The sequence below is a fragment of the Lentibacter sp. genome, from assembly GCF_965658795.1.
GTDB lineage: Bacteria > Pseudomonadota > Alphaproteobacteria > Rhodobacterales > Rhodobacteraceae > Lentibacter.
This window is the reverse complement of sequence record NZ_CBFHTG010000003.1, coordinates 1-112,679: the sequence shown is the minus strand read 5'-3', so window position 1 is coordinate 112,679 and position 112,679 is coordinate 1. Positions and strand designations below refer to the sequence as shown.

Sequence of the window (112,679 nt, the reverse complement as noted above, 5' to 3'; positions counted from 1 at the left end):
CTCCAACACGGCCGCGCCATTTGAAGAGACCCATGCGGAGCTTCTGGAGCGCTGGAAAGAATTTGACGTGCCGATGTATCATGGCGGTGAGGACAGCAAGTTTGAACTCGAGGTCGAGACAAACTGGAAGCTGGCCGTTGAAAACTACTGCGAGAGCTATCACCTGCCGTGGGTTCACCCCGGGCTGAACAGCTATTCCCGGCTGGAAGATCACTACAACATCGAAGAATACGGCCGCTATTCGGGGCAAGGTACGCTCGTCTACCGCCAGCTAACAGGGCAAGACGGCGAAACCTTCCCTGACTTCCCGAACCTCTCGGACAAATGGGAGACGGGGGGCGAGTATATCACAGTTTACCCCAATGTGCTCTTGGGAGTGCAACGTGACCACGCCTTTGCCATCATCCTTGAGCCGAAGGCTGTCAACAAAACGCTGGAGCATGTGCACCTGTTTTATGCCGAACCAAAAGTTGACGAAGCTTTGCGCGCCAAGAATGCGACCCAGTGGAAAACTGTGTTTATCGAAGATATTTTTGTTGTCGAAGGGATGCAGAAGGGCCGGTACGGGCGCGGCTTTGATGGCGGGCGCTTCTCCCCTGCCATGGATGGGCCGACGCATTGTTTTCATGACTGGGTGGCCAACCAGATCACCAACCACCGTCAGCAGCTCGCTGCCGAATGAGCGGGCTGCATAACCAGCTTTTGGCAGCACATGAGCACGATGACCGCGAGGGGCTGATTGTGCTTTACACTGAGGCTGCCGACAGATCGAACGACCTGATAGAGCGGTCGTTCTTTCTGACCCATGCCTTTGTCTTTGCGCTCGAAGCGGGCGACATGCGCGCGCGCGATTTGCACGCTCGGCTGCATGACATGGGACGGATTTAGTTGCTCCCGCCAAGGTGACAAGCTATTGCCTCGCTCATGTTAGACAAAGCTGAAGATATCCACCCGCTCTTTCGCGGCGCTCCCAAAAGCACCGAGTTCAAGAAGCTGCGCAAGCGCATCGTGCAACAGACGCGCGAGGCTATAGAGCAGTATGGAATGATCGAGCCGGGGGGCAAATGGCTTGTCTGCCTGTCTGGCGGCAAAGACAGCTATACGCTGTTGGCTGTGCTCTATGAGCTGAAGTGGCGCGGCCTCTTGCCTGTGGAGCTTCTGGCCTGCAACCTTGACCAAGGTCAGCCGGGGTTTCCCGCAACTGTCTTGCCAAAGTTTCTGGAAGAGCACGAAGTTGCCCATCGCATCGAGTATCAAGACACCTATTCTATCGTGATGGACAAGGTGCCCGAGGGGCGCACGTTTTGCGCGCTCTGCTCACGGCTCAGACGCGGCAACCTTTACCGCATTGCGCGTGAGGAAGGCTGTACAGCCGTTGTGCTGGGCCATCACCGCGATGATATCCTTGAGACCTTTTTCATGAACCTCTTTCATGGCGGGCGCCTTGCAACCATGCCGCCAAAGCTGGTCAATGAAGAGGGGGACCTGTTTCTCTACCGGCCGTTGGCACATGTGGCTGAGGTAGACTGCGAGAAATTTGCCCGCAGCCTTGAATACCCGATCATTCCTTGTGATCTCTGCGGCTCTCAAGACGGGCTGCAACGCCAACAGGTGAAACAGATTCTGGATGGCTGGGAAAAGAACAGCCCCGGGCGTCGGCAGGTGATGTTCCGTGCGCTGATGAACACACGCCCAAGCCACCTGCTTGATGCAGGTCTGTTTGATTTCAAAGGCCTTGAACGCCGCGACGCAGCCGCGCCCGCAGCCGACGAGCTGCCCCCGCTTTTCCGTTAATCGCCTGTTGAGACTAATGCTCTAGGCTTCTCTCAAGACTATCTGAGGGAAGAGTACGATGGCGTCCAAAGGCAGACCCGCACCGAACACCAAAAGATACGCACTGCGCAGCTGGCTGCTCGGGCCTCATATGCTTGCCTTTGTGCCTGCATTTGCCCTTGGGGCTTTCTGGGTTGCGGGAGAGCTGGCGCTTGTCACCGTTGCGCTCGGGCTGCCGATGATCTTTCTTTTGACAGGCACACTGAACGAAGCGCGCGAAACGCGGCTGCGTGAAGTTGATGCCACCACGGGCCTGCCGATGCTTGACCGCCTTGAAGCCGATGTTGAGAAAACGCTGCTATCCTGTGCACAAGACGGGCGAAAAACGGCACTTTTTTACATACAATTGGAAGAGTTTGACCCACTTGTTCAACGCTATGGCCAGATCGCAGGCGGCACCCTTTTGCAGCGCCTCGGCGAGCGTTTTCGGGCTATTTTACGCGAGGGTGACACCGTCTATTGGCTGGGCGGCGCGCGTTATGCCGTCTTGCTCGCGCCTGTGCCGCACTTTGAACTTGAGAGCGCCGTTCAACTTGCCGCACGTCTACAGTCTGCCGCTGAGGAGCCTGTTTCGATTGAAATGCAATCCCTCTATGTCAACTGTGCTATCGGATGCTGCCTTGGGGCCCGAAGCCCTGAGCCAACAAAATCTTCCTTGCTCAAATCAGCAGAAACGGCCCTGAACGAAGCCTGCCGCAACACCCCCTCCTCGATCCGCACCTATAGCCGCGAAATGGGCGAAACCACGGTCAGGCGCGAGGCCTTGATGAAAGATGCCTTTGATGCGCTGGACAACGGCGAAATAGCGCCTTGGTTCCAACCCCAAACCTCGACAGATACGGGGCGTGTAACAGGCTTTGAGGCTCTGGCACGCTGGCAGCACCCCAAGCGCGGCACTGTCACGCCAGCAGAGTTTTTGCCCGCACTCGAAGATTCGGGGCAGATGGAGCGGTTGGGCGAGGTCATCCTGTATGGTGCGCTATCGGCGTTGAAAAGCTGGGATCAATCAGGTTTTTTTGTGCCCTGCGTGGCGGTCAACTTCAGCGCCGAAGAGCTGCGGAACCCGCGGCTGGCCGAAAAAATCCGCTGGGATCTGGACCGGTTTGACCTCGCGCCGGAGCGGCTGACAATCGAAGTGCTTGAAACGATTGTGGCGGGCTCGCCCGAAGATGCCGCCGCCCGCAACCTTGCAGCATTGGCACAGATGGGGTGCCGCATTGACCTTGATGATTTCGGCACTGGCCACGCCTCCATCACAGCAATCCGCCGCTTTCAAATCGAACGGATCAAGATCGACCGTTCCTTTGTAACACGCGTAGACAAAGATCAGGAACAACAGCGCATGGTCTCCGCGATCCAGACGATGGCCGAGCGGCTCGGGCTCGAAACGCTGGCTGAAGGTGTGGAAACGGCAGGCGAGCATGCCATGCTGGGCCAACTCGGCTGTGCACACGTACAGGGCTACGCCATTGCGCGGCCGATGCCCTTTGAAGAGACCCTCGGATGGCTTCAGAGCCACAACGCCTCCCTTGGCGGATTGCCTCAAATTCGCGGGAAATCTGCCTGAGCGCCTTTGCAGCCGCGCATAGGCAGACGTCAGGGAAAGGAAGGCCCATAAGGCATTCCTGAAGTTTCAGCCCCGAATACTGCCTCCTTTTGCCTCAAGAGACCAATAACTGCTTGACCTTCACGCCGTCACTCTGTTGAACCTGCGTCACTCTCAAAGGCAAAGGGCTCGGGTCTTCATGGACGATCAGAACAAGAATCTTATTCTCGCAGTAGCACTCAGCATGCTTGTCATTCTGGGCTGGAGCGTTTTCTTTCCGCCCCCCGAGACAACACCGGAAGAGCTCGCCATTGGCGCACCTGCCACCGCAACGGCAACCGCAACAGACGGCTTGGCCAGCGTACCAACCGCAGCCAGCGCGACCCAAGCCCCTGCCGCCGCAACGGCTCAGGCCATTGTGGATGCGCCCCGCCTCAAAGTTGAAAGCGACGCGCTTGAAGGCACAATCTCGCTGCTGGGCGGACGTTTTGACGAGCTCAAGCTGAAGAACTACCGCCAAACGCTTGAAGACAGCAGCGACATCGTCCAGCTTCTCAAACCCACAACCAGCGAAAGTGCTTATTATGCACTTTATGGGTGGGCCCCGGGCGCTGGCCTCACGGCTGACCTTGTTCCTGGACCGAACACAGTCTGGAACGTGGAAAGCGGCAACACGCTGACCCCGCAAAGCCCCATTGCGCTCACGTGGGAGAACGGCGCGGGCCTCTTGTTCCGCCGCGAGGTGAGCTTGGATGAAAACTATATGTTTTCAATCAAGCAGTCCGTTGAGAACAACGGTGGCGCGACAGTTACACTGGCGCCATACGGCACGATCGCGCGCCATGGTGAACCCGCCGACTTGAAAAATTTCTTCATCCTGCATGAAGGAGCCATCCGCCACGTGGGCGGTGAGCTGACAGAAACCGACTACGGCGACTTTGAAACAGCCCGCAACCACGAAGAACTCGCCGTGGGCGACAAAGGCTGGACAGGCTTCACAGACCACTACTGGATGACCACGCTGATCGTGGACCAAGAAGGCGCCGAAATCAGCACCTTCAAGGACACAAGCCGCGACATTTTCCAGACCACGGCCAAGCACAAGACAGAAACCCTTGCGCCTGGTGCGCGTGTGGAAGTGTCTTCACGCCTGTTTGCTGGTGCAAAAGAGTGGGAAACCATCCGCAACTACCAAGACGACAACGGCGTTCCCAAGTTTCTGGACAGCATCGACTGGGGTTGGTTCTTTTTCATCACCAAGCCGATGTTCTGGTTGCTGCACTACCTGCACGCCTTCATCGGCAACATGGGCTGGGCGATTATCGCTCTGACATTCATCATCAAGCTCGTTCTCTTCCCGCTGGCCTATAAGTCTTATGCCTCGATGGCGAAGATGAAAGAACTTCAGCCGCAGATGGAAAAAATCAAGGAAGCGGCTGGCGAGGACCGTCAGAAAGTCCAGCAGGAGATGATGGCGCTTTACAAGAAAGAAAAGGTCAACCCTGCGGCGGGCTGTCTGCCCATCCTGATGCAGATTCCGATCTTCTTCTCGCTTTATAAAGTGATCTTTGTCACGCTTGAGTTGCGCCACGCGCCTTGGATTGGCTGGATCAAGGATCTGTCCGCACCTGACACATCGTCGATCTTCAACCTGTTCGGCATCTTTCCGTGGGATTCACCTGAGCCCGGCTCGATCATGGCCCTCGTGTTCATCGGTATTCTGCCGCTGCTTCTGGGTATCACAATGTGGCTTCAGCAAAAGCTCAACCCGGCACCCTCAGACCCCATCCAACAGCAGATCTTCGCGTTTATGCCATGGGTGTTCATGTTTATGCTCGGCAGCTTTGCCTCGGGCCTCGTGATCTACTGGATCGCGAACAACACGATCACCTTCACCCAGCAGTACCTGATCATGCGCAGCCACGGCTACAACCCCGACGTGTTTGGCAATATCCGGTCTGGCTTCAAACGGGCTTCGAAAGACGCCGAATGAGCGGACACGTCACCCAGCTTTGGCGCCACCCTGTGAAGAGTCACGGGCGTGAAGCACTGGGTGGCGTGACGCTCACGCGGGGGCAAACGCTCCCGTGGGATCGTCACTGGGCCGTGGTGCACGACAGCTCCAAAGCTGATGGCTCAGAGTGGGTGCCCTGCCAGAACTTTTCTATCGGGTCAAAAGCACCAAACCTTGCAGCTATAGATGCAAAGTTTGACGAAGCCACCGGCCAGCTTACGCTGACCCATCCGGCGCTTGGGCGCTTGGTGTTCAACCCCGACACCAAGGGGGAACAGCTCATCGCGTGGGCAGGCGCTCTTATTCCCCAGAACCGCGCGCAATCTGAACGGGTTGTTCGCGCGGCGACACAAGGCTTTACCGATACATCCTTTCCTTCGATCTCGATTATGAACGCCGCATCGCACAGAGATGTTGAGAGCCATCTTGGCGGCCCGCTTGAAACAGAGCGCTGGCGCGGTAACATATGGGTCGACGGCTTTGCCCCTTGGGAGGAGTTTGACTGGATTGGAAAACGCCTCAGCATCGGAGCCGCAGAGCTTGAGATCAAAGAGCGCGTGATCAGATGCAAACACACCACCGCTTCGCCCAAGACGGGCGCGCGCGACATAGACACACTTTCGCTGCTCAACGAGGGCTGGGGCCATCAGGATTTCGGCGTTTACGCCGAGGTGACGCGCTCTGGCAAAGTTGAAATCGGCGATACAGTAGAGGCCCTATAATGCAACTTCCCTTTCCCCTCGCCGAAACACCCGATGACTTCACCCGCGAAAAAGGCCGCAAGCTGTTTGCTGGCGGCATCGCCGAATTTGTCAAAGGTGTCGTCGCCATGTCGGGCCTGCCCGAGGGCGACCGTCTCGAAGTCTGCTTTGCGGGCCGCTCCAATGTGGGCAAGTCAACGCTAATCAACGCGCTGACAAACCGTAAGGGCCTGGCGCGCGCCTCAAACACACCGGGCCGCACCCAGGAGATTAACTTCTTTAACATTGGCGAGAGCCACTACCTTGTCGACTTGCCCGGCTATGGCTATGCAAATGCGCCAATCGCGATTGTGGAGAAGTGGCAGCGCCTGCTGAAACAATATCTCTCGGGCCGCCAGAACCTGCGCCGCGCTTTTGTGCTTGTTGATGCACGCCATGGCGTCAAAGCCGTTGATGAAGAGATCATGAGCCTGCTCGACAGCTCGGCTGTGACCTTTCAATGCGTTTTGACGAAGGCCGACAAAGTGAAGGAAGCAGACCTCGCGCGCTCGATTGAGACAACGCGCAAAGCGCTCGCCAGACACCCTGCCGCTTTCCCGGAGATCATTCTCACATCAAGTGAGAAAGATGAGGGTATCGATATTTTGCGCGCAACGATCGCAACGCTCGTCTAACGCATCTGACTTGCGCACTGGCTGACAATAAGGTCAGATTGTGCAACCGCAACGAGGCAAACCTATGAGAACCCAAGACATGAACCGTGACTGGATCGCCACTGCGAGAACGCTCAACCAGGCGCTACCGAACCTGCAGCGCTACACTGGGGCGATTGTGGTCGTAAAGTTTGGTGGCCATGCCATGGGCGATGACGCCGCGATGGACGAGTTTGCCCGCGATATCGTGTTGATGCAGATGGTCGGCGTGAACCCTGTGATCGTGCATGGCGGTGGTCCCATGATTAACGAAAAGCTCGCAGCCCTTGGCATTGAAAGCCAGTTTGTGAACGGCAAGCGTGTCACGGATGCCGCCACTGTCGAAGTGGTTGAAATGGTTCTGTCTGGCCTTGTCGGAAAGCGGATCGTTCAAGCCATCAACAGACAAGGCGGCAAGGCTGTGGGCCTGTCAGGCAAAGACGCCAATCTGATGATCTGCGAGCAGACCAATCCCGACCTTGGATTTGTAGGCACACCCTCCGAGATGGACCCGTCGATCCTGCGAGACCTGTTTGAAAAGGGCACGATCCCTGTGATCGCACCGCTGGGGGCCGGGCGCGAGGGAGAGACATTCAATGTGAATGGTGATACCGCAGCAGGCGCGATTGCGGCGGCGCTCAAGGCGGACCGCTTGTTGCTTCTGACAGATGTCGAAGGCGTCAAGAACAAGGAAGGTCAGGTTCTGACCGAGCTGACCAGCCAGTCTATTCGCGACATGATAGCCGATGGCACAATCGCGGGTGGCATGATTCCCAAGACAGAGACCGCGCTTCTCGCGATTGAGGGCGGTGTGCGCGGGGTGGTTATTCTTGATGGCCGTGCGCCCAATGCCTGTTTGCTGGAGCTGTATACCTCTCACGGTGCGGGCACTCTGATCCGCGGCTAACGGGAGCGTGACTTGCGCTTGCCTGCGCGTGCGATCATATTCCACACATGGAACATGAAGCACTTATACGGCTATCTATCTTTATCGGCTTGTTTGGCGTCTTGGCTGCGGCTGAGGCCTATTTGCCGCGCCGGCCAAGGCAGACACCGCGCAGCAAACGCTGGGTGACAAACTGGGGGTTTTCCCTTCTGAACACAGGTGCGCTTCGCCTTATGGCCTTTGCGCTGCCGCTTCTCGCCGTTGGAGCATCCCTTGATGCGGCCGAAAACGGATGGGGCCTTTTCAACCAGCTGAGCTGGCCAAGCTGGCTAGAGATCGTGCTGGCGGTTTTGATTTTTGACTTTGCCATCTGGCTGCAACACCTCATCACCCACAAAGTGCCCCTGCTCTGGCGCTTGCACCGCGTGCACCATGCCGACACAGAAATCGACGTGACTACCGCCATCCGCTTCCACCCTGTCGAGATCGCTTTGTCGATGTTGCTCAAGGTCGGGCTGGTCTATCTGATCGGCCCTGCGGCGCTTGCCATTATTCTGTTTGAAATCATCCTGAACGGCACAGCGATGTTCAACCATTCAAATCTGGCCCTGCCGCGCGGGGTTGACCGCGTCTTGCGGCTGATCCTGGTAACGCCTGATATGCACCGCGTGCACCATTCGGTAGAGCGGGCCGAGCACGACAGCAATTATGGCTTCTCCCTGTCCATTTGGGACCGCATGTTCAGAACCTATATTGCTCAGCCAAAAGACGGCCATGACGCGATGAAAATCGGACTTCAATGGCAAGATGAGCGGCCCACAAAGCTTGGTTGGAGCCTATGGCTGCCCTTCGCCAAGCGCTGAAGCCTGCCCCCGAAGCACAGGCACTTGCCGTGTTTGGGGCCCTTCACGAAACGGGCGACACCATCATCCTTTTGGGGCCACATGAGCCCGGCTTTTGGGCGCATTTTTCCGCCTCGCCCGAATACCGGGACGGCCTTGCCGACCCGCTTGACCGCTATTCAAAACGCGCGATCGGGCTCTTGGCAGCCGCTTGGGGCGGCACTGCAGTCTTCCCGTCGGACGGGCCGCCTTTTGCCCCCTTTATGGCGTGGGCCATGGCCAGCGGGCAAGCGTGGCAATCACCTGTGGGAATGCTTGTTCATGCCAGCGCCGGCCTCATGGTGTCATATCGCGGCGCCGTGCGCCTCCGCGGCGAGCTCGACCTCGCGGCACCTGCCGCTAGGCCTTGCGATACATGTGTTGAAAAGCCTTGCCTCACAGCCTGTCCTGTCTCTGCACTCAACGAGAGCCAGCGCTATGACGTGGCTCTGTGCAAATCACATATTTCAACTGCAGACGGAGAAATCTGTATGTCAGCAGGCTGCCTCACCCGTCGCGCATGTCCTGTGTCGGCCCGCTATGGGCGACGGCCTGCGCAATCGGCGTTTCATATGAAGAGCTTTCTGTGAGCCTGCGCCTGATCTTGATGCGACATGCAAAATCAAGCTGGGCAGACCCCAGCCGCCCCGACCATGATCGCCCCCTCAACACACGGGGCCAGCGCAGCGCAGAGGCGCTCGGGCGGTGGCTCAAAAGCGCAGGCTATCACCCTGAACAAGCTCTTTGCTCAACCGCGACGCGCACGCGCGAAACACTTTCCGGCTTGGGCCTCGACACGGAAGCTGCGTTCTTGCCCGCGCTCTACCATGCGCGTGAAGACACGATGCTCAAGCTTTTGCAGCAACACGGAACACACGCCACGGTTCTCATGCTTGGCCATAACCCCGGGGTGGCCTTCTTTGCGCAAACCATCCTTGCCGAACCACCAATGGACGACAGCTTTCGCCTGTTTCCAACAGGGGCGACAGCTGTCATCGACTTTGAGTGTAACACTTGGGCTGAGGTTCGCTTTGGCTGTGGGCGCTTGCAGGATTTTACGGTGCCGCGCGCGCTTTTGGGCTGACTTTCAGCGCTTTCACTTGCCGCAGCCTTGGGGCACACCCTGCCGCCATCGCGCGGGCCTCAACGCTCGGGTGCATGCTCTCACATGCCCCAAAGCCGACCCGCCGCCGAGCCCGCAGTAAAAAGAGCTTTCCCCAACCACGCCATGTTCCAATCGATCTGGCAGCTGGGTCTTGAGCAAAACGCTGCCGCCACCCAACGGGCAGCTGCAGGCCACAGATTTCTGCCTTTTCCAGCATCCAGACCAGCGAGATATTGGCCAGTGGGCGCACGTCTTCATCGCCCCCCAGCTGGCCACCGATGTCTCCATGCGTCCCGGGAAACCAGACCTGCTCCACACGGCCCTCCCAGTCTTTCGGGCACTCCCATAAAACGGGCTCAAACACCGCGCGAGTCTCATGCAACGCCAGTGCCTGAAAACCATGGCGCACAACCTTGCCAAGCTGGTGGTTGTGAAAAGCGTGGTTCCCCTCAGACCAACGCCACAAAAGGGGCAACCTGAGGCCAAGCGCCTTAACCGTGTCCCAGACACCAATCATCTCGATCTGTACCTCGGCATGGCAGTTGGCCTGATGAAAAGCCTGCTTTGCCTCAGCGCCCCCGCCCTGCTGGTATAGGCGATACGCCAGATCAACATTGCGCTCTGTGGCCGCCTCGGCCCTTAAAAGGCCCACCGTGTCTATAACCCCCGCGAGCGAGCGCACAGCATAGGCCCCACGCGAATATCCGAAGAAGAAAATACGATCACCCGCCCTGTAGCGCGACGCCAGGTAGCCATAAGCGCGCTTGATTTGGCGGTTCATCCCTCGCCCCATCATCACATGGTGGGTGCTGCGCCAGTCTTGCCACTGCACGCCCGCTTCATAGTAAACAGAGACAGGAGGGCCAACCTGCTCAAGCAACCGAAAGGTCAGGCCAGCATGTGTCTCGCAGCCAGCCTTTAACGAAGACATCGTACCGTCTAGCACAATCACATGGGTCATCGGGCCGCGACCGCGCAAGAGCGCGGAGTGGCCTTGACGTTCCTCTGGCCAAATCAGGCCAAAAAGGCGTTTTCCCATCTGATAGAGCGACATGCTGTAGCGACTTTCCTGATACCTGCCTCTCGCGATGCGGCGACTTTGCACAAAGATAGGACGAGCCGCGACCCCGCCCCGTCTAAGCTATGCTTATCTGTCGTGTTCATAAAGTGACCTCAACGCAAAGTGATAGACACCCCATAGCAGCCAAATCTGGCAGGGATGAGGCGTGCCTATAGCCTTGAGTTTAGCCATTCAGGCCTTGCACAAATATAACGACCCGGGAGAAAACTATGGGTAATTTTACCTAGCGAAAGCGTTGAACAGTGATCACCTTTCGCAAGCCGTAGCCGTTAAAGCGTGTCGCAATCGCCAGCGAATAAGCGCCCATACCTGCAAACATCAGATAGTCGCCTTCGCCGATATCCAAAGGCAAATGAACAGGCTCTGGCAAGCAATCGATACTGTCACATGTCGGCCCAAAGACGGTCCGTGCCTGTTCACGACCCGTCTTTTCTGCACCTGTTTCTGACAGCACACGCAGGCGCGTCAGCGCCGAGATATCGCGCCACTCGGCAAAGCTGCCATAGATCCCGTCATTCAAAAACACCGAGCCGTCAGCGCGCAGCGCCTTCACTTTGGTGGCCAGCGTAAAGCTCTCAGCCACCATGGCGCGCCCCGGCTCACAGACAAGCTTGGGCGGCGTCACGAAGTGCTCATGCACCGCAGCCGAGATCGCTCCGAACACGCGCTCCAAATTTGGCGCAGCCCCCTCACGGTGTGACGCAAACCCACCACCCACATTGAGCCGTGCAAGCTTAACATCTGCGCGCGCAGCAATATCCGCAGCCGCCGCAATATAGGCCACCCACGCCTCTGGTTCAGCGCATTGCGTACCAGGATGAAAGGTCAGCGCGGGGCGATAGCCCGAGGCGGCAACGGCCTTTAGTAAAGCCACTGCCACATCAGGCGTTGCGCCAAACTTGGCACCAAAGTCATAGTGAGCGCCCTTCACAGGCAACTTAAAGCGCACCGCCACTTCTTCCCCAGCACGAACAGCGGCACCAAGCTTCGCAAGCTCTGACATGTCATCAACCGACCACGAGCGCACATTCGCGGCCTTGCCCACCGCAATTTCACGACGCGTTCGCACAGGGTTGTTGTAATGCAGATCGGCTGTGGCCGAGGCCGCACGCACCTGAGCAATCTCCTCAGGGCTGGCCACATCAAAGCCAGTCAGCCCCGCAGCAACAAGATTTGCCAAAACCTCAGGCGCGGGGTTCGCCTTGACTGCATAAGTCACTTGGCCGTCAAATCCGCTGCAGAAGCGCTCTGCCTGGGCGCGCAGCACATGTGGCGCAAAATACATCACAGGCTCATCAGGCCGCGTCAGCACAATGTGCTCTTCAGGGCTGTCAAAAAGCGCTCTCTCAAACATCTGCTCATCCTCGCGTTTCTTTTCAGCTTGGCCCAGATTTTTGTCGATTCAACGTGGCAGATCCGCTATTTAGACCAAATGTTCAGTCAATATGACAATAAATTATGAAATACGACGAAATAGACGCAAAGCTTCTAGATCTTCTGGCAGAAAACGCTCGCGAGTCTGTCACCGCACTGGCGCGAAAACTCGGCTTGGCCCGCACCACGGTACAAGCCCGGATCGAGCGGCTCGAAACCACCGGCAGCATCGCAGGCTATACCTTAAGGCGCGGCGCAAAAGCGCGCCCGCCGCTCAGAGCAACTGTTCTCATTTCGATAGAGCCGCGCACAGGCCCGGCAGTGCTTGCGCGCCTCAAGCTCCTCTCGGCTGTAGAGCAGGTTCAAACAACCTCCGGCCGCTGGGATCTGATCGCAATCCTCAGCGCTCCGACAACAGAAGCACTCGACGAAACGCTGGATGACATCGGCGCAGCCAAAGGCGTCAAGAGCTCAGAAAGCCTCATTCATCTGAGCACAAAAATAGACCGAAGCTAGTCTTTCTTTTTGCCTCAAATATCCTGGGGGTGCGGGGGCTAGCCCCCGCATTGGTCGGATTTTCGAAGAAAATTCGAAGCCTAGATCTCAGCCAGGCGCTTCAAAGCAGCTTTCATAAGGCCTTCTTCTTCTTCACGCTCGGCAAGGTTGGCACGGGTCTCTTCAACCACCTCATCAGGCGCGCTGGCCACGAACTTGGGGTTGCCAAGGCGTCCACGCATACCGCCGATTTCTTTGGCAAGTTTGCCAAGGCTTTTTTCAAGCCGTGCTTTCTCTTCACCTACGTCGATGATGTCGGCAAGCGGCAGGCCAAATTCTGCCCCTGTCACGCTGAGCGCTGCGGTGCCTTTGGGGAAACTCTCCACAACATGCAACGCATCCATGCGTGCGAGCTTCTTGATAAGCGCTTCGCTGCCATCGTAGGCCGCTTGCGCCTCGGGGCTCATGTTGCGCACAACAACAGGTACTTTCAGCCCCGCGGGCACGTGCATCTGCGCCCGCACAGAGCGGATTTCTTCAATCAAACCAATAACCCAGTTCATCTCGGCATCGGCTTCAGCATCCACCAGTTCGCTGCCATATGTCGGCCAGTCGGTATGCGCGAGGATCTTCTGGCGCTCACCCAAAGTGCCCCAGAGCTCTTCTGTGATAAAGGGCATGATCGGGTGCAACAGCACCACGCACTGGTCGATCACCCAAGCCATCACAGCCTGTGTCTCAGCCTTGGTTGCGTCATCCGCATCCATCAAAAGTGGCTTGGAGAACTCGACATACCAGTCGCAGACCTTCCCCCAGACAAAGGCATAGAGCGCATTGGCCGCATCGTTAAAGCGGTACGCCTCAAGAGCCGCGTCAACCGTTTCGCGCACCTTGGCAGTTTCGCCGATGATCCATTTGTTCACCGTCGCATTGGCTTCGGGGATAGCGCCATCAGAGCCGATGGCCTCATGCATCTCCGCAAAGCGCGCCGCGTTCCAGAGCTTGGTTGTGAAGTTGCGGTAGCCCGTGATCTTCTGTTTTGAAAGCTTCAGAACACCGCCCAGTGCCGCCATCTGCGCGTTGGTAAAGCGCAATGCGTCAGCACCAAATTCATCAATTATTTCAAGTGGATCAATCACGTTACCCGTTGTCTTGGACATCTTCTTGCCCTTCTCGTCACGCACGAGCTGGTGCAGATATACCGTATGGAACGGGATCTCTTTCACGACAGCTTTTTGCATCATGATCATCCGAGCGACCCAGAAAAAGAGGATGTCAAAGCCAGTGACCAAAACGTCGGTCGGGAAATAGCGCTTCATCTCGTCGGTGTCTTCGGGCCATCCGAGTGTGCCAATCGGCCAGAGACCAGAGGAGAACCACGTGTCGAGCACGTCGGGATCGCGGGTGAGCGCTTGGCCACCGGCTTTTTCAACGGCTTCCGCCTCAGTTGCGGCGCAATAATGGTTGCCCTCACCATCATACCAAACCGGAATCTGATGCCCCCACCAGAGCTGACGCGAGATGCACCATGGCTCGATGTTCTCCAGCCAGTGATAGTAGGTCTTCTCGCCTGATTCAGGCATGATCTTGATCTCGCCGCCGCGCACGGCCTCGAGCGCCGGGCCAACAACTTTCTCGGCATCGACAAACCACTGGTCTGTCAGCATCGGCTCGATGACAACTTTGGATCGGTCGCCAAACGGCTGCATGATCGGCTTGTTCTCGACGAAGGGCACAAGGCGCGTCTGCGTCTCGCCCTCTTCGTCTTCGAACGCTTCCGTGACCATCACGGCGAGGCCTTCTGATGTGATCTGCTCAACCACAGCTTTACGGGCTTCAAAACGGTCAAGGCCGCGCAGCTCTTCGGGCACAAGGTTGAGCGCGTCTGCCTCTGCAATTGTCAGCTCTTTCAATCCCTTAGAGACCTCCATCGCAATGGTAGCCGCCTCATCATAGGATGCACCATCCGCACGCATTGCGCCTTTGGTGTCCATCAGGCGATAGAGCGGAATACCCGCGCGCTTGGCGACTTCATAGTCGTTGAAATCATGCGCGCCTGTGATCTTTACAGCGCCCGAGCCAAAGGTCATGTCAGGGTATTCATCTGTGATGATCGGGATCAGGCGGCGGTGCTCTTTTGGCCCCACAGGGATCTCGCAGAGCTTGCCCACGATGGGCGCATAACGCGCGTCATCTGCATGAACCGCCACGGCGCCATCGCCCAGCATTGTCTCGGGGCGGGTGGTGGCGATAGAGATGTAGTCGCGCTCCTCGGAGAGGGTCACATTGCCGTCTTCATCTTTCTCGACATAGGTATATGTCGCCCCGTCTGCGAGCGGGTATTTGAAGTGCCACATGTGGCCCGCCACTTCGATATTCTCGACCTCAAGATCAGAGATTGCCGTCTCGAAATGCGGGTCCCAGTTGACCAGACGCTTGCCACGATAGATGAGCCCCTGCTCATACATCTCGACAAAAACCTTGATCACGGCATCGTGGAAATTGGGCGAATTCTCATGGCCTGTGCGCGGATCTCCCTCAGCGCCAGCCATAGTAAAAGCGTTGCGATTCCAGTCACATGAGCAGCCAAGGCGCTTGAGCTGGCTCACAATTGTGCCGCCATATTGCCCCTTCCATTCCCAGACTTTCTCCAGAAATTTCTGCCGCCCGAGCTCGCTGCGCGAAGGCTGGCCAGAAGCAGCGAGCATCTTCTCGACCTGCATCTGCGTGGCAATGCCTGCGTGGTCCTGTCCCGGCTGCCAGAGCGTGTCAAAGCCGCGCATACGGTGCCAGCGGATCAGGATGTCTTGCAGCGTGTTGTTAAAGGCGTGGCCCACGTGTAGCGCACCTGTCACGTTGGGCGGTGGGATCATGATCGTGAAGCTCTCGTCGCGGCTGCGGTTCGCGCCAGCGGCAAAGGCGCCCTGAGCTTCCCACATCGCAGTGATGCGCGGCTCGGCTTCGCTTGCGTTAAATGTCTTTTCCATCGCCATAATCTCTCGCCCTTCTTGGGGTTTTCGCTTTGGCTTGGTCTAGCGAATGCGGCGCGAAAGTCCAAGGCCCAAAGCGGTGCGTACGCCCGCGTTAACGCCGCTCTCTCCCTGCAAAACCGAGGGGGTGATATGTGTGCACCGGGCGTGCACCATGCGTGCACCGCCCAAACCGCCCCAAAGATTAAGCCTTGTTACCTTAACGCAGCGCACGCAGCGTGGCCGCCGTTCACGAAGCGCAGGCTGCGGTTGGCGCAATTTTGCTGGTGGCACGGCCCGTTTCCCGGCTCAGTGCTGTCATATCCACAACCGATAAGGAGACCTCACATGTACCTCTTTTTTGAACGCCTCGCCGCAAGCCTTCTGGGCCCTGACGCGCCCGCCCACAGCCGCCGCCGCGCCCAGCGCCTTCTGGCCGTTGCCGCGATGGTCGGAATGATCACCCTGCTTGGCCCCGTCTTTGGCTACGGCCCCATGGCCTGTGCAGGCGTTCTGGTTCTGCTGCTCGCATCACCAGACAAGACAGGTGCATAAATGAGCGCGCTTTTCACAAGTGCCCCCCTGTGGGTCTGGCCGCTTCTGGCCATGTTGTTGGCACTTGGCCTCAACGCGATGCGCACACGCACCACACCCGCCTGGCCGCTCTATGGCCTGCCGCTTTTGGGCGTTTTATCGCTGCGCTCGGTGAGCGCGCTTGAGGCCTCAAACTGGGTCTGGGGTGTTTTCGCACTGGCTTACGCTCTGGGCGCTGTTTTTGGCCTGCGCTTTCAAGCCAGGCGTATTTTGAAAAAGGCGGGCAGGAAGGTGCTCCTGAAGGGCGAAGCCCTCACGCTCCCCTCGGTGATGGTGCTCTTTTGGGCAAACTTCGCCTTGGGCGTGCTCAGCGCCGTTGCGCCCGACGTGCTCGCAAGCTTTGGGTTTCAAGCCGGTTTTGCAAGCGTTCTGGCGGGTGTCTCCGGCAGCTTTTTGGGCCGCGCAGCGGCCATCTTGCGCGCGCCCAGAGAAGACGGTTAGCCAAAATCAAGCGCGCGTTTTTTGCATATTGGCGGCAATCACCTCCATTTGCTCGGGCTTGCCGATCAGGTCGGCCTGAGCACGGCTTTCGGCCAGAAGCACCGCGTCTTCATCAGCGCCGCTTTCGGCCAGCTCGATGAGCTGTTTGGCCGCGCGAATGGCGTTGGGACTTTTCTGCGCAATCACGGCTGCCAGCGCCTGAGCGGCTTCAAGCGGTGTGTCCGAAAGTTCGCTCACCAGCCCCCAGCCCAGCGCCTCTGCCGCCGTGACAGGCTCGGCCGTATAGGTCAGGCGGCGAATGACATCAGAGCGGGTGAGCTTGGGCAGAAGCACCATCCCCCCCATGTCAGGCACAAGGCCCCATTTCATCTCCATCACCGCGAGCTGTGTCTCGGGGTGACAAATGCGAATGTCAGCGCCAAGCGCCAGCTGGAAGCCCGCGCCATAAACCACGCCATGCAGCGCCGCAATCACCGGCACGGGGATGCGCCGCCAGACCATGACCAGCTCCTGAAAGAGATTGGTGTTGCCATACTCTCGCGGCATGATCCGCGCCTCGGGGTCACCCGCCGCAAGCATGGCAAAGCTCTGCACATCCAGCCCTGCACAAAAGGCGCGCCCCTCGCCCGACAGCACAACAGCGCGAATGCGCGCGTCAGCCTCAAGCGCGCGCCCGGCCGCAACAAGCGCCTCGGCCATTTCCATATCCACACCGTTCATCTTGTCGCCCCGTGTGAGGGTGACATGGGCGATGTGGTCTTTGATCTCGGTGGTGACACGGGCCATGGGCGATACTCCTCTTTGCGAGAAGCCTAACGCGGCGCAGCGGTGCGGCAAAGCCTAACGTAGAGGCACAATTTTCTCGACAGCGCGCATCATCCCGAGGGATTTGTCATAGACCAGCGTGAGAATGCGGCGGGTTGCTGCCTTACTGGCCACTGTGGGCACAGCGCGGGCTGTGCCCGCGGCCAGCGCCGTTCCGATAAAGCCGCGGCGGGTGAGATGTGGCATGATACGCCCTTCCAGTTGCGAGTGACTCTCATGTAAGGGCTCTTTGAAGCATTACAAGCTCTCTTGCCGCCGCGCCCCGCTTCAGATTAACAAAGCGCATGACACATACTCGCTTCACACAGCTCGCAGAGAGCCTGCCCGCCACCGTCCCGTTTGTCGGCCCTGAAGCGCATGAGCGCGCGACAGGCGTTGCCTTTAAAGCCCGCATCGGGGCCAATGAAAACGCCTTTGGCCCCTCGCCCAAGGCGCTTGAGGCCATGCGCGCAAGCCTTGCTGACATCTGGATGTATGGCGATTCTGAGAACCACGACCTGCGCACAGCCCTTGCGGCGCTGCACGGCTGCACCCCCGCCAACATCATGGTCGGTGAAGGAATCGACGGGCTTTTGGGCTATCTTGTGCGCCTGCTGGTTGAGCCGGGCGATGCGGTTGTCACATCGGATGGGGCCTACCCCACCTTCAACTACCACGTGGCAGGCTTTGGCGGCGTGCTGCACAAGCTGCCGTATAAAGACGACCACGAAGATCTCCCCGCACTCATCGCCAAGGCGCGTGAGGTCGATGCAAAGCTGATCTACTTCGCCAACCCCGACAACCCGATGGCCACCTGGCACAAAGGGGCCGATGTGGTCACAGCGCTTGAGGCGCTGCCCGAGGGCTGCCTTTTGGTGCTGGATGAAGCCTATATCGAATTTGCCCCCGAAGGCACAGCAGCGCCCGTTGATATCAACGACCCCCGTGTCATTCGTATGCGCACCTTCTCAAAAGCCTACGGTCTCGCAGGCGCGCGGGTGGGCTATGCTCTGGGCGCGCCCGGGCTCATCACCGCATTCAACAAAATCCGCAATCACTTCGGCATGAACCGCACCAGCCAGATCGGCGCGCTGGCCGCGCTTCACGATCAGCCCTATTTGGCCGAAACCCTGGCCAAGACAGACGCCGCGCGCGCAGAGATCGGGACCATCGCCGCTGAAAACGGGCTAAAGGCCATCCCCTCTGCCGCCAATTTTGTCACCATCGATTGCGGTGCAGACGGTACTTTTGCCAAGGCCGTGCTGGACGCGCTTGTGGCGCGGGGTCTCTTTGTGCGTATGCCGTTTGTTGCCCCCCAAAACCGCTGCATTCGCATCAGCTGCGGCACAGAGGCGGACCTTGCTATGCTCAGAGCTGCTTTGCCCGACGCCCTGAAAGAGGCGCGCAACGCCTAGGTCTTTCTTTTTGCCCTAAATATCCAAATCCTGCCCGCGCAAACAGCGCAAGGCTTTCAGCTGGCAGAGCCATCACGGGGGGCGGGCCGCGCCAGCGGTCCGCCCCCCGTAGCGATGCACGCAGTCCAGCGCAAATCCTCGCAAAAAAGTTAACCCGCTTTTGAAAAACCTGCGCTAACCTTGAAGCAGGAGAGAGCGCCATGCAAAACCGCCCGGTCACAAAAGCGCCAAACTACACCAGCGCCGCCCTGATCATGGGGTTTGTCAACTTGCTCTGGATTTTGGGCGTCATCATGGTCACGCTTGGCTTCCCCGCGCTGCTCCTCACAGCGCTTGGCTTGCATATCCTGCTCAACCGTTGGGAAGCACTATACCAGTGACAGCGCCACAAGCGCGATGAGCGCGCCAGCGCCCAGCTCCAGCGTGGCGGCAAGGCGGCGCGCTGCAGGGCCAGCGGCCGTCGCGCCAAAGGCGCTTTCGCGCATCATCACAGACAGGACAGCCACCAGCACCGTCACACTCGCCGTGCCAAGCCCCATGACAAAGGCCCCCGCAACGCCGACAGCATCGATCCCCAGCCGCCATGTGAGGATGAGCAGGAACAGCGCGCCCGTGCAGGGGCGGATCGCCACCGAGCCGATGACGAGCAGCGCATCGCGCAGGCTGTGGACCTGTTCGGCCTCATCCGCGCTAGGCCCGTGTTTGTGCCCGCAGCCGCAAGAGCCATCGGCCTTGTGGCCGTGGCCCCGGTGCTGCCAGTCGTGAAACAGTTTGCGCGCGCCGCGCGTTGCCAGCCAGAGGCCGACCAGCGCAATCGCCACATACGAAGCAGGCGCAAGCCAGTCTTCGGCCAGCCCGGTCATGGCCTGACGGGTGAGGCCAAAGGCAAAGACACCCGCATAGACCAGCACAACCGCCGCCGCCGCCTGCCCCAAGCTTGAGAGCACCGCCAGCGTTGACAGTCTGAGCACAGGCACACGCCGCGCAGCGCCATACCCGCCGATGATCAGCTTGCCGTGCCCCGGCCCCGCCGCATGAAAAAAGCCGTAGGCAAAGCACAGCCCCATAAGGCCCCAGAACGCGCCCGGATCGCCCGCTTTGAGCGCGCGCAAAAGGCCGGCCATGGCGTTTTGCACCGTGCGCTGGCCCTCTGCGGCCCATGCCGAAAGATCAGCCGCGCCGCCCAAGCCCCAAAGCCAGAGCGCCGCAGCCCCCGTGGCCAGAAGGGCAAAAATCAGGATCCAGAATCGCATGTCACAACTATCTCGTCTGCAAAAGCTTCGCCAACTTCGGGGTAGTCGGCCTCGGGGTCATCGACGCTGTCGCCCATAAGGTCCATGACCATCTGGGTGGCTGCCGACACATCGGCTTTGACCACCTCGGCCTTGCACCCCACAGGCAGATCAATGCCAAGGCCAAGGTCGTAGGCGGTGTAATAGGTCGGATCAAAGGCCTTGAGGCTGAGCGCGGCATCCGCGCCTTCCAGCGAACGGTAGTGACGCGAAATGATCTGCCCCGCCATAAAGCTTGTGCCACGGTTTTGCGGTGCGCCGAGCTTAAGCCGCCCCGCCGCGCTTTGGGCGTAAAGATCGCCTTCAAAGCCATCCACCCACTGCAAATCAAAGCCGTTGAGGCGCTCGAGCTCGGGCATGGTGAGCTGGCCGTCAAAGTCGCTATCCAGCTCCATATCTTCCAGCACCAGCAGCGAATAGAGCTCGTCATAGCGCCAGGTGACCTCAACGCCCTGAATGGCCCCGCTCTCGGAGGCAACAAGGCGCAGGCCTGTCTCGACAAAGACATGCGGATGCGCCTGCAAGGGCGCGGCCAAGAGAAGGAGACAGGCTGCAAAATAACGCATGACTATGCCTTAGATGTCAAAACGCCCCCCCGCAATGGGGCGGCTTGGCGGCTGGCAAAAAAGCGCCAGCCCCTCTTTACTTACCGCGCCGCTGATCAGGGTGAAGCGAGGCGCCAAGAATATGATTTGAGCGGTGAATCACGTGGTTGGCACTGGAGCAGATGAGCGGGTCAGGCTCGCCCACCACGTTTTCGTCTTTGCCCGGGTAGTCAAGGCTGGCCAGAAAGTGGCGCATACAGGCAAGGCGCGCGCGCTTCTTGTCATTGGATTTGACCACGGTCCACGGCGCATCGGCGGTGTCGGTATAAAAGAACATCGCCTCTTTGGCTTCGGTGTAGTCATCCCATTTATCAAGGCTGGCCTTGTCAATCGGGCTGAGCTTCCATTGCTTCAACGGGTCTGTCGCGCGGCTGGCAAAGCGGGCGCGCTGCTCTTCTTGGGTGACGGAGAACCAGTATTTGTAGAGCCTGATGCCCGAGCGCACGAGCATTTGCTCAAAATCGGGGGTTTGGCGCATAAACTCCAGATATTCGTTCGGCTCACAAAAGCCCATCACCCGCTCCACACCTGCGCGGTTGTACCAGCTGCGGTCATAAAGGACGATCTCGCCATTGGTGGGCAAGTGCTGCACATAGCGCTGAAAATACCACTGGCCGCGCTCTTCATCGGTGGGTTTGTTGAGCGCGACAACACGTGCCGAGCGTGGGTTGAGGTGCTCGGTGAAGCGCTTGATGGTGCCGCCTTTGCCTGCCGCGTCGCGGCCCTCAAAGATCATCACAAATTTTTCGCCCGTTTCTTGCGCCCAATGCTGCACCTTCAAAAGCTCGGCCTGAAGCGCGGCTTTCTGCGCTTCGTAGTCTTTTTTGCCAAGCTTGGTTTTGTAAGGGTATTTGCCACTCTCAAACGCACGGCGCACCTCTTCCAGTGAGGGTGTGGCTTCGGTTTTTGGTGTGGCTTTTGCATTGGCTGTCATTGCGCGCGTCCCTTTCGTTGGTGTGTCTTTGGGTCTGCGCTACCTCAATTTGCGCGCTTGCGCCTTGACCTCGCTCAAGCTTTTCTGGCTTTTGGGCAAAAATCAGGAGGCAAGGATGAGAGCAGTTTTGCAACGGGTCCGTGAGGCGCAGGTGCGTGTTGACGGTGCAATGATCGGGCAGTGCGGTGCTGGTCTGATGATTTTGGTTTGCGCCATGCAGGGCGATACAGAGGCTGCGGCCGAGAAGCTGGCGCTGAAGATCTCCAAACTCAGGATGTTCAAGGATGACGCGGGCAAGATGAACCGCTCGCTTGTGGATATTGGCGGCGCGGCGCTGGTGGTGAGCCAGTTCACCTTGGCGGCTGACACCTCACGCGGCAACCGCCCCGGCTTCTCTGCGGCTGCCGCGCCCGAGGATGGCGCGCGGCTCTATGAGCATTTTGCGGCATGTCTGGCCGCCCTTGGCATAGCTGTGGAGACAGGGCGCTTTGGCGCGGATATGCAGGTGAGCCTTGTGAACGACGGCCCCGTGACGCTCTGGGTAGAGAGCTAGGGGCAAGCGGGCGCAGCGAAAGTCGGCAGTGAGCCCAGAGAGAACCTTCGATTAGGAGCACCAAGCCGGTTAACAGCCGCGTAGCGGCCCGGCTATCGTCAGCCCCTCCCTTGGGCTGGCGATTTGGCAGATGCAGGCGCGCCATTCGTTCTGAGGATGTGCTTGGCGGGCATGAAGCGCCTTTCCAAAACCGTTAGGTCGCCACCCCAGGGGCTGACGTTCGCCTGCGTCGCGAACGGCCGCTTCGTCCGCACAGCAGACATCCCCCCCTACGCCAACACCTGCGCCGCGGCATCCAGAGCCCCCGCGCCGCGCGGGACTTGCAGGGCCGCGAGGCCTGCCTCGATACTGCCCAGCGCGCCCATGATCATGCTCGCGTTGACGTGGCCCATGTGGCCGATGCGGAAGAACCCGTCCCCCGCGGGGTCATCGGCGGTGGACATGCCAAGGCCGATGCCCAGCGTCACGCCTGCCTCGCCCTCTGTCCACTGGCGCAGGCGCTTGCCCACGGTTTTGCCGATTTGCAAGGAGGTTACAGCACAGGAGCGGTGCGCGACCTCGGGCACGTTGAGCGTGAGCGGGCCGCCTTGCCCCCAAGCGTCACACGCCGCCCAGATGGCCTGTGCAAGCGTGGCGTGGCGCGCCCAAACGGCCTCCATCCCTTCGCTGTGCAGCATATCCAGCGAGACTTGCAGCCCGTAGAGGTGGTGTGTGGGCGCTGTGCCTGCGAAATACTGCCAGAAGGCCTCGGGGGTGCCGCGCGGCGTCCAGTCCCAATAGTGGCTGACACGCGCCATACGGCTGCGTACGGAAGCCGCCTTTTCGCTATAGAACACAAAGCCCAGACCCGGCGGCACCATGAGCCCCTTTTGCGAGGCTGCGACCATGACATCAACGCCCCAAGCGTCCATCTCAAAGACATCACAGCCCAATGAGGCGATACAATCGACCGCCAAAAGCGCATCATGGCCAGCCGCATCAATGGCTTTGCGGATAAGCGCGATATCGTTTTTGACCGAGGTCGAGGTGTCCACATGCGTGCAAAGCACCGCCTTGATCTTGCCCGCGCGGTCTGCGCGCAGGGCCGCTTCGAGCGCTTCGCCCGCGACAGGGGCTGTCAGGCCGCACTCCAGCGGGAGAACGTCAACACCGAGCCCTTCGGCAACCTTGGCCCAGCCGCGCCCGAAGTGGCCGTTGATCACGCCAAGCACCGTATCGCCCTCGGCGACGATATTGCTCAGCGCGGCCTCCCATGCCGCGTGGCCGTTGCCGATGTAGATGGTGGCGAAGGCCTCGGTGCGGGCGACGCCTTTGAGCCCTGCAATGAGCGAGGGCATCATATCGGGCAGCTCGCCCTCGTAGATGTTGGGGGCTGTGCGGTGCATGGCGCGCAGCACCGCTTCGGGCATGACCGAGGGGCCGGGTATGGCCAAATAATTACGTCCACCTGCGCCTGACATGCTGCCACTCCTTTGCGATCTCTGCCGCGACTTTAGCCGCAAGCGGGGCCGCGTCAATGCGGTGCGCACACTGCAAAACCTTGCCACTGTGCGCCCCCTTCTCTAAACGCAGTGAGAAGGCAGCAAAGATTGGGCCAGAATGACCAAGACACCCCCGACCCGTGACACGCAAAGCTCAGACAGGCTCTTCAGGTGGCTTTGGGGCACTTACCTGAAGCGGTTCTCGGCTTTCTTGGGGCTGGCGCTTTTCTTTATGGTCATCGAAGGCTCGATGCTGGGCGCGCTCAGCTACATCATGCGCCCGATGTTTGACACCGTGTTTATCGAGGGCAACGAAAGCGCGATCTACTGGGTGGCGCTGGCTATTTTCGGGATTTTTGCGGGGCGCGCTGTGGCCTCTGTCGGCCAGAAGATCACGCTGGCCTATATTGTGCAGCGCATGGCCGCAGCCCTGCGCACCGACCTTTTGGCCCATATCATGCGTCAGGACGGGGCCTTTCATCAGACCCACCCGCCCGGCTTTCTGATCCAGCGGGTGCAGGCCGATGTTATGGCCATCAACGATGGCTGGCGCGCCCTTGTTATGGGGGCCGGACGCGACTTTATCACGCTGATGGTGCTCATGGGGGTTGCTGTGTCAGTTGACTGGCGCTGGACGCTGGTGGCCCTTGTGGGCGCGCCGCTCGTGCTGGCCCCGACGCGGCTGGTGCAGAAGTTTGTGCGCGCGCGGGCCCGCGAAGCGCGCGACCTTGGCGCACGGCTGGCAACGCGGCTTGATGAGGTGTTCCACGGGATTGTGCCTGTGAAGCTCAACCGCCTCGAGCGCTACCAAAGCGAGCGCTACGGCGCGCTGACGGACAAGCTGGTTAAGGCCGAATTGCGCGCCCATGCGGGCAGCGCTGTTGTGCCCGGTCTCATTGATATCATGTCTGGTCTCGGGTTTGTCGGCGTGCTGGTCTACGGCGGCTCCGAGATTATTGCGGGCGAAAAGACAGTCGGGCAGTTCATGTCTTTCTTCACCGCGATCGGCTTTGCCTTTGAGCCGCTGCGCCGCTTGGGCGCTGTGAGCGGGCAATGGCAGATTGCGGCCTCAGGCATCGAGCGGTTGCGCGAGCTTCTGGACACAAAGCCAAGCCTCACCTCTCCGGCCAAGCCCAAGCCTGCGCCAAAAGGCACGCCCGAGATCAAGCTGAACAATGTGACGCTAGCATATGGCGACACAACAGTGCTCAACGGCGCGAGCTTTACGGCGCAAGCAGGCAAAACCACAGCGCTTGTGGGGGCGTCGGGGGCGGGCAAATCAACCGTCTTCAACCTGCTCACACGGTTGGTTGACCCAGACAGCGGCGCTGTCACCATCGGCGGTGTCGAGACGCGTGATATGTCACTGGGTGATTTGCGCAGCCTCTTCTCTGTGGTCAGCCAGGACGCCGCGCTCTTTGACGAGACCCTGCGGGAAAACATCTTGCTGGGCCGCAGCGATGTGAGCGAAGCGCGCCTGAAAGAGGTCATCGAGGCGGCACATGTGGCCGACTTTTTGCCACAGCTCTCAGACGGGCTCGACACACCCGTTGGCCCGCGCGGCTCAAGCCTGTCGGGTGGGCAGCGCCAGCGCGTGGCGATTGCGCGCGCTTTGCTGCGCGATACGCCTATCTTGCTGCTTGATGAGGCCACTTCGGCACTCGATGCAAAGTCGGAAGCTGTGGTGCAAGACGCGCTGGAACGGCTCTCAAAGGGGCGCACCACATTGGTGATTGCGCACAGGCTTTCGACCGTGCGCGACGCACATAAGATTGTTGTCATGGATGCGGGCCGCGTTGTGGACGAGGGCAGCCACGAAGCGCTTTTGAAGGGCGACGGGCTTTACGCCCGTCTGCATGACCTCCAGTTCAAGACGAACGGTCAGACTGCCGATACTGCTGCGCTAGCAAAGCAGGGTCTGCGCCAAGCAGGTAGCGGGCCAGAGACAGAAGGTTCTGCGCGCCGCGGCGCGTCCAGCCTGATCTCTCGTATTTTTGCGCGTCTGTCAGGGCAGTAAAGCCAAGCGGCACAAGGCAGCCCTTGAGCGCGCGGGCCAGTGCCACATCTTCCATCAGCGGCAAGGGCGGGAAACCGCCCTTTTCTGTGAGCAGCTCGGCCGAAACCAGCAGCCCCTGATCGCCGTAAGGCAGGCCGAAAAGGCGCGAGCGCAGGTTGGCCCAGCCCGCCACAAAGCGCGGCGCAAAGCCGCGCGCGGCAAAGGCCAGAAGCCCATAGCCCGCTTTGTCAGGAGCCGCAGTCAGGTGGGCCAGCACAGCGCGGCTCCAGCCGGCTTCCAGCACCGTATCGGCGTGGATGACAAGCAGCCACTCGCCCTTGGCCGCAGCAACCCCGCGTGCGATCTGGCCACCGCGCCCTGCCGCGCCTGTGCACCAGAGCGCGCCAGCGGCCTCGCCTATGAGCTTGGTTTCGTCGCGTGAGCCGCCGTCTGTCAGGATCAGCTCGCGGATCAGCCCCGCCTCGAGCCCCTCGCCCAATGCCCCAAGGCAGGCGGGCAGGCCCCGAGCCGCGTTTAACGTAGGAATAATGACCGAGATTGGCGCGCGCATGAATGGCCCCTTTTGTTCGCCCTGCCCTCCCCTATATTACGAAGTGAACACGATGGGGAGAGCCAGCATGAGCCGCGAGATACTGAAGATCACAGGAGAAGACCGCGAGCACTTTCTGCAAGGGCTTGTGACCAATGATGTGACGCGCCTGAAAGACGGGCTGGTCTATACCGCGATGCTGACGCCGCAGGGCAAATATATTGCCGATTTCTTTCTGGTGCCTGATGGTGAGGCGATCTTGCTGGATGTGGATGCGGCGCTGGCCAAAAGCCTCGCCCAACGGCTGGGCATGTACAAGCTGCGCTCCAAAGTGGCCATCGCGCCAGCGGGGCTGCACCTGCACCGCGGGCTTGGCGCGCGCCCTGACGGCGCCTTTGACGACCCGCGCCACGAGGGCCTTGGCTGGCGGGCCTACCGCAGCGAGGCACAAGACGATGACACCACAGACTGGGCCGCGCTACGCGTGGCGCTTGGCGTGCCAGAAACGGGGGCCGAGCTTGGGCCTGATACGTTTATTCTGGAAATGGGGTTTGAGCGGCTGCATGGCGTGGACTTCAAGAAAGGCTGCTACGTGGGCCAGGAAGTCACTGCGCGGATGAAGCACAAGACCGAGCTGCGCAAAGGGCTGGCGCGCATCACCGCTGACGCACCCTTGAGCACGGGCGACGAGATCCTGGCCGATGGCAAGCCCGCGGGCACCGTGCTGAGCGTTGCGGGCACCTCGGCCCTCGCCTACCTGCGCTTTGACCGCGCCGAAAAAGGGCTGGAAGCAGGTGGGCAGGCCCTTGGCTTTGAGAAGCTCTGACACAAGAAAAGCCCCCGCAGATGCGAGGGCTTTCTTTAGGTTTTCAGGGCTGGGCCTTAGGCGCGCTCTGAATATTCCATTGTCTCGGTGTTGACGATGATCGCCTCGTCCTGACCCACGAAAGGTGGCACCATGACTTTGACGCCATTGTCGAGCACCGCAGGCTTGAAGCTGTTGGCTGCTGTCTGGCCTTTGACAACCGGCTCTGTCTCGGCAATCACGCAGGTGACTTTCTGGGGCAGCGTCGCATTGAGCGCCTCGCTGTCGTGGAACTCCACAAAGATCGTCATGCCGTCTTGCAAGAAGGGGCGACGCTCACCGAGAATCTCGGCATCAAGCTGGACCTGATCGTAGGTTTCTGTGTCCATGAAAATGAGCTGACCAGAATCTTCATAGAGAAACTGCATGTCTTTCTGCTCAAGGCGGACGCGCTCAACTTTGTCGGCGCTTCTAAACCGTTCGTTAAGCTTTGATCCGTTACGAAGGTTTTTCATCTCGACCTGCGCAAAAGCGCCGCCCTTACCGGGCTTCACATGGTCGACTTTTACAGCAGCCCAAAGGCCGCCGTTGTGTTCCAGGACATTGCCTGGGCGAATTTCGTTTCCGTTGATTTTTGGCATTATGGCAAAACCGTGGCAAAAGGTTGATCGGATTTAGGCTGCACCTATATCTGGGGGGAGCCACCTTGGCAAGAAACCCATATACTGTGCCGCATTTGCGGAAAGATATGACTAAATTGCATAGGAGCTATGCAAAACTGCCCTATCCGAATCGGAATAAAGGAGTCATAACGAGCCTCACGCCGAAAAAGACAAGAGCAAAAAACAAAGGACGAATCATGAGAGATTTCGTTGACGGCACGGCCTTCAATAACGAGCAAGGCAACCGTGCACGTAAACTATTTGCAGCCGTGGTACTGGCTGCCCTCGACGATGCTATCGCCGATGATAAGAAATATGGTAACGGCCCGGAGCAAATCGCGCGTTGGGCGCGGTCACGTGATGGCCGTGAAGTTCTGTCCTGTGCAGGAATTGACCCCAACGAACGTGTTGTGTCAGGCCTGATGGACTTTGTTTCTAAAGGGGTTCGCACCTCTGTTGCGCTCTCGCGCGAAGAAAGCGAGCGCCGCAATGCTGCTGCTCAGGCGGAAGCCGCCTAAGCAACTTCTATTTTTGTGCAAAATCGGCCTCCTCTGGAGGCCTTTTTTGTGTCTAATGACACGCTCAGAAGCAGGAGCGCGCGATGGGCAAGGCAGTGATGATACAGGGGACAGGCTCGGATGTGGGCAAATCCCTTTTGGTGGCGGGCCTCTGCCGCGCGGCTGTGACCCGTGGGATCAAGGTGGCGCCCTTCAAGCCGCAGAATATGTCAAACAACGCCGCTGTGACGGAAGACGGCGGCGAGATTGGCCGCGCCCAAGCGCTTCAGGCGCTGGCCTGCCGCCTGCCCGCCCATACCGATATGAACCCCGTTCTGCTCAAGCCCGAAAGCGAAACAGGTGCGCAGGTGATTGTGCAAGGCAAGCGCGTGGGCACACAAATGGCGCGGGACTTTGGCAAGACAAAGCAAAGCCTCATCGGCCCTGTGCTGGAAAGCTTTGCCCGCCTGAAAGACGCCTATGACCTCGTCATCGTGGAGGGGGCTGGCAGCCCTGCCGAGATCAACCTGCGCGCAGGGGACATTGCCAACATGGGCTTTGCAGAGGCGGCGGGCGTGCCTGTGATCCTGACAGGAGATATCAACAAAGGCGGCGTGATTGCGCAGATCGTGGGCACGCAGGCTGTGCTTCCGCCCGAGGACGCGGCGCATATCCACGCCTTTATCGTCAACAAGTTTCGCGGCGATGTTCGCCTGTTTGATGATGGTTTGAGCGCAATTGAAGAGCACACGGGCTGGCCCTCGCTCGGTGTTGTGCCATGGTTTTTCGAGGCCTGCCGCCTGCCCGCTGAAGACGCCCCCGAGCTGACCGCCGACACGGGTGGCACACTCAAGATCGCGGTGCCGCTCTTGTCGCGGATTGCAAACTTTGATGACTTTGACCCGCTGGCCTCGGAGCCTGATGTCTCGCTTGTGATGGTTCCGCCCGGCCAGCCCCTGCCCGCCGATGCGCAGCTCGTGATCTTGCCGGGGAGCAAATCAACCATTGGCGACCTTGCCTTTCTGCGCGCCCAAGGCTGGGACATAGACCTTGCCGCCCACATCCGCCGTGGCGGGCATGTGTTGGGGATTTGCGGGGGCTACCAGATGCTGGGACGCAGCATCAGCGACCCTGACGGGAGTGACGGTGGCCAGAGCAGTGCTGAGGGCTTGGGCTGGCTGGATATCGAAACGGTCATGAAGCCGGAAAAGCGGGTGCAGCTCACCCGCGCCTCAGAGCCTGTGAGCGGCGCGCCGATCAGCGGCTACGAGATCCACCTTGGCGAAACCAGCGGCCCTGATTGTGACAACGGCTGGCTGAGGGTTGAGGGCGCGGCCCATGGTGCGCGCAGCGCCAACGGGCGTATCAGGGGGTGCTATCTGCACGGGCTGTTTACCTCAGACAGCTATCGCGCTGCGTTTCTGGCCAGCTTTGGCGCCAACTCTGTTTTGAGTTATGATGCTGATGTGGATGCCGTGCTCGACGGGCTTGCGGCCCATCTGGAGACGCATCTGGATATTGATCAGATCTTGGAAATCGCGGCGAAGGCCTGATTATTCGAACTCTTGTGCCATGAGCGCGCGGTGAATTTCGCGGCGCACAAGTTTGCGCACATTGCGGGTGATCCGCTCGCCCAGCGCGCCTTGCAGCTCTTGGCGCACAATCTCCGACACCATTTCGCGCAGCGTGTCTTCATCCAGAAGCGCTTCGTCACTGCCCATAAAGTCAAACCCGTCTTCGTCTTGCTCAGGGGTTTCTGCGGCCTCGGCCTCTTCTGCGGTGAAGGTATTGTCTTGTGCGAAAGGCGCGGCTGGCTCTGCCTCTTCCTCGCTGTGGTCTTCCCAGACAAGCGCCTCGGAGGTGTCTTCTTCCTCCCACTCGCCCTCTTGGGCCGAAACGGCCGTTTCAAGAAGCTGGATACGGTCTTTCAGGCTCTCGCCTTCGGCCTCAGGCTCTGGCTCTGGGGAGACCTCTTCTGCGGTGACCTCGGGTTCGGGTTCGGGCGCTGGCTCGGCAGTGGCCTCGGCTTCGGGCGCATCCTGAGTGTCAGCTGCGCTCTCTTCGGCCTCTGGCTCATCATCCTGCGCCGCGCGCTCGCTTTCGGCTTCGTCTGGCTGGGTTTCGGGCGCATCGGCCACGCGCAACGACGGCGTCAGCACGAGCTTATCAAGCGGATCAGCCTCAGGGGCAGGCTCGGACGCCGGCTCTGACTGTGATGTCACTGGCGCAGCTGTCGGCTTTTTCGGCTCGGCTTGCGCGCCACCACTTTCAGAGACTAGCCTGCGGATCGATGACAAAACATCTTCGATTTCCACGTTCGTTACCGGATCTGACATTACTTTATACCACTCTTACCTCCCCCCCAATGTAACGCGGGGGCGAGATTCTCACAACAGATATGAACGATTTTACTCTTTGCCCAAAGATTTCAGCACACGGTCAAGCTGTTGGCCCTGCTTTGACGCGTTGACGGGCGCTTTCTTGACGAGGTTGTAATAGGCGGCAGGGTCATAGCGGGGCACATTGAGATTAAGCTGCTCGGCGGTGAGCAGGCCCATTGTGGCCAGCAACATATAGCCTGCGCGGACTTCATCAATCCGGGCCGAGACAAGGCTTGCGCGCGCATCGAGCAGCTCTTGCTCTGCATCCAGCACATCAAGTGTCGTGCGGGCGCCAAGGGTGGCTTCTTCACGCACCCCACGGAAGGCAACCTCGGAGGCGCGCACCTGTTGGGTGCTGGCCACAGAGGTGGCGCGGGCCACATTGAGCTGCGCCCAGGCGTTGCCGACATTCTGCGCGATCTGGAGCTGGGCTGTGTGCAGATCACCGCGCACAGAGTCGCGCTGCGCCCGCGACTTGCGCTCAAGCGCGCTCAGGCGGCCACCTTGGTAGATGGTCTGGCTGGCTTGGAGGCCCAAGCTTGCGCTCCGCCCTTCGGAGTCAGCTTCGAAGGTATCACTCACACCAATGCTGCTGGTGATTTTGAGGCGCGGCTTTTTCGCGGCCTGTGCAATCGCGATGCCAAGCTCGGCTGCCACGACCTGATGCTGGACGCTCTTGAGGTCCGGGTGGGTTTGGAGCGCGAAGGCTTTTGCGGCATCAAGCGATTTTGCAGGTGTTTTGACGCTGCCAGGTGCCTTCAGGTTGGCGGGCTTGCGGCCCACTGCGGCGATATAGGCTTCAGCCGCGCGGGCCTGATCGCCGCGTGCGGCGGCCAGCTGTGCGCGCGTCGCGGCGAGGCGGGCCTCGGCAATAGATACATCGGTGCGTGTCACTTCGCCCACATCAAAGCGGTCGCGGGCGGCGCGCAGCTCTTCATTGATCACGCGCAGGTTATTTTCGCGCAGGCGCACAAACTCCGCTGCGCGGCGCACTTCAAAGAAGGCATCAACGGCAGACATGAGCACTTGCTGCTCTACAGAGACAAGCGCCTCACGTGTGGCCAAGACGGTCTCTTTTGCCACCTCTGCGCTCAGGCGGTTGGTGCCGCCATCATACAACATAAGTTCGGCAGCAAGGCCGACAGAGCTTGTCACCGCTTCGCTGGTGGTGAGTGAGGCTTCGCTGTAGCTGTAGCTATACCCCACAGAGCTGGTCCAGCTTACAATGGGGCGCAGAGCAGCTATGGACACGGCCACATCTTCATCGGCGGCGCGTAAGAGCGCGCGGTTTTTGTCAAGCAAGCCGCTGTGCGTATAGGCTCCAACCATCGCGTCAGCGAGGGTTTCGGCATGAGCGGCCGGGGCTGTGAGGGCAGCTGCAACTGCCGCAACAACCACGCCCTTGCGCAACATTGAAAATCTATACCCAAGCCGCATAAGCGCTCTCTCCAAAGTAAACCCTCCAGCCGCCAAACGGCCGGATTTAAAGGGTGAACGCGACTTCGCGCTCAAACCCGGCCAGCACAGGCGCGCTGGCATTGAACGAAAAGCGCCAGCTCATCTGTCCTTTGATCTTGTGACCCACACGAACGGTGCCAAGCTGGCCCTCGGCAAAGATCGCCACCATGCGGCCACCTTCCTTGAGCTGATCAAGGATCGCCTGCGGAACAGTCTCAACCGCGCCTTGCACTGTGATCACATCATAGGGGCCGTGCTGGGGGGCGCCGTCTGCGAGCGCGGCCAGTTCAACCACCGCGTTGACTGCGCCAGCCTCGGCCAGAAGCGTCTCGGCCTCGCCCACCATGGCTTTGTTGTCTTCGACAGCAACAACGGCTTCGGCCATGCGGGCAATAACAGCCGAGGAGTAGCCCATGCCACAGCCCAGATCGAGCACAAGGTCACTGCCCTGAATATCGACAGCGTCGAGCATTTTGGCCAATGTGCGCGGCTCAAGCAGCACACGATCTTCAGCCAAAGGGAGGTTTTCGCCAAGGTAGGCGGCTTCGCGCAAGGCGTGCGGCACGAAGTTTTCGCGCTCCACACTCAGCAAGGCTTCGATGATGGGATATTTGGTAACATCGGAAGGACGCACCTGGTTGTCGACCATCATGCGGCGGCGACCTGTAAAATCTGTCATAAGTGAACCCGTTCGTTCAGAATCTCTGAACCGGTTCTGACACATTCCCTCGCCCCTATCAATGCTATGTGGCAAACGGCCTCAAGCCGCGCCACCAAGGTGTTGCGTGCCCTGCCACATGCTAGGGCGTGCAAGCTCAGTCGTTGGCTGCCGCTCTGGCCGCGAACAAATCCATACTGGTCACATTCACTTGCTGAAACTGTTCTGCGAGCGTTGAAAAGACGTTCATGTAGACATCTTGCCGCGCGTCGCGCCCGTCGTGGTTCATGGCCACGGAGAGAAGATCTTCGCACAAATCCAGATGTCCATTGTTTAACGCGAGCTGCGCGAGATCAAAAGTGACATCAAAGATCACTTCTTCTTCCGAAATAGACATGTCGTTTCCCTTTTAAGTTACCCTAAAAGGCTTAGCGACAATATATCGGAGATTTTACTAAGACTTAGAATAGGTTAACCTGAAATAAGTAGAAACACGCTAACCGTAAGGCTAGCGTGCCGTGCGCAAAAGCGCTGCTCGGAAATAGTTGCTTTAAACCAGCTGGCGATCACGCGCGATCATGGCGGCTTGGGTGCGGTTGGCAGCGCCAAGCTTGCGGCACATCGTTTTGACATGCAGCTTCACAGTCACCTCTTTAAGCTCAAGCTCACGGGCGATCTGTTTGTTAGGTTTGCCCGCGCAGACACAGCGCAGAACTTCCGCTTCACGGCGGGTAAGATTGGGAATGGCCTCACGGCCTGCATCTTTCATGAACTCGAACGGCACATAGGTTTCGCCCGACATGATCAGCCGGATCGTGCTCACGAGGCTTTTGGCACCCAAGGTTTTAGGAACAAACCCGGCTGCGCCCATCGAAATGGCTTCTTGCGCGATTTCGGGTGAAGCCATTCCTGACATCATCGCGACGGGCGCATCTGTCACCACGTCTTTCATGCGCGACAGGCCTTGCAGCCCCTCCATACCCGGCATGCGCCAATCGAGCAGAACAAGCTCCAGGGACTCCGAGGCCGCAGCCTTGGCCAGCGCCTCATCCAGGCTTTGCACCGTAACAATATTTTGGAGGCCTGATTGCTCCAGATAGGCGGCTATTGTCTCGGATACGAGGACATGATCGTCTGCAATGAGTATCATAATTTCTTCCTGCACCACCTAATGTACAAATTTCAAATAGCAGCTACACATCGGCAAATCTTAATTTTTGGTGCTTAACGCGTTAAGCGCCACCATACTCTAACAGGTACTGCTATCGCGTCCTGTACGCATAAGTACTACACATGGAAAAGAGGCGTGTAACCCTATGTTTTTGTATAGCAAACCATCTGCTTACCGTCTCATTTAAAGACTGTAAAAAGATAACTACAAAACCTTTCACCACACGAACAGAGCCGTTTAGGATAGAGCCGCAGACCTAAACACATAGGTGCCGAATTAAAAAGAGCCTGGCGAGCTGACCCTTGCGGGGTACTCAGCCAGGCTTTAGAGGCAAATGGCCTTGGCCAAATACGGCTCTTGGAGAGGTCTCAACACATGGTCAAAAACCGCCTCCAGACGGATGGCCCTGGTCAGTAAAAGGTCACCCTTGCCGCAGGACGTTGATAGGCAAGAATTGCCGCTTCACACAGAGTTCTAACGTTTTGAATGCCTATCTTTTGTGCAAATTCGCAACTACGCTTCGTAGTGGCTCAAGCCGTCCATCACAGCGTCTTTGGCTGCCAGCGCCTCAAGCTCGAGATCTTCGCGGCACTTGGCCAATGCGCGCATATCCTCGGCGCGCGCGAGATTTTCTGCGCTGCGCAGCTTCACGCTGATCTCGGACAGGCCGATCACCGAGGTCGACCCGATCGCATGGTGCAGGATGTCAGCCGTGTCCGGGCGCGGGTGGCGGATAGAGGCCAGAGCATTGTCGATATCATCCAGCGTGCCCAGCAAGAGCTTGCGCGCACGGACGCGGCCCAAGAGGCCAACAAGGCTGGAGAAATCAAGCGCGGGGTTGGTCTCTTCCATGCTTTGCAGTGAAGGTTCCTCTGCCTCTTCGCCCCCGTCTTCGCCAGTCAGGAAAGCCAGTGCATTGCTGAAGTCACAGAAAGAGGCAGGCTTGTGCAGGATCATGTCGACGCTGCCGTCGTCCCCCTCGCGCCCCGCATTCTGCACGGTGATATCTGCCGTCAGAGCGACCAGCTTTGCGTGTTTGCTGAGGCCTTCCTGTCGGATCTGATAACACGCCTCCCAGCCATTGAGACGGGGCATGTTCAAATCCATAAAGATCACATCAAAGCACTGGTCGGCGGCCAGAGCCACCGCCTCAATGCCATCTGCCGCAATCGTGGCGGTGCACCCGAGCTTTTCGACCATCTTGGCGGTCATCTCGCGGTTGACGATGTTGTCATCGACAACCAGCACATCGAGATTGAAGTTATAGGTCGCAGGTTTGGCCAGAGACAGCAACTTGAGCGGACGCGCCTCACTCTCTTCTGTCGCCTCGTTGAGCGGGATAGAGAAGAAGAAGCGGCTGCCTTTGCCAACCTCGCTTTCGAGCTCGAGCAAACCACCCATCCGCTCAACGCCCAGCTGGGCGATTGGCAGGCCAAGGCCGGTGCTGCGCGGCGCGTGTGAGCTGCTGGCTGCCATCTCTTCAGCGTCATGCCCCACAACAAAGGGGGTAAAGATGCGCAGCTGGTCGGCGGGGTCGATGCCAACGCCCGTATCTTCTACGCTGACAACAAGCTGGCGGGGGCCACCCTCGCTGCCTTCAAAATGCAGGGTGACAGAAACCCAGCCATTTTTAGTAAATTTGAGCGCATTTCCGATCAGGTTATAAAGCACCCGCGAAAACGTCTCGGGCATTCCAAGCCAGAGGCCCTCGGCGGCGGCGCTATCAACGCTCATGTTGAGCTGGTTGCCCTGGTCTTTGGCCAGAGCGCGCAGCTCACTCAAAATCGACGATACCGCACGGCCGGGAGAAAAGACCGTCTCGGCCTCGCGAATTTCGTCAAAGCTGGTGAGCTGCAGCACGTCATTGATCTGCAGCAGGCTGCGCATCCCGCAGTCGCGCGCGGTTTTGAGCAGGCTGCGCGTGTTGTCATCCACCGCACGGTCATCAACCAGATCAAGCGAGGCCAGAAGCCCGTGCAGCGGCGTGCGCATTTCATGGCTCATTGTGGCAAGGAACATGGTCTTGGCCGCCGCGTGGCGGCGGGCCTTGTCACGGGCGGCGCGCAAATCGGCCTCGTGGGCGACCTGCTCGGAGACATCGCGCACAAAGGCGATCAGGATTTTCTTGTCGATAAAGTCGGTGTTGGCCTTGATGGACAGTTCGATCTCGAATTCGGAGCTGTCAGCACGCATCGCGGTGATGTGGATCGGCCCGCGATCGACCATCTTGGGCTCGCCTGTCAGCTTGTAGCGGCTCATGCCTGCAATATGCGGCCCGACCATCCGTGGCGGTATGATCGTATCGGCGATGTTACGGCCTTTGACCGCATCCTGTTTATAGCCGAACATATCTTCAGCCGCCGAGTTGAAGAACAGGATTTCGCCATCCATATCAGTGCCGATCACGCCCATCATCGAGGCTTCATAGACCATGCGAATGTTGTCGTTGGCCTCGGTCATCAGCCTGATCTGGTCAATCAGCTGGCGGCGCAACTGGAACGCAATGACCATCGCGGCCCCCAGAATGGCGACAAGCACCACCGAAATGGTGAGAAAGCGCGTCGCGATCAGCCCCTCTTGCGCACGCGAGTCTTTCGCCTCGGCCACAAAGTGGCTCAATGCGCCCAAGGCGATCTCACGGATATCATCGGATAGCGCCATAACCCGGTCAGAAAACGCGTCATACTCCGCCACATTGCTCAAGCCCACCGTGTCGATCTGGTCGGCAAGCTCATCACGGATGTTGCGGATGTCGTAGAGATCATCCAGCAGCTCGGGAGGGGCTTCGGCGTTTTCCAGCGCGCTCAGGACAATATCGATACGGCTGTAAAGGATATCAAAGGCGCCCGACACATCGCGCAGCGCATACCGCGGGATGCCGTCTTCGGCGCCATCCACCAGCGCGCCGAGCTGGCGGGCCTGCTCCACTCTGGCCAGCGCCAAGAGCAGGCTCTGGTGATCCACCTCGATCTGCACCACACTCCAAACGCGGCTGTCAGAGGACGCGGCGCGCGTCTCTGTCAGCTGCTGTTTGAAGATCATGGCGTTGTAGATGAGCGTGACAAAGACCACAGCCAAAAGGCCCAGCAACAAAACAACGCTCAAACGACGGTGCAGCCAGGGGTTCTGTGAGCTTATCTGGCGGCGAGCCTGCAAAGTTAGTCCTTCAGAACTGTGATGCTATTCAATTGCCAAACACTGGCTGCAAACACCACCTCACTTTGGTAGTCAGGCGAACTATCATAAGGGAATATAACCCAGAAAGGGCCTTTATTGCGAGGACCAAATGTTTCGCCATCAATATGGGTGGCGATAATCGGCGCATCTTCGGTCACAAGCGCGCGGTCAACTGTGACGCGATAGTTGTTGGCAGCCTCCAACTCAAGATCGCCCTCGCCTGCACCGTGCTCCTGAAGCACTTGCCAAAGCGTCGGGCCAGAGAAGGCATGTGTGCCTTTTGTCCAGTTGGTTGATGTATTAAAAGTCTGCTGCTCGAACTCGGCCAGACTCTCGAGCGTAAAGGTCAATGGACCTTCTGTTGCGATATCGCCCTCCAAGAGCAATTTGGGCGCGTCAGCAGACACCCCGTATGAGGACAGGAGAAAAAAGGCCGTAGCCAGTGAGCCAAGCACATCACGTCTCTTCATCGATAAACCACCACTATAAGTACACTTTACTATCTACCGTATATCTACAGCCCTATAAGGTTTGAACTGTATCTTTAGATACGGGCTCCTATCTTTGAGCGAGTTTCAATCTACCCCTATCCGTTATAGCTTGACTATAGGAACTGGCCGCCCCGCTAAGATACATTGGCCGCAACATACGAATGGTTGATTGAGCGCAAGTTAATTAACTGTTCGCAAAAAGAGGCCCGAGACAGTCCAGTGCAAAATGTGATAGAAGACATCAAGCCTTATACGGCAAATCAAAACGGCGAGAAGAAGGACACTGAAATGACATCAGTTTTAATTGCGGATGATCACGTTCTACTGGCAGAAGCAGTGGCCGCCGCACTTGAAGCGCCCCCTCGCAACTTTCAGACTCAAATTGTCGGGTCTCTAGAAGGCACCAAAGCGGCCCTGACAGAAGGTCATGACTTTGATCTGGTCATGCTCGACATCCGCATGCCCGGCATGATGGGCCTCAAAAGCATCAATGAAGTGATCGCCGCTGCCGCCCCGACGCATGTGGTTCTTCTGTCCGGCAATGCTGACAGAATTATGGTGCAATCCGCCGTTGAAAACGGCGCGCGCGGCTTGATCCCGAAAACCATGTCTATCAAATCGCTTGTCAGCGTGGTTGATCTTTTGATGTCCGGTCAGGTCTTCCTGCCCGCAGAAGACTATGGCGACACAGCCAAAGACACCGCCAGCTCCAAGACAGTGCTTTCAAAGCGTGAAGCAGGTATCCTGCAGCTCACGTCAGAAGGCCTGACAAACAAAGAGATCGCATCCACCTTCGGCTCCAATGAAGTTGCCGTAAAAATGCATATGCGCTCGATCTGCCGCAAGCTGTCAGCCCGCAACCGGGCACACGCTGTGACATTGGGCAAACAGCTGGGGCTGCTCTAAGCCCCCCCTATAGCCAAAAGGAAAAGCGCGGTGCCATCGGCCCGCGCTTTTTTTTTGGCTTCTCCGAATTGAAAATCCAGTCAGCTGCGTTGCGCCGCGCCTAGCGCATAGCGCGGGCAAAGCTGCGCGGCGCGACAGGATCTGTGCGTTTGGCAAGCGCCCGCATTTCCGAGTTGTTGCGCGTTGCAGCCAACAGGCCTGCCTTCAGCTGTGTCAGATTGAGCGGCGCGCGCAAGGAGGCATCACAGATCGGCTTGCGGTCATTGCCCAGATCATCGCGCATCAAATCACTCGACACCAAGACAACAACGACATCGCGCCGTGTCTGGCGAAACTGCAGCAACTCGCCCACAGCATCGTCCACATCACTGAAGCCATCAAGGTTCACCAATAGATATGACATCGCCACGCTGGCGCACGCCAGGCCGCCCAACTCGGACACACGTGGCGTTGCCGCAAAGGCACCAAGACCCAAAGGCTTGAACAAGCGCTGCAACTGGCGTGTCTCTGCAGGCGCAAAGCCAAGCGCCATCACAGGCCCGTTGAGAAGCGCCTGCGCGTCTGCATTGCGCTCGGACGTATCCCAGAGACGTTCTTCGCTGGTGCCAAGATATTTTTGTGTGCGCCGCACGCGCGGCTGGGGGGAGCTTTCCGAAAGCGCACGGCGCACACGAGGGAGAGGCGCAAGAATATCAGAATTAGGCATGGGGTGAGTACTCCATTGAAAAGAAGCCGAAACCACCTGCCTGCAAAAACGCGCGAGCATCTTCATAGGCAGGGGACGGCTTGGCGCCTGTCGCCGCGCGCTCGGGGCAAAGCCCTGTCAGCACGCAGACCGTGAGGCTTGGAATTTTGCGCATCATCCGCGTCAGGCGCGCGCGCACAGGGTGGCTGCGCCACGCCGTTGATGTTGTCAGGATAAGGGGAGGCTCGTCCACGGCATCGTGCTCAAGGCCATCAACCCCGCTCAGGACCGTCAATCCGAGCGCACGGAACACATCCGGCCAGCCGTCCGAGCCATCTGTTGCGGTGGCAAGATAGACAATATCTCTATCTTCCACGTCCCAGCACCGCTCGGCCGCCTCATTCGTTTTCTGGGCGAGCTCGCGAAAGTTCACACGCAGACCGTGACCACCTTGCACAACAGCAGGCGGGAGCGTAGCGTCGTTGGACTGACCTTGACTGTTCATTTTGAATACCTTGCCTGTATCCAAAAAGTGTAATTCAAGCTTAACGAAAAATTAATTCACGCATTCGCTGCGAGACATTCTCCTTCGTCACCTTTCACTCTAACGCTTTTGATTTGTATCTTTTGACACAATCAACAGGTAGACCGACGCCAAGAAAGCGCCGTGCTGCGCCCGCACCCGGACACGATGCGCCCTGCCATGCCCCCTTAAAAAAGCGTAGCACAGTCTTAAACAGAGCCGGAACACGCCCAAATTTGGCCAGCCAGCACCAAAGAGCGCGAAGAAAACGCAAACACGCTGTTTACCCCCTTGCAGCCCTCGCAAGGAAACCCTAAGAAACCCGTGGCTTCGGCGAGTTGGCGGAGTGGTTACGCAGCGGATTGCAAATCCGTGTACAGGAGTTCGATTCTCCTACTCGCCTCCACCTTATTATTTGGCATCACGAACTTAATTCGCGCAAAGCGCGCTTTGAATTCAAAATTTCGCTAAAGCCTCTACACAGCAAAGCCGCACCGTGAGGTGAAATAAGCATACCCATAAGAAGCCTCTCGAAAGACGCCTAGCAATTTTCAAAACTGACAAAAGCCAGCTTTGGCATACTCGGCTATGGGATCGTCGAGAAGACAAATACAAAAAAAACACGGCTGAGGTATGTCGGTAATCCCCCCCTTTTAGTAGGGCTCAGCCGAAGACAACATGATCGGGTTCAACTCTATGACGTAACCGTTGATCAAGAAGGTTGCCGTGGGCGGCACAATGGCTGCTCGCTTTGAAAATCATACGCGCCGCCGTTTCGCATCGTGACGTGCATGCCCCAAACCTGACGGAACAGCCAACGCGCAGCTAAAGATATGTTTTCGCTTGGGCACCTGCTTTGTTCCAACGGTTCACCAAACCCTCCCAAAAAATACTCGTCTCATCCCGTCCAGCCCAACGTCGCTCGTATTTTTCCCGAGCAGATCTTATAGCCCCAATCAGCGCTTTGGGGTTGTTTTCGGCAGCGTCCAGCGCCCCGCGTGTTTTCGGACCAACTTTTCCATCGACCTTCAGGTTCAAAGCAATTTGCAAAGTTCTTACCGCGCCTGTCGGCCCTCGGTTCCAGGCAATATCTCTCAGCAAGAACTTTATGGCGTTGGTTCTGGCAATCCTTGCGGGGAAGTCTGTTTTGCCTGCTATGTATTCGACGGCTTCCCGCTCTGCGCGATCTGGTTCGCCAGCCTCAATTATCCTGCGCAACCTTATGGCCTCTGCGCGATGGTACTTCTCGTTTATGCCAGCAACTTCAAAACGTCCGCCACCATCAACCCCAGGCAGTGGATATACAATCAACTTGCCGTCGGCATCGCGGCGCGCTTCATAATCGACTATGAATTGCACCATCTTCAATCTGAGCGCGTTCGAGCTTTGAGCTTCAGTCCCCTGATGCTGCACCGAGGAACAGGCAACAAGCGGTGAGGTGAACAGAAGCGCCAAAGCACCACGGCGTGACCAGTTGGTTTTTGGGGACATACCTCTACCTTTCTACCAGAACCGTTTAACACCCACAGGGTAGAGCGCGCGCACGGGCGACGTCAATCTTGCGCCAGGTTCAGACCGGCTCTTGGCTGAGCGGGTTAAAGCCGTGGCAATATGCGCTTGGCCAAAAGCAGGGGTTACGTTGCCAACAGGCGCGCAAATTGCGCAGCAGATGTGACACCATCAACCAGCCTGACAGTATCACGCGTCTCAAAATACCGCGGGATATGGCTCATGCCAGCACAGCCAAGAACGATCGTCTTCACGTTGTCCTCATGCACCGCACGATTTATCTCGCCAATGACCACATCGGCGGTTCCGTCAGGGTCGGTTTCCAAATCCAGAACAGGCACACCACTGGCGCGGACACGGGCCAGTTGCGCCTTGAACCCGTAGGCATGCGCATTGCCTTTCAAGATCGGGATGGAAACATCGAGCGTGGTCACGACAGAGAACCGCCCCCCTGCCAATGCGGCCATGTGATAGGCGGCTTGCCCAACCCCGATAACAGGACAGGCGGCAATGTCGCGTGCCTCTTTCAGGCCTGTGTCATCAAAGCAGCCGATGATGATCGCCGTGGCGCCCGCCTCATTGGCTTTGCGCACCAGAGCCAGCAAAGGCGGAATACAGGCCGCGCCGTCGTCGGGGCCCTGAATTGCGGCCGGCCCATCAAGGGATGTCCAGCCTTCCAGCACAACGCCCGCTTTCAAGGCTGTTTCTACCATCGCCCGGGTCATTGCCTCAGTGCTGTTCGGGTTGATCAGAACAATCATCAGACAGCCTTTCCCGCGTCGCTGGCGGCGCGCGCTTTGCGGCGGTTGCTCAGCAGCGCAAGCGCAAGAAAGACACCGATGATGAGCAGAGAAAATAACGTGGTCAGTGTGCCGAGCGCGTAGAGCACTGGTGAGGTGACATTGGTCGTCATCCCGTAAATCTCGAGCGGCAGCGTATTGTAGCTGCCCGCCGTCAACAGGGTGCGTGCAAATTCGTCATAGCTGAGCGTGAAGCCAAACAAGGCCACGCCAATCAGGGAGGGCGCAATGATTGGCAAAACAACATAGCGGATTGTCTGCCAGGACGAGGCCCCCAGATCACGGGCGGCTTCCTCGTAGCTTTTGTCAAACCGGTTGAACACCGCAAACATGATCAGCAGACCAAACGGCAGCGTCCATGTCAGCTGCGCCCCGAACCCTGATGTAGACCAATGAACGTTGAGCCCGGATTGGGAAAACAACAACCCAACGCCCAGCGAGACAAGGATAGACGGGATCACCAGCGCTGTGATGATCAGGTAGAACAGAATGCCGGAGCCTGCGAATTTCTTGCGAAAGGCCAAACCGCCCATGACAGAGACGACCACTGTCGTGACCATGACCATCAGCCCCAACACAATAGAGCGGCGGAAGCTGCCCCAGATGTCGCCCACGGCCTGTTGTTCGAAGAGGTCATAGAACCAATACATCGAAACGCCGCGCATCGGAAATGTCAGCCCACCACCTTCGCCTTGAAACGAGAGGATGCCGATTGTCACGGTCGGCCCGTAGAGAAAGAGCACAAACAGGGCGAAGAACGCAGATAGCACGTAGAATGAGCGCGGACGCGGTTCCATTACAACTCCTTCCGAATGTCGACAAAGCGCAGCAAGATACCAATTGTGATCAGGACCGTGGCAAGCAGAACGATGGCTGTTGCAGAGGCGCTCGGGTATTGGAGCAAAGCAATATCATTTGAGATCAGGCGGCCCACATTGGCCGATTGGCTGCCGCTCATGAAGCGCACAGTGATGAAGTCTCCCATCACGAGCGTGACCACAAAAATTGTGCCGATCATGATACCTGGCTTTGTCAGGGGAATGATGACGTTCCACAGGATTTGCGCGCCGTTTGCGCCTGCATCCCGCGCCGCCTCGATCAGAGAGCGGTCGATCCGCATCATTGTGTTGAAGATCGGAACGACCATAAACAGAGTGTAAAGATGTACGAACGCGAGGATCACCGCGAAATCGCTGAACAACAGCCACTCGACCGGCGCGTCTATCACGCCCCATGACATCAAGGTTGTGTTGGCGATGCCGTTGCGCCCGAGGAACGGTATCCAGCTGATCATACGGATGATGTTGGAGGTCCAGAACGGAATTGTGCAGAGCAAAAACAGTGCGATTTGCCACGTCAGGCTGCGGATGTGAAACGCCAGATAATAGGCAACGGTGAACCCTATCAGCAGAGTGCACAGCCATGTGACGAACGCATATTTAAACGTGTTGAGAAACACCGTGTAGGTGACGGGTGATCCGAACAGAAATTCGTAATTGTCCCATTCAAAGGCCGGAATGATGGAAAATTCGGTAGCGCGCCAGAAGCTGACGATCACGATCAGAATGATCGGCATCACAAGGAAAAACAGCAAGACAGCCGCCAGGGGAGACACCATCAACCAGCCGGTTACATTGCGATTTTCTAGCAGCTTTTTCATAAGTCATCTTTGCAATTGGGGGGTGGGTGCGCCCTGTGGCGCACCCGTTGGTCATTCTCAAGCCGCGATAAATTCGTTCCACTTGCGGACCATGTATTGGTTTTCGTCCATGACGGAATTCCAGCACACAACCGATCCCATCCGGTCATTGAACGAGCCGCCATCGCGGACTTCGCCTGCGCCGGCCAGTTTGCTGCCCGTCGGAGACAGGATATCGCCCTGCGCGGCTTTGCCTTCGTACCAGAAGCCCCACTCATCCGCGGTCATAAACTCTTTGGACGTTTCCGGAACCGCCGAGTAATAGCCCTGACGCATCAGATAGCCACCGACCCAGCCGGAGAGATACCAGTTGATGTATTCATAGGCGGCTTCAAGCTCCAGACCCGACAGGGCCGCAGAGATCCCCAGACCACCACCCCAAGAACGGTAGCCCTCTTCCAAAGGCTGGTAGACGCAAGGAACGCCCTGAGACTTCACCGCTGTGATCGCAGGAGACCACATCGACTGGATCACAACCTCGCCAGAGGCCATCAAGTTCACGCTTTCGTCGAACGACTTCCAGAACGCGCGGAACTGGCCGTTTTTCTTGGCTTCCGTGAAGATACCAAGCGTCAGATCAATCTCTTCTTTCGTCATGTTGCCTTTGTCGGGGTAAGTGTATTCGCCCATGGATTCCACAACCATTGCCATATCCATGATCCCGATGGACGAGATATCGAGGATCGACGCCTTGCCCTTGAACTCGGGGTTGAGAAGCTCTGACCAGTTGTTGATCGGACGGCCGATGAGATCGGGGCGGATGCCCAGCGTGTCAGCGTTGTAGATTGTCGGGATCAGGGTCATCCAGCCGGATTCTTCCTGCACAAAGTCTGTGCCGTTCGGGCCCGATGTAAAGCCGACAGTATGCGGTGCTGTGCCTTGTGCAATCGTGCTCTCGGGTGTCAGCAAACCGCTGCGGAATGTACCGGCGATCTTGTCGTAATTGGCGATCTTTGAGGTGTCCATGGCCTGCATGTTGCCTGCGGCCCAGACTTTTTTGCAGATAAAGTACTCGATGTCTGCGATATCAAAGCTGTTGGGCTGTGTGGCTGCGCGTTGTGTCACGCTGTCGGTGTCAAGCGCCGTCATTTCAAGCGTGAAGCCCAGATCTTCTTTGACCTTATCCGCAACATCGTTGAGGTTGGACACGCCTGTGCCGAATTGGCGTAGGGTGATGTCCTTGATGTTTTGTGCCCAAATCATCGGGGCCCCAAGGGTCGTGGTTCCGGCAGCAATTGCGGTCGATGCCGCACCTTTGAGCATGGCACGGCGGCTGATGCCCTTCTTTGTGTCTAACTTGGTCATTCTGTTGTCTCCTTGTCGGGTTGGTGAGAGGCGCCGCGGTTTACGCGGTCAGTTTATGTTGATCTTTGGCATCCCAATTCAGACCAATCTGGTCTCCGGGGTGATGCGGGGTGGTGAAGTATTGGGCTTCGGGCACAAGCGCCGTCACCTCCTGGTCGCCTGCTATGCGCGACATCAGCGAAACGTGAGTGCCCTGATACTCAACGGCCATCACCTGCGCGTCTAACTTGCCCATATTGGGCGCAGTAATTGCGACCGCATCGGTGCGGACGGCAAAATGGCCGCTCTGCAGCGCGATCACGTTATGACCGCCCATAAACTGGGCCACAAAGCGGGTTCTGGGCGCGTTGAACACGTCGCGTGCAGGCCCGGCCTGTTCGATAACCGCGTTGTTCATCACCACAATCTCATCGGCCAGCGCCAGAGCTTCGTCTTGGCCGTGGGTGACGTGAATGAAGCTGATCCCCAGTTCTTTTTGCAGCTTTTTAAGCTCGCTGCGCATCCGGATGCGCAAAAACGGGTCAAGCGCTGACAGAGGCTCATCCAACAGCAACACCTCAGGGCGCGTGATCAGGGCGCGCGCCAGTGCAACGCGCTGTTGCTGCCCTCCAGACAACTGGTCTGGCAGACGGCCGGACAAAGCGGTCAGATCCACCAGTTCGAGCATCTCACCGGCTTTCGCGTGGCGCTCTTTTTGGTCGACACCTTTCATTTTCAAGCTAAAGGCCACGTTGTCGCGCACGCTCAGATGCGGGAACAATGCATAGTTTTGAAACATCATGGCTGTGCCACGGTTGGCGGGGGGCAAGCTGGAAATATCGCGCCCCGATAGCAATATGGCGCCTTCCGTCACGCTTTCGTGGCCTGCAATCATCCTCAGCGTGGATGACTTGCCACAGCCCGAAGGCCCGAGCAGGCACGTGTAGGAAGACGGCTGGAACCTGTGCTGGATTGCATCCACCGCAACGGTCGTGCCGTAGCGTTTTGTGACTTCCACCAGTTCCAGATCATGTTTCGCAGTCATGTTCGCTCCTTTGCTGACCCCAGCTGAGCGGCTTTGATGATCTGAGTCCAAACAGCGCCAACTTTTTTGAGAAAAAAGGTAGGCCGATGGCACAAAACTGAGCGAAGTGTCTTATCGTTGCTCAATTATTGAACACAATGTTAATACATCATTGTATACAATTGGGTCGCATCTTGTTCACGCGGCGACTGTCTGGCATCACCGATTCCAAAGGAGCCTTCTATGTCGGCATTGCCTATCTCCACGCCCAAACCGCAAAACGCGACTCAAAAGGTAGCTGATGCGCTGGCCTTGGCGATTCATGAACATCGCCTCTCGCCCCGCACAAAGCTGGGCGAGGATGAAATCGGTGAAATCTACAATGTGTCGCGCACCGTTGTGCGCGCCGCCTTGCAATCGCTCGCGCATGTCCAGCTTGTCGAAATCCAGCGCAACAAGGGGGCTTTTGTGGCAAGCCCGACCCCGCGCGAAGCCCGGGAGGTGTTTGAGGCCCGCGCATTGCTTGAGCCGCGCACAGCCCGCTCTGCCGCCAGCCGCGCCACGGCCCGCGATATCGAAATTCTCAAAGATCACATCACCCAAGAGCATTTGGCCCTGGACGCAGGGGACCACGGGCGCGCGCTCAACCTGTCAGGCCTCTTTCATATCGAGCTCGCACGGATCGCCGATCAGGATACAATCGGTCGGTTTATCGAAACGCTGATCGCCCGCTCTTCACTCGTCATTGCGCTCTATTGGCGGCGCGAAAGCGCGCTGTGTGAAAGCCATGCCCACCATGCCCTCGTGCAAGCAATCGCGGATGGGGACGCGCAAAATGCAGAGGAGCTTATGCGCAGCCACCTTGTCGATCTAAACTCGGCCCTTGATTTGCGGGATCGCCCCGTTCAAGCGCAAAACCTGCGCGAGTTGCTGCAAGGCACCCCCTAAGCAGCACGCGAGCGCTACAGCGCTGCGGGTACAGTACACCCCCGGTCTGATGGGGCGCAGATCAAAATCGTGGCGGCACCAAACCGGACTGGAACCAGTTGAGAAAACTGACGATGGAGTGAACGGGCCGCCCCGTGACCTGCGCAATGTCATGTGCATAAGGGGCCATGTTGGTACATTCGAGCACGATAGCGCCAATGCTGTCATGCCCAGACACCAGACCCAGCGCCGCATCGCACATCTCGTCGCGACAGGCCGCAAAATCCATCTCGTTTCTGTCTTGGAAAATAGCTCTGGCAAAGGCCCCGGTGCTTGGCAGACCAACAACAGCCGTATCCGCGCGCGCACCAACAGCGCGCAGATGGTCAGCGCTCAGGCTTTCTTCAGAAATCGTGAGAACGCCGGCTTTCTGGGCTGTGGGAAGCATCGCCTCGATCATCGGAAGCTGCATCAAAGGCGAGCTTGCAAAGGGCACACCCAGCGCATCCTTCAGATCATTCTGCATGAGAGACAGAAACCCGCATGATGTCGCGAGCCCCGCGCAGCCATCGGCCACAAGTTCGCGCCCCACACCGATAAAGGCATCAAGCAACAAGCGGGGGTTTTCATGAACAACAGCTTGCGCGCTTGCGCCCCCCACCTTGCGCATCACGACAGGGAAATCCCATGTCTGCGCGTGCCCGATGTCGCCCGGCGGGCGCGGGAAGTTTGTTTCCAGCATCAAGATGCCAACGGCTGCTTTGGCCATGTCCACTCCTATGTTGCACGCGTGAGGGGCGTGCCATCTGCTTTGTAGGGCTGAAGCTCTGCCAAGAGAAGCTGTAGAAACTCTTTGCCAACCTGAGACAGAGGCCGCGTGGCCGAGGTTATGACAACCATATCCATCAAAATTTCAGGTTCAAAACGGCGCGTCACAAAGCGGTCATCGTGGTCAAACTCCAGCTCGAACCGATCGAGCAACGCAACGCACATCCCCTCCTTAACAAATCCGAGCAGGTTCTTGAAAAGATGCGAATGGACCCGCGCTTGCAGGGGCACGCCAGCGCTGTCAAAGGCATCGCGCAAGCGGCGTTGCAGAATATGGTCTGGCCCCATCACCACAAAGGGTTGGTCCCGCAGCAAGTGAGGTGTGAGAACCGCGTGCTCTGCCAAAGGGTTATCTTTGGGCAAGGCAATACGTGTTTCAACATGGAGCGGATAGGCATGCAGCGTGTCATAAAGGATCGGCAGCTCACAAACGCCAATTTCAAACAGGCCCGAAAGAACCCATTCCTGAATCTTGGAGCTGTATTGCGACTGAAAGGAGATATTCATATCAGGCCGCGACTGGGCAAACTTGGCGATCATCTTGGGCATGAAGCCAAACGACATGGAATGTTGCGACGCGACCTGCAGCTGCCCTGCCTGCTTGTTCTGCAAATCCACAACCGTTTGGGTCACATGGTCAAGGCCGCGCACCACCGTATCGACCTCACGGTACATGAGTTCCGCTTCAGGTGTCGCAACAAGGCGGCCATGCAACCGCTCGAACAATCTGAAGCCGGTTTGGCGCTCAAGCTGGGACAGGAGATTCGAGATGCCCGGTTGAGAAATCCCCAAGGCCTCAGCAGCCCCTGTCACCGTGCCCGCCTCTACGATCGCGTGAAAGGCCTGTAATTGTCGAAATCTCAGCTTCATCCGAGCGAGATATCACTTTATGTGATGCTTGTGCTAGTTAATTATATTGGAAATGATGGAAGCTCCCTGCCAGTGTGAAAAGCTGGAACAGAGGGATACTGGCATATGAAGTCGGAGCATGTCGTCATCGTAGGCGCAGGGATTGTTGGTGCGGCGACAGCTATCTGGCTGCGGCGTGCAGGGCTTGAGGTTACTCTGCTCGACAAAGGCAAGCCCGGCATGGGCGCCTCCTACGGCAATGGCTGTATCTTGGCGAGCGCCTCTGTGGTGCCTGTGACGGGCCCGGGGCTTATCAAAAAAGGCCCGGCCTACCTTGCCGACCCCAATTTCCCGCTCTTCATGCGGTGGAGCTATGTTCCCAAGCTAATCCCGTGGCTTGTGAAATACATGAGCCACGCCAACGAAAATGACACACGCCGCATCAGCAAAGGCCTGACCACAATCGTGGGTGACAGCCTTGAGCAACACCAAGCCCTGACCGCCGGGACAGACGCCGCCAAATGGGTGCAGCAGAGCAGCTACAGCTTTGCTTATGCTGACAAGGCTGCGTTTGAGGCTGATGCCTTCACATGGCAGTTGCGCCGTGAGGCGGGCTTTGTTCCGGAGCTGATCGAAGGCCACGCTGTGCAAGAGGTCGAGCCGATCCTCGGGCCACAAAGCAAGCTCTTGGCCGTGCTTCAGAACCACGGGTTTATCCTCAACCCCGCGTCCTACGTCCAGGATCTTGTAAAACTGCTCGAAGATATGGGCGGCACATTTGTGCAGGCCGAAGTCAAAGACTTCGAGCTGAGCGGCGGGCAGGTGAGCGCCGTCGATACCAGCGCAGGCCGCATTCACTGCGACAAGGCCGTGGTGTCCTCGGGCGTTTGGTCCAAGCCTCTCATGGCCAAACTCGGGCTCAACGTGCCGCTTGAAGCAGAGCGCGGCTACCACATCGTTTTCAAAGACCCGAGCCAACGCCCCAACAACCCGATGATGCTGGCCGCGGGCAAATTTGTTGCCACGGCAATGGATCAGGGCCTGCGTTGCGCGGGCATCGTCGAATTTGGCGGGCTGAGCGAAACGCCGTCCAAAGCGCCGCTCAAGCTTCTGCGCCGCAAGGTTCAAGAGTTCTTTCCAGACCTGACCTTTGCCTCCGAAGAAGAGTGGCTCGGCTTCCGCCCTGCCCCCACCGACAGCCTGCCGCTGATTGGCGAGCTGAACAATAGCGGCGTCTTTACAGCCTTCGGCCACCACCACATCGGGTTGACAGGGGGTGCCAAAACAGGCCGCCTTGTCGCTGACATGATCACCAAGAATCATTCAAACCACGATATGCGCCCGTTTGAACCCATGCGGTTTGCAGCGGGCAAATAACCAAGAAACGTGCAAAACAAACTCAGGGAGAGATAAAATGAACGCACTTACCCAGAAACTCAGCACAGCTGCCGCAACCGTGGCGCTCGCAATTGCAGGCTCGGCCGCCACTGCGGAAAAGTGGGATATGCCCATGGCCTATGCCGCGACCAACTTCCATTCGGAAATGGGCGTTATGTTCGCAGACAAAGTACGCGAGTACACCGGCGGCGAGATCGACATCACGGTTCATCCGGGCGGCTCGCTCTTTAAAGGCGGCGAAATCAAACGCGCTGTTCAGACAGGTCAGGCCCCAATCGGTGAGCGCTTCATGTCGGCCCACGCCAACGAAGCTCCGCTCCTCGGCTGGGACAATGTGCCTTTCGTGGCGGCCAGCTATGAAGCCAACGAAAAGCTCTGGGCCGCCGCAAAAGACAAGGTCAACGCACAGCTTGCAGAGCAGAACCTCGTGACGCTCTACACCTGCCCATGGCCGGGTCAGGGCTTCTACTTCAACAAAGAAGTCAAATCATCAGCAGATACACAAGGCGTCAAGTTCCGCTCTTACAACACGGCCACAGCCACCTTCGCTGAAGAGCTCGGCATGATCCCTGTTCAGGTTGAAGCCGCCGAACTCAGCCAAGCCCTTGCGACAGGTGTTGCCGAAGCCTTCATCTCGTCAGGCTCGACAGGCTATGACCGCAAGGTCTGGGAGCAGCTCAGCCACTACTACAAAGTCAACGCCTGGCACCCGCGCAACTATGTGATGGTCAACAAAGGCGTCTGGGACGGCCTGTCAGCAGACATGCAAGCCAACGTCCAGAAAGCCGCCGATGAAGCGGGTGCCGCATGCGCCACCAAATCAGCCGAGCTGGCTGGCTGGTACTTTGAGCAGCTCGAAGCCAACGGCATGAAAGTGGAAGACGCGAGCCCCGAGTTCCTTGCAGAGCTGGAGCGTATCGGCGCCAAAATGAAAGATGACTGGATCGCCTCGGCCGGGGACGATGCGAAAGCCATCCTCGACGCCTACGCAGCCAACTAACCACACAAAGAGCGGCCTCTCAGTGCGAAGAGGCCGCTCGTATTTTATTTTGGGGAACGTTCAATGCGAGATTGGCAACCATTTCTGGGGCTGCCCTTATGGGTCTGGCTCTTTGTCTTTCCGACCCTGCTGGCGCTCTACTGCCTGTGGCAGGGGCCGAAGGCCGCACAGCAATTCCAGCCTCTCTGGCGATTGCTTGATTCCATCTACAAGGCCGCAGGCGCGGTCGCGGCCTGCTTTATGGTGCTGATCCTGCTCTTGATCATAGGTCAAATGGTCTCGCGCTGGTCGAATTTCACGTTCCATGGCTCAACCGAATATGCCGGCTACGCTATGGCCGCGACCTCCTTCTTCGCGCTGGCCTACACGCTTACACAAGGCGGGCACATTCGCGTCTCTGTGCTGTTGAACCTCAACAAGCACACCAGACTCTGGCTTGATGCCGTCGCAATGTTCATTGCCGCGATCACGGCGACCTATTTTGCCCGATATGCTGTAAAAACCAATATCATGTCCGAAGTGCTCAACGACCGCACACAGGGGCAAGACTTTGTGCCAGAGTGGCTTTTGACCTTCTTCGCGATGTTTGCAAACTCTCCTGCCAAATGGGGCGAGATGTGGGCCAACACCAGCTCGGAGCTGGTCTATACACCTGTGTGGTTGCCGCAGCTGCCCATGTCGATCGGCACAATCCTATTGGCCATTGCGATCTGGGATTACCTCATGCGCCTGCTCGCCACACGGACAAGCCACATTCACTCGGAGGTTCTGGAATGACCGAACTTTACGCAACAGTCATCTTCCTGTTTGTCCTCTTTGCCTTGCTCGGCGGCTCCGTCTGGATCGGCCTTGCGCTGATGGGCGTGGCTTGGGTGGGGATGGAGCTCTTCACAACCCGCCCGGCAGGCGACGCGATGATCACCACCATCTGGTCGGGCTCGGCCAGCTGGACACTCACCGCCCTGCCGCTCTTCATCTGGATGGGTGAAATCTTATTTCGAACCCGATTATCCCAAGATATGTTTCGCGGCCTTGCCCCGTGGATGCGGTCGCTCCCGGGCGGCTTGCTGCATACGAATATTGCAGGCTGTACAATCTTCGCGGCGGTGTCGGGCTCCTCTGCGGCAACCCTCAACATGGTTGGCAAAATGTCGATCCCCGAGTTGCGCAAACGCGGCTACCCCGAGTTCATGATCATCGGGACACTGGCAGGCGCGGCCACACTCGGCCTCATGATCCCGCCGTCGCTGACGTTGATTGTTTATGGCGTCACCATCAATGAAAGCATCACCAAACTGTTCATGGCAGGCGTCTTTCCGGGGCTCGTCTTGGCAGGGCTTTTCATGCTCTACATCGTCTTCTGGCACTTTATGTACAAAGACCAGCGCCCCGACCCCGAGCCTCCCATGCCGTGGAAAACACGCCTCGCCGAAAGCCGCTTTCTGCTGCCTGTCTTTGGTCTGGTGTTCGTTGTCATCGGCTCCATGTACACAGGCTACGCCACCGCAACCGAGGCCGCCGCCGTCGGCGTCGTGGGGGCGCTTGTGCTTTCGCTCGGGCAAGGGTCGCTTGATTGGGTCACATTCAAGGAGGCTTTGCTCGGCGCGACAAAAACCTCGGCAATGATTGCCTTCATCCTCATGGGCGCAGCCTTCCTGTCGCTCTCGATGGGCTTCACCGGGCTTCCCCGCGCATTGGCGGAACTGATCGACAGCTACAACCTGTCACCCGTCGCGCTGATCGCGGTCTTGACGGTCTTCTACCTGATCCTTGGCATGTTCATGGACGGGTTGTCTTCGGTCGTTCTGACAATGGCGATTGTGGAGCCCATGATCCGCAGCGCTGGCATTGATGTGATCTGGTTCGGCATCTTCCTTGTCGTCGTCATCGAGACCGCACAAGTCACGCCGCCCATCGGCTTCAACCTCTTCGTCCTGCAAGGCATGACACGCCATGACATCGGCTATATCGCCAAAACCGCGATTCCGATGGTGGGGCTTATGCTGCTGATGGTCGCAATCCTTGTGATCTGGCCAGAGCTTGCAACATGGCTGCCCGAGACCATGGCACAGCGACCCGCTGGCTAGCCTATGATCAAGGCACTTGGCCAACTCGCCCGCCACGGACGCTTTGTGCTCGTGGCGGGCCTTCTTGCAGGGCTGGTGCTGCCGGATGTTGCACTGGCCCTGCGCCCCTGGCTGGGTGAGTTCGTTCTCGCCCTGCTCTTCCTGACCGCCTTTCGCGTCGGCCTCCCCGAGACCATAGCTGGCCTCCAGAACGCCCACCGCACATTGGGGCTGGTGCTGGTCTATCAACTCGCCCTCCCGCTCGTGTGCATCGCAGGTTTTGCGCTCTTTGGCATGGCGCAAAGCCCCGTCGCCATCGCACTCACCCTCATGCTCGCAGCCCCCTCGGTAACAGGAAGCCCCAACATGTCGATCATGCTGGGGCATCCGCCAGATCCTGCTTTTCGACTGCTGATCATCGGCACTTTGGTTCTCTCTCTCACCATCATCCCGATTTTCTGGTTTTCACCCGCTTTGGGAAGCTTGCAAGCCGCAGTCTCCACCTCGCTGCATCTTGGCCTGTCAATCTGCACTGCGGTCGCTTTGGCGTTCGTCGCGCGCGCGCTTCTGCGCCCCTCAATGAGCGCTCCGGAAATTCAGGCGCTCGACGGGATAACATCCATCGCGCTCGCAATCATCGTGATTGGCCTGATGAGCGCCGTCGCACCGGCGCTGTCCGCCGCGCCAATGGTTCTCTTGGGGTGGATGGCCGTGGCCTTCGGCGCAAACATCGGCCTGCAGGTTTTGGCCTACGCGGCTCTCAAATGGCGCGGAGCCGGACGCGAGGCCGCGCCCATGGCGCTCGTCGCAGGCAACCGAAACGTGGCCCTGTTCCTCATCGCATCCAGCGCCACACAGTCTGAAGACTTCCTCATTTTCTTGGGCTGTTACCAATTTCCGATGTATCTCACACCCATTGTCATGGGCCCGCTCCTAAGAGCCAAAACCACAGAGGCCTGACACCTGTTGTGGCCACAACCCCGCAGGCCGCCGTGATCCTGAAGATCGGGCGCTCGATCGTCCCGCTCAGGGCCAAACAGCAAACTGGCGGCGCAGCAGATCATGCCACGCCGCCAGTTGTTTTACGTATGGTAGACCTCAGCGAAGCTGAAGGCTTCGGGAGGATGCTATCTTCTCACCGAGCAGCACCCATAGGCCTCAAAGGTTATGTGACGGACACGTTACCAAAGTAGAAACACCCGCTCTCGCCCTCAATGAGAAATTTGGGGGTCTCGGATACGGGTCCATCTACCGTGTAAAAGTCGCTGTCTGCCCATGTGTCTTCTGGGAAGGTCCCGAACAATCCGCCCTGGTTTTCGATAAGAACTGTCGAAGGTTGAGCCACGCTGCCATCCATGATCCAGGTTACGGTGTATGTGCCTTCGACGATTGCTGCTACGAAGAGTTGGAATTGACGGTCAGTAGTTTGGACCCAAGTCACCGGAACAGCGCTGGCCACAGTACATGAGCTCTCAGCCGCCTTCACGATCACACGCTGTGGCAGGTAGCCGGGGCGTGTCATCACGTCCGAGAGCAGTGTCGAGGCCGCTGGTGCGCTGGCGAGTTGTGGTGCGCCACGCGTTGACAGCGTCGTTGCTTTGCCGCCCAAAGGCATCGCAAAGGTCACCGCAAGGCGGTTGTCGTCTGTCACAGCACCCGCGCGGCCTTCGATGAACGTGTAGCGCGCAGCAAGCGTGCCTGCGCCAAGCGCCCAGCTGCCGCCAAACCCGAGCTGGTTTTCAGACATGTTGTGGTCGGCAAAAACATTGAGACGTGTCGACGCGCTGAGCTGATAGCTCATATCAAGGCTCGCGGTCAGGCCTTCGGAGCCTGCAGTTGCGTCATCCCATGTCAGCGACTGGTAGCCAGCGCCCAGTTCGAGCGTGGCCGCCTCTGACACAGCAACCCGCCCTGTCATCTCTGCCCCTGTGGACTTCGCGCCGACAAAATTGTCGGTCGTCTCTGAGTCAACATGGTAAACATTAAAGGCGTAGCGGCTCGCATCATAAGCAACGCCGATCGCGTTTTGCTTGACCCACTCTTGCGCGCCCTCTGTGCCAAACTCGAGCTTCTCCTGAAGCTGGCCCGCTGTGAACACAACCTGACGCTGCGCATCCAGCTCCACACCGAAGTTCAGCAGCGCTTCGCGCTTGCGCTCGCCCGCCGTGACGATCGCGCCCAAGGCGGCATCGTTCTTCAGCGAGAAGCCGACACGCCCAGTAACAGACGCGCCCAGCTCTTCCGATCACTCAGGGCCGATGGCAAAGGCGGCAGCGCCGGTGCGCCCCGCAAACGTAGCGGCCTTGCTGAGCTGAGCAGCAACAACGCCCTCGTCAACAGCAGCAGTCAGCCCGCCCGCAGAGGCGATCGCGCCTGCCGATGTAAGAGCCGTTGCGCCCAGAAGGCTGAGTAAGATAGTTTTTGTCACGGTGATAAGTCCCCAAAAATTGCAGGCCAGCCATTTCAGAGGCAGGATTTCAACGCATCGTATCTTTGTGAGTATGTGGCTACCTAACGATTGTCTGACCTGAAGGTCACACATCCCGAAGCGAGGGGCGGCAGCAGCTTCCAAGGCCTTCGCTTGCGGATGCGTAAATTTTCCGCAGAAGCCGCGCATTACGGTTAAAATATAAGCAAGAGCTGATTGAGCCCCCTGCCATGTAGCTTTTGGCTGGAGCCCCCTCCCCGAACTGCCTCAAAAAGCAGCAACACACCTCAGCTGCTGGAGGCACGCATCACTCTGACCACCCGCATATCAGACGCTATGGCCGAGCCGGTACAGCCGCGCGCGATCGGGCGTGTTGCGCTTTCTGTCAAGCTGCGCGACGGAAAGACAGTGCTCGACACCCTGCGCCAGTCAGGCTCGTTTCGCTGCCTGTTTCCGCGCCAGAAAGCTGCAACGCTCGAGAGCGTCCTCGTCAACACCGCTGGCGGGATCACGGGCGGCGACAGCTTCCAGGTCGCGGCCACTGTCGCAACGGGCTGCGCCCTCACGCTCACCACACAGGCTTGCGAGCGCGCCTATCGCGCGCAAGCCGGCGCGGCGGGGCAGCTTGAGACCAGCCTCACTGTGGCCAAGGGCGGCCATATCAACTGGGTGCCGCAAGAGACGATCCTGTTCAACAAAAGCCACCTGAACCGCACGCTCACGCTAAACATGGCCCAAGGCGCAAGCGCACTGCTTGTTGAGCCGATGGTCTTTGGCCGGGCAACCATGGGCGAAGAGCTGACCCACCTGCAGCTGCACGACCGTATCGAGATTGTCCGAGATGGAGCCCCACTCTTTCTCGACGCGACCCGCTTTGACGGTGTCATGGCTGCGCATCTTGACCGCCCCCATGTTGCGGCTGGCGCGCGGGCGATGGCGCTCATCGCCTATGTTGCACCCGATGCCGAGAGCCACCTTGCTCCCTTGCGCGCCATGCTGCCACCCGCGGCGGGGGCCAGCGTGATTGGCGAAGATCTGCTGGTTGCGCGCCTGCTCGCGCCTGACAGCTACGCGCTGCGTCAAAGCCTCGTGCCTATTTTGAACCGCCTGTCTCAAAACCAACTGCCAAGATGCTGGATGATCTAACATGAACCTGACCCCCCGTGAAAAAGACAAACTCCTCGTGGCCCTCGCCGCCGAAGTTGCCCGCAAGCGGCTGGCGCGCGGCGTCAAGCTCAACCACCCCGAGGCAATTGCGCTCATCACCGATGCCGTTGTCGAGGGCGCCCGCGACGGCCGCTCGGTGGCCGACATGATGGAAGCAGGCGCGCATGTCATCACCCGCGACCAATGTATGGAGGGCATCCCCGAGATGATCCACGACGTGCAGGTCGAGGCCACCTTTCCCGACGGCACCAAGCTTGTGACCGTCCACAACCCGATCCGCTAAAAGGAGACCCACAATGAAATATATCCCGCTGTTGCTACTCGCCACACCCGCTCTGGCCCATCAGGAGCCACTGCCGCATATCCACGCATCAGACATCGGCGGCATCATGGCCGTGGGCGGGCTGGTCATCGTGGTTGCCCTGCTCATCTGGAAGCGCCGCGCATGATCCCCGGAGAGCTGTTTCCTGCCGCGGGCGAGCTGACCCTCAATGTGGGGCGCGAGGCGCTCACGCTGATGGTGTCCAATACGGGCGACAGGCCTGTGCAGGTCGGCTCGCATTACCACTTTGCCGAGACCAATCCGGCGCTGGAGTTTGACCGCGCCGCCGCCCAAGGGCAGCGCCTTGATATCGCCGCAGGCACAGCCGTGCGCTTTGAGCCGGGCCAGCGCCGCGAGGTGCAGCTTGTGCCCTTCGCGGGCGAGCGGCGTGTCTTTGGCTTCAATCAAAAAGTTATGGGAGCGCTCTAATGCCCGCCACGATCTCACGCGCCGATTATGCCGCCATGTTCGGCCCCACCACGGGCGACAAGCTGCGACTTGCCGACACCGACCTCATCATCGAAGTGGAGCGCGACCTGACCGCCGATCTGGCCGCAGGCCAGGGCAATGCGCCCCTCTACGGCGAAGAGGTCAAGTTCGGCGGTGGCAAAGTCATCCGCGATGGCATGGGCCAGTCACAGGTCACACGCGCCGAAGGCGCTGTCGACACGGTTATCACCAACGCGCTGATCGTGGATCACACAGGCATCTACAAAGCCGATGTCGGCCTCAAAGACGGGCGCATCCACAAAGTCGGCAAGGCAGGCAACCCTGACACCCAGCCGGGCGTCAACGTCATCATCGGGCCGGGCACCGAGATCATCGCTGGCGAGGGCCGTATCCTCACGGCGGGCGGCTTTGACAGCCACATCCACTTCATCTGCCCCCAGCAAATCGAAGATGCGCTGCATTCGGGCCTCACAACCATGTTGGGCGGCGGCACTGGCCCCGCGCATGGCACGCTCGCCACAACCTGCACCCCCGGCCCCTGGCATATCGGGCGGATGTTGCAGGCCGCCGACGCCTTTCCGATGAACCTCGCGTTTGCGGGCAAGGGCAACGCCTCGCTGCCGGCCGCGCTGGAAGAGCAAGTGGTCGGCGGAGCCTGCGCGCTCAAGCTGCATGAAGACTGGGGCACAACCCCCGCAACGATTGATTGCTGCCTCACCGTCGCGGATGCGATGGATGTTCAGGTGATGATCCACACCGACACGCTCAACGAGAGCGGCTTTGTCGAACACACCGTCAAGGCCATGAAAGGCCGCACGATCCACGCGTTCCACACCGAAGGCGCAGGCGGCGGGCACGCGCCCGACATCATCAAGATCTGCGGTGAAGAGCATGTCTTGCCCTCCTCCACCAACCCCACGCGCCCCTTCACGGTGAACACGCTGGAAGAGCATCTGGATATGCTCATGGTCTGTCACCATCTGGACAAATCCATCCCCGAAGATGTGGCCTTTGCCGAAAGCCGCATCCGCCGCGAGACGATTGCAGCAGAAGACATCCTGCATGATATGGGGGCCTTCTCCATCATCGCCTCTGACAGTCAGGCCATGGGCCGTGTGGGGGAAGTGCTCATCCGCACATGGCAGACCGCTGACAAAATGAAAAAGCAGCGCGGGCGGCTGGCCGAAGAAACAGGCGACAACGATAACTTCCGCGTCCGCCGCTATATCGCGAAATATACGATCAACCCCGCCATCGCCCATGGCATCAGCCGCGAAATCGGCTCTATCGAAGAGGGCAAACGCGCCGACCTCGTGCTCTGGAACCCTGCGTTCTTCGGCGTGAAGCCCGAGATGGTGCTCATGTCTGGCACCATCGTCATGGCGCAGATGGGCGACCCCAACGCCTCTATCCCGACACCCCAGCCCGTCTATTCGCGGCCCATGTTCGGGGCCTTTGGCCGCTCGGTCGAGCACAACGCCGTGACCTTTGTGAGCGAGGCTGCGCAAGCCGCAGGCATTGGCGCGCGCCTTGGCCTTGCCAAACAGACCGTCGCGGTGAGCAACACCCGCAACATCGGCAAGAAAGACCTCATGCTCAACACAGCCACCCCGCATATGGAGGTGAACCCCGAAACCTACGAAGTGCGCGCAGATGGCGAATTGCTCACATGCCAGCCCGCCGAAGTGCTGCCCATGGCGCAGCGCTATTTCATGTTCTGAAGGAGAGACAGATGTCACTGCCCACAGCCCGCTCCATCACCCACTCCCACAGCGGCGACGAGCGCGTCATGCTCACCTACGAAGAGCGGTTTTTACGCCGCAAGGTGCTGACCACACAGGGCGGCACCGAGTTTCTCGTGGATCTGGCCCAAACCACCTCGCTTGGTGGCGGCGATGCCTTTGAGCTGGAAGATGGCCGCCTGTTTGAGGTGATCGCGGCCGAGGAGGCCTTGCTCGAAGTCACGGGCAGCGACCTCACACGCCTTGCGTGGCACATCGGCAACCGCCACACCCCCTGCCAGATCGAGGCGGGGCGCTTGCTGATCCAGTCAAACCACGTCTTGCTGGATATGCTCCAAAAGCTGGGTGCAACCCTGCGGGAGGTGACAGAGCCTTTCACCCCCGAGGGCGGGGCCTATGGCCACGGACGGACCCATGGCCATAGCCACTGACACAGATATCCTCACGCTCACGCAGTGGCTCTCGCCGGCCTACCCCATCGGGGCCTTTGCCTATTCGCACGGGCTTGAGGCTGCCGCCGATCAGGGCTGGGTCACCGATGCGGCCAGCCTTGAGGCATGGCTGGAAGATGTGCTCCTCTATGGCGCTGGCCGCTCGGATGCGCTGCTCATTGCCGCCGCATGGCGCGCCAAAAGCGCAGAGACGCTCCTGACGGTTGACGCAACCGCGCGCGCCTTTGCCCCCAGCCGCGAACGCTGGCTCGAGAGTGATCAGCAGGGCGCAAGCTTCGGGCGCATCACCGAAACGATATGGGAGGGGGGGCTCACGGGGCTTACCTACCCCGTCGCCCTTGGCGCTGCCTCGGCGCGGGCAAACCTGCCGCTCACGCTCACCCAAACGCTCTATCTGCAAAGCTTCCTGTCCAACCTTGTGGCCGCAGGCCAGCGCCTTGCACCCGTGGGCCAAACCGATGGCCAGAAGATGCTGCAAAAGCTCACAGCCCGCTTGCCCGCTTTGGCCAAAGTCACAGAACACGGTGATCTGACAAAGCTGTCCTCCACCAATTTCCTCGGCGACATCGCCTCGATGAAGCATGAAACCCAATACTCAAGGATATTCCGCACATGAGCGAGACAGTGACACAAGAGCGCCCCGCGCCCGCACGCCCCAGCCCGAACGGCCCCCTGCGCATCGGGATCGGCGGCCCCGTCGGCGCGGGTAAAACCACGCTCACCGCCGCCTTGGCAGAGCGTCTGCGTGACAGCCACTCCATCGGCGTGATCACCAACGATATCTACACACAAGAAGATGCCGAAGCGCTGGTGCGCCTGCAAGTGCTGCCCTCTGACCGCATCATCGGTGTCGAGACAGGCGGTTGCCCGCACACCGCCATCCGCGAAGATGCCTCGATCAACCTCGCCGCCGTGGCCGAAATGGTCACCCGTCATCCGGATGTGGAAATCGTGCTGATCGAGAGCGGCGGAGACAACCTCTCCGCCACCTTCAGCCCCGAGCTGGCCGACCTGACAATCTATGTGATCGACGTGGCCGCAGGCGAGGAAATTCCGCGCAAGGGCGGCCCGGCCGTGACGCGCTCTGATATCCTTGTGATCAACAAAACCGATCTCGCCCCCTACGTGGGCGCGCGCCTTGAGGTCATGGAGCACGACTCCGCACGCATGCGCCCCAACCTGCCCACGCTCTTCACCAACCTGAAAGCCCGCGAAGGCGTCGAGGCCATCTGGGAGCGCATCCAAGCCATCGGCGGCGTCTGACACGCCAAGCAGACAGACCACACAGAAAAGCGGCGGCATGGGCTCCCATACCGCCGCTCTTTTTGTTTCAAACGTCAGGTTCAAGACGCGGTTGGCTGATCCTTCGCAGGGATCGCTTTGGCCAGGAGGTAAAGGCCGACAGCGCCCGCGATACCCACGATATCAGAGAAGATGCTTCCCTCGATCATGAACAGCGCCACAACGATCAGACCGATGCGCACAGGCGCTGACGCCCGCTTTGCAACCCACCAGCCCTGCACGCCCGATGACAACAGGAAGACCCCGAAGATCGCCGTAAAGGCTGCCCGCATGATCTCGTACCATGCGCCATCAAAGAGCAGCGCGCTGTTGTAAAAGAACATGAACGGCACGATGAACGCCGAAATCCCGATCTTGAACGAGGCCACCGACGTGGACATGGGGTTTGAGCCCGAGATCCCCGCAGCGGCGTAGCTGGCGAGCGCCACAGGCGGCGTGATGGCAGACACAACCGCGAAGTAGAACACAAAGAAGTGTGCCGTCAGCGCAGGAATACCCAGCTGCACCAGACCCGGCGCAACGACAGAGGCCGCAACCGCATAAGCAGCAGTTGTCGGCATGCCCATGCCCAGCATGATCGAGATACACATCGCAAAGAACAACGCCAGAAGCTGGTTGGCATCGGCAATGTTGAGCAGAACCGAGGAGAAGCGCGCGCCAACACCCGTGAGCGAGATAACCCCCACGATGATACCGGCACAGGCACAGACCGCGATGATCTGGATCGACATCACACCAGCCAGTTCAAAGGCTTTGGCAACCTTGGCTGGCCCCATTCCCTCGCCTTTGTAAAACAGCGCCCAAACAGCGATTGCCACCAGCATCACGATGAGCAGCACAGAGCCGTTCATCAGCGGGGCAACAAGCTCGCCCAGCGCAGGCAGGGCTGTAAACAGACCGAGGATAAACACCAGCGCCGCAATGATCAGATAGCCGGTGCGGTTGGGGTTCACCCAGCTCACAACAGCCGCCGAAGCGGTGGCCAATGTGCCCGCGCGGATCACCGAATAGCCCATGAACAACGCCGCAATCAGAATGATGATCGGCAAGAACAGGAAGATACGGCGCGCCATGGCTTTGAACTTGGGCAGCTCGTCTTCGCGCATACCGCGCATGCCGAGCTTGGCCGCTTCAAAATCAACCATGAAGTAGATCGAGATGAAGTAGAGCACCGCAGGGATGATCGCGGCAATCGCGATATCCTGATAGGGAATGCCCGTGATCTCGGCCATGATGAAGGCCCCCGCGCCCATGATCGGCGGCATGATCTGCCCGCCCGTCGAGGCAGCCGCCTCGACAGCGCCCGATGTCTGGGGCTTGTAGCCAACCTTCTTCATCAGCGGAATGGTGAGCGAGCCTGTGGCCACCACGTTGCCCGCTGACGTGCCGTTGATCATCCCCATAAGGCCCGAGGCAAAGATCGCCACTTTGGCAGGGCCACCGCGTGAGCGGCCTGCACAAGCAAAGGCAAAGTTCACAAAGTAGTCGCCCACTTTTGAGGCCTGCAAGAAGGCCGCAAAGATGATGAACAGGATGATATAGGTCGAAGACACAGCCGTTGTCGGCCCGAGAATACCTGCATCGGTGTAAACCTGGCTAAAGAAGCGGTCCCACGTGATATCAGGTGCATTCAGAAAGCCTGGCAGCAGATCGCCTGTGAAAACATAGAGCAGGAAGACCCCGGCAATGATCACAAGCGCAAGGCCCGCAACGCGGCGTGTCAGCTCCATAATCAGCGCTGTGCCCGCAACCGCGGCAATGCTCATCCCGATGGGGGCAAAAGGCGTGCCTGTGCTTGTGCGCATGGCTGTGCCGAAGATGGTGATCAGATAGCTCGCAACCGCAATCGCGCAGACAGACAGCACGATATCGGCGGGGGCCAAGCTGCCCTGCACACGCGGGCGCAACCAGCCCAGCACAATCCCTGCGCCAGTGGCCACAAGCAGCGGGATCCCGAAGTGATAGATCTCGGCGGCGCGGATGCCAGCATCAAGACCGTTCCACATGGTGCCACCTGCAATCTGGCTGGCAAAAGCCGCCGTCATGTAAAGCGCATAGAGCGCAGGCAGCAGCGCCGCAAAAGCGACAAAATCAAGCGGGTGCTTGTTGCCTTTGTCGGTGTCAGGAAAGGCGCGCGCGGAATAGAGAATAAATCCGAGGATCAACGCACCGGCGATGTGCACGATGCGGAAGTTCCATGTCTCCATCGGAAACACAGGCAAACCCGGAATGTTGAGGCCCGTCCAGCTGCGGATAGACCAGCCGTTGAGCGCGGCCATGTGAAACAGGGCGTAAAAGCCAGCGAGTGCCGCAATGGCGAGATAGGCTTTCCCCGTAAAGACACGTTGGTTGCTTACCGTGGGTTCTTCATCAACCCCTTCAGCAATGACGGGCCCGTCAAGCTGGTCATCCATTTGCGTTGTACTGGTCATTCTGGTGCCCCATATGCTGAGAAAACGCCCTGAAAAGGGTGTTTGTCACATCTCATCTGTCAAAATTGTTCAGATAAAGCACGGGGCCACACACACGGCGCGGCCCCGAACCTGTCACAAGATCTTAGTTACCAAAGATCTGGTCTGCAGGGATGTCTGCGCCCGCGTTCTCGATGAACCAAGCAGCGGCACCTGGGTGCCATGGCAGAACGCCTGCGTTCTTTGTGTAGTTTTCTGGCAGAGTTGAACGGGCTGCACGGTGGATGTTCACCATACGCTCGTTGTCTGACATCACCACGTCTACAGCCGCTTTCACAAAGCTCGCTGGCAGATCACAGTTGGCAATCGCGAAGTTCCACATGGAAACCGAACGCGCTGGCGCTGTGAGTGTTGTGTAGGCATCGGCGCTGATTTCAAACGCCGCAACCGGGAAGGCCGCCTGAATCTTGGCTTGCTCTTCTTCGGTGAACTCGATGATGTTCACTTCGGTTTGCACTTCAAGCTGGCTCACAGCTGGCACAGGAACACCGGCCGCAAATGCGATCACGTCCAGAAGACCGTCCTGAAGCTGGCCACCAAGGTCGCCCCAGCCGCCGTTGCGGCGCTCGAAGTTGACGCCAAGCTCTTCCATCATACGTGGGAAGTATGTGTCTGATGTTGAACCCGCTGGGCCAAAGCCGATACGCGCGCCATCAGGAATGTCTGCAATAGACGTGATGCCTGAAGACGTGAGCGCTGTCACAGAGAAAGGTGTCTGGTACATCGGGAACATTGCGCAAGCATTGTCCATCTGAAGGCCAGGTGCGATCGGGTTTGAACCGGCGATTGATTCCGCCGCTGGGCCCATTGTTGTCATGCCGAACTGCGCGTCGCCTGTGTGGACAAGCGCCATGTTCTGCATTGGGCCACCTGTGACTTCGCCGCCGCCTGTGACGCCGAGTTCTTCAGCAACAAGGTTTGCCCAGCCCGAGCCGTAAGCAAAATATGTGCCGCCCTGTGAGGCTGTGCCCACAGTAAAGCTTTCAGGCCAGCCTGTGCGGTCCTGATGATCGTCTGCAAATACTGACGTCGCTGTCAAAGCGGTCGTCGCAATAAGTGCTGCTAATTTCATGTGTCTTCCTCCACTAGGTTTGGCGTCCCCCACGCGGGTTGGCCTTGGCCGGGGCGCTCCTCACGCTCCGACATGCGGGGCATGCATAGCAGCTACCCGCCTGAAGGAAGCTTTTCGAAAGGTTAATCTGACGCAAGCGGCAAAAAAAACGCGCCCGATGCGTCACAAAGGGGACAAATGGCCCCTCGCATGGGTCGAAAAGGGGACATTATCAGAAAAAGACAGGCTAGCCCGTGACATCCGTTTTGCTGAGCCCGTGCTTTTGCATCTTCTCATAGAGCGCTTTGCGCGACAGCCCGAGTGATTCATAGGTGGGTTTCAACCGCCCCCCGTTGGCCCCCAGCGCGGCCGAAATGATCGCTTTTTCATGCGCCGCCACGGCCTCGGCCAGTGTCATGTCTCCACCCGCCGCACTCGGCAAATCCAAAGGGTCAAGCCCCAGAACAAAGCGGTCAGCCACGTTGCGCAGCTCGCGCACATTGCCGGGCCAGGCGCGCGTGGCCAGCTGGGCCAAGACACGCGCAGGCACATCAGGCATGGGCTTTGAGTAGCGCCGCGCGGCCTGTGCGGCGAGGTTGAGAAAGAGCGAATGAATGTCATCGCGCCGCGCCGCAAGCGGGGGCACATCAATCGTCACCACATTGAGGCGATACAGCAGATCGGCGCGAAAGGCCCCCGCAGCCACAGCTGCCTCAAGGTCGCTCTTCACCGCCGCAATCACCCGAATATCCAGCGCCACAGGGTCGTTTGAGCCAAGCCGCGTGATCTGCCTGTCTTGCAGCGCCTGCAAAAGCTTGGCTTGCACCCCCACAGAGAGGCTGTCGATCTCGTCCAGAAAAACCGTGCCTTGGCGCGCGTGCTCAAACTTGCCAAACCGCGCCCGCAACGCCCCTGCAAATGCGCCCGCCTCATGGCCAAACAGCTCGCTCTCGACAAGGTCGACAGGCAAAGCGGCGCAGTTGATGTGCACAAACGGATGGCGCGCGCGCTCTGATGTGTCATGCAGGGCGCGCGCTGTCATGTCTTTGCCCGCCCCTGTCGGCCCCGTGATCAACACATCGGCATCTGTAGCGCCAATGGTGCGGATCATACGGCGCAGCGCCACCATAGGGGCCGAGCGCCCGATCAGGCGGGTTTCGAGCTTGTCTTCGCCTGCCTCCTCTTCTTTCAAGGCGCGGTTTTCCAGCGTCAGGTGCCGCTTTTCCAAAGCGTGCTGCACCGTGCTCACAAGCCGCGCCGGCGCAAAGGGCTTCTCGACAAAGTCATAGGCCCCCTCGCGCATCGACTGCACAGCAAGGTCAACATCTCCATGCCCCGTCACCAAGATCACAGGAAACTCGGGGTCAATCTCAAGCGCCGCGCGCATCAGCCAGAGCCCGTCATTGCCGGGCATCCGAATATCCGTCACCAAGACCCCCGCGAAATCGCGGCTGATCTTGGCCAGCGCGCCCTCGGCGGTGCTGTGCACATCGGCGGGCAAGTCGGCCAACATAAGCGTCTGCGCCCCCGCAATGCGCAGCTCTTCCTCGTCATCCACAAACAGAACTGTCTGGCTCATTGTGCTGCCACCCTTTCCGAAGGTGCTGGCTTTAGCAGAACCGAAAACACAGCCCCGCCCTCAGGGTGGTTGGCTGCGGTCAAGGTGCCGCCAAAATCCCTGACAATATTGTAAGAAATCGACAGCCCGAGGCCAAGCCCCTTGCCGGGGGCCTTGGTCGTGAAGAAAGGGTCAAACAGATGTTCGAGAATAGCCTCGTCAATCCCGGGGCCCGTGTCGCGCACCTCGATCTCGGACCCCTTCAGAGTGATGCTCACAACAGGGTCGTCCTGCCCCTCCATCACATCGAGCGCGTTGTTGATAAGGTTCACAACAACCTGCTGCAAGCGCACATGTCCGCCCAAAGCCCGAACAGGCGCGCGCGGGGGCGTATAGGCAATGCGCCCGCCCTCGGCCTCAAGGCGCACATCCATCACCGCCAGCGCATCCTGGATCACCCCCTCCAGCGATAGCGGCCCAACGGTCTGCTGGGGGCGGCGCGCAAAGTTGCGCAGATGCGCCGAGATAGAGGCCATACGGTCAACCATACGCGACATGCGCTCAAGGTTTTCGTCGGTGGCTTGCACATTGTCCCGCGCCAGAAAGGCGCGCGCGTTGTCGGCATAGGTCTTGAGCGCGGCCAAAGGCTGGTTCAGCTCATGCGACAGCGCCGCCGACATTTGCCCAAGCCCCGCCATCTTCCCCGCCTGAATAAGCTCTGTCTGCGTGCGCTTCAGGTCTGCCAGCGCTTTGCGCAAGTCTGCCGTGCGCTCGGCCACAGCCTGTTCCAGCGCCTTTTGAGAGCGCTCTTGCAGCGCGATCCGCTCGGCTTGGCGCACATAGCGCAGCAAATAGGCCAAAAGCGCCGATAGCCCCAAAAGCAAGGTCAGCCCCACAATCGACAGGGTGCGCAACGCGTTTACAGTGGCAGGGCGCGTGGGCGAAAGTGACGCAATCGTCCAGTTGCGGTCGGGCATATCCAGCGAGGCCATGACAAAGCTCTCAAACCTGTCGCCCTCAATCCTCAGATAGTCAACCGATGGCCCCAGCGCGCGTGCGGTGATCGGCAACAGCTCGATACGGTCAATCGGCGAGAGCAGGTTCTTTTCAATAATATCCTGCGTCGCTGCACTCAGCGGGCGCATGGCGCGAAAGTGCCAGTCGGCACGCGAGGACATCAAGATAAAGTCGTTGCGGTCCATCACCAGAAACGCGCTATCAGCCCCGCGCCACACGCTTTCAAACGCATCAATATTAAACCTGACAGCCAAAACCCCAACAATACGGTCGCCCTCTTCCACGGGCGCGGCGTAAAAATAGCCTTGGTCGCCTGTTGTGGTGCCATGCACCTGAAAGCTCGACAAATCACCGTTGAGCGCCTGCGCAAAATAGGCGCGGTAGCTGAAGTTGCGCTCGATAGAGCTTTCGTCAGACAGGTAGGAGGCCGCGGCAAGCGTCTTGCCTGTGATATCCATCAAAAAGACATCAGAGGCTTTCACCGCCGCCGCCGTCTGGCGCAGGTCTTCGTTGAGCCTGGCCAGCAAGGCAGGGTCTTTTGGCGTGGCCAGCACCTCTGTCAAAAGCGGGCGCTGCGCGATCAGCGCGGGCAAAGGCGCATAGCGCTCAAGTGCGGCGCGCAGGCTTTCGGCCGCCAGCTTGAGCGGCACCGCGTCCTGCTCGGCCTGACGCGCAAAATAGCGCCGCTCCAAAGGCGCAAACGCCAACGCCCCGACCACAGCCAAAGCCACAGCCAGACAGGCAAGAGACAAAAGAACAGAGCGGCGCGATGACAGCATCGGCCAAGCATACGTCAGAGACGAATTCTTCTGCAATCCCATTGTCTCGCGCGCCTCGGGCAGCGGCCTTACTTACGCTTGCGCTCAACCTTGCGCTTGGTCTTGGCGGCTTTTGTCTTGGCCTTGGCTTGGGCGCGCTTGGGCGGCTTGCCACGGCCTTTGTGGCTACGGAACCCGTGTTGCACGGGCTTGCCGTCGAGCTCCAGAAGCTCAAGCACGATGCCCCCCGTCACAGGCGCGGCCTCGGCCAGCTTGACCTTCACACGCAGCCCGAGGCTGATCTCGCGGCGGGTCTCCGACCCGACGAGCACACCACGGTCGGCGTCATAATTGAAAAACTCGCGCCCCAGCTCGCGCATGGGCACAAGGCCGTCCGCGCCGGTTTCATCGAGCTTCACAAAAATACCAAAGCGCGCAATGCCGCTCACCTTGCCGCCAAAGCTCTCGCCCACGCGCTTGTTGAGGTACGATGCAAGGTAGCGATCTGTGGTGTCGCGCTCTGCCAGCATCGAGCGGCGCTCGGTGGAAGAAATATGCTGCGCAGTCTCTTCAAGGCCCGCCTCGTCCTCGGCGGTCAGCCCGTCATCGCCCCACCCGTGCGACGCCACCAGCGCGCGGTGCACCACAAGGTCGGCATAGCGGCGGATCGGCGAGGTAAAATGCGAATAGGCCCGCAGCGCGAGGCCGAAGTGGCTGAAGTTTTCTTTGGAGTAGTAAGCCTGCGACATGGAGCGCAATGTGCTCATGTTGATCAGCTCGGCCTCTTCCATGCCCTCGGCCTGCTTCAGCAAACGGTTGAGATGCATGGTCTTGAGCACCTGCCCCTTGGCCAGCGTCAGCCCCGAGGCCTGCGCCACTTCGCGCAACGAGTCGATCTTCTCGACACTGGGCTCTTCATGCACGCGGAACAGCTGCGCCGTCTTGCGCGCAATCAGCTCTTCAGCCGCACAGACATTGGCCAGCACCATGAACTCTTCGATCATACGGTGCGCATCAAGGCGCTCGGCATAATCAATCGAGGCCACATCGCCGTCATCTGTCAGCACAATCTTGCGCTCGGGCAGATCAAGCTCCAGCGGCTGGCGCACCGCGCGCGCTTCGCGCAGCGCATAATACGCCTCATACAACGGCGCGATCACATCGCCCATCAAAGGCGCACATTTGTCGTTGGGCGCGCCGTCTTGGGCGGCCTGCACCTCTTGATAGTTGAGCGAGGCCGGCGATGTCATCAGCCCGCGCACAAAGCTGTGCGATATCTTCTCCCCCTGCGCACTCACCTGCATCCGCACCGCAATACAGGCGCGCGGCACCCCTTCGTGAAGCGAGCACAGATCGCCCGACAAGCGGTCTGGCAACATCGGCACAACACGGTCGGGGAAGTAGCTCGAGTTGCCCCGCTTGCGCGCCTCGCGGTCAAGCGCTGTGCCGGGGCGCACATAATGCGCCACATCGGCAATCGCCACCCAGATGATATGGCCACCCACATTCTCGGGGTCTGTATCTGCCTCGGCAAAACACGCGTCATCGTGGTCGCGCGCATCATGCGGGTCAATCGTCACAAGCGGCAGGTTGCGCAAATCTTCGCGCCCCTTCAGCCCTGCGGGCTTCATACTGTCAGCCTCCGCAATCACCGCGTCGGGGAAGCGGTCGGGAATACCGTGCTGGTGAATCGCAATCAGGCTCACAGCGCGCGGCTGGGTCGGGTCGCCAATACGGTTCACAATCCGCGCTTTGGGCAGGCCCATGCGCGCCTTGGGGCCAATCGCCGCCGCCTCGACCAGTTCGCCGTCCTTGGCCCCGTTGACCTCGCCCGCGGCAACAGTCCATTCTTTCTGCTCGCCCTTATCAATCGGCAGAATGCGGCCACCTTCTGCGCCTGCGCGGAAAATCCCGAGCACAAGCGACGGGTTCGTGCCGATGCGGCGGATGAGACGGCCCTCATAGCCATGCGCCTCACCTGTCACCTGCGTGAGGCGGGCCAATATCTGGTCGCCTCCGCCCAGCGCAGGGTCAGAGCCTTTCAAAACCATCATCACACGCGGCGCTTCGCCCTCGCCTTGCCATTCCATCGGCTCGGCCAGAAGGTCTCCGTCGCCATTGGGGCCAACCACACGCAAGACCGACACAGGCGAAAGCGTATCCGCCTCGCGATAGGTCTTTTTGCGCCGCTTCAGATGGCCCTCATCCTCCAGCTCTTTCATCATGCGCTTGAGATCAATGCGCGCAGCACCTTTGATGCCAAAAGCTTTGGCAATATCGCGTTTCGCGGTGAGGGTCGGGTTCTCGGAAATCCATGTGATGATTTCGTCTTTTGAAGGCAGCTTGTTCATGCCCCAGCGCTATCACGGCGCAATGGGGAAGGGAATATTTACCTTCTGTTCACAAATCGCTTAACGCCGCGCGCGCCGTGCGCTGCATTAGCTAATTTTTCCTGAAGCAAAATCCCGTTTGGGCGGTGCACGCATGGTGCACGCCCGGTGCACACATATCACCCCCCCGCTTTTCGGGCTGCGATGCGCGTTAACGCGACCGCGCGCTGGCCAGATCAGCAGCCGTGTCCACATCAGCCAGCTCGGCCACAACAGCGTGGCTCTGCCCGCCAAGGCTGGCCAGACTGTCGGCCAAAGTGTGCTCTGTTGAAAAGCGCACACCCTGAAACAGCTTGGGCGGCAAGGGCCGTGTGCGGCGAAACCCCACCAGCCAGAAGCCCCCGTCGGTGGCAGGGCCAAAGACAGCGTCTTTCGCCCCCAGCGCCGCAAAGCTTGCCGCGATATGGTGTTTTTGCACGGTCGGGATATCGCCCCCGATCAGACAGGCGCGCCCTTTGGGCAGCGCCTCAAACGCTGCGCGCATCCGCACGCCCAAGTCGCCCTGCCCTTGGGAAATACGCGGCAGATGCGCAGGCCAGACGCTGCTGTCCAGCGCCGTGTCAGGGGCCACGCTCAGCCAGATCTGCCAGCGCGGGTCTTCCAGCCGCCTCAGAAGCGCGCGCAGCTGATGACGAAACCACCACGCTGCCGCCACGCGCCCGATATCGCGCGCCAGACGCGTTTTCACCCGCCCCGCGGCGGGGAATTTCACCATCACAACGAGATGATTTTCAGGCAAAATAGTCACTCAGAATGCGCTTGTAGATGTCTTTGAGCTGATGGATCTGCGCCGTCTCTACGCGCTCGTCCACTTGGTGCATGGTCTTGCCAACAAGACCAAACTCCACAACAGGGCAATGCTCTTTCATAAAACGCGCATCCGATGTGCCGCCCGTGGTCGACAGTTCGGGCACACGCCCTGTCACCGCCTCAACGCTCTTGGCCACCAGCGCCGAAAGCTCTCCCGGCGGGGTGATAAAGCTTTCACCCGAAATTTTCACAACCATATCAATGCCAACGCCAAACTCGGCTTTGATCTTGTCGGCCTCGGCCTCAAGCCACGCGGTGAGCGATGCGCCTGTGTGGCTGTCATTGAAGCGGATGTTCACCGTGGCCCGCGCCTGCGCAGGGATCACATTGGTCGCCGCATTGCCCGTATCAATCGTCACAACCGCGAGGGTGGAGGCGTCAAAATGGTCTGTGCCTTGGTCAAGCTCGTGGCTGGCCAAACCATCCATCATCCGCGCCATCGCATTGAGCGGGTTGTTGGCGCGGTGCGGGTAGGCCGAATGCCCCTGCACACCTGTCACAGTGATCCACGCGGTCATGCTGCCGCGCCGTCCGATCTTCATCATCTCGCCCATCTCGTTTGGGCACGTCGGCTCGCCCACAAGGCAGACATCCATGCGCTCGCCTGCAATCTGCATATGCTCCAGAAGCGCGGTCGTGCCGTCAATCGCATCGCCCTCCTCATCGCCCGTGATGGTGAGGATCACCGCACCGTCAGGGGGTGTGTCTTGCACAAACTCGATGGCCGCCGCCGCAAAAGCCGCAACGCCTGATTTCATATCGGTCGCGCCGCGCCCCCAGATCATCCCGTCTTTTTCAACAGCGCCAAACGGCGGCACGCTCCACGCGGCCTCATCGCCCACTGGCACAACATCGGTATGGCCGTTAAAGCCGAAAGACTTGTTCGCCCCCTTTGCGCCCCAGCGCGCAAACAGGTTGCTCACCTCGCCACGGTCCGCGCGCACACACTCAAAGCCGGCCTCGCTGAGCAAGCCCTCCAAAAGCGTGAGTGCGCCCCCTTCAGCAGGCGTTACCGACGCACATTGTATAAGAGCTTTCGTCAGCTCTGCCGCATCAACCTGAGAAGCCATTTTTTCCGCCTTTTGCCAATTCGGTGCACATCACACTACATATCGTGGCGAAAGGCGAGCCGCAAACAAGAGACCGCCGCAATTATGCCACGTTTCTGCCAAGACACGCCATAAGGTCTTAACAGGGCGGATTCTTTGGTGTTAACTTTATGTTAATAATAAACCAGAGGCAGAGCAGGTGCGCAGGGGAACATACTCCTGATCATCCACAGAGCGAAAAACGCCAACGATATCTGTACCTTACAGAGCCGTACCGTACGCTTTGCCCTGAATGAGGCAGTATAGTATGGTCGCGGCGTCAGAATTGCCGATCAACACGAGTGCGTCCGCCCTGCAAATGGCGCAGACGATTTTTGGAGACGGCACCACAGTTTCAAGTGCGTCCTATTCGGGCAGCAGCTACTCGTCAGGAGTGTACTCCAACGGCAACGCCATCGCCCCGGGCGTCATGCCCGGGAACACAGGCGTCATCCTCTCCACAGGCCGCGCGCGCGACTTCACAAACAGCTGGGGCCAGTCCAACCAGAGCGGCTCGACAAGCACCAACACTGGCGGCCAGAACAACAACGCCGACTTCAACGCAGCCGCAGGCGCACGCACCTATGACGCCTCCTACCTTGATGTAGATTTCGTGCCCACAGGCAGCGTTATGACTATGCAGTTTGTGTTCTCCTCCGAGGAATACCCCGAGTTCACAAACTCGCTCTATCAGGATTTCATCGGCGTTTGGGTCAACGGCAACTTGGTAAACCTGAGCGTCGGCGATGGCGATATTGACCCCTCCAACGTCAACAACACCTCAAACCAGAACCTCTACAACGACAACACAAGCGACGCCTACAACACAGAGATGGACGGCTTCACCGTCACCATGACGCTCACCATGAACGTCAACGTCGGTGTGACCAACTCGATCCGTATCGGCATCGCCGATGTGCTTGACAGCAGCTACGATTCCAACCTGCTCATCGCGGCAGACAGTGTGCAAACCGCCCTTGTCGCCAATGATGACGAATACCACATGCCTGATCCGAACCAGATCAAAACCATTGATGTTCTGGGCAATGATCTCACCGCCAGCGGCGCGACACTGACGATCACCCACATCAACGGTGTGGCCGTGTCAGCAGGCAGCTCGGTTACGCTCAACACGGGCCAGACCGTCACGCTCAACGCCGATGGCACCTTCACACTCACCGCCGATAGCAACGCCGAAGACTTCAACTTCACCTACACAATCGACGATGGCACCAACACCGATGTCGGCTATGTCATCGTTGACGCTGTCCCCTGTTTTGTGCGCGACACCCGCATCCTGACAGAGCGGGGCTATGTCGCGGTGCAAGACCTCACGCTGCAAGACCGCGTCCAAACGCGCGACAACGGCTTCCAGCCCCTGCGCTGGATGGGCAACCGCGTCACCGCCGCGCGCGGCAAACACGCCCCCATCCGTATCCGCGCCAACACCTTTGGCGCTCATGAAGAGCTCTGGGTTTCCCCCCTGCACCGCGTGCTGATCCGCGACAGCTTGGCCGAGCTCTTGTTTGGCGAGCATGAAGTGCTCGTCGCCGCGCGCGATCTGGTCAACGACACCTCCGTCACCATCGTTGAGGGCGGCAGCGTCGAATATTTCCACCTGCTCTTTGATCAGCACGAAGTCATTTATTCAGAAGGCCTCGCCACCGAGAGCTTCTTGCCCGGCCCACAGCTGGCGGGCAGCTTTGAAGAAGAGATCGCAGCCGAAATCTATGATCTTTTTCCAGAGATCGACCCCGAGACAGGGCTTGGCTACAGCCCTGCCGCCCGTCGTACGCTCAAGCCATACGAGGCGCAGCTTTGGTGCGCACTCGAAGCCAAAGTGGCCTAAGCGCCATGAGCTGGATCGCCATAGCCGATGCAGACACCCGGCACTTCTCGGCCCCCGATGTGCAGGGCTTTCTGCCACGCGGCAGCCTTGTCATCGAAACCCGCCTCTCGCCAGAAGAGCGGCCCCAAACCCTGCTCGCCTACCGCGAACGCCACCCATGGGAGCGCAGCCTGTCACTGCAAGCCATACCCGGCGGCGGGATTGTTCTCATCACCAGCCAGAACGGCGAGAGCGCACATGTGGCCCTCGCGCTTGAGGCCTCCGAGCGCGCCGATCTGTTGCGCATCACCTACAGCTGGGATGCCCCGGCCCGCTGGGGCCGCCTTGCCATAGAGCGCCCCGAGCGCGGCTCTGTCAGGACGGTTCTGGCCCCGCGCCCACACCCGCTCTGGCTGACCGATATCCAGACCATGGCCACCGCGCCCCACATGATCCAGCTGGATGGGGATGTCGAGTTTTTCGCCTTTTCCGATTGCGTCGAGCCCCTTGGCCCCATGCCCAGTCTGGCCGCCAATGTGCCCCTCTTGACGCAGGGCCAATACCGCCCCGTATCCAAGCTACAACAGGGCGACCTTGTTGAAACAGTGGAGCACGGCGCAGTGCCTGTGCTGGCGCATGTGTCACGCACCGTGCCTGCACGCGGCAGCTTCCGCCCCGTGCGTTTGCGTGCGCCCTACTTCGGCTTGCAACAAGACATCATCGTCGCGCCCGACCAGAAGCTGGTCGTGAGCAAGCCGATGGTGGAGTATATGTTTGGCTGCGAAGCCGTGCTTGTGCCCGCACGCCACCTCGTCAACGGGACTTCGGCCATATGGCAGGACCTGAAGCTCACAACGACCTACCACCAGCTTGTGCTGCCCGAACATGAAACACTCATCGCCGCAGGCTCGGCCCTTGAGAGCCTGTTCATCGGCCGCATCCGGCGCAAGCCCGAGAACCTCGCCCAAAGCCTGCTCGGCCCGCTCCTGCGCAACAGCCTGCCAGAGCATATGCTGTCAGCCCACCCGGTCTTGCGCCCCTTTGACGCCATAACGCTGGTTGAACAAAGCGCTGCCTAGACGCCCACATACTGCTGCGTCACCGCATCAGAGAGCGCGTCAATTTCACCCTGCCAGACAGAGCGCCCCCGCTCCAGAATAACGGCGCTGTCACAAACGCCGCGCAGCTCTTTCACCGACTTGTCAATCACCAGAATAGACAGGCCCGTCTTGGCCTTCAGCGCGGCCACCGCCGCCCAGATCTCCTGGCGAATGAGCGGTGCAAGCCCCTCGGTTGCCTCATCCAGAATAAGCAGGCGCGGGTTGGTCATCAGAGCGCGCCCGATCGCCAGCATTTGCTGTTCGCCCCCCGAAAGCGACGCGGCGCGCTGGTCTTTGCGCTCACCCAGACGCGGGAAAAGCTCTGCCACTTTGCCCAGATCCCATTCGCCCGCGCGTGCAGCTGCGGTCAGGTTCTCCTGCACCGTGAGCGAGGCAAAACAGCGCCGCCCCTCAGGCACAAGCCCAATCCCCAGCCGCGCCGCGCGGTGGCTTGGCAGGCGCAGGAGGTCATGGCCATCAAAAGTGATCTGGCCCTGTGCCGCCATCATGCGGCAAATGCATTTGACAGTCGTGCTTTTGCCCATCCCGTTGCGGCCCATAAGTGCCAGCACTTTGCCCTCCTCCAGCGCAAGCGAAACACCAAAAAGCGCTTGGCTCGCGCCGTAGGCAGCCGTGACATTGGCGAGCGTGAGCAGACTCATGTCGCATCCCCCAGATAGGCATCGCGCACATCCTTGTTGGCGCGGATCTGCTCAACACTGCCGGTGGCAATAACACGGCCATAGACCAACACGCTGATACGGTCTGCCAAGGCAAAGACAGCGTCCATATCGTGCTCGACCAGCAAGATAGGCGCCTCTTGCTTCAGCTCCGCCAAAAACTGCGTCAGCCGCTGGCTGCCCTCTGCGCCAAGGCCTGCCATTGGCTCATCCATGACAAAGGCCTTGGGTCGCAGCGTAAGCGCCACCGCCACCTCCAGCTGGCGGCGCTGCCCGTGGCTCAGCTCGGAGGTGCGTATGTTGCGAAGCTCTTCCAGCCCGACCCGCGCCAGCGCCTCATCGGCGCGCGCAAGCAGAGCCTTATTTTTCAAAGCAGGCTGCCAAAAGCGCCAGAGCGTGCCCATAGCCCCCTGCGCACCCAGCACAGCGTTTTGCAAAACCGTGTCTTCCATCGCCAGCGCCGAGATCTGGAAGGTGCGCCCCAGCCCCTTTCGGGCCCGCCCCCGCGCGCTCAGCGCCGTGATGTCTTCGCCGTTGAGCTCGACCTGCCCCGCATCAGGCGCAAGCGTGCCGCAGATTTGCGCAATCAGCGTAGATTTGCCCGCTCCGTTCGGGCCGATAACCGCGTGAATTTCTCCTGCCTTCAGATCAAGTGAAATCGCATCCGAGGCTTGCAGCGCACCAAAAGCCTTGCTGATGCCACGCGTGGCCAGAACCGTATCTTTACCCGCGTCACCCATGGCTTTTCTCCCGCCCTGCAACCATCCCGATGAGGCCACCGCGCCCGAAGAGCACAATCGCGAGCAGCAAAAGGCCAAGGTAAATATGCCAATAGTCGCTCAAGCCCCCGAGCCAGTGCTCAAGCCCGACAAAAACGAGCGCTCCCACAACAGGGCCAAAGAGCCGCCCCACGCCCCCAATGATGATAAACACCATGATCTCGCCCGAGAGCTGCCAGCTGAACATTGTGGGGCTAACAAAGCGGTTGAGGTCGGCAAACAGCGCGCCCGCAAGCCCGGTGATCGCCCCCGAGATTACAAAGGCCACCAGCTTGATACGCATACCATCAAGCCCCACGGTCTCTACGCGCTGCGGCGCTTGCCGCACCGCGCCCAGCGCCAGCCCGAAAGGCGACTTTGCCAACCGATGCGCGCCAAACAATGCCGCGCTGAGAAGCACAAGGCACAGGCCGTAAAACTGGATCGGATCAAGCGTGTTGAGGCCCGGAAAGCCGTTGCGCATATAGATCGACAACCCGTCTTCGCCACCATAGGCCGACCAGCTTATCGCGAAGTAATAAAACATCTGGCCAAAGGCGAGCGTGATCATGATGAAGTAAACACCCCCCGTGCGCAGAGACAGAACCCCGATCAATAGCGCCGCCAAGGCCGACACAACCACGGCCACAAGCCAGATCACCGGCATCACGTTTGTGCCCTCGATCAGGAACGGCACCTCCATGAGCGGCGTATAGGTCTGCGCATGATAGGCCAGAATGCCCATGCTATAGCCACCCAGCCCGAAGAAGACCGCATGTCCAAAGCTCACAAGCCCGCCAAGGCCAAGGGCGATGTTCAGCCCCACAGCCGCAAGCGCAAAGACGGCGGCGCGGGTCATAAGCGTGATGGTAAAAGGCTCATCGGCCCAGAGCGCCCAAGCCGGCACCGCCAGAAAGATCGCAAAGACAAGCGCGTTGAGCTGGCTTTCCCTGATCATGTGCGCGCTCCGAAAAGGCCCGTGGGCCGCAAGACAAGCACCGCGCCCATCAAAATATAAATCGCCATCGAGGCCAGCGACGAACCCACAGAGGCCGCCGCAGAGGGCTCCATAAACAGCGCAAATATCTGCGGCAGGAAAACACCGCCGAGCGTGTCTGTCAGCCCCACAAGCAGCGCCCCGACAAGCGCGCCCTTGATCGAGCCGATGCCACCGATCACGATGACAACAAAGGCCAGTATGAGCACAGGCTCACCCATCCCCACCTGCACCGACTGGATCGCGCCGACAAGCGCCCCCGCAAGGCCCGCCAAAGCAGCCCCCAGCGCAAAGATCAGCGTATAGAGCTTGGAGATATCAACACCCAATGCCGCGATCATCTCACGGTCGTTCTCGCCTGCGCGGATCTGGATGCCGATGCGCGTGCGCGTGATCATAAGGCCCAGCCCTGCCGCAACCGCAAGCCCCACCAGAATGAGCACAAGGCGGTAAAGCGGATACTCGATCCCGCCCGGCAAGCTGACAGGGCCGCTCAGCGCCTCGGGGATGTTGAGAAACAGAGGAAACGACCCAAAGAGCCAGCGTGTGCCTTCCGAAAAGATGAGGATCAGCGCGAAGGTGGCAAGCACTTGGTCAAGGTGGTCTTTGTCATAGAGCCTTCGGATCACCAGAAACTCGATCAGGGCACCTGCTGCCGCCGCCGCCGCCATGGCAGCCGCCAGCGCCAGCACAAAAGATCCCGTCACCCCTGCGACAGCCGCCGCCGCAAAAGCCCCCACCATATAAAGCGAGCCATGGGCCAGATTGATCAGGCCCATAACCCCGAAAATCAGGGTGAGGCCAGCGGCCATAAGAAACAGCATAATGCCAAACTGAAGCCCGTTCAGCACTTGCTCTGCGATAAGGATAAGGGACATGCGTGTCTCGGTCTGGCCGCGCGCCTGAGTGCGCGGCCAGCTCTACTTACATTTTGCAGTCAACGCCGTAAGCGTCAGCGTGGTTTTCAAGAGCTGGACCAATAAGCTTGTTGGTATAGACATCGCCCTCTTTGACAACTTCGCGGGCATAAATTGTCTGGATCGGGTGATGGTTGTCGCCAAATTTGAAGTCGCCCCGCGTGCTCGCAAAATCAGCTGCCTTGAGCGCGGCCCGAAACGCATCGGCATCACTCACATCAGCTGTATTGAGCGCCGAGATCAGCAAATTCGCCGTATCAAACCCCTGGCTCGCATAAAGCGAAGGCAGGCGGCCATATTCGGCCTGAAACGTCTCAACAAAGGCAACATTGGCGGCGTTGTCCAAGTCTTTGTTCCACTGGGACGTGTTCACGACCCCAAGCGCCGCATCGCCCACGGCCTGCAAAATACCTTGATCAAACGAGAAGGCTGGCCCCACCACGGGCAGATCAACGCCTGAGTCCGCATATTGCTTCAGAAACGCGATCCCCATGCCACCAGGCAGGAAAAAGAACACTGAATCTGCACCACTTGCACGGATCTGGGCAATCTCGGCAGCGTAGTCGGTTTGACCAAGCTTTGTGTAAATCTCACCCGCCAGCTCGCCTTTGAAGAACCGCTTGTAGCCTGTCAAAGCATCCTGCCCCGCGGGGTAGTTCGGCGCGAGAATAAAGGTTTTGCCGTAACCTGCCGAATTTGCATAAGCGCCCGCGGCTTCATGCAGGTTGTCGTTCTGCCAGGCAACGTTGAAGTAATTGGGGTGGCAGCCCTTGCCCGCAAGCGCAGAGGGGCCAGCATTGGGAGACAGGTAGAACTTGCCTTGCGCCGTCACAGACGGGATCACGGCCATGGCAAGGTTTGACCAGATAATCCCTGTCAGCACGTCCACCTTTTCAGATTGCACCATCTTGTCGGCAAGCTGTACGGCAACGTCAGGTTTGCGCTGGTCATCCTCGATAACAACTTCGATATCATCGCGGCCTGATTGCTTGATCGCCAGCATGAAGCCGTCACGTACATCAATACCAAGGCCCGCACCGCCGCCTGACAGCGTTGTGATCATGCCCACTTTTGTCTCTGCCAGAGCGCCTCCTGCAAAGCTAAGCCCCGCCGCAAGCGCCACAGCCAGAGTTGTCACTGTCTTTTTCATATCCGTCTCCCGTTGTTCCCCGACTGCCGAAAGCTCGTATGATATTGGCTCGCATGTAGGGCTTTAAACACGCCCCAACTTCTCGCCAAAGCCTCCGAAAGGAAAGCCCTTTTATGGCCAATCAACGAAAGCGGTCCTATAGGCCCTTATCGCAGCCATGGTGGTGCAAAAAACCTGCGGGTCCAGCCTCAAATCATTAAAGCGTCCAAAAGCGTTGCTCTGTCCGCGCTCACTTTGGGAATTGATTTTGTGATCTGCCCCCGCTGCATAATGTGGAAATGATCCGCATTCTTGAAAGCAAAATCAAAATTCTGCTCCACCAGAACAATCGCAATGTCGCCACGGCTGCGCAGAATATCGATTGTGCGGCCAATCATCTGGATAATGTTGGGCTGGATGCCTTCGGTCGGCTCATCCAGCAACAGAACCTTGGGGCGTGCGACAAGGGCACGCGCGATTGAGAGCTGCTGCTGCTGCCCCCCTGACAAGTCACCGCCGCGCCGCGCTTTCATATCGGCTAAGACAGGGAACAAATCAAAAATATCATCGGGAATTTTGTGCTCTGCCTTTGGCAGACATGCAAAACCTGTTTGCAGGTTTTCCTCCACGGTCATCAGTGCAAAAATTTCCCGCCCTTGGGGGACATACCCGATGCCAGCCTGTGCCGCGCGCGCGGCCTGACCAGAGGCCAATGGGCTCCCGTCCAGCGCGACAGTCCCGCTAAAAAACGGGTGACGGCCAGCAATGGCTTTCAGCAAGCTGGTTTTACCAACTCCATTGGTGCCGGTCACGCATGTGACTTGGCCCAGAGGCGCAGTCAGCGTGACATCTTGCAGGATTTGGGATTCGCCGTATTTCAGGTTCAGATCAGTGATTTCCAGCATCTCAGCGCCCCAGATAAACGTCGATGACGGTTTTGTTTTTGGTCACATGATCAAGTGACCCTTCAGCCAGAACCGACCCTTCGTGCAAAACTGTGACCCTGCAATCAAGGCGCCGCACGAACTCCATATCGTGTTCTACAACGATCACAGCGCAGGTCTCAGCCGCTTTTTTCAAAATATCTGTCGTGTGTTCGCGTTCTTGAGCTGTCATGCCAGCTGCGGGCTCGTCCACCAAAAGCAGTCGGGGGCTTTGCGCAAGCAACATCCCGATTTCCAGCCATTGCTTCTGCCCATGGCTGAGTTCCCCCGCTGGGCGCTTCAGGTGATCCGTCAGGTTGATTTCATCAGCGATGGCTTCTACCCGTGCGGCTCCTTCGGTCGATTTTCGATAAAACAGGACAGAGAACGGCCCACGCGGGTTTTTCAGGGCCATCGCAAGGTTTTCACGAACGGTTTGAGCCTCAAAGACAGTCGGTTTCTGAAACTTGCGACCAATGCCAAGAAGTGCGATCTCGCTTTCTGACAGACCAACCAACGAGCGGCTGTTCTCACCAAACAGAATGGTGCCGGAGTCAGGTTTGGTTTTACCCGTTATGATGTCCATAAACGTGGTTTTGCCTGCTCCGTTCGGGCCGATCACGGCGCGCAGCTCAGGCTCCGATATTTGCAGAGACAGATTGTTGATTGCACGAAACCCGTCGAAAGTTTTGCAGATACCAGAGAGTTCAAGAAGCGAGGTCATGATTTGCGCACCAATCTGTCAAAAAGGCCGCCAATGCCGTTTGGCGCGAAAAGTGTAACAAGTACAAACGACAAGCCAAGCAGCACCAGCCACCAATCAACCCACTGTATTGTATAAAAGCCGAGGTTGATGCTGGGCGCCCCACCCCCTGTGAACCAGCTCGCCAGCAGCGAGACAACAGCAGCACCGATCACCGCGCCATACAGCCGCCCACGCCCCCCGATAGCGACCCAAACAGCGAGATAGATCGACGCAATCGGCGCAATTTCGGCGGGGTTGATGATACCTGCTTGGGGATAATAAAGCGCACCGGCAACACCTGCGATGATCGCGGTGATCGTGAATACGAATAGCTTATAGCTTTCGACATGATAGCCAAGAAAACGCACACGGGATTCATCGTCGCGGATCGCCTGGATAATGTTACCGAGCTTGCTGTCGGTAATCCAAACAAACAGCAGATACCCAAGGCCAAGCGCAAAAGCAGACGCTGCGAAAAACACAATCGAGATGACGTCCTGTCCGTGGTTCTCAAGACCCGGAATGTTTTGCAGACCAGACAGGCCGTTGTTGCCGCGCAACCCGCTGTCGTTTTGAAAGAGATAAAGTGACAGCGCCAGCGTCATTGCTTGGGTCAGTATGGACAGATAAACGCCCGTGACACGGCTGCGAAATGCGAGCCAACCGAAGACAAGCGCCAGCAGCCCGGGGATGAACACCGCGAGAGCGAGCTGGATGTAGAGATTATCGGCAAAGCTCCACAGGAGCGGAAACTCCGACGATCCGACAACCCCGAAGATCTGGTTGCCGATCGCATCCGACATCTCTTGCGCCGTCGGCGGAATGATCTGTCCTGACAGACTTTGCACAACAATGATTTCCGTGCGCGCATACATCAGCCACATGCCAATGGCGTAGCCACCGATCCCGAAGAAAGCGAAATGCCCCAAAGACAGGATACCACAATACCCCCAGACAACATCCATCGCGATCGCGACCAGACACAAACAAAGGGTTTTACCCAACGTTTTCACAAGGGAGGTCGAGATAAGACCCGTTCCCGTAGCTTCAGACATCAAGGCCACCAGAATGGTAAACAGAGCAAGGGCCGAGAGAAAATACAGCACCGAGGGGTTACGGGCGATAAAGGACTTATGCTGAAATTTTGCCATGGATCAATCCGCCGCCGCGCGGCCTTTGGGGGCAACAATGCCTTTGGGCCTAAACTGGATAAACAGGATGATGAACAGGATCATATAGGTTTGAGCAGCCAGCGTATTGGACGGGTTCAACCACTCGATCCCTTTTTGCAAAAATCCAATCAGCCCTGCGCCTGCAAGAGTGCCAAAAACAGAGCCCACACCGCCGACAACGACCGTCATAAAGCTCTGCACGATATAGCCAGCGCCCATCTCGGAAGTGACCTGCGCATAGAGCCCGATCCCCACACCAGCCACACCGGCGATGCCCGAACCAAGACCGAAGGTCAGCATATTGATGCGATCAGGGTTGATGCCCATAGACGCCGCCATGCCGCGGTTTTGAGTTACCGCACGCACCTCAAGCCCCAGCCGCGTGCGGTTGAGAATGTAGAGTAGCAACAGCAGAAAGATCAGCGCCAAAACAAAGATAGCAATGCGGATATAGCTGATCTGGATCACATCAGAGATCACCAGCGCGCCGCCCAGCCAGTCAGGTGAAGTGAGCGGGCGGGCCTGCGTGCCAAATATATTCTTGGCCAATTGTTGCAAAGCGATCGAGATCCCAAAAGTCGCGAGCAAGGTTTCAAGCGGGCGGTGATAAAGATAACGGATCACCAGCCGCTCCAGCGCCACGCCCGCGCCGAAAGTAACAATAAAAGCCAACGGAAGAGCGACGATCAGCGAAACGGTGTAGTCCGGAATGACCAGCTGCACCACGTAGCCCGTGTACGCGCCCATCATGATAAATTCGCCATGTGCCATGTTGATGACGCCCATCTGCCCGAAGGTGATGGCTAGACCAATGGCCGCAAGAAAATAGATTGACGCAAGCGACAACCCGTCAAGCCCAAGATCAAGGGTTTGCGCCCAGCCAACACGTGTCTCTATGCTATCCAGCGTGGCGCGGGCAGCACCGGTAATGCTGCTGTCTGTCTCATTGTAGACCTCATAAAACACATGCTTTGCCAAGGCGGCATCAATGGCTTGCGGCGTCACCAAAGGAGGAACAAGACCCGCGTCCGACAAGGCGGTATAGGCCTGGATTCGAAGGCTATCGCGACCAAGCTGAGCGATGGGAATGCCACCTGCGCGGCCTTCAACAACATTCGCCTCAAGCGCCGCACGGATTTCCGCCGGGGTAACGATAGCAGGCGCAAGATCGGCGGCGACCAGCTGCGCATAGCGCGACTGCGGATCGTCTGTAGGGTCAATGATGCGAGCGATGTTTCCAGCAGGCGCTTGCGGCGCCACTCCTGACGTTGTGGCAAGAGTTTGGTTCAGCACAGCGCGCGCCTCTACAGAGGTATACCCCGATAGGGCCTTCAAGGCGCTGATACGTGCTTGAGCTGTGTCGCCAAAGCGCGCTGTCAGGAAGATGACAAGCTCCTGCTTCCGTTTCAGGAGTGCAGGGTCGTCTTCGCCTTCGAGCGATGTGATAAGTGGTGCAAGCTGTTCAGCATCACCCCGGCGCGCGATGCTGTCGAGTGCCGCACGCCTGCGCACGGGATCGGGTTCGCTCAGCTGAAATTGCACCAGCGCCAGTCCGATCATACGCCGCACGCCACCGTTGGGCCTGATCTGGATGTAATCATTGGGCAGTGCGGTTGTCTCAACACCAGTATCGACATCCTGCAAGGTCAGCATGTCGTCAGCTGCGGTTGCTATGAAAAAGCCACCCGAGGATTTCTCCCGCCAGACGTTGCGCTCGGCCCAACTCTCCAGAAATTTGGGGACTTGTGGCAAGTCTGACTGGGTCAGACTATCAAGCAGCACGTCCACTGACGTCCTCGAAGGCTTGGCCACCTCTTCAGCGTGAGTTTGCAAGATAGACTGCAGGGTTTGAGCCTGTACCGCGCCGATAGATACCAGCAACCAGATCAAGCCAATCAGAACAGAGCGCATATAAATCAGACCTTTAAGACGAATTTTCGAGCGTCGGGGCCGCTGTTTCAACGGCCCCGCCTCACAAGGTTCAATAGTTGGATGTCAACTGAACACAGGTCTTTGTCTCGGTGTTGTACATACCACAGCCGAGGTCTTTCCAATCCGAGGTCAGCACAGCAGACTCGGGCAGGAAGTCTGTCCAGGCATCACCGGGCACTTCGGCGGTCTGGCTGATGATATCAAACTGGCCATCAGCCGTGATCTCACCGATCAGCACAGGCTTGGTCAGGTGATGGTTGGGCAACATGACAGCCGTTCCACCTGTCAGGTTCGGAAACTCCTGACCATACATTGCTGTGCGTACGGCATCGACGTCTGTCGTACCCGCGGCCTCGACAGCATTCACCCACATGTTAAAGCCGATGTAGTGAGCTTCCATCGGATCGTTGGTGACCCGGTTTTCGCCTGCAAAAGCCTTCCATTCGGCAACCCATGCGTCGTTCGCCTCAGTTTTGGCCGATTGGAAATAGTTCCATGCTGCCAAGTGTCCGACGAGGTTGGAGGTATCCAGCCCGGAGAGTTCTTCCTCACCCACAGAGAACGCCACAACCGGAATATCATCGGCAGAAATACCCGCCGCTGCGAGCTCTTTGTAAAACCCGATGTTTGCATCGCCGTTGATGGTCGAGATCACGCCCACCTGGCTGCCGTCGGCACCGAGTTCAACAACATCTGCAACAATGGTCGACCAATCAGAATGACCAAAAGGCGTGTAGTTGACGAAGATGTTCTCTTCAGGAATGCCTTTGCTGATCAAATACTCCTGAAGAATATTGTTGGTGGTTCTGGGGTAGACGTAATCTGTTCCAAGCAGAGCAAATTTCTTTACCCCAAGCTCCTCGAGGAAATAGTCGGTTGCCGGGATCGCCTGCTGGTTGGGGGCGGCCCCCGTGTAAAACACGTTGCGCGAGCTCTCTTCGCCCTCATACTGCACAGGGTAGAACATCAAACCATTCAGTTCCTCGAGTACAGGCAAAGCGGATTTGCGCGAGACAGAGGTCCAAGCACCAAAGATGACATCGACTTCCGACACCGTCAAAAGTTCACGCGCTTTTTCAGCGAAAAGAGGCCAATCCGAAGCAGGATCAACAACAACAGCCTCGATCTGGCACCCCAGTAGGCCACCGTCTTCGTTTTGCTGTTTGATCAACAACTCCATTGTGTCTTTTAGCGTGGTCTCAGAAATCGCCATTGTGCCAGAAAGAGAGTGAAGCACGCCAATTTTGATCGGGTCGGCGCATTCGGCAAAGGCTGCCGAGCCCGTAAACATGAGTGCTGCGGTTGCAGAAAGAGTGGATTTGATAGACATCTTCATTGGTCATCCCCGTTGGGCGTGCGCAAAGACCCCCTTATCTTGACGCCAGCGCGCCTAAGGATCATCATTGCAGCACAGCGATTGCTGTAGCTGCGTGCGGGGCGGATCCAGCAAGACTACCCTGCTCGCAGCGCTCATTGTCAGAGCTTACCCAACGTCAGATTTTGCAGGGCTGTTAACAAGAAAGCACATATCGTTGCTCAAAAAATTACACTTCTGCGCTTAAGATTTGCCCTTTTCGCGGATGTGCGCACAAAATTTGGGCGCCAATCGTAACGATTTGATGAATGCACACCAGTTTGGGAGGCTTGCGGCCAGAATCGCACCCCTGCCTTCAAGCTCGTCCAACTTAAAATGCGCTCACTGAGTATCCGCTGTGGCCCACAGTGTATAAAGCGATGCCATTGCCCCACAAGCAAGTTCCCCTTATGTTCTAATCATGCGAGTCACTTTCCAAAACGTCTTTCCCCTTCGCACCGCACGTGTCCATGAGGTCTGCGGAGCGGGAGCCGTGAGTTTTGCCGCTATGACAGCACAGGGCCGTAGCCTTTGGATCCGGCAAAGTTGGCTGTCCGACACGGTCGCACCACAAGGCCTCATGCCTTTTGTCAATCCTGAGGATCTGCTCTTCGCCCACCCCAAAGACCAAGCTGACGCGTTAGGGGTCGCCGAGGAGACACTCAAAGATGGCGTACTGCCCTTTGTTATTCTTGAAATAACCCGCCCGTTAAATCTACGGGAGGGGCGACGACTACAGCTGGCAGCCAAAGCAGGTGGAACGACTGGTTTGTGTCTGATCCCAAAGGGTATGGGATCAAATGCAGCCGAAACACGCTGGGAGGCCTCCCCACTCTTTGACACACAAAGCGAAGACTCGACTCTCCAACGGTGGGAAATTATAAAGAACAAATCAGGAACATTAAGCGTGTGGTCGGTGAAGTGGGATGCGCAAACGCGTCGTATCAATGTGGTTTCCGAGGTTGCCCAGCGATAGGGTTCTACGCGCAGGTCTGGGCCACATCGCCGACAACAATCGCCCGTTCGCGCTGATCCATCATGAGAAAAATACCGACCGCATTTATTGCCTCAACCCCGCGGCAGAGGCCCAAGGTTTGCATCGTGGCATGGGGTTCTCAGATGCACGGGCTTATTGCCCCGATTTGCAAAGCGAACCGGCAGATAAGATCGCCGATGCAAAATTCCTGCACACGTTGGCACGGTGGGGCAAGCGATACTGCCCTTGGGTCGGCTTGGATGGCACAGATGGCCTGATGCTCAACATAGCGGGGGCAGCACACTTGTTTGGCGGTGAGGCGAAGATGCTTAACGACATGCGCCACAGCCTTGCCCGCGCAGGGGTAAAAGGGCGGGTTGCGGCTGCTGATACACGCGGCGCGGCCTGGGCGCTCACCCATTATGCGCGTACGTACACGGAAGATATAACCTCATTGCCTGTGGCCGCCCTACGCCTTGATGCAAAATCCGACACGTCCCTGCAGCGCCTTGGGTTGCGCACAATTGGCGACCTCCTCGCCTTGCCACGCGCTACGCTGGCGCGACGGTTTGGCCCCGATGTGATGTTACGTCTGGATCAAGCGATGGGTGCACAGGATGAGGTCATCGCCCCTCTAGGCGAGGCACCTCATTACAGCGTGCGCATGACGTTACCCGATCCTATTGGATTGGTCGCAGACGTGATGATGGGCACCGAGCGCCTTTTGGTTCGACTGTGCGACAAACTCAAAGCTCAGGATATGGGCGCGCGCCAATTGCAACTCACCCTGCGCCGCGTCGATCAGGGCGCACAGCAGGTAGAGCTACGCTTGGCTGCCCCCATGCGCGATGCAGCTCGGATTTTACCACTGTTCACGCGCGGGGTGGATGCGGTGGATGCGGGCTATGGTATTGATCAGTTGCGCCTTGAGGCCACACAGGTCGAGCGTTTGTTGGACGCACAAATCAACGCGTCCAAAGCATCGCGCCCCGACGGTTTGGAGGATCTCATTACGCGCCTTGGAAACCGCATCGGGCTGGATAATATCCAGCGGTTTTTGCCTGCCGATAGCCACATCCCAGAGCGCAGTTTCCAAAGTGTCCCGGCAGCATATAGTTCCCCGTCAGGATCATGGGCCAGCCTACACTCGCGCCCCTTGCGCCTGTTTACGCCCGAACCGATTGCAGCCGTCGGATCAAAGCCACCCGTACAGTTCCGCTGGCGACGTATGTCTCTGACAACGGGGCGCGCGACAGGCCCAGAGCGCATCGCCCCCGAATGGTGGTTACCCGATGACAACTGGCGTTCAGGCGTACGCGACTATTGGAAAGTAGACACCCGCGAAGGGCGACGACTGTGGTTGTTTTATACCCCTCAAAATCCGAGCTGGTTCGTACAAGGTGAATTCGCATGACATTCCGAAACCCGTCCCTCGATCCAGGCTATGTGGAGTTATGTTGCACTTCGAACTTTACGTTCCTACGCGGTGCTTCGCATCCGGAGGAGTTAATCACGCGCGCCGCCTCTCTCGAGTTGAAGGGCATCGCCATCACCGATCACAACTCTCTGGCTGGCGTGGTACGGGCATATTCAGCGCGCAAGGAATTGTGCCGTGAATTGGGCGAGGATACACAGCTGCCCAAGTTGATCATTGGGGCGCGGCTGATCCTGCGAAATAGCAGCACACATTGGATCGCCTTGCCTCAAGATCGCGCAGCCTATGCCCGGCTGACACGGCTGCTTACCCTTGGCAAACGACGTGCGCCCAAAGCCGCGTGTCACTTGGAGCTGCAGGATTTGACACAGGGATGCGCGGGAATGAGCTTGATTGCACTTCCACAACAGTCGCTAAAAGATAGTGCAGCTGAAATTACCACCCTCAAGAAACATTTCCCCGCAGATGTTTTTGTCGGAGCAGCTCCCCGCTATGACGGAAGCGATCAGCGCTATTTTAATGCCTGCGCGGCCCTTGCTCATCATACCGCCGCGCCGATGGTGGCTGTGGGAGACGTACTCATGCACCATGGGGCGCGGCGACAATTGGCGGATGTCCTGACGTGCATGCGAGAGCACATCAGCATCGACGAAATAGGCACACGCGCCCTGCCCAACTCTGAGCGCCGCCTCAAAGGCGAGGCCGATATGAAGCGCCTGTTTGAGCGCCATCCAGCAGCCCTACGTCGCACTGTAGAGATTGCAGCCAAGTCCAGCTTTTGCTTGTCAGAGTTGAGCTATGAATACCCGGACGAAATCGCAAATAATGAAACTCCCCAAGATCGCTTGGCGCGACTGGCTCATGAAGGGCTCATAACCCGCTATCCAAAGGGCGCACCAGACGCTGCCATTGCACAAATGGAAAAAGAGTTGGCCCTGGTCAAAACGCTCGATTTTCCCGCCTATTTTCTCACCGTGCATGACATCGTTCAGTTCGCACGCTCTCAGGGCATCCTATGTCAGGGGCGCGGCTCTGCGGCCAATTCGATCCTGTGCTATCTCTTGGGCATCACCGACGTCAGCCCTGAAACCATCACAATGGTGGTGGAAAGGTTCGTCTCCGAGCATCGTGGAGAGCCACCAGATATAGATGTAGATTTCGAGCATGAGCGCCGCGAAGAGGTCATCCAGCATATCTACACCAAATATGGCCGTCATCGTGCAGGGCTTTGTGCAACCGTGATCCATTTCCGCTCGCGAGCCGCCATCGCGGAAGTGGGCAAAGTCATGGGGCTATCCAGGGATGTGACAGCCAACCTCTCGGGACAAATATGGGGCTCGGACAGTGGGGGAGCAGACCCTGAACGGGTCAAGGAAATCGGCCTCGACATGACCGATCCTCGCCTCGCATTGACCATCAAACTCATCGGAGAGATCATCGGGTTCCCACGCCACCTGAGCCAGCATGTCGGCGGCTTCATCATAACAAAGGGTCGTCTGGACGAACTCTGTCCGATTGAAAACGCGGCGATGGAAGACCGTACGATTATCGAGTGGGACAAGGATGATATCGACGCGCTCGGCATTCTCAAGGTCGACATTCTCAGCCTTGGCATGCTCACGTGTATCCGCAAGAGTTTCGAGCTGATCGCGCAGCATGGCGGCCCGTCCTATCGCATCGCGACCGTCCCGCAAGATGATGCACCGACCTTTGATATGCTCTGCGCGGCCGATGCCATTGGCGTGTTTCAGGTCGAAAGCCGCGCGCAGATGAACTTCTTGCCGCGGATGAAACCCCGCGTGTTTTACGACCTGGTGATAGAGGTGGCCATCGTGCGTCCAGGCCCGATTCAAGGGGGCATGGTGCATCCCTACATTAACCGCCGACAAGGCAAAGAACCTGTCACGTTCCCCTCTCCTGCGTTCGAAAAAGTGCTCGGGAAGACTCTGGGCGTGCCACTGTTCCAAGAGCAAGCCATGCAAATCGCTGTTGTCGCAGCAGGGTTTTCACCCTCAGAAGCCGACAAGTTACGCCGTTCTATGGCGACGTTTAGACGGATGGGCACCATTGGCCAGCTACGCGACAAATTTATCAATGGAATGTTAGAGCGCGGCTATACTTCCGCATTCGCAGAAAGCTGCTTTTCCCAAATAGAGGGATTTGGTGAATACGGTTTCCCCGAAAGTCACGCCGCCGCCTTTGCGATGCTCGCCTATGTCTCCGCGTGGCTCAAACGCCATCATCCTGCCGCGTTCACTTGCGCATTACTCAACTCCCAACCAATGGGCTTTTACGCCCCTGCACAAATCGTGCGGGATGCTCGTGAACATCAAATCGAAGTGCGTCCGATTTGCGCAAATGCCAGCGCATGGGACAGCACCTTGGAAAAACGTGCCGACGGGTCTCTGGCGCTCAGGCTCGGGTTTCGCCAGATAAAAGGCTTCCGCGAAGAGGATGCCGCATGGATTGTCGCGGCACGGGGCAACGGCTACACCGACCCTGAGGCACTTTGGTTGCGCGCGGGGGTCGGGCCAGCGGTTCTCGAACGGCTGGCCGAAGCAGATGCTTTTGCAGGTCTCGGCATGGGGCGACGCGATGCACTTTGGGCTGTAAAAGCCATTACCGGTCCTAAACCGCTCCCACTTTTCAATGACTTGATTGAAGGCGAAGGAATAAATGAGCAAGCTGTCACCCTGCCCACCATGCACCTGGGCGAAGAGGTGGTCGAGGATTACGTCGCCATGCGGTTGTCACTCAAAGCCCATCCAATGGAGTTGCTGCGTCCTAAAATGGCAGACCTTACTTCCCATGCCGACTTGCCCAACATCCCCCTTAGCCCGATTGCCAAGCGCGCCATTTCGGTCTGTGGTCTGGTCATCACGCGGCAACGCCCCGGCACCGCATCTGGAGTCGTTTTCCTGACGCTTGAAGACGAGACCGGTGTTGCAAATGTGGTGGTCTGGAAAACCGTCTACAAACAATTTCGTCGTGCAGTGATGGGCGGGCGATTGCTACGTGTCACAGGCCTGGTACAGCGCGAAGGAATCGTGGTGCACCTCATTGCACAAACCGTCGAGGACGTCTCACACCACCTAGGTGAGCTCGGGCATCCGATGGATAGCGCCGTTGGTCTGACCGAACCCCAAGCAGACGACGCACCGCGCAGGCGCGCGCACCTCCTCACCATGCACCCTCGCGATCAAGCCAAACGCTTTTTCCCCAGTAGAGACTTTAAGTAATGAACGGGCAACTCAACACAGCATTCAATTCATCCCGCTATGACACCGCCAGAGCGGCTTCCGGCAGGCCATCGTTTGCCAAGGTTCCTATCCGCTACGCTTAACCCTTAAAAAGCTTGGCAAAGCGCGCGCAGTATAATCCACTTTGCTTACGGGAGGGGTGGCGGCCTTTGGCAAACTTCGCTTGCCGTTGTCGACTGATTATTCGGCAACCTGAATTCTGGGCGTAGAAGCGCGTTCAGGCTTCACCGAGGGCCAGTCTCAGGCGCGTCATCGCCCAGAACCTTCTTCGCCACGCGGAAGCATTCAAGCCCCTGCGGGACACCGCAGTAAATGGCAACCGCATGGATGATGGCCCGGATTTCTTCTTTGGTGACACCGTTGTTGATGGCCCCGCGGCAATGCAGCTCCCATTCGGTCATCTTTCCCAAGGCGCCGATCATGGAAAGGTTCATCATCGAGCGGGTCTTGGCGTCGATCACTTCATCGCCCCACCCAAAGCCCCAGCACCAAGCGGTCATGGCCTCCTGAAAAGGGCGGGTAAACTCGTCTGCAGCGGCGAGGTTCTTCTCCACATACTCTGCGCCCAGTGTCGCCTTGCGCTGTTCAAGGCCTTTCAGGAATAGATCTTCATCAAAAGTTGTCACTGTGTGCTCCCTCAAGTGGCAATGCCTTCGGTTATAACGATGTTTGCTGTGCAGGCCGCATCGCGATGTGCGCGCGCTGATTGGTACTCGGGCGAGTTGTAGCAGGCGAGCGCCTGAGCTTTGCTCTCAAATTCAATGACCACATGCCTCTGAAATGCCTGCCCTTCCAGCGTTTCACCGTCATCGCCCCGCACCAGAAACTGCGCTCCGTATTTGGCAAAAGCTGCAGGTGCGTGCTGCTGATAGCCTGCATATCGGGCCGCGTCCGTCACGGTCACGAAAGCAATCCAGTATCCTTTAGCCATTTTTGTGCTCCGTATCAGAAACTTTCAAAAAGCCTTGCGCCGTTTTGGCAGCATCGGTGATATGCGCCTCCACAGCCGCGCGAGCGGCGTCAGCATCACGACTGAGGATTGCGTCGTGGATCGATGTCATGTGGTTCATGCCTGATGTTTCCCGATTGCGGGCCGCTATCGTCAGGGCACGCAGACGGCTGATCCGTCCGTTCAGGCGCTGCACAATGCCCCAAGCGACGGTATGCCCCGCCTCCAAAAAGATCAGCTCGTAAAAACGCGTGGTGGCTTGCAAAAGCTCTGACCATTCGGTGTCATCCATCTTGGCTTCGACAGCCTTGAGAGCCTCCGTCAGCTTCGGGCCAAAACCTGTGCCTTGGGCCAACGTGCAAGCCGATGCAGCGGCTCCTTCCAGCAGCAAGCGCACATCATAGATCTGTCGTGCCTGATTCCAGCTCAGCGTGGCCACAATAGGCCCATGGTTGGGTACGATTTCAACCAGACCCTCAGCTTCGAGATATCGGATGGTCTCACGAATGACCGTGCGACTAACACCCAGCTGGTCGCACAAGGGGCGCTCAACAAGCCGTTCACCGGGCGCAAAATGGCCTGCGATGATTGCCTCCCGCATTCGGTCTTGCACGATATCACGCAGAGTTTGCGGGGCTTTCGTGATCTTTTGTAATTGGGTTGATGTCATGCGTTCAGCTTATCAGGGCGAAGGAAGGGCTTCAAGTATTCTTGACATACCGTCTTATGGTATACCATGATCTGCGACGACTCACCAAGCCAAGGAAATGCAATGCCCGCTGAAATTCGTAAGACACTGCTTCATGTGGAAAACACGTTGATTGAAGGCGGCAAGGTTGCCCCGACGCCCCTCAAAATGATCGCAGCGGTTGCCGTGATCAAAAATCCATGGGCAGGCCGTGGGTTTGTCGAAGATCTGCGCCCCGAAATTCATGATTGCGCGCCCGGTCTTGGCGAGATGCTAACAGAAATGGTGCTGGAGGCGGCAGGTGGCGGCGATAAGGTCGAGGGCTACGGTAAATCTGCGATTGTCGGCGTGGATGGCGAAGTTGAACATGCGTCCGCTCTGATCCACACCCTGCGGTTCGGCAATCACTTTCGCGAAGCTGTTGGCGCCAAGTCTTATCTGGCTTTCACCAACACGCGCGGCCCCGCGAATGCATCTTTGCAAATTCCTTTGATGGACAAAAATGACGGCGGTCGGCGCAGCCACTACCTGACCATTCAGCTGTCTGTCGCAGACGCACCGGCCCCGGGCGAAATCGTTGTTGCCTTGGGTGCTTCTATCGGAGGACGCCCGCATCACCGCATCGGTGACAGGTATCAAGACCTACAGGAACTTGGTCATGACGTTGACAACCCTGCAGCTGTCTGAACCCTACGGGACACTGGCGTTCCGCGACGCGGGGTCTGGGCCGCCGGTTGTGCTGATCCATGGGGTCGGCATGCAGTCGGCCGCGTGGATGCCACAGATTGAGGCCTTGTCCAAAACACACCGCGTACTGGCCCTCGACATGCCGGGGCATGGCGGGTCCGCACCACTCCGATCTGGCGCACAGCTTCCTGAATTTGTTGGCTGGTTACAGGCGGCGCTTCATGCGCTCGGCCTGAAACGCGTCAGCCTTGCAGGGCACTCCATGGGCGCGCTGATCGCGATGGGGTTTGCAGCGACGCATCGCGCACAACTTGACCGCGTGGCACTGCTCAACGTGGTGTATTGCCGTTCGCCAGAGGCGCGCGCTGCGGTGGAAAAGCGTGCAACCCAGATCCGCGATGGCGTGGTTGATCTGGAAACACCGCTGGCCCGATGGTTTGGCGACACACCCACCGAGCAGACCGCCCGCGCGCAGGTTTCAGGTTGGCTTTCGAAAGTGAGCTCCGAGGGCTACGGCACAGCCTATGATGCCTTCGCCCGCGGAGACACGACCTATGCTGACAAGATCGGTGGGATCACCTGCCCGTTGCTCGCACTGACGGGAAGCGGTGACCAGAATTCGTCTCCAGCGATGGCGCGAGCCATATCCGACGCCGCGCCGCTTGGACGCGCGTTGGTGATAGAGGGGCACCGCCACATGGTAAACCTGACAGCTGAAGATGAAGTGAACACAGCACTGCAAGACTGGCTGAAAACGGGACAAGAGAGAGAAACGCAATGACCGAATTAGACCCGCGCGCACTGCGCGACGCTTTTGGTGCCTTCATGACTGGCGTGACCGTTGTGACCGCCCATAATGCAGAAGGGAACCCCATCGGCTTTACAGCCAATTCGTTTTCGTCGGTCTCGCTAGACCCGCCGCTGGTGTCCATCTGCATCGCCAAGACCTCAAGCAACTATGAAGCTCTCGCAACTGCGTCAGGCTTTGCTGTCAACGTCTTGTCAGAAACGCAAAAGGACGTGTCCAACACCTTTGCACGGCCCGTTGAAGACCGTTTTGCTGCGGTGACTTGGCAGAAAGGGCCGCACGGGGCGCCTGTGTTTGATGATGGTTCGGCTTGGTTTGATTGCTCGATGTTCAAGACGGTAGAGGCCGGAGACCATCTGATCCTGATCGGCAAGGTTGAAGCCTTCGAGAACAGCACAAGGCCCGGCCTTGGCTACGCGCGCGGTGCCTATGTCACCCCCACGCTGGAAGCCGAGGCCCTTAACAACGATGCCAACCTACTGGTTTCGGTGCTGATCGAGCATCAAGGCAAAGTACTCTTGGTTGAGGATGGCCACGGCAAACTTTCGCTCCCAGAAACACGGGTTGGCAAAGAAGGTGTTTCGACCGTTTTGCAACGGCTCATCACATCAAACGGTGCCGAAGCCGAGGCCGGCTTTATCTACTCGGTCTACGAAGATGAGGCCCGCGCAACACACCATATCTCATTCCTCTGTCAGGCAAGCAGTGACACCGCGTCTTGTGGCGCCTTTGTCGAACTGTCTGCGACCACACTGATGCAGATCACTGATCCGGCCGCCCGCATCATGCTCGAGCGGTTTGCGAGCGAAAGCCGGATCGGGAATTTCGGAGTATTTTTTGGCAACCACGTCAGCGGTAAAGTCCGCCCGATGACTTCAGGGAGTTAAGGCATGAGGTTTTCTCTTTTTGCTCACATGGAGCGCGTTTCCTCTGATCAGGATCAGAAGAAGCTATACGATGAATTCGTCGAGCTGTGCAAAATCGCCGATAAAGGCGGGATGCATGCAGTCTGGACTGGCGAACATCACGGGATGGACTTCACCATCTCGCCAAACCCGATGCTCAACCTCGTGGATATCGCGCGCCAAACATCGAACGTGCGCTTGGGCACAGGCACAATCATTGCGCCGTTCTGGCACCCGATCCGTCTGGCAGGTGAAGCCGCCATGACCGACATCATCACAGGCGGCCGCCTGGATCTTGGCATCGCACGCGGCGCTTATTCGTATGAATATGAACGCTTCATGCCCGGGATGGACGCTTGGGAGGCAGGACAGCGAATGCGCGAGCTGGTGCCCGCCATCAAAGCTCTGTGGAAGGGCAACTATGCCCATGAAAGTGAGTTTTTCTCATTCCCCAAAACCACATCATCTCCCAAACCAGCGCAAGAAGAAGGCCCGCCGATCTGGATCGCGGCGCGTGACCCCAATAGCCACGAGTTTGCCGTAGAGCAGGGTTGTAACGTGCAAGTTACCCCCCTGTGGAACGGAGACGGGGAGATCACTGATCTCATGAATAAATTCAACGCGGCTTGCACCAAATTTTCGGATCACCCTCGCCCCGAGATCATGTTGCTCTTGCATACATATGTCGCGGACAGTGATGAAGACAGCAAAGAGGCCGCCATCGAGCTCAACCGGTTCTATTGCTACTTCGGGGCATGGTTTATGAACAAGCGCGATGTCGATCAGGGCCTGATTGCACCGTTGACAGACGAAGAGATCGCAGCCCACCCGTTCTATACGCCTGAGGCCATGGAGCGTGACTTGGTGATCGGCACAGCAGAAAAAGTGATCAAACGCCTCAAGGCGTATGAAGCATTAGGATATGATGAATATTCGTTCTGGATCGACAGCTCGATGCCGTTTGAGCGCAAGAAAGCCTCGCTTGAAAGGTTTATCAACGGCGTAATGCCAGCCTTCGCGTAAGGCCCAGACAGGGAAAAGTGGAATGCAGATTTTTCAGCAGTATATCGACGGCATGTTCCTCGATGGAAGCAGCCAGTTTGACAGCCTGGACCCTGCAACTGGCGCGCCCTGGGCCAAGATGCCAGCGGCCTCGGTTGCCGATGTTTCCCGTGCTGTAGAGGCCGCAGAACGTGCATTTTTCTCGCCTGACTGGGCCTTGATGACAGCGACAGCACGCGGCAAGCTTTTGATGCGGCTCGCAGACCTGATCGCAGAAAACGCACCCCGTCTGGCCGAGCTGGAGACCCGTGACACCGGCAAGATCATCCGCGAAACAAGCGCACAGATCGCCTATGTCGCGGAATACTACCGCTACTATGCGGGGCTAGCTGACAAGATCGAAGGCGCCCATCTTCCAATCGACAAGCCCGATATGGAAGTCTGGCTCCGCCGCGAGCCTATCGGGGTTGTCGCTGCAATTGTTCCGTGGAATTCGCAGCTCTTTCTGTCTGCCGTCAAAATAGGGCCCGCGCTCGCTGCGGGCTGTACGGTGGTTTTGAAAGCCAGCGAGGAAGGGCCAGCGCCCATGCTGGAGTTTGCGCGTATTTTTGATCAGGCGGGGTTTCCCAAGGGCGTACTCAATATTGTGACGGGTGGCCCCGAGGTTGGCGCCACGCTGACCAGCCACCCAAAGGTCGCCCATGTGGCCTTCACGGGTGGCCCCGAAACAGCACGCCACATCGTGCGAAACTCGGCCGAAAATCTGGCATCCACTTCGCTCGAACTGGGCGGCAAGTCTCCCTTCATCGTCTTTGACGATGCTGATTTGGAAAGCGCGGTAAATGCGCAGGTGTCAGGGGTGTTTGCCGCAACAGGACAAAGCTGCGTTTCCGGCTCGCGCCTTGTTGTGCACGCAACAATCAAAGATGCCTTTCTTGCGCGCCTCAAGGAAAAGGCCGAAGCCATCGTCATTGGCGCGCCAGACGATATGGCAACCGAAATCGGGCCGCTTTGCACCTTGCGCCAGCGTGACAATGCGCTCGCCCTCATCGCGCAATCTGTCAAACAAGGCGCCAAGCTTGTCACTGGCGGTGTCGCTCTGGAGCGCGATGGGTTCTACTTCCCGCCAACCATTCTGGATTGTGACGGTGCCCCGGAAGCCGTCAGCCTGAGTCAGGAGTTTTTCGGGCCTGTCCTGTCAGTTGTCAGCTTTCAAACCGAAGCTGAAGCCGTCGAAATCGCCAACAGCACCCAATTTGGTTTGGCGTCGGGGCTGTTCACACAAAACTTAACCAGAGCGCACCGCATGATCCGCGCCATACGTGCTGGCATCGTATGGGTGAACACCTACCGTGCCGTGAGCCCGATCGCGCCTTTTGGTGGCCACGGGCTGTCTGGCCACGGGCGCGAAGGCGGCATCGAAGCCGCGTTGGATTACACCAAGGTAAAAGCCGTTTGGCTGCGCACCAGCGACGAGCCCATTCCTGACCCTTTCGTGATGCGCTGACAGGAGCCGCCCAAAGCGCAAATCGCCCTACTGCAGTTCGGGAAACCCGTGGACGCCGACCAGTTTGTTGTGCATCAAGGCCCTTGAGGCAGGTTACAAGCAGCTGTCATCTTGCCGCTTTTGGTCGCGCGCTACAGGCGCGCAGCACCAGATCACAAGTCACCCGCTCGGCTCAATCCCAACGCTTTTGTGTCGCAACTCAATCGGCAGAATTTGCTCGCTTGGCCAGTTGCCGCTGACCAGCGCATCGCCATATCCTCCGGCCAGCCCAGCCTTTTCCATCGCAGTGGCGGCCCCTTGATAATCGTAATCGAGCAATTCGACGCTAAAGCCATCTTCTGATAGCTTGCCATATCGAGTCTGTGGGCTGCCATCATTCGGCGGCATGCCGATCACACCTGCATTGAACCACGTTACTCCCGCGACTTGCTTTTCGAAAGCTATTCCGCAGTGGCCGCCAATCACCACATCAACTGGTGTACCAATAGCGGCAACCTCTGCCTCAAAGACCTGTGGTGGGCAGGTTGGCCAAATAAAGGCCGCCAAATCTGTCATGCCACCGTGAATCACTGCATGTCGCTGTCCCCGATTTTCAAAAATGACACCGTCAGGCAGGCTGGCCATCCACGCGCGGTCCGAAGAGGACATCCGAGCCTTCGCAAACGCATACCAATCACGCGACAGCAGATCACAGACACTGCCATCCTCGAAACCGCAACCGCAATCATCCGCTTCAGCTTGTAGTTGACGCTCACAATTGCCAGCAACGACAGTCCAGCCGCGCGAGCGGATCAACGCAACACAGGCCGCTGGATCCGCGCAATAGGCAACTACATCGCCGGTGCAAATGACATTTTGCGCTGGATAGTCCGCCGCAATTTGAGCAAGAGCCTGCAAGGCATGCAGGTTGGAATAGGGGCCTCCAAAAATTAGAAGGTCGCCGTCAAGCCGTCCCAACTCTCGAAATTTCATCTAACATCCCCGTACCACTTTACAAAGACTGCGCCAGCGTGGAGGCACAGACAAGCCAATTATCGACACGTTGCAGGCTGCGTCACAAACATTTGTAGTGCGCGTGTGAGACCATCCTGATAGCTGCCGCCAAAGCCTGGGACAGGCCCACACCAAAGGAAATCGACCATGCAACCTGCCGTAATTTTTGGTATTTTCGCCGCCATCATTGCGCTGACCTTGGCCATGACACCGCGGCACACGACCGCCGAAGGCTTTTTTGCCGGGCTCGATCAAGACGGCACTCCACCTGGCTTATGGACTCTCGTACTCAGCCAGGTGACCACTTGGATTTTTGCACGTTCTTTGATGAATTCCGCTATCTTAGGCTACTACTATGGTATCGCAGGCGTGCTGGCTTATGCAGCATATTACATATCATTTTTGACGGGCGGATTGATTGTCGCGCAGCTGCGAGCTGCGGGTGCAGGATCTGTGCAGGATTGGCTCGGCGCGCATTTCGGTACGGTCGGTCAAAGCTGTTACAATCTCGTTGTCTCTTTGCGTTTGTTATCCGAGATTTTCGCCAACCTGATTGTCGTCGGATTGATTTTTGTGGCGGTACTCCCAGAGTTTTCAGATCACAAAAGCCTTGTCATTGTAATCGCAACAGCTCTTGTCTTGGCCTATTCCAGTTGGGGTGGGCTGAGTGCTTCGCTGCGAACAGACGTTATCCAAATGGTAATTTTTCTCGTTGTTTTCAGTGCAGCGTTTGTTGCGCTTCTTGCCTCACCCAGCTTTGATTTAGGCGCGGCGATAACGGCCGAGGGCGTTTCAGGCAGATACAACGGTTGGGTCTTGCTGTTGGTCGCCTTTCTGCAAGTATTTTCGTATCCGGCACATGACCCTGTTATGATGGACCGCGGATTTCTGAGCGATGAAAAGACAACCCGCCAAAGCTTCATACACGCTTTTTGGATATCTACGCTTTGCATTGTGGGCTTTGGTTTCTTCGGCATACAAGCCGCTTTGGTCGGCGCGACTTATGAAGCTCAATTGATCGGAACCTGGTCAACAATGCTGCCCAATTGGGTGTTTGTCGCGCTGATGGTTTCATTGCTCGTTTCAGCCCTCTCAACGCTTGATTCTGCGCTTGCGTCATCAGCGCGGCTGGCCACCGAAGAATTAGGGATGGTGAACCGTAGCTTGTTGGGCGGGCGTTTGGCGATGGTGGCCATTGCTGTGCCCGGAGCGTTGTTGACCTTGTGGGGCAATCAAACCCTGTTTGATGCGGTTGCAGTTTCAGGAACTGCATCAATGTTTTTGACACCCATTTTATTGGCCGGTTTGTTCCTTGATCGTCACGTCAGCCTCTGGGCCTTTCTGGTTAGCTTTTCAGCGGCAATGGTTGGTGCGATGCTCTACTTTGCACGGGACACCATATGGGCCAAAACTGTTCTGTATGAAGGGCACAAGTATGAACAGCTTTTGCAAATCTGTATTGCTGTATTGGCGATTGGCTTCGCCGCATCAGTGATTGGATCACATCTTCGGCCAACCAAAGGAGAGCGCGAGATCGATGAGACTCCCTGCTAGGCGCAACGTGCCCAGGCTATACTCCTTTAACTAATTAAGTGTAGATAATCTCGCTACGCCCCCCCAAAAAAATATTTAGCTCTCAGTTATAGTTCACGCCGTAGCCTCAAGATCGGACGGTGTCGAAACCCGTTAGGCTTACAAACCAGTGAGGGTTTCGCTTTCGATATTGGGTCGCCGTCCATCTGCCAGAAAATCTTATTGTGATCTCGCGCCTTGCGGGGTTCAGGCCCGGCCTGGATATCGCCAACGCGGGATCCGTGATACCTCATCCATTGTGCATCAGGGTGGGATGACCAAGGCGAGTAAGCCCCCCTGAACAGACAAACTCGGGAGCCAATCATGTACCTAGTTTTTTTCACTCCATCAAAAGCAAGTCGGGGCTCTCCTTGCTGGCTTCGTCTTAGGCCAAACAACTCCCCACATCTGGAGATTGCTCTAACGCATCTTCGAATTAACTCCAGCGCGGATGGATTTCGTCAATCAGCCTGGTCGCTAACAAAAACAGTTCACTTTCTTGATTGGAAAGATGGTCAAATGGGATAGGGCACTTGGGCCCAAGTTCACAATCTAGGAACTCAAGATATTTGGGTAGCGGCGGCAGTGTAAACGCGCCCTCCACCTGAGCAAGCAGCGCAGATAGACAAAGCCCAACACAGAGCCAAGCCGAACTTAAGAAACAAGCCTAAGCGCGAAAGTATGGCGGTCAACACACTTGCTAACGGGCAGCCAGAAGAAAATCTCCGCTCTTCTCAAACTGAGTCCGTCATCGACTGCCACGCAGCGTCTCGCGTTTGCAGTCCAGCTCCAGCGCTTGCTCCCGCTCGACGGCGCGCTCGCCTCGCATGAAAACATCTCTGGCGACGCCAGTGACGCGCGACACAGTCTGGTTGATACGGTGGTGGTGAACTGGGACGAGAAGGCAAAGGCTCATAAGCTGGAACTGCGTGGAGAATTGGTCGCTATACGAAACGCAGCAAGGCCCGCCGATGAGGCGGGCCTTGCTGAAAGCGATAATTCGCTAAACTTGGTTGCGGGAGGGGGATTTGGACTTTGGCGAACTTCACTTGTCGTTGGTAGCTGATTATTCGGCGGCGACAGAAGCTTTGCCCTCTTCCTTGGCCAGTGCCTTTGCAGCCTCGCGCTCGGCTTCTTCCTTCTGAGCCTTCAGATCTTTTTCGACCCGGTCGAGCAAACCTTCTGGCATAAGAGAGTGCTTGGCGATCCGGTTGCGGTTGCCACTGGTGGCCAACATGCAGATTTCGTAGTAAAACTCATGCACCGCTTCGGGGTGGTTTTCGTTCAGCCAGTGAATCCATTCGGCTACAGTATCCGCGATGGCTTGCCGCGCGGCACGCTGTGTGGCCTCGTCCTTTCTCGAAACATTGGCCGCAACACTGGCGACTTTGAACATGGCGGCTTCCATGGCCTGGCTCATCGGGATCGCAGTGCGGTTTTTGCGGGTGGATTTGGCGGGCTTTGTAGTCATACGCTTAGTCATTTGAAGGTCCTTCGGTCTGTTGGTTTTCGCCCCGGGACGGGATTGCCCCGGGCGCCGTTCCCATTATATTGCTCTCCATTTTTTTGGATGGGAGCGCGACAAGCAAAAAAAGGAGGTCAATCATCTAAACTATTGTCATCGTTGTAATCTTTTTTATGATTTTGTCTTTTCTGCGAGACCGTACCAGCTGCCACAGCCTTTTTGAGACGTTCAGTTAGCGACGAAAGTGAGCCAACATCAGCAGAGAATCCAGCGCCGAGAGAACCGCCAATTTTGGTCAGCAACCATGTCGCTTCCTTGAGAGTTTTTGTGGCCAGCCTGAAGTCGTCGCTGACACGCTGGAATGCATCTTGTCGCGCCTTCTTGAACATCGTGGCCCAGCCGGCACGGAACGCCTTGGCAACGCGTGAAGCTCCCTTGGGCGACCGCTTTACGTGCGCCACGGCTTGCAGGAATACGTCATCGTTTTCGTGCCCTTTAGTGGGTGAGATGCGATCTGTGTTGTCGGCAGCAAGATCAACGGCACCGTGCCCGATCGCGTCGGTGATCCCGATTATGGCATCGGCCTCTGCCGACCGTTCTTCGACCACCGCCGATCGCGCGTCCAGGTCGATCTCTCGTTTCGACAGCTCACGGTCCTTCTTCCGCCGCCAGTCGCGTGTTTTACTGTGCATCCGCTTTGGAGGCGGGGTCTCGCCCTTGGCGACGGCCTCTTTGTATGCCGCCTTGCGCCGTTCCCCACGATCAAGACCGATCTCGGAGAACCATTCGCCAACGCTATTCTGGGCGTACTCATAATCTTTGATCTCGTTAAACTTAGAAGGCTGCAACATCTGCCGGGTGGCGATGACTTTTTTCTCGCCAGTCTTTTTGTTCGTGCGTGTCATCTCAACCTGCATGCGCGGCATGATCACAGCGTGAATGTGGTAGGCCTCTTCATCAAGGTCTGCGCGGGCGTGGATGACATCATCGCGAAATACATCCTTCAGCCAGGCAATCGACCGCTCTTCAAAATCTATGATCCGTTGATTGTGCTCGACACCTTCGCCGAAGACAGCCGCTGGGTCCGCATCGAACCACTCTTTGTTGGCCGTCAAGATTACTTCGCGCATCGGCCCGTGTCGCGTCGGTCGCCATGGATTGTGCGGCCCCTCAGCCAGCCGCTTCTGGATGTCTTTCTTTCGTTTGCGCTGCTCCAGGGCTTCCAGCTCGGACGCAAAGTTCTGCGCCTTGATCTCGGCAATCTCAGCCAATGCTTCAGCGGCCCAATCCTCAGATCCAATCAACAGGCGATTTTCAGCGGGTGGGTTCTTGAGGATGTGGCCTACGTCGCCGCCAACCCGCTTGCGATGCTTCTCATAGCCGGCAAGATTTTCTGGGCCGATGCCTTCAAAGCGCAGGACAACAGGGTAGCGTTTGTCGAAATGTGAACCATCCATTTTTCATCTCCTTGGTGGTGGAGACGAGAAAATGGATACGCGAATTCCGAGACTATAACTTGAACGGTCGAAAAATTTCTGATGACAGATTTAATTGTTGCGATGAGTTGCTAATTGCCGACCCACAGTTGGCTCCTTGGTGCGGAGAGCTGACCTTCGCTGCACAGAGCATCAATGTCAGCAATGCGGGACTTTCCCGACATTGGTGTTTGAGCATACTGCTGACGCAGCATTGCTTTGCATGTTCGGCAAGTTTCTTGCTGCGATGCGGCTCAAGTCACTTAAGCGGTCATTGCCGAACCGATTTAGCGGCCTTACCTAAACTGCATTTTCGCTGCATGACACTTGAACTCGAAGGGCGCGGACTTTGCGGCCATTCGAGACAGTTCCGTTAACGACCGCTTGGCTGCAATCTGTGCCGTTGTAGTGGGATTATTTATGCCAAGCGCTTGGACGATTGAAAAACAATGCATTGCATCTTGAGCGCCCCCAGTGTTGGGCTAGGCATCCTCAAGATTTTTTGCGCAACAAAAGAACACTCAAGCGCTTGGGGGACGCCGCAGTAGATGCCGATGACGTGGATGAACGCGCGGATTTCGTCTTGGGTCACTCTTTTGCTGATCGCGCCACGGCAATGGATTCCCCATTCGTGCATTTTGCCCAGCGCTCTGATTATTGACAGGTTCATCATTGACCGTGTCTTGGCGTCGATCAAATTATTAATCCGGCCAAAGTTCCAGCCCCTTCAGGAAAAGGTCGTCATTAAGTGCGCTCATCTTTTAGCCCCTTAATCCGATTGCGACGTTTTTCGTCTGCACCTAATTCCACAAGGCTTCGCGGCCCTGTTTGAGTGTAATGCATCGGAAGGAGGCAGTTCCTGAATCAGCCATTCATGCGCCGTATGGTGCTGGCACCGAGAAAGTCCTATGTGCACGATGGGTCTGACGTAAGCGCTGATTGCTCCAAAGGGTTCATGGCGGCGGCAAACGGCCACTTGCGATCGGTTCTGCTTAAACTGATCGAGGTTATGGGCCGCCAGAATCGACGGCCCACGAGAAGCTTTTTCTAGCCAGCCCAACCCCATTTATAGTGGTGATGTTCGTAGGCTACATGTGCTGGAGCACCGACGACGCCTTTGCGCATGTGGCGATAAACCGAGCGCCAGTAAGGCTGGATCGTCACAGCTTCGGCACGGATGACCTCGGCTGCCTTCTTGGCCACTGCGCTGCGTTTTTCGGCATCAGCGATCGACAGCGCCTCTTCCAGCAAGGCGTCAAATTCAGCATTGGACCAACCGAATTCGTTCCAGGCCTCGCCCGACCGATAGGCGAGCGCCCAGATCTGCACACCAAGCGGCCGATGATTCCAGTTTGTGGAACTGAAGGGATATTTTGCCCAATCGTTCCAGAAGGTTGAACCCGGAAGCACAGTGCGTTTGATATTGAGGCCTGCATCGCGCATTTGGGCTGCAACCGAGTCTGCTGTATTCTTGCGCCAGTCGTCGTCGATAGACATCAGCTCGAATTCGAAATCCGCCATGCCGGCTTCTTCCACCAACGCCTTGGCCTTGGCCGGGTCGAATTCCGGCTTCGGCAGTTCAGCATATTCCGGATGGATCGGCCCAAGGTGATGGTTTTCGGCCACTGTGCCCGCACTATTATAGCCAAGTTCCAGGCAGACCGCATTGTCCACGGCCATCTGGATCGCCTGACGAACTTTCAGGTCCGCATAAGGTTTCTTACCATCGACTTCTGCAAGTTGGTTACCCCTGATCACAATCGACTGCATAGAGACCGCTTCGGATTTCTCGTAGCCGAGATCGTCGAGCACGTTCACGAATTCTCCAACGGTTTCGTGCAACATGTCGACTTCTTCGGAGTCGAGCGCCGACAGCCACGCCGCAGAGTCTGTGCCGAAATCAATATACTCGATCCGATCCAGCGCGGGACGGCCAAAGACATCTTCACCCCACCAGGTGTGGTTCTCTGCTCGTACCAGATTGCATTTGATTCCGGCCTCAAGTACTTCGATTACATACGGACCAGTGCCAATGAACTGGGTGGGATCATCCGATGAATGGTTCGCGTGAATGATCGCGGACGGATAATCCGACATGGACGCAATCAGCGAAATATCCGGTCGTGGAAGATTGAGTTTGACAGTGTGCGTATCCACAACTTCGACCGATCCGTCGATCGCTGTGCCGGTTTCGGGATTTACGAGGACGGCGAAACGTCCGGCCATCGAATTGCCTTCGACGTTCTTGTCGCACCATCCAATGATATTGCGTGCGACGTCCTCGGCAGTGAAATCATCGCCGTTATTCCATTTGACCCCCTTCCGCACGTTCAGGGTGTATTCGGTGGCGTCTTCGTTGATGTCCCAGCTTTCCAGCAGCATGCCTCGGAAACTGCCGTCGGAATTGTACTCGACCAGATATTCCAGCGTGCCGCGTGTTTCGTTGCCGAGTTCCGACCAGTCATAAAGTCGCGGATCCTTGAGCGCGCGGACGCTCATCTGGACACGCAGCGTTCCGCCTTCTTTCATCTGGGCGCTGGCCGGGGTTGGCATTGCGACGCCAATCAACCCGTAGGCGGCGGCAGCCGTCAAGCCAAGGCCCGTCGCCCGGGTCAGAAATTCGCGCCGATCAAGCTGGCCGCGACCATGTTCTTTCGCATACATCAGTGCCGCAGGATGCACAGATTTTCCGGTTTTCGTTTTTGTCATTTCAGTTCTCCTTGTTGGTGCGGTTAGAGTATTCTCGTCCGAGCCGCATTCCCGGTATTTCTCGTTTTCATGTCTCGCTTTCGGCCAAGACCTTTTTCGCGACGCGAAAGCATTCCAGCGCCTGCGGCACGCCGCAGTAGATGCCGATGACATGGATGATGGCACGGATTTCGTCTTGGGTGACGCCGTTGGTGATCGCACCGCGGCAATGGGTTTCCCATTCGCTCATCTTGCCCAATGCGCCGATCATCGACAGGTTCATCATCGATCGTGTCTTGGCGTCGATCACATCGTCGCCCCAGCCAAAGCCCCAGCACCAAGCTGTCATCGCCTCCTGAAAGGGGCGCGTGAAGTCATCGGCGGCGGCCAGATTCTTCTCGACGTATTCTGCGCCAAGTGTTGCTTTGCGTTGCTCAAGGCCCTTCAGAAACAGGTCTTCGTCAAATGCGCTCATGTGTCAGCCCTTCAATTTGATTGCGACATTCTTTGTCTGCACGTAATTCCACAAGGCTTCACGGCCCTTTTCGCGGCCATAGCCGGATTTACCGTAGCCACCAAAGGGCGTTTCCACCCCGCCTGCATACCATTCGTTCACAAAAACCTGCCCCGCCCGCAACTGCCGTGCGGCGCTTGTGGCCCGATCCAGATTGTTCGTGAAAACGCCACCAACCAAGCCATAAGGCGTGCCGTTCGCGATCTTGATCGCCTCGTCATCGGCAGAGAATTTCAGGACGGAAAGAACCGGGCCAAAGACTTCGCTCTGGGCGATTGTCATATCTGGCGTGACATTGGTCAGGATCGTCGGCTCAAGAAATGCTCCGGGCGTATTCAGCTTGTGCCCGCCGGTCGCAACAGTGGCCCCTTCATGCTGTGCGGCCGTTATCATGGCAACGGCGCGGTCGCGCTGCGCGTCAGACACCATCGCGCCCATCGTCGGGCCAAAGTCGGGCTGATCAATCCCTGGTTTGACGATCAGCGATTGGGCAACACCCACCATACGCTCGACCAATGCGTCATGCACGCTGTCATGGACAATCACGCGGCTCATCGCCGAGCAGACCTGACCTGCGTTGAAATAGATGCCCCAGCGTACGTCAGTCTCGAAGGCCTCAAGGTCGGCATCATCATGGACAATGGCAGCCGATTTGCCGCCAAGCTCCAACACGCACGGAACGACGTTCTGCGCAGCAGCCGTCGCGATGGCGATCCCTGTTGGTACTGATCCTGTGAAAACGATCTGGTTTACATGCGGGTGCGCGGACAGAGCCGCTCCTGCCTCATGGCCCAACCCGCACAGGATATTCACCGCGCCCTTTGGCAAGCCAACCGCCTCAGCCGCATGGGCGAACCATGCATTGCTGAGCGGTGTGAGTTCGGGTGTCTTGATGACGCAGCTATTGCCCGTCGCGAGTGCGGCCGACAGCGAACGCGCAGTCATTTCAACAGGATAATTCCAAGGGATGATTTGGGCGGAGACACCAAACGGCTCGTAGGTGGTGAAATCGAAGTAGTCTTTGCCAAGCGGGATCGAGCGGCCTTCGACGGTTTCAGCCTGATTGCCATAATACTCGAAATAGCGCGCAGCCCCTTCGACCTCGATCCGCGCCTCCCAAAGCGGTTTGCCCTGTTCGAGCGTCAGAACGGGGGCAATCTCGTCGATGTGGTCCAGCAAGAAGCGGCCCATTGCCTGCACCATCCGGCCCCGTTCTACGGGGCGCAGGTCCGATAGGTCGCCGGACATGTGGACCCGACGGGCCGCCATGACCGCACGGTCTACATCGCCCGCATCGGCAAGCGCCTGTTCCGCCAGTTTTTCACCCGTTCCGGGGTTGATAACATCGATGCGTCCCGCGCCGCCATCACACCACGCGCCGTCGATGTAGTTTTGCCAATAGGTCTTCATGTCGCTTTGATCCGGTGTTGGTAAAGGTGATCGTAATGCGGCTTCATCCGCCTGTGCACACGGCGCACGCGTTCGGGGGCATCGGCAACTTCGACGTAGCGGCGCGTCTGCGGCGTCAGGCCGGTGGATTGCGCCAGATTGGCGTGAAAGCTGCCCCCATCCCACCACGAATGGGCTGATGGATCTCCGCCCGGGGCCCATGACATCGCCTCTGGCAGAAACGGGATACCCACTGCATCGCAAAAGGCTGCGACCATGGCGTCTGGGTCTTCAAGCAGATCGTCGCTGTCGATCACGGGGGGCGGCGTGCCGTTCAAAGCGGTCAGCAGGTCGTACAGGGCGCGTTGCTCAGGAAAGCCGACCTCCAGCTCATCAAAGTCGGGCCATTTGTTATATATACTCGAGATCGTCTTGGCCGGATCGCGGATCAGGAAGGCATGGGTAAACTGCCCCAGAAAGTCGGGCGTCCACATGTGGTTGATGTAGTGGGGGAAATCCTTGAGGAAGACCGGACCTTTTTCGGCGCGGGCCTGAATGTCGTCCCAGACGCTTTCAATGGTCAGACCCTTGGTGGTTTTCTCCCCCTCTTTGAAACGCGGCCAAAGCGGGTCTTCGCCCTGGTACCACGCCTCGCCGAAAGGTTCGTGCAGGCAGTCGAGATCACCGCGCTGGCGCATCATCCATTCGAATGCGGTGGAGGTAGAACGCGGGATGGCCCAAAGTGCTATGATCTTATGCATGAAGGCTCTCCAACAGGCGGCTTTGCGGTGTGGTCGGCGCGATGCCGAGATCTTTCATGATCCGCCAATAAAGGGCGGTGTCATGGCCGATCACAGGCTTGCCCAAACGGGCCTCCATCGCACGGGCCAGATGCAGCGGTCGTTGCGGCAAACCCGACGGGCCAGAGCGGAAATTGCACATGCCGTTGATCAGATAGGCGTCAGCCTTTGGCGCCTTATCGGCCACGTAGGAAAAGCTCTGCTCAAACAAATCACCATCAAAAATCCAGCGTTTGGCATTGACCGTGGCCTGATCGGGGAACCAGCCCTGATCCACAAAATTGCCCGCCCAAAGCACATCGAACCCTGCTTCGCGCAGGAAGCCGGCGGTGCCCTGCCACCATTCGGGCCAGTGGTAGGCACCATTCAAGGCTACCTTTTCGATGCCCTGATCGCGCAAAGCCTCGACCATTGCGTAGCCGGCCATGTGAAACCGGGTCTCGTATTTGTCGGACAGGTCGGCGCAATGCTGACGGATGCCTTCAACGCCCAAACCGCTGGCATGGACCCAGTTTGACCCGACCTGCCCGCAGACATCGACCCCGTTGCGCGCCATGCAATGCACAAAATCATCGAGCATTCCAAAGTTCTTTTTACGCTGGTCCAGTCCATGCGCGTAGTCGGGCACATGTAGCATCCAGCCGTGCACCCCCACACTATCCGGCGACATGCGCAGGAAATCCGACGGGGCGGCGTCAAAATCAAACGGGGGGCAAGTGAAGCCGACCTGATGGGGGAACAGCTTTTGCTCTGCCGTCCATTGAGTGGGCATTAAGGTATCAGCCATCAATCGCTTCCTTCATCCAGCGTTGCAAATGCATGACGGGATGTTCGGAATTGACCCCGCCTTTCGGGTCCACCACCAGCGGGCCGGGCTTGTAACCGCGTGACTGCAACCCGCGCTGTACGCTTTCGACCAGATGAATGTCTTCCTCTACGGTCGTCGCGCGATCCTGCTTGGCCAGCAGGCGAACCTTTTCATCGTCAATCCCATCGACAGAATACCAGCCGCGCCAGACGACAACGTGGTCCTTATCCACCGCACGCCAGTGATAGGTGTTCAGCACATTGCCGGGGTAGACCTGAAACGACACCATCGGCCAGAGGAACCAGCTGGAATATTCGTCGGCATGCTCGAACCCCGAGTTGATGTCATAGGTCATCTGGTCCAGCGATTGGCATTCCGTTGTATGGCGCAGACACATGCCCTGCGGCTGGATGTCATAAGTCTCTGGCTTCACCACCCCATTGGCAAAAGTTGGGTGGTTCAAAGAGCAGTGATAGCATTCTGAATAATTCTCGACCGAGACCTTCCAGTTGCAGTTTTCGGGAATTTCCACCCATTCAAGCGGCTTCAACGCGGCCCAGTTGGGCACCCATTCTTCCAACTCGGCCCGCGCGCCCGGAAACCAGTCTTCCATCGGGGCGGCATCGGGATCAAGGTTCACAAAGACAAAGCCAAGGAATTCTTCAACCCTGACCTCGGTCAGGCAAACGGATGATTTGTCAAACCCGTCGACGGCCTTCAGGTTCGGGCCGGCGCGCAACTCGCCCGTCAATTCGTAGGTCCAGGCGTGATAGGGGCAAACGACAACCCGCGTTGTCCCGGACCCGCTGACCAGTTGATGGGCGCGGTGCTGACAGACGTTGTAAAAGACGCGGATTTTCTCGTCCCGGCCGCGGATCGCAAACAGGCTCTCGCCCGCAATTTCAAAGGTGGCGTAGGCGCCGACCCCCTCTACTTCGGATGCATGGCACCCAAATTGCCACGTGCGCGCCAGCAATCCTGCGCATTCCACCTCGAACACGCTGGCGTCGGTATAGTATCGCGCATCAAGCGACCGGATCGGTTCTGTCATTTGTCCTCCGCATAATACATGCCAAGCTGGTGGCGGCGTTTGTGAAAGGTCTCTACCCGCTCGACGATTTCTTCGCTGGCCACGGCAACGACGAAAGACAAAAGCGTCTCCAGCAGGGCAATGGTGCCGATTGACGACGGGAAAAACTGGGGCGTGTCGACCGAAACGACGAATCCGTGATCGGCACCGCGCAGGATCGGGCTGGCCGGACTGTCGGACAACGCGATGATTGTCATGCCTTGTTCGCGGGCAATCTCGACCGCTTTGACCACCTCTGTGCGGTAAGGCCGGCTGGTCATCGCGATGAGCACATCGCGGCCATCGGCCCAAGCCAGATCATCAGCCGGGGTTGACCCCGGCCGCGGGATCGCGTGGAATTCCGTCATGCCTGTCGAGGCGAGGTAGGTGAAATTCCGCGCGACAGAATTGTTTACACCGACCCCCAGCGTAAAGACCCGCCGCGCAGCCCAGATCGCCTCGGCGGCGGCTTTCAGATCGTCGGTGGAGATTGCGGCAAATGTCTCTTCGATATTGCGCAGCGCATCCTTGAGCATATCCGCATAAAGCCCGCCGAGATCACCCGACTTGCGGATATCCTGCAGCCATCGCGCACGGTCGGGGAAGTCGGCAGCACCGCGCCGTATGGCATCGCGGAAAGGCGCGCGGAAATCCTCATAGCCTTCAAATCCCACCTGACGCGCCATCCGCACCACGGTGTTGGGTTTAACGTTTGCCGCCTGCGCAATCTCGCGCACGGTTGAAACACCCACATCGCGCGGGTTTTCCAACACATAGGTGGCCGCCTTGCGGGCTTCGGGCGTCAGGTCGGGTAGCTCTTGAGCCAGCCGTTCCAGAATCGCAATTGATACATTTGTCCCATTCATGATTGACGATGGTATTTTTGTTTGCTTAGGTTGTCGAGAGAAAAATCGACTCGCTGAAAGGGATAACTGTGGCAAATGAGTTTCCATCGACTGCACGGGTGGTCATCGTCGGCGGTGGCGTCATGGGTGTGGGCTTGGCCTATCATCTGGGCCACGAAGGCTGGGGCAACGACACCGTTCTGCTGGAAAAGGCCGAACTGACATCGGGCAGCACATGGCATGCGGCAGGCCAGATCACCCATTCGACATCCAGTTTCGGGTTGGGCAAATGTGTTGATTATAACATCGGGCTTTATTCCGGCGGGCTAGAGGCCGAGACGGGCCAGCCTGTCACATGGCACGGGTGTGGGTCCTTCCGGCTGGCCTATACAACAGATGAAATGGACTGGTTGCGCCACACGCTGTCGGTCGGTCGGTCGCTGGGGTTCAACATCGAGTTGGTGGGCCCAGAGAAGGTCGCCGAACTGCACCCTTTCTATAATCTCGACGGTGTGTTGGGCGCCCTGCACACGCCCGATGACGGCCATGTCGACCCCACGAACGTGACGATGGCCATGGCCGCTGGTGCGCGGCAGAAAGGTGTTAAAATCATCCGCCAGTGCCGCGCCACCAACATCACGCAATTGCCCTCGGGTGAATGGCAGGTCGAGACCGACAAAGGCACGATCACCTGCGAACACGTTGTCAATGCGGGCGGCACCTATGCGCGCCAAATGGGTGAATGGTCAGGTTTGCAACTGCCGATGACCTCAATGACTCACCACTATTTTGTCACCGAACCGGTGCCCGAATTCGAAGCACTCGACAAAGAGCTTCCTGTTATCCGCGACGACAAAAAGGTGTCGGGCTACATCCGGATGGAGCAAAAGCGCGGCCTCATCGGGATCTATGAGAAAGAGAACCCCAATTCTGTCTGGCACGATCACTGCCCGTGGGATTATGAAAACTGGCTGTTTGATGCCGATTACGACCGGGTCATGCCATATCTTGAGGAAAGCCTGAACCGCATGCCGATCTTTGCAGAGCTTGGCATTCAACGCGAAGTGCACGGCGCGATCAGCCACCCGCCCGACGGCAACCCGCTGATTGGCCCTGCCCCCGGCGTGCGCAATTACTGGTGCTGCTGCGGCACGCAGATCGGCATCGGCTGGGGGCCGGGGCTGACCCGCGAGCTGGCCCGCTGGATGGTACACGGAGCAGCCAACATCTCGATGCGTGAATACGATCCGCGCCGCTTTGGCA

At 58.2% G+C, this 112,679-nt stretch carries 107 protein-coding genes, 1 tRNA gene and 2 pseudogenes (1 of these 110 running past the window's edge); 49 read left to right on the top strand and 61 right to left on the bottom strand.

Annotated elements, in window-relative coordinates:
- The 11 genes from ACTG3X_RS03165 to ACTG3X_RS03115 all read left to right on the top strand — a co-directional run.
- Positions 1-682, top strand: the 3' portion of a protein-coding gene (locus tag ACTG3X_RS03165; RefSeq protein ID WP_439109784.1) for an aromatic ring-hydroxylating oxygenase subunit alpha. Its footprint begins 467 nt before the window's first position; the window shows 682 of its 1,149 coding nt (coding positions 468-1,149); its start codon lies beyond the left edge, outside the window; it ends in the stop codon at positions 680-682.
- Complete coding sequence (locus tag ACTG3X_RS03160) at positions 679-888, top strand: hypothetical protein (protein WP_439109783.1); 210 nt, start codon at positions 679-681, stop codon at positions 886-888. Before ACTG3X_RS03165 ends, ACTG3X_RS03160 begins: the two co-directional genes overlap by 4 nt.
- Positions 889-924: 36 nt before the next feature.
- Complete coding sequence (ttcA, locus tag ACTG3X_RS03155) at positions 925-1,794, top strand: tRNA 2-thiocytidine(32) synthetase TtcA (RefSeq protein WP_439109782.1); 870 nt, start codon at positions 925-927, stop codon at positions 1,792-1,794.
- A gap of 58 nt (positions 1,795-1,852) precedes the next feature.
- Entirely contained in the window at positions 1,853-3,400 is a 1,548-nt protein-coding gene (locus ACTG3X_RS03150; RefSeq protein WP_439109781.1) for a putative bifunctional diguanylate cyclase/phosphodiesterase, read from the top strand.
- A gap of 178 nt (positions 3,401-3,578) precedes the next feature.
- Positions 3,579-5,372: a membrane protein insertase YidC gene (gene yidC / locus ACTG3X_RS03145; RefSeq protein ID WP_439109780.1), complete on the top strand. Its 1,794-nt coding sequence runs from the start codon at positions 3,579-3,581 to the stop codon at positions 5,370-5,372.
- Positions 5,369-6,115, top strand: coding sequence for an MOSC domain-containing protein (locus ACTG3X_RS03140; protein ID WP_439109779.1), 747 nt, complete (start codon positions 5,369-5,371; stop codon positions 6,113-6,115). The genes yidC and ACTG3X_RS03140 overlap by 4 nt, the downstream gene beginning before the upstream one ends.
- A complete protein-coding gene (yihA, locus tag ACTG3X_RS03135) occupies positions 6,115-6,768 on the top strand; it encodes a ribosome biogenesis GTP-binding protein YihA/YsxC (RefSeq protein WP_439109778.1) in 654 nt (217 codons plus the stop codon). Before ACTG3X_RS03140 ends, yihA begins: the two co-directional genes overlap by 1 nt.
- 64 nt (positions 6,769-6,832) lie before the next feature.
- The gene (argB, locus tag ACTG3X_RS03130; protein ID WP_439109777.1) at positions 6,833-7,693 is read left to right on the top strand and encodes an acetylglutamate kinase; all 861 of its coding nucleotides are present in this window, start codon (positions 6,833-6,835) and stop codon (positions 7,691-7,693) included.
- Between the two features lie 47 nt (positions 7,694-7,740).
- The gene (locus ACTG3X_RS03125) at positions 7,741-8,535 is read left to right on the top strand and encodes a sterol desaturase family protein (protein ID WP_439109776.1); all 795 of its coding nucleotides are present in this window, start codon (positions 7,741-7,743) and stop codon (positions 8,533-8,535) included.
- On the top strand, positions 8,511-9,143 hold the full coding sequence (locus tag ACTG3X_RS03120) for a ferredoxin (RefSeq protein ID WP_439109775.1): 633 nt from the start codon (positions 8,511-8,513) through the stop codon (positions 9,141-9,143). Before ACTG3X_RS03125 ends, ACTG3X_RS03120 begins: the two co-directional genes overlap by 25 nt.
- Positions 9,140-9,637 carry a SixA phosphatase family protein gene (locus ACTG3X_RS03115; protein ID WP_439109774.1) on the top strand — a complete coding sequence of 166 codons (498 nt, stop codon included), beginning with the start codon at positions 9,140-9,142 and terminating at the stop codon, positions 9,635-9,637. Before ACTG3X_RS03120 ends, ACTG3X_RS03115 begins: the two co-directional genes overlap by 4 nt.
- Here ACTG3X_RS03115 and ACTG3X_RS03110 read toward each other — a convergent pair.
- Together ACTG3X_RS03110 and ACTG3X_RS03105 are read right to left on the bottom strand one after the other, a co-directional pair.
- Positions 9,609-10,712 carry a DUF2235 domain-containing protein gene (locus ACTG3X_RS03110; RefSeq protein ID WP_439109773.1) on the bottom strand — a complete coding sequence of 368 codons (1,104 nt, stop codon included), beginning with the start codon at positions 10,710-10,712 and terminating at the stop codon, positions 9,609-9,611. The genes ACTG3X_RS03115 and ACTG3X_RS03110 overlap by 29 nt on opposite strands.
- 250 nt (positions 10,713-10,962) lie before the next feature.
- Entirely contained in the window at positions 10,963-12,093 is a 1,131-nt protein-coding gene (locus tag ACTG3X_RS03105; RefSeq protein WP_439109772.1) for a type III PLP-dependent enzyme, read from the bottom strand.
- Positions 12,094-12,197: 104 nt separating this feature from the next.
- Between ACTG3X_RS03105 and ACTG3X_RS03100 the strand changes: the two genes are divergently transcribed.
- Positions 12,198-12,629, top strand: coding sequence for an Lrp/AsnC family transcriptional regulator (locus ACTG3X_RS03100; RefSeq protein WP_439109771.1), 432 nt, complete (start codon positions 12,198-12,200; stop codon positions 12,627-12,629).
- An 80-nt stretch (positions 12,630-12,709) separates the two neighbouring features.
- On the opposite strand, the gene ACTG3X_RS03095 is transcribed toward ACTG3X_RS03100, so the two are convergent.
- The gene (locus ACTG3X_RS03095) at positions 12,710-15,601 is read right to left on the bottom strand and encodes a valine--tRNA ligase (RefSeq protein ID WP_439109770.1); all 2,892 of its coding nucleotides are present in this window, start codon (positions 15,599-15,601) and stop codon (positions 12,710-12,712) included.
- Between the two features lie 324 nt (positions 15,602-15,925).
- On the opposite strand from ACTG3X_RS03095, the gene ACTG3X_RS03090 reads away from it, so the two are divergent.
- Both ACTG3X_RS03090 and ACTG3X_RS03085 read left to right on the top strand, forming a co-directional pair.
- A complete protein-coding gene (locus tag ACTG3X_RS03090; RefSeq protein WP_439109769.1) occupies positions 15,926-16,132 on the top strand; it encodes a hypothetical protein in 207 nt (68 codons plus the stop codon).
- Positions 16,133-16,612 carry a hypothetical protein gene (locus ACTG3X_RS03085; protein ID WP_439109768.1) on the top strand — a complete coding sequence of 160 codons (480 nt, stop codon included), beginning with the start codon at positions 16,133-16,135 and terminating at the stop codon, positions 16,610-16,612.
- A gap of 6 nt (positions 16,613-16,618) precedes the next feature.
- On the opposite strand, the gene ACTG3X_RS03080 is transcribed toward ACTG3X_RS03085, so the two are convergent.
- Positions 16,619-17,398 carry a crotonase/enoyl-CoA hydratase family protein gene (locus tag ACTG3X_RS03080; RefSeq protein WP_439109767.1) on the bottom strand — a complete coding sequence of 260 codons (780 nt, stop codon included), beginning with the start codon at positions 17,396-17,398 and terminating at the stop codon, positions 16,619-16,621.
- A gap of 54 nt (positions 17,399-17,452) precedes the next feature.
- Positions 17,453-17,623 carry a Tat pathway signal protein gene (locus ACTG3X_RS03075; protein WP_439109766.1) on the bottom strand — a complete coding sequence of 57 codons (171 nt, stop codon included), beginning with the start codon at positions 17,621-17,623 and terminating at the stop codon, positions 17,453-17,455.
- A 98-nt stretch (positions 17,624-17,721) separates the two neighbouring features.
- On the opposite strand from ACTG3X_RS03075, the gene ACTG3X_RS03070 reads away from it, so the two are divergent.
- A complete protein-coding gene (locus tag ACTG3X_RS03070; RefSeq protein WP_439109765.1) occupies positions 17,722-18,831 on the top strand; it encodes a pyridoxal phosphate-dependent aminotransferase in 1,110 nt (369 codons plus the stop codon).
- A 200-nt stretch (positions 18,832-19,031) separates the two neighbouring features.
- The gene (locus tag ACTG3X_RS03065; RefSeq protein WP_439109764.1) at positions 19,032-19,211 is read left to right on the top strand and encodes a hypothetical protein; all 180 of its coding nucleotides are present in this window, start codon (positions 19,032-19,034) and stop codon (positions 19,209-19,211) included.
- Here the strand turns inward: ACTG3X_RS03065 and ACTG3X_RS03060 are convergent.
- From ACTG3X_RS03060 to ppk2, 3 genes are all read right to left on the bottom strand, one after another.
- Positions 19,200-20,084 carry a nickel/cobalt transporter gene (locus ACTG3X_RS03060; RefSeq protein WP_439109763.1) on the bottom strand — a complete coding sequence of 295 codons (885 nt, stop codon included), beginning with the start codon at positions 20,082-20,084 and terminating at the stop codon, positions 19,200-19,202. The two genes, ACTG3X_RS03065 and ACTG3X_RS03060, sit on opposite strands and share 12 nt — an antisense overlap.
- Positions 20,066-20,689, bottom strand: a complete 624-nt coding sequence (locus tag ACTG3X_RS03055) for a DUF1007 family protein (RefSeq protein WP_439109762.1) — start codon at positions 20,687-20,689, stop codon at positions 20,066-20,068. The genes ACTG3X_RS03060 and ACTG3X_RS03055 overlap by 19 nt, the downstream gene beginning before the upstream one ends.
- A 76-nt stretch (positions 20,690-20,765) precedes the next feature.
- Positions 20,766-21,662 (bottom strand): polyphosphate kinase 2, encoded by an 897-nt coding sequence (ppk2, locus tag ACTG3X_RS03050; protein WP_439109761.1) that lies wholly within the window; start codon positions 21,660-21,662, stop codon positions 20,766-20,768.
- A gap of 115 nt (positions 21,663-21,777) precedes the next feature.
- On the opposite strand from ppk2, the gene dtd reads away from it, so the two are divergent.
- A complete protein-coding gene (gene dtd, locus ACTG3X_RS03045) occupies positions 21,778-22,215 on the top strand; it encodes a D-aminoacyl-tRNA deacylase (RefSeq protein ID WP_439109760.1) in 438 nt (145 codons plus the stop codon).
- Positions 22,216-22,484: 269 nt separating this feature from the next.
- Here the strand turns inward: dtd and ACTG3X_RS03040 are convergent, their stop codons facing one another.
- Positions 22,485-23,675, bottom strand: coding sequence for a pyridoxal-phosphate-dependent aminotransferase family protein (locus ACTG3X_RS03040; RefSeq protein ID WP_439109759.1), 1,191 nt, complete (start codon positions 23,673-23,675; stop codon positions 22,485-22,487).
- 139 nt (positions 23,676-23,814) lie between these two features.
- Between ACTG3X_RS03040 and ACTG3X_RS03035 the strand changes: the two genes are divergently transcribed.
- Entirely contained in the window at positions 23,815-25,713 is a 1,899-nt protein-coding gene (locus ACTG3X_RS03035) for an ABC transporter ATP-binding protein (RefSeq protein ID WP_439109758.1), read from the top strand.
- Positions 25,714-25,954: 241 nt separating this feature from the next.
- Here ACTG3X_RS03035 and ACTG3X_RS03030 read toward each other — a convergent pair.
- Positions 25,955-26,263 (bottom strand): annotated as a pseudogene (locus tag ACTG3X_RS03030) (glycosyltransferase); the annotation flags it as partial.
- A 67-nt stretch (positions 26,264-26,330) separates the two neighbouring features.
- Between ACTG3X_RS03030 and ygfZ the strand changes: the two are divergent.
- The gene (ygfZ, locus tag ACTG3X_RS03025; protein WP_439109757.1) at positions 26,331-27,068 is read left to right on the top strand and encodes a CAF17-like 4Fe-4S cluster assembly/insertion protein YgfZ; all 738 of its coding nucleotides are present in this window, start codon (positions 26,331-26,333) and stop codon (positions 27,066-27,068) included.
- 56 nt (positions 27,069-27,124) lie between these two features.
- Here the strand turns inward: ygfZ and efp are convergent, their stop codons facing one another.
- On the bottom strand, positions 27,125-27,688 hold the full coding sequence (gene efp, locus ACTG3X_RS03020) for an elongation factor P (protein WP_439109756.1): 564 nt from the start codon (positions 27,686-27,688) through the stop codon (positions 27,125-27,127).
- A gap of 218 nt (positions 27,689-27,906) precedes the next feature.
- Between efp and ACTG3X_RS03015 the strand changes: the two genes are divergently transcribed.
- Positions 27,907-28,227 (top strand): DUF6280 family protein, encoded by a 321-nt coding sequence (locus ACTG3X_RS03015; protein ID WP_263762865.1) that lies wholly within the window; start codon positions 27,907-27,909, stop codon positions 28,225-28,227.
- Positions 28,228-28,310: 83 nt separating this feature from the next.
- Entirely contained in the window at positions 28,311-29,759 is a 1,449-nt protein-coding gene (locus ACTG3X_RS03010) for a cobyric acid synthase (RefSeq protein ID WP_439109755.1), read from the top strand.
- On the opposite strand, the gene ACTG3X_RS03005 is transcribed toward ACTG3X_RS03010, so the two are convergent.
- From ACTG3X_RS03005 to ACTG3X_RS02975, 7 genes are all read right to left on the bottom strand, one after another.
- Complete coding sequence (locus tag ACTG3X_RS03005; protein ID WP_439109754.1) at positions 29,760-30,542, bottom strand: hypothetical protein; 783 nt, start codon at positions 30,540-30,542, stop codon at positions 29,760-29,762.
- A 72-nt stretch (positions 30,543-30,614) separates the two neighbouring features.
- A complete protein-coding gene (locus ACTG3X_RS03000) occupies positions 30,615-32,024 on the bottom strand; it encodes a TolC family outer membrane protein (protein WP_439109753.1) in 1,410 nt (469 codons plus the stop codon).
- Between the two features lie 46 nt (positions 32,025-32,070).
- Complete coding sequence (locus ACTG3X_RS02995; RefSeq protein ID WP_439109752.1) at positions 32,071-32,724, bottom strand: protein-L-isoaspartate O-methyltransferase family protein; 654 nt, start codon at positions 32,722-32,724, stop codon at positions 32,071-32,073.
- A 136-nt stretch (positions 32,725-32,860) separates the two neighbouring features.
- Entirely contained in the window at positions 32,861-33,100 is a 240-nt protein-coding gene (locus tag ACTG3X_RS02990) for a hypothetical protein (protein WP_439109751.1), read from the bottom strand.
- Positions 33,101-33,253: 153 nt separating this feature from the next.
- Positions 33,254-33,853: a response regulator transcription factor gene (locus ACTG3X_RS02985; RefSeq protein ID WP_439109750.1), complete on the bottom strand. Its 600-nt coding sequence runs from the start codon at positions 33,851-33,853 to the stop codon at positions 33,254-33,256.
- A 534-nt stretch (positions 33,854-34,387) separates the two neighbouring features.
- A complete protein-coding gene (locus ACTG3X_RS02980; protein WP_439109749.1) occupies positions 34,388-36,979 on the bottom strand; it encodes an ATP-binding protein in 2,592 nt (863 codons plus the stop codon).
- Between the two features lie 53 nt (positions 36,980-37,032).
- Complete coding sequence (locus ACTG3X_RS02975) at positions 37,033-37,521, bottom strand: oxidoreductase (protein WP_439109748.1); 489 nt, start codon at positions 37,519-37,521, stop codon at positions 37,033-37,035.
- A gap of 309 nt (positions 37,522-37,830) precedes the next feature.
- On the opposite strand from ACTG3X_RS02975, the gene ACTG3X_RS02970 reads away from it, so the two are divergent.
- Complete coding sequence (locus tag ACTG3X_RS02970; RefSeq protein ID WP_439109747.1) at positions 37,831-38,448, top strand: response regulator; 618 nt, start codon at positions 37,831-37,833, stop codon at positions 38,446-38,448.
- Positions 38,449-38,548: 100 nt separating this feature from the next.
- On the opposite strand, the gene ACTG3X_RS02965 is transcribed toward ACTG3X_RS02970, so the two are convergent.
- Positions 38,549-39,154, bottom strand: a complete 606-nt coding sequence (locus ACTG3X_RS02965; protein ID WP_439109746.1) for a hypothetical protein — start codon at positions 39,152-39,154, stop codon at positions 38,549-38,551.
- Positions 39,147-39,638: a hypothetical protein gene (locus ACTG3X_RS02960; protein WP_439109745.1), complete on the bottom strand. Its 492-nt coding sequence runs from the start codon at positions 39,636-39,638 to the stop codon at positions 39,147-39,149. Before ACTG3X_RS02960 ends, ACTG3X_RS02965 begins: the two co-directional genes overlap by 8 nt.
- Before the next feature lie 350 nt (positions 39,639-39,988).
- Here ACTG3X_RS02960 and ACTG3X_RS02955 point away from each other — a divergent pair.
- Positions 39,989-40,062, top strand: a tRNA-Cys gene (locus ACTG3X_RS02955).
- Positions 40,063-40,481: 419 nt separating this feature from the next.
- Here ACTG3X_RS02955 and ACTG3X_RS02950 read toward each other — a convergent pair.
- The 6 genes from ACTG3X_RS02950 to ACTG3X_RS02925 form a co-directional block, all read right to left on the bottom strand.
- Positions 40,482-41,018 (bottom strand): putative peptidoglycan-binding domain-containing protein, encoded by a 537-nt coding sequence (locus ACTG3X_RS02950; protein ID WP_439109904.1) that lies wholly within the window; start codon positions 41,016-41,018, stop codon positions 40,482-40,484.
- 272 nt (positions 41,019-41,290) lie between these two features.
- Positions 41,291-41,926 carry an aspartate/glutamate racemase family protein gene (locus ACTG3X_RS02945; RefSeq protein ID WP_439109744.1) on the bottom strand — a complete coding sequence of 212 codons (636 nt, stop codon included), beginning with the start codon at positions 41,924-41,926 and terminating at the stop codon, positions 41,291-41,293.
- The gene (locus tag ACTG3X_RS02940; protein WP_439109743.1) at positions 41,926-42,762 is read right to left on the bottom strand and encodes an ABC transporter permease; all 837 of its coding nucleotides are present in this window, start codon (positions 42,760-42,762) and stop codon (positions 41,926-41,928) included. Before ACTG3X_RS02940 ends, ACTG3X_RS02945 begins: the two co-directional genes overlap by 1 nt.
- Positions 42,762-43,625, bottom strand: coding sequence for an ABC transporter permease (locus ACTG3X_RS02935; protein WP_439109742.1), 864 nt, complete (start codon positions 43,623-43,625; stop codon positions 42,762-42,764). The genes ACTG3X_RS02940 and ACTG3X_RS02935 overlap by 1 nt, the downstream gene beginning before the upstream one ends.
- A 57-nt stretch (positions 43,626-43,682) precedes the next feature.
- Positions 43,683-44,969 (bottom strand): ABC transporter substrate-binding protein, encoded by a 1,287-nt coding sequence (locus ACTG3X_RS02930; RefSeq protein ID WP_439109741.1) that lies wholly within the window; start codon positions 44,967-44,969, stop codon positions 43,683-43,685.
- Positions 44,970-45,009: 40 nt separating this feature from the next.
- A complete protein-coding gene (locus ACTG3X_RS02925) occupies positions 45,010-45,993 on the bottom strand; it encodes an ABC transporter ATP-binding protein (RefSeq protein WP_439109740.1) in 984 nt (327 codons plus the stop codon).
- Between the two features lie 222 nt (positions 45,994-46,215).
- Between ACTG3X_RS02925 and ACTG3X_RS02920 the strand changes: the two genes are divergently transcribed.
- Positions 46,216-46,920, top strand: coding sequence for a GntR family transcriptional regulator (locus tag ACTG3X_RS02920; RefSeq protein ID WP_439109739.1), 705 nt, complete (start codon positions 46,216-46,218; stop codon positions 46,918-46,920).
- A 61-nt stretch (positions 46,921-46,981) separates the two neighbouring features.
- On the opposite strand, the gene ACTG3X_RS02915 is transcribed toward ACTG3X_RS02920, so the two are convergent.
- Together ACTG3X_RS02915 and ACTG3X_RS02910 are read right to left on the bottom strand one after the other, a co-directional pair.
- Complete coding sequence (locus ACTG3X_RS02915; protein ID WP_439109738.1) at positions 46,982-47,668, bottom strand: aspartate/glutamate racemase family protein; 687 nt, start codon at positions 47,666-47,668, stop codon at positions 46,982-46,984.
- 8 nt (positions 47,669-47,676) lie between these two features.
- On the bottom strand, positions 47,677-48,597 hold the full coding sequence (locus ACTG3X_RS02910; protein ID WP_439109737.1) for a LysR family transcriptional regulator: 921 nt from the start codon (positions 48,595-48,597) through the stop codon (positions 47,677-47,679).
- A gap of 105 nt (positions 48,598-48,702) precedes the next feature.
- Here ACTG3X_RS02910 and ACTG3X_RS02905 point away from each other — a divergent pair, with 105 nt between their 5' ends.
- The 5 genes from ACTG3X_RS02905 to ACTG3X_RS02885 all read left to right on the top strand — a co-directional run bounded on the left by ACTG3X_RS02905 (position 48,703) and on the right by ACTG3X_RS02885 (position 54,000).
- On the top strand, positions 48,703-49,953 hold the full coding sequence (locus tag ACTG3X_RS02905; RefSeq protein WP_439109736.1) for an NAD(P)/FAD-dependent oxidoreductase: 1,251 nt from the start codon (positions 48,703-48,705) through the stop codon (positions 49,951-49,953).
- Between the two features lie 37 nt (positions 49,954-49,990).
- Positions 49,991-50,974: a TRAP transporter substrate-binding protein gene (locus tag ACTG3X_RS02900; RefSeq protein WP_439109735.1), complete on the top strand. Its 984-nt coding sequence runs from the start codon at positions 49,991-49,993 to the stop codon at positions 50,972-50,974.
- A gap of 63 nt (positions 50,975-51,037) precedes the next feature.
- A complete protein-coding gene (locus tag ACTG3X_RS02895; protein ID WP_439109734.1) occupies positions 51,038-51,751 on the top strand; it encodes a TRAP transporter small permease in 714 nt (237 codons plus the stop codon).
- Entirely contained in the window at positions 51,748-53,061 is a 1,314-nt protein-coding gene (locus tag ACTG3X_RS02890) for a TRAP transporter large permease (protein WP_439109733.1), read from the top strand. Before ACTG3X_RS02895 ends, ACTG3X_RS02890 begins: the two co-directional genes overlap by 4 nt.
- Positions 53,062-53,064: 3 nt before the next feature.
- Entirely contained in the window at positions 53,065-54,000 is a 936-nt protein-coding gene (locus ACTG3X_RS02885; RefSeq protein WP_439109732.1) for a hypothetical protein, read from the top strand.
- Positions 54,001-54,205: 205 nt separating this feature from the next.
- Here the strand turns inward: ACTG3X_RS02885 and ACTG3X_RS02880 are convergent, their stop codons facing one another.
- Together ACTG3X_RS02880 and ACTG3X_RS02875 are read right to left on the bottom strand one after the other, a co-directional pair.
- Positions 54,206-55,222 carry a hypothetical protein gene (locus ACTG3X_RS02880; protein ID WP_439109731.1) on the bottom strand — a complete coding sequence of 339 codons (1,017 nt, stop codon included), beginning with the start codon at positions 55,220-55,222 and terminating at the stop codon, positions 54,206-54,208.
- A 63-nt stretch (positions 55,223-55,285) separates the two neighbouring features.
- Positions 55,286-55,468, bottom strand: a complete 183-nt coding sequence (locus tag ACTG3X_RS02875; protein ID WP_439109730.1) for a hypothetical protein — start codon at positions 55,466-55,468, stop codon at positions 55,286-55,288.
- A 336-nt stretch (positions 55,469-55,804) separates the two neighbouring features.
- On the opposite strand from ACTG3X_RS02875, the gene ACTG3X_RS02870 reads away from it, so the two are divergent.
- From ACTG3X_RS02870 to ureG, 8 genes are read left to right on the top strand one after another with little or no spacing between them, the layout of a single operon-like run.
- Positions 55,805-56,614 carry an urease accessory protein UreD gene (locus tag ACTG3X_RS02870; protein WP_439109729.1) on the top strand — a complete coding sequence of 270 codons (810 nt, stop codon included), beginning with the start codon at positions 55,805-55,807 and terminating at the stop codon, positions 56,612-56,614.
- Between the two features lies 1 nt (position 56,615).
- Positions 56,616-56,918, top strand: a complete 303-nt coding sequence (locus ACTG3X_RS02865) for an urease subunit gamma (RefSeq protein ID WP_439109728.1) — start codon at positions 56,616-56,618, stop codon at positions 56,916-56,918.
- A 13-nt stretch (positions 56,919-56,931) separates the two neighbouring features.
- The gene (locus tag ACTG3X_RS02860; protein ID WP_439109727.1) at positions 56,932-57,084 is read left to right on the top strand and encodes a hypothetical protein; all 153 of its coding nucleotides are present in this window, start codon (positions 56,932-56,934) and stop codon (positions 57,082-57,084) included.
- Complete coding sequence (locus ACTG3X_RS02855) at positions 57,081-57,386, top strand: urease subunit beta (RefSeq protein WP_439109726.1); 306 nt, start codon at positions 57,081-57,083, stop codon at positions 57,384-57,386. Before ACTG3X_RS02860 ends, ACTG3X_RS02855 begins: the two co-directional genes overlap by 4 nt.
- Positions 57,386-59,128, top strand: a complete 1,743-nt coding sequence (gene ureC, locus ACTG3X_RS02850) for an urease subunit alpha (protein WP_439109725.1) — start codon at positions 57,386-57,388, stop codon at positions 59,126-59,128. Before ACTG3X_RS02855 ends, ureC begins: the two co-directional genes overlap by 1 nt.
- An 11-nt stretch (positions 59,129-59,139) precedes the next feature.
- Positions 59,140-59,580, top strand: a complete 441-nt coding sequence (locus ACTG3X_RS02845; protein ID WP_439109724.1) for an urease accessory protein UreE — start codon at positions 59,140-59,142, stop codon at positions 59,578-59,580.
- Positions 59,546-60,217, top strand: a complete 672-nt coding sequence (locus ACTG3X_RS02840; protein WP_439109723.1) for an urease accessory protein UreF — start codon at positions 59,546-59,548, stop codon at positions 60,215-60,217. The genes ACTG3X_RS02845 and ACTG3X_RS02840 overlap by 35 nt, the downstream gene beginning before the upstream one ends.
- On the top strand, positions 60,214-60,864 hold the full coding sequence (gene ureG / locus ACTG3X_RS02835) for an urease accessory protein UreG (protein ID WP_439109722.1): 651 nt from the start codon (positions 60,214-60,216) through the stop codon (positions 60,862-60,864). Before ACTG3X_RS02840 ends, ureG begins: the two co-directional genes overlap by 4 nt.
- Before the next feature lie 80 nt (positions 60,865-60,944).
- Here ureG and ACTG3X_RS02830 read toward each other — a convergent pair whose 3' ends face one another.
- The 7 genes from ACTG3X_RS02830 to dapE all read right to left on the bottom strand — a co-directional run bounded on the left by ACTG3X_RS02830 (position 60,945) and on the right by dapE (position 72,028).
- On the bottom strand, positions 60,945-63,335 hold the full coding sequence (locus ACTG3X_RS02830; RefSeq protein WP_439109721.1) for a TRAP transporter permease: 2,391 nt from the start codon (positions 63,333-63,335) through the stop codon (positions 60,945-60,947).
- Between the two features lie 124 nt (positions 63,336-63,459).
- On the bottom strand, positions 63,460-64,446 hold the full coding sequence (locus tag ACTG3X_RS02825) for a TAXI family TRAP transporter solute-binding subunit (protein ID WP_439109720.1): 987 nt from the start codon (positions 64,444-64,446) through the stop codon (positions 63,460-63,462).
- A gap of 226 nt (positions 64,447-64,672) precedes the next feature.
- The gene (locus ACTG3X_RS02820) at positions 64,673-66,004 is read right to left on the bottom strand and encodes a sigma-54-dependent transcriptional regulator (RefSeq protein WP_439109719.1); all 1,332 of its coding nucleotides are present in this window, start codon (positions 66,002-66,004) and stop codon (positions 64,673-64,675) included.
- Positions 66,001-67,821 (bottom strand): sensor histidine kinase, encoded by a 1,821-nt coding sequence (locus ACTG3X_RS02815; RefSeq protein WP_439109718.1) that lies wholly within the window; start codon positions 67,819-67,821, stop codon positions 66,001-66,003. Before ACTG3X_RS02815 ends, ACTG3X_RS02820 begins: the two co-directional genes overlap by 4 nt.
- A gap of 26 nt (positions 67,822-67,847) precedes the next feature.
- Positions 67,848-70,109, bottom strand: coding sequence for a ribonuclease R (gene rnr / locus ACTG3X_RS02810; RefSeq protein ID WP_439109717.1), 2,262 nt, complete (start codon positions 70,107-70,109; stop codon positions 67,848-67,850).
- Positions 70,110-70,299: 190 nt separating this feature from the next.
- A complete protein-coding gene (locus tag ACTG3X_RS02805) occupies positions 70,300-70,863 on the bottom strand; it encodes a TIGR04282 family arsenosugar biosynthesis glycosyltransferase (RefSeq protein ID WP_439109903.1) in 564 nt (187 codons plus the stop codon).
- Between the two features lie 16 nt (positions 70,864-70,879).
- Positions 70,880-72,028, bottom strand: coding sequence for a succinyl-diaminopimelate desuccinylase (gene dapE, locus ACTG3X_RS02800; protein ID WP_439109716.1), 1,149 nt, complete (start codon positions 72,026-72,028; stop codon positions 70,880-70,882).
- Between the two features lie 286 nt (positions 72,029-72,314).
- On the opposite strand from dapE, the gene ACTG3X_RS02795 reads away from it, so the two are divergent.
- Positions 72,315-73,895 carry a Hint domain-containing protein gene (locus ACTG3X_RS02795; RefSeq protein ID WP_439109715.1) on the top strand — a complete coding sequence of 527 codons (1,581 nt, stop codon included), beginning with the start codon at positions 72,315-72,317 and terminating at the stop codon, positions 73,893-73,895.
- A 5-nt stretch (positions 73,896-73,900) separates the two neighbouring features.
- Positions 73,901-74,953, top strand: a complete 1,053-nt coding sequence (locus tag ACTG3X_RS02790; RefSeq protein ID WP_439109714.1) for a Hint domain-containing protein — start codon at positions 73,901-73,903, stop codon at positions 74,951-74,953.
- On the opposite strand, the gene ACTG3X_RS02785 is transcribed toward ACTG3X_RS02790, so the two are convergent.
- From ACTG3X_RS02785 to urtA, 10 genes are all read right to left on the bottom strand, one after another.
- Positions 74,950-75,636, bottom strand: coding sequence for an ABC transporter ATP-binding protein (locus tag ACTG3X_RS02785; protein ID WP_439109713.1), 687 nt, complete (start codon positions 75,634-75,636; stop codon positions 74,950-74,952). The two genes, ACTG3X_RS02790 and ACTG3X_RS02785, sit on opposite strands and share 4 nt — an antisense overlap.
- Positions 75,633-76,394: an ABC transporter ATP-binding protein gene (locus tag ACTG3X_RS02780; protein WP_439109712.1), complete on the bottom strand. Its 762-nt coding sequence runs from the start codon at positions 76,392-76,394 to the stop codon at positions 75,633-75,635. Before ACTG3X_RS02780 ends, ACTG3X_RS02785 begins: the two co-directional genes overlap by 4 nt.
- Positions 76,387-77,370: a branched-chain amino acid ABC transporter permease gene (locus ACTG3X_RS02775; protein WP_439109711.1), complete on the bottom strand. Its 984-nt coding sequence runs from the start codon at positions 77,368-77,370 to the stop codon at positions 76,387-76,389. Before ACTG3X_RS02775 ends, ACTG3X_RS02780 begins: the two co-directional genes overlap by 8 nt.
- On the bottom strand, positions 77,367-78,287 hold the full coding sequence (locus ACTG3X_RS02770; protein WP_439109710.1) for a branched-chain amino acid ABC transporter permease: 921 nt from the start codon (positions 78,285-78,287) through the stop codon (positions 77,367-77,369). The genes ACTG3X_RS02775 and ACTG3X_RS02770 overlap by 4 nt, the downstream gene beginning before the upstream one ends.
- Before the next feature lie 46 nt (positions 78,288-78,333).
- Positions 78,334-79,476 carry an ABC transporter substrate-binding protein gene (locus ACTG3X_RS02765; RefSeq protein WP_439109709.1) on the bottom strand — a complete coding sequence of 381 codons (1,143 nt, stop codon included), beginning with the start codon at positions 79,474-79,476 and terminating at the stop codon, positions 78,334-78,336.
- A 188-nt stretch (positions 79,477-79,664) separates the two neighbouring features.
- Positions 79,665-80,360: an urea ABC transporter ATP-binding subunit UrtE gene (gene urtE, locus ACTG3X_RS02760; RefSeq protein ID WP_439109708.1), complete on the bottom strand. Its 696-nt coding sequence runs from the start codon at positions 80,358-80,360 to the stop codon at positions 79,665-79,667.
- A 1-nt stretch (position 80,361) separates the two neighbouring features.
- A complete protein-coding gene (gene urtD / locus ACTG3X_RS02755) occupies positions 80,362-81,102 on the bottom strand; it encodes an urea ABC transporter ATP-binding protein UrtD (protein ID WP_439109707.1) in 741 nt (246 codons plus the stop codon).
- The gene (urtC, locus tag ACTG3X_RS02750) at positions 81,099-82,274 is read right to left on the bottom strand and encodes an urea ABC transporter permease subunit UrtC (protein WP_439109706.1); all 1,176 of its coding nucleotides are present in this window, start codon (positions 82,272-82,274) and stop codon (positions 81,099-81,101) included. Before urtC ends, urtD begins: the two co-directional genes overlap by 4 nt.
- A gap of 3 nt (positions 82,275-82,277) precedes the next feature.
- A complete protein-coding gene (gene urtB, locus ACTG3X_RS02745; protein ID WP_439109705.1) occupies positions 82,278-84,206 on the bottom strand; it encodes an urea ABC transporter permease subunit UrtB in 1,929 nt (642 codons plus the stop codon).
- Between the two features lie 70 nt (positions 84,207-84,276).
- Entirely contained in the window at positions 84,277-85,563 is a 1,287-nt protein-coding gene (urtA, locus tag ACTG3X_RS02740; RefSeq protein ID WP_439109704.1) for an urea ABC transporter substrate-binding protein, read from the bottom strand.
- A 511-nt stretch (positions 85,564-86,074) separates the two neighbouring features.
- On the opposite strand from urtA, the gene ACTG3X_RS02735 reads away from it, so the two are divergent.
- Genes ACTG3X_RS02735 through ACTG3X_RS02725 form a run of 3 tightly spaced genes read left to right on the top strand, consistent with a single transcriptional unit; the run spans position 86,075 to position 91,231 of the window.
- Positions 86,075-86,557, top strand: coding sequence for an ImuA family protein (locus tag ACTG3X_RS02735; RefSeq protein WP_439109703.1), 483 nt, complete (start codon positions 86,075-86,077; stop codon positions 86,555-86,557).
- Positions 86,529-87,971 carry a Y-family DNA polymerase gene (locus ACTG3X_RS02730; RefSeq protein ID WP_439109702.1) on the top strand — a complete coding sequence of 481 codons (1,443 nt, stop codon included), beginning with the start codon at positions 86,529-86,531 and terminating at the stop codon, positions 87,969-87,971. The genes ACTG3X_RS02735 and ACTG3X_RS02730 overlap by 29 nt, the downstream gene beginning before the upstream one ends.
- Complete coding sequence (locus ACTG3X_RS02725) at positions 87,968-91,231, top strand: error-prone DNA polymerase (protein WP_439109701.1); 3,264 nt, start codon at positions 87,968-87,970, stop codon at positions 91,229-91,231. Before ACTG3X_RS02730 ends, ACTG3X_RS02725 begins: the two co-directional genes overlap by 4 nt.
- 245 nt (positions 91,232-91,476) lie before the next feature.
- On the opposite strand, the gene ACTG3X_RS02720 is transcribed toward ACTG3X_RS02725, so the two are convergent.
- Genes ACTG3X_RS02720 through ACTG3X_RS02710 form a run of 3 tightly spaced genes read right to left on the bottom strand, consistent with a single transcriptional unit; the run spans position 91,477 to position 92,871 of the window.
- A complete protein-coding gene (locus ACTG3X_RS02720; protein WP_439109700.1) occupies positions 91,477-91,878 on the bottom strand; it encodes a carboxymuconolactone decarboxylase family protein in 402 nt (133 codons plus the stop codon).
- Positions 91,879-91,889: 11 nt separating this feature from the next.
- Positions 91,890-92,183 carry a DUF1330 domain-containing protein gene (locus ACTG3X_RS02715; protein ID WP_439109699.1) on the bottom strand — a complete coding sequence of 98 codons (294 nt, stop codon included), beginning with the start codon at positions 92,181-92,183 and terminating at the stop codon, positions 91,890-91,892.
- Positions 92,176-92,871 (bottom strand): GntR family transcriptional regulator, encoded by a 696-nt coding sequence (locus tag ACTG3X_RS02710; protein WP_439109698.1) that lies wholly within the window; start codon positions 92,869-92,871, stop codon positions 92,176-92,178. Before ACTG3X_RS02710 ends, ACTG3X_RS02715 begins: the two co-directional genes overlap by 8 nt.
- A gap of 102 nt (positions 92,872-92,973) precedes the next feature.
- Here ACTG3X_RS02710 and ACTG3X_RS02705 point away from each other — a divergent pair, with 102 nt between their 5' ends.
- Genes ACTG3X_RS02705 through ACTG3X_RS02685 form a run of 5 tightly spaced genes read left to right on the top strand, consistent with a single transcriptional unit; the run spans position 92,974 to position 97,798 of the window.
- Positions 92,974-93,576 carry an amino acid synthesis family protein gene (locus ACTG3X_RS02705; protein ID WP_439109697.1) on the top strand — a complete coding sequence of 201 codons (603 nt, stop codon included), beginning with the start codon at positions 92,974-92,976 and terminating at the stop codon, positions 93,574-93,576.
- Complete coding sequence (locus tag ACTG3X_RS02700) at positions 93,548-94,357, top strand: alpha/beta fold hydrolase (RefSeq protein ID WP_439109696.1); 810 nt, start codon at positions 93,548-93,550, stop codon at positions 94,355-94,357. Before ACTG3X_RS02705 ends, ACTG3X_RS02700 begins: the two co-directional genes overlap by 29 nt.
- Positions 94,354-95,271: a flavin reductase family protein gene (locus ACTG3X_RS02695; RefSeq protein ID WP_439109695.1), complete on the top strand. Its 918-nt coding sequence runs from the start codon at positions 94,354-94,356 to the stop codon at positions 95,269-95,271. The genes ACTG3X_RS02700 and ACTG3X_RS02695 overlap by 4 nt, the downstream gene beginning before the upstream one ends.
- Positions 95,272-95,274: 3 nt before the next feature.
- Positions 95,275-96,312 (top strand): LLM class flavin-dependent oxidoreductase, encoded by a 1,038-nt coding sequence (locus tag ACTG3X_RS02690; protein ID WP_439109694.1) that lies wholly within the window; start codon positions 95,275-95,277, stop codon positions 96,310-96,312.
- Between the two features lie 22 nt (positions 96,313-96,334).
- Positions 96,335-97,798, top strand: a complete 1,464-nt coding sequence (locus tag ACTG3X_RS02685; RefSeq protein ID WP_439109693.1) for an aldehyde dehydrogenase — start codon at positions 96,335-96,337, stop codon at positions 97,796-97,798.
- Between the two features lie 159 nt (positions 97,799-97,957).
- Here the strand turns inward: ACTG3X_RS02685 and ACTG3X_RS02680 are convergent, their stop codons facing one another.
- Positions 97,958-98,770 (bottom strand): metallophosphoesterase family protein, encoded by an 813-nt coding sequence (locus tag ACTG3X_RS02680; RefSeq protein ID WP_439109692.1) that lies wholly within the window; start codon positions 98,768-98,770, stop codon positions 97,958-97,960.
- Positions 98,771-98,938: 168 nt separating this feature from the next.
- Here ACTG3X_RS02680 and ACTG3X_RS02675 point away from each other — a divergent pair, with 168 nt between their 5' ends.
- Complete coding sequence (locus ACTG3X_RS02675; RefSeq protein WP_439109691.1) at positions 98,939-100,345, top strand: sodium:proline symporter; 1,407 nt, start codon at positions 98,939-98,941, stop codon at positions 100,343-100,345.
- A 1,084-nt stretch (positions 100,346-101,429) separates the two neighbouring features.
- On the opposite strand, the gene ACTG3X_RS02670 is transcribed toward ACTG3X_RS02675, so the two are convergent.
- The 10 genes and pseudogenes from ACTG3X_RS02670 to ACTG3X_RS02625 all read right to left on the bottom strand — a co-directional run bounded on the left by ACTG3X_RS02670 (position 101,430) and on the right by ACTG3X_RS02625 (position 111,437).
- Positions 101,430-101,846: a hypothetical protein gene (locus tag ACTG3X_RS02670; RefSeq protein ID WP_439109690.1), complete on the bottom strand. Its 417-nt coding sequence runs from the start codon at positions 101,844-101,846 to the stop codon at positions 101,430-101,432.
- Between the two features lie 116 nt (positions 101,847-101,962).
- Entirely contained in the window at positions 101,963-103,285 is a 1,323-nt protein-coding gene (locus tag ACTG3X_RS02665; protein ID WP_439109689.1) for a plasmid recombination protein, read from the bottom strand.
- Between the two features lie 436 nt (positions 103,286-103,721).
- A pseudogene (locus ACTG3X_RS02660) lies at positions 103,722-104,024 on the bottom strand (carboxymuconolactone decarboxylase family protein); the annotation flags it as partial.
- Positions 104,025-104,350: 326 nt separating this feature from the next.
- Complete coding sequence (locus ACTG3X_RS02655) at positions 104,351-106,012, bottom strand: ABC transporter substrate-binding protein (RefSeq protein ID WP_439109688.1); 1,662 nt, start codon at positions 106,010-106,012, stop codon at positions 104,351-104,353.
- 67 nt (positions 106,013-106,079) lie between these two features.
- Positions 106,080-106,466, bottom strand: a complete 387-nt coding sequence (locus tag ACTG3X_RS02650; protein WP_439109687.1) for a carboxymuconolactone decarboxylase family protein — start codon at positions 106,464-106,466, stop codon at positions 106,080-106,082.
- A 3-nt stretch (positions 106,467-106,469) separates the two neighbouring features.
- Positions 106,470-107,915, bottom strand: coding sequence for an aldehyde dehydrogenase family protein (locus ACTG3X_RS02645; protein ID WP_439109686.1), 1,446 nt, complete (start codon positions 107,913-107,915; stop codon positions 106,470-106,472).
- Positions 107,912-108,655: a sulfotransferase family protein gene (locus ACTG3X_RS02640; RefSeq protein ID WP_347849208.1), complete on the bottom strand. Its 744-nt coding sequence runs from the start codon at positions 108,653-108,655 to the stop codon at positions 107,912-107,914. The genes ACTG3X_RS02645 and ACTG3X_RS02640 overlap by 4 nt, the downstream gene beginning before the upstream one ends.
- A complete protein-coding gene (locus ACTG3X_RS02635; protein ID WP_439109685.1) occupies positions 108,648-109,481 on the bottom strand; it encodes a hypothetical protein in 834 nt (277 codons plus the stop codon). Before ACTG3X_RS02635 ends, ACTG3X_RS02640 begins: the two co-directional genes overlap by 8 nt.
- Positions 109,474-110,553: an aromatic ring-hydroxylating oxygenase subunit alpha gene (locus ACTG3X_RS02630; RefSeq protein WP_439109684.1), complete on the bottom strand. Its 1,080-nt coding sequence runs from the start codon at positions 110,551-110,553 to the stop codon at positions 109,474-109,476. Before ACTG3X_RS02630 ends, ACTG3X_RS02635 begins: the two co-directional genes overlap by 8 nt.
- Entirely contained in the window at positions 110,550-111,437 is an 888-nt protein-coding gene (locus ACTG3X_RS02625) for a MurR/RpiR family transcriptional regulator (RefSeq protein ID WP_439109683.1), read from the bottom strand. Before ACTG3X_RS02625 ends, ACTG3X_RS02630 begins: the two co-directional genes overlap by 4 nt.
- A gap of 122 nt (positions 111,438-111,559) precedes the next feature.
- Here ACTG3X_RS02625 and ACTG3X_RS02620 point away from each other — a divergent pair.
- A partial coding sequence (locus ACTG3X_RS02620) for an NAD(P)/FAD-dependent oxidoreductase (protein ID WP_439109902.1) occupies positions 111,560-112,679 on the top strand: 1,120 nt, incomplete at its 3' end.

Bases quoted from the DNA above. Each gene is read 5' to 3' on its own strand.
- ACTG3X_RS02715 (WP_439109699.1), bottom strand. From the start codon at position 92,183: ATGGCTAAAGGATACTGGATTGCTTTCGTGACCGTGACGGACGCGGCC.
- urtA (WP_439109704.1), bottom strand. From the start codon at position 85,563: ATGAAGATGTCTATCAAATCCACTCTTTCTGCAACCGCAGCACTCATG.
- ACTG3X_RS02945 (WP_439109744.1), bottom strand. From the start codon at position 41,926: ATGATTGTTCTGATCAACCCGAACAGCACTGAGGCAATGACCCGGGCG.
- ACTG3X_RS02625 (WP_439109683.1), bottom strand. From the start codon at position 111,437: ATGAATGGGACAAATGTATCAATTGCGATTCTGGAACGGCTGGCTCAA.
- ACTG3X_RS02765 (WP_439109709.1), bottom strand. From the start codon at position 79,476: ATGAAAAAGACAGTGACAACTCTGGCTGTGGCGCTTGCGGCGGGGCTT.
- ACTG3X_RS02700 (WP_439109696.1), top strand. From the start codon at position 93,548: ATGACGTTGACAACCCTGCAGCTGTCTGAACCCTACGGGACACTGGCG.
- ACTG3X_RS03040 (WP_439109759.1), bottom strand. From the start codon at position 23,675: ATGTCAGGCGCAGGTGGACGTAATTATTTGGCCATACCCGGCCCCTCG.
- ACTG3X_RS02950 (WP_439109904.1), bottom strand. From the start codon at position 41,018: ATGGTGCAATTCATAGTCGATTATGAAGCGCGCCGCGATGCCGACGGC.
- ACTG3X_RS03055 (WP_439109762.1), bottom strand. From the start codon at position 20,689: ATGCGTTATTTTGCAGCCTGTCTCCTTCTCTTGGCCGCGCCCTTGCAG.
- ACTG3X_RS02855 (WP_439109726.1), top strand. From the start codon at position 57,081: ATGATCCCCGGAGAGCTGTTTCCTGCCGCGGGCGAGCTGACCCTCAAT.
- urtC (WP_439109706.1), bottom strand. From the start codon at position 82,274: ATGGCAAAATTTCAGCATAAGTCCTTTATCGCCCGTAACCCCTCGGTG.
- ACTG3X_RS02900 (WP_439109735.1), top strand. From the start codon at position 49,991: ATGAACGCACTTACCCAGAAACTCAGCACAGCTGCCGCAACCGTGGCG.
- ACTG3X_RS02895 (WP_439109734.1), top strand. From the start codon at position 51,038: ATGCGAGATTGGCAACCATTTCTGGGGCTGCCCTTATGGGTCTGGCTC.
- ACTG3X_RS03005 (WP_439109754.1), bottom strand. From the start codon at position 30,542: ATGTCAGATCCGGTAACGAACGTGGAAATCGAAGATGTTTTGTCATCG.
- ACTG3X_RS02670 (WP_439109690.1), bottom strand. From the start codon at position 101,846: ATGACTAAGCGTATGACTACAAAGCCCGCCAAATCCACCCGCAAAAAC.
- ACTG3X_RS02680 (WP_439109692.1), bottom strand. From the start codon at position 98,770: ATGAAATTTCGAGAGTTGGGACGGCTTGACGGCGACCTTCTAATTTTT.
- ACTG3X_RS02675 (WP_439109691.1), top strand. From the start codon at position 98,939: ATGCAACCTGCCGTAATTTTTGGTATTTTCGCCGCCATCATTGCGCTG.
- ACTG3X_RS02705 (WP_439109697.1), top strand. From the start codon at position 92,974: ATGCCCGCTGAAATTCGTAAGACACTGCTTCATGTGGAAAACACGTTG.
- rnr (WP_439109717.1), bottom strand. From the start codon at position 70,109: ATGAACAAGCTGCCTTCAAAAGACGAAATCATCACATGGATTTCCGAG.
- ACTG3X_RS02730 (WP_439109702.1), top strand. From the start codon at position 86,529: ATGTGGTTTCCGAGGTTGCCCAGCGATAGGGTTCTACGCGCAGGTCTG.
- ACTG3X_RS03100 (WP_439109771.1), top strand. From the start codon at position 12,198: ATGAAATACGACGAAATAGACGCAAAGCTTCTAGATCTTCTGGCAGAA.
- ACTG3X_RS02710 (WP_439109698.1), bottom strand. From the start codon at position 92,871: ATGACATCAACCCAATTACAAAAGATCACGAAAGCCCCGCAAACTCTG.
- ACTG3X_RS03160 (WP_439109783.1), top strand. From the start codon at position 679: ATGAGCGGGCTGCATAACCAGCTTTTGGCAGCACATGAGCACGATGAC.
- ACTG3X_RS02930 (WP_439109741.1), bottom strand. From the start codon at position 44,969: ATGACCAAGTTAGACACAAAGAAGGGCATCAGCCGCCGTGCCATGCTC.
- ACTG3X_RS03125 (WP_439109776.1), top strand. From the start codon at position 7,741: ATGGAACATGAAGCACTTATACGGCTATCTATCTTTATCGGCTTGTTT.
- ACTG3X_RS03080 (WP_439109767.1), bottom strand. From the start codon at position 17,398: ATGGCCCGTGTCACCACCGAGATCAAAGACCACATCGCCCATGTCACC.
- efp (WP_439109756.1), bottom strand. From the start codon at position 27,688: ATGCCAAAAATCAACGGAAACGAAATTCGCCCAGGCAATGTCCTGGAA.
- ACTG3X_RS02640 (WP_347849208.1), bottom strand. From the start codon at position 108,655: ATGCATAAGATCATAGCACTTTGGGCCATCCCGCGTTCTACCTCCACC.
- ACTG3X_RS02915 (WP_439109738.1), bottom strand. From the start codon at position 47,668: ATGGCCAAAGCAGCCGTTGGCATCTTGATGCTGGAAACAAACTTCCCG.
- ACTG3X_RS02665 (WP_439109689.1), bottom strand. From the start codon at position 103,285: ATGGATGGTTCACATTTCGACAAACGCTACCCTGTTGTCCTGCGCTTT.
- ACTG3X_RS03105 (WP_439109772.1), bottom strand. From the start codon at position 12,093: ATGTTTGAGAGAGCGCTTTTTGACAGCCCTGAAGAGCACATTGTGCTG.
- ACTG3X_RS02970 (WP_439109747.1), top strand. From the start codon at position 37,831: ATGACATCAGTTTTAATTGCGGATGATCACGTTCTACTGGCAGAAGCA.
- ACTG3X_RS03110 (WP_439109773.1), bottom strand. From the start codon at position 10,712: ATGTCGCTCTATCAGATGGGAAAACGCCTTTTTGGCCTGATTTGGCCA.
- ACTG3X_RS02775 (WP_439109711.1), bottom strand. From the start codon at position 77,370: ATGATCAGGGAAAGCCAGCTCAACGCGCTTGTCTTTGCGATCTTTCTG.
- ACTG3X_RS02645 (WP_439109686.1), bottom strand. From the start codon at position 107,915: ATGAAGACCTATTGGCAAAACTACATCGACGGCGCGTGGTGTGATGGC.
- ACTG3X_RS02925 (WP_439109740.1), bottom strand. From the start codon at position 45,993: ATGACTGCGAAACATGATCTGGAACTGGTGGAAGTCACAAAACGCTAC.
- ACTG3X_RS02995 (WP_439109752.1), bottom strand. From the start codon at position 32,724: ATGACAGATTTTACAGGTCGCCGCCGCATGATGGTCGACAACCAGGTG.
- ACTG3X_RS03095 (WP_439109770.1), bottom strand. From the start codon at position 15,601: ATGGCGATGGAAAAGACATTTAACGCAAGCGAAGCCGAGCCGCGCATC.
- ACTG3X_RS02690 (WP_439109694.1), top strand. From the start codon at position 95,275: ATGAGGTTTTCTCTTTTTGCTCACATGGAGCGCGTTTCCTCTGATCAG.
- ACTG3X_RS02840 (WP_439109723.1), top strand. From the start codon at position 59,546: ATGGCCACGGACGGACCCATGGCCATAGCCACTGACACAGATATCCTC.
- ACTG3X_RS02650 (WP_439109687.1), bottom strand. From the start codon at position 106,466: ATGAGCGCATTTGACGAAGACCTGTTTCTGAAGGGCCTTGAGCAACGC.
- ACTG3X_RS02820 (WP_439109719.1), bottom strand. From the start codon at position 66,004: ATGAGCCAGACAGTTCTGTTTGTGGATGACGAGGAAGAGCTGCGCATT.
- ACTG3X_RS02990 (WP_439109751.1), bottom strand. From the start codon at position 33,100: ATGTCTATTTCGGAAGAAGAAGTGATCTTTGATGTCACTTTTGATCTC.
- ACTG3X_RS02780 (WP_439109712.1), bottom strand. From the start codon at position 76,394: ATGGGTGACGCGGGTAAAGATACGGTTCTGGCCACGCGTGGCATCAGC.
- ACTG3X_RS02920 (WP_439109739.1), top strand. From the start codon at position 46,216: ATGTCGGCATTGCCTATCTCCACGCCCAAACCGCAAAACGCGACTCAA.
- ACTG3X_RS02890 (WP_439109733.1), top strand. From the start codon at position 51,748: ATGACCGAACTTTACGCAACAGTCATCTTCCTGTTTGTCCTCTTTGCC.
- yihA (WP_439109778.1), top strand. From the start codon at position 6,115: ATGCAACTTCCCTTTCCCCTCGCCGAAACACCCGATGACTTCACCCGC.
- yidC (WP_439109780.1), top strand. From the start codon at position 3,579: ATGGACGATCAGAACAAGAATCTTATTCTCGCAGTAGCACTCAGCATG.
- ureG (WP_439109722.1), top strand. From the start codon at position 60,214: ATGAGCGAGACAGTGACACAAGAGCGCCCCGCGCCCGCACGCCCCAGC.
- ygfZ (WP_439109757.1), top strand. From the start codon at position 26,331: ATGAGCCGCGAGATACTGAAGATCACAGGAGAAGACCGCGAGCACTTT.
- ACTG3X_RS03075 (WP_439109766.1), bottom strand. From the start codon at position 17,623: ATGCCACATCTCACCCGCCGCGGCTTTATCGGAACGGCGCTGGCCGCG.
- ACTG3X_RS02975 (WP_439109748.1), bottom strand. From the start codon at position 37,521: ATGAAGAGACGTGATGTGCTTGGCTCACTGGCTACGGCCTTTTTTCTC.
- ACTG3X_RS02960 (WP_439109745.1), bottom strand. From the start codon at position 39,638: ATGAACAGTCAAGGTCAGTCCAACGACGCTACGCTCCCGCCTGCTGTT.
- ACTG3X_RS02910 (WP_439109737.1), bottom strand. From the start codon at position 48,597: ATGAAGCTGAGATTTCGACAATTACAGGCCTTTCACGCGATCGTAGAG.
- ACTG3X_RS02845 (WP_439109724.1), top strand. From the start codon at position 59,140: ATGTCACTGCCCACAGCCCGCTCCATCACCCACTCCCACAGCGGCGAC.
- ACTG3X_RS02870 (WP_439109729.1), top strand. From the start codon at position 55,805: ATGGCCGAGCCGGTACAGCCGCGCGCGATCGGGCGTGTTGCGCTTTCT.
- ACTG3X_RS02795 (WP_439109715.1), top strand. From the start codon at position 72,315: ATGGTCGCGGCGTCAGAATTGCCGATCAACACGAGTGCGTCCGCCCTG.
- ACTG3X_RS02830 (WP_439109721.1), bottom strand. From the start codon at position 63,335: ATGACCAGTACAACGCAAATGGATGACCAGCTTGACGGGCCCGTCATT.
- ACTG3X_RS02815 (WP_439109718.1), bottom strand. From the start codon at position 67,821: ATGGGATTGCAGAAGAATTCGTCTCTGACGTATGCTTGGCCGATGCTG.
- dapE (WP_439109716.1), bottom strand. From the start codon at position 72,028: ATGGCTTCTCAGGTTGATGCGGCAGAGCTGACGAAAGCTCTTATACAA.
- urtD (WP_439109707.1), bottom strand. From the start codon at position 81,102: ATGACCTCGCTTCTTGAACTCTCTGGTATCTGCAAAACTTTCGACGGG.
- ACTG3X_RS03015 (WP_263762865.1), top strand. From the start codon at position 27,907: ATGAGAGATTTCGTTGACGGCACGGCCTTCAATAACGAGCAAGGCAAC.
- ACTG3X_RS02695 (WP_439109695.1), top strand. From the start codon at position 94,354: ATGACCGAATTAGACCCGCGCGCACTGCGCGACGCTTTTGGTGCCTTC.
- ACTG3X_RS03085 (WP_439109768.1), top strand. From the start codon at position 16,133: ATGAGCGCGCTTTTCACAAGTGCCCCCCTGTGGGTCTGGCCGCTTCTG.
- ACTG3X_RS03000 (WP_439109753.1), bottom strand. From the start codon at position 32,024: ATGCGGCTTGGGTATAGATTTTCAATGTTGCGCAAGGGCGTGGTTGTT.
- ACTG3X_RS02655 (WP_439109688.1), bottom strand. From the start codon at position 106,012: ATGACAAAAACGAAAACCGGAAAATCTGTGCATCCTGCGGCACTGATG.
- ACTG3X_RS02770 (WP_439109710.1), bottom strand. From the start codon at position 78,287: ATGTCCCTTATCCTTATCGCAGAGCAAGTGCTGAACGGGCTTCAGTTT.
- argB (WP_439109777.1), top strand. From the start codon at position 6,833: ATGAGAACCCAAGACATGAACCGTGACTGGATCGCCACTGCGAGAACG.
- ACTG3X_RS03090 (WP_439109769.1), top strand. From the start codon at position 15,926: ATGTACCTCTTTTTTGAACGCCTCGCCGCAAGCCTTCTGGGCCCTGAC.
- ACTG3X_RS02935 (WP_439109742.1), bottom strand. From the start codon at position 43,625: ATGAAAAAGCTGCTAGAAAATCGCAATGTAACCGGCTGGTTGATGGTG.
- ACTG3X_RS03150 (WP_439109781.1), top strand. From the start codon at position 1,853: ATGGCGTCCAAAGGCAGACCCGCACCGAACACCAAAAGATACGCACTG.
- ACTG3X_RS03060 (WP_439109763.1), bottom strand. From the start codon at position 20,084: ATGCGATTCTGGATCCTGATTTTTGCCCTTCTGGCCACGGGGGCTGCG.
- ACTG3X_RS03035 (WP_439109758.1), top strand. From the start codon at position 23,815: ATGACCAAGACACCCCCGACCCGTGACACGCAAAGCTCAGACAGGCTC.
- ACTG3X_RS02985 (WP_439109750.1), bottom strand. From the start codon at position 33,853: ATGATACTCATTGCAGACGATCATGTCCTCGTATCCGAGACAATAGCC.
- ACTG3X_RS02965 (WP_439109746.1), bottom strand. From the start codon at position 39,154: ATGCCTAATTCTGATATTCTTGCGCCTCTCCCTCGTGTGCGCCGTGCG.
- ACTG3X_RS02825 (WP_439109720.1), bottom strand. From the start codon at position 64,446: ATGAAATTAGCAGCACTTATTGCGACGACCGCTTTGACAGCGACGTCA.
- ACTG3X_RS02865 (WP_439109728.1), top strand. From the start codon at position 56,616: ATGAACCTGACCCCCCGTGAAAAAGACAAACTCCTCGTGGCCCTCGCC.
- dtd (WP_439109760.1), top strand. From the start codon at position 21,778: ATGAGAGCAGTTTTGCAACGGGTCCGTGAGGCGCAGGTGCGTGTTGAC.
- ACTG3X_RS02905 (WP_439109736.1), top strand. From the start codon at position 48,703: ATGAAGTCGGAGCATGTCGTCATCGTAGGCGCAGGGATTGTTGGTGCG.
- ACTG3X_RS03065 (WP_439109764.1), top strand. From the start codon at position 19,032: ATGCAAAACCGCCCGGTCACAAAAGCGCCAAACTACACCAGCGCCGCC.
- ACTG3X_RS02790 (WP_439109714.1), top strand. From the start codon at position 73,901: ATGAGCTGGATCGCCATAGCCGATGCAGACACCCGGCACTTCTCGGCC.
- urtE (WP_439109708.1), bottom strand. From the start codon at position 80,360: ATGCTGGAAATCACTGATCTGAACCTGAAATACGGCGAATCCCAAATC.
- ACTG3X_RS02885 (WP_439109732.1), top strand. From the start codon at position 53,065: ATGATCAAGGCACTTGGCCAACTCGCCCGCCACGGACGCTTTGTGCTC.
- ACTG3X_RS02785 (WP_439109713.1), bottom strand. From the start codon at position 75,636: ATGAGTCTGCTCACGCTCGCCAATGTCACGGCTGCCTACGGCGCGAGC.
- ACTG3X_RS02860 (WP_439109727.1), top strand. From the start codon at position 56,932: ATGAAATATATCCCGCTGTTGCTACTCGCCACACCCGCTCTGGCCCAT.
- ACTG3X_RS03140 (WP_439109779.1), top strand. From the start codon at position 5,369: ATGAGCGGACACGTCACCCAGCTTTGGCGCCACCCTGTGAAGAGTCAC.
- ACTG3X_RS03070 (WP_439109765.1), top strand. From the start codon at position 17,722: ATGACACATACTCGCTTCACACAGCTCGCAGAGAGCCTGCCCGCCACC.
- ttcA (WP_439109782.1), top strand. From the start codon at position 925: ATGTTAGACAAAGCTGAAGATATCCACCCGCTCTTTCGCGGCGCTCCC.
- ppk2 (WP_439109761.1), bottom strand. From the start codon at position 21,662: ATGACAGCCAATGCAAAAGCCACACCAAAAACCGAAGCCACACCCTCA.
- ACTG3X_RS02685 (WP_439109693.1), top strand. From the start codon at position 96,335: ATGCAGATTTTTCAGCAGTATATCGACGGCATGTTCCTCGATGGAAGC.
- ACTG3X_RS03120 (WP_439109775.1), top strand. From the start codon at position 8,511: ATGGCTGCCCTTCGCCAAGCGCTGAAGCCTGCCCCCGAAGCACAGGCA.
- ACTG3X_RS02940 (WP_439109743.1), bottom strand. From the start codon at position 42,762: ATGGAACCGCGTCCGCGCTCATTCTACGTGCTATCTGCGTTCTTCGCC.
- ACTG3X_RS02630 (WP_439109684.1), bottom strand. From the start codon at position 110,553: ATGACAGAACCGATCCGGTCGCTTGATGCGCGATACTATACCGACGCC.
- ACTG3X_RS02725 (WP_439109701.1), top strand. From the start codon at position 87,968: ATGACATTCCGAAACCCGTCCCTCGATCCAGGCTATGTGGAGTTATGT.
- urtB (WP_439109705.1), bottom strand. From the start codon at position 84,206: ATGCGCTCTGTTCTGATTGGCTTGATCTGGTTGCTGGTATCTATCGGC.
- ACTG3X_RS03010 (WP_439109755.1), top strand. From the start codon at position 28,311: ATGGGCAAGGCAGTGATGATACAGGGGACAGGCTCGGATGTGGGCAAA.
- ACTG3X_RS02805 (WP_439109903.1), bottom strand. From the start codon at position 70,863: ATGGTGAAATTCCCCGCCGCGGGGCGGGTGAAAACGCGTCTGGCGCGC.
- ACTG3X_RS02635 (WP_439109685.1), bottom strand. From the start codon at position 109,481: ATGGCTGATACCTTAATGCCCACTCAATGGACGGCAGAGCAAAAGCTG.
- ureC (WP_439109725.1), top strand. From the start codon at position 57,386: ATGCCCGCCACGATCTCACGCGCCGATTATGCCGCCATGTTCGGCCCC.